97 protein-coding genes and 2 tRNA genes (1 of these 99 running past the window's edge) are annotated in these 115343 nt (G+C 48.4%); 59 read left to right on the top strand and 40 right to left on the bottom strand.

What is annotated here, in order from left to right:
- Both H6G46_RS09715 and H6G46_RS09710 read left to right on the top strand, forming a co-directional pair.
- Positions 1–51, top strand: the 3' end of a protein-coding gene (locus H6G46_RS09715; protein ID WP_010874070.1) for a TrkA family potassium uptake protein. It extends 636 nt beyond the left edge of the window; only the last 51 of its 687 coding nucleotides appear in the window; its start codon lies beyond the left edge, outside the window; its stop codon occupies positions 49–51.
- A gap of 218 nt (positions 52–269) precedes the next feature.
- A complete protein-coding gene (locus tag H6G46_RS09710) occupies positions 270–1250 on the top strand; it encodes a hypothetical protein (RefSeq protein ID WP_020861966.1) in 981 nt (326 codons plus the stop codon).
- Between the two features lie 210 nt (positions 1251–1460).
- Here H6G46_RS09710 and H6G46_RS09705 read toward each other — a convergent pair.
- The 3 genes from H6G46_RS09705 to H6G46_RS18660 all read right to left on the bottom strand — a co-directional run bounded on the left by H6G46_RS09705 (position 1461) and on the right by H6G46_RS18660 (position 1784).
- Positions 1461–1532, bottom strand: a tRNA-Thr gene (locus H6G46_RS09705).
- Positions 1533–1540: 8 nt separating this feature from the next.
- Positions 1541–1622: transfer RNA gene (locus tag H6G46_RS09700), tRNA-Tyr, on the bottom strand.
- A gap of 30 nt (positions 1623–1652) precedes the next feature.
- Positions 1653–1784, bottom strand: a complete 132-nt coding sequence (locus H6G46_RS18660) for a hypothetical protein (protein ID WP_255345222.1) — start codon at positions 1782–1784, stop codon at positions 1653–1655.
- Positions 1785–1814: 30 nt separating this feature from the next.
- Between H6G46_RS18660 and asnS the strand changes: the two genes are divergently transcribed.
- Together asnS and H6G46_RS09690 are read left to right on the top strand one after the other, a co-directional pair.
- Positions 1815–3203, top strand: a complete 1389-nt coding sequence (asnS, locus tag H6G46_RS09695) for an asparagine--tRNA ligase (protein ID WP_010874068.1) — start codon at positions 1815–1817, stop codon at positions 3201–3203.
- Positions 3204–3246: 43 nt separating this feature from the next.
- The gene (locus H6G46_RS09690) at positions 3247–4428 is read left to right on the top strand and encodes an LptF/LptG family permease (RefSeq protein WP_041425860.1); all 1182 of its coding nucleotides are present in this window, start codon (positions 3247–3249) and stop codon (positions 4426–4428) included.
- 144 nt (positions 4429–4572) lie between these two features.
- Here the strand turns inward: H6G46_RS09690 and H6G46_RS09685 are convergent, their stop codons facing one another.
- A complete protein-coding gene (locus tag H6G46_RS09685) occupies positions 4573–5517 on the bottom strand; it encodes an aldo/keto reductase (protein WP_010874066.1) in 945 nt (314 codons plus the stop codon).
- A gap of 182 nt (positions 5518–5699) precedes the next feature.
- Between H6G46_RS09685 and H6G46_RS09680 the strand changes: the two genes are divergently transcribed.
- Together H6G46_RS09680 and H6G46_RS09675 are read left to right on the top strand one after the other, a co-directional pair.
- A complete protein-coding gene (locus H6G46_RS09680) occupies positions 5700–6521 on the top strand; it encodes a DUF3598 family protein (protein ID WP_020861968.1) in 822 nt (273 codons plus the stop codon).
- A 26-nt stretch (positions 6522–6547) separates the two neighbouring features.
- Complete coding sequence (locus tag H6G46_RS09675) at positions 6548–7000, top strand: TM2 domain-containing protein (RefSeq protein ID WP_010874064.1); 453 nt, start codon at positions 6548–6550, stop codon at positions 6998–7000.
- 23 nt (positions 7001–7023) lie between these two features.
- Here the strand turns inward: H6G46_RS09675 and H6G46_RS09670 are convergent, their stop codons facing one another.
- On the bottom strand, positions 7024–7824 hold the full coding sequence (locus H6G46_RS09670; RefSeq protein WP_010874063.1) for an ABC transporter ATP-binding protein: 801 nt from the start codon (positions 7822–7824) through the stop codon (positions 7024–7026).
- Between the two features lie 301 nt (positions 7825–8125).
- On the opposite strand from H6G46_RS09670, the gene H6G46_RS09665 reads away from it, so the two are divergent.
- Positions 8126–11098 (top strand): tetratricopeptide repeat protein, encoded by a 2973-nt coding sequence (locus H6G46_RS09665; RefSeq protein ID WP_020861970.1) that lies wholly within the window; start codon positions 8126–8128, stop codon positions 11096–11098.
- Between the two features lie 70 nt (positions 11099–11168).
- Here H6G46_RS09665 and trpB read toward each other — a convergent pair whose 3' ends face one another.
- From trpB to H6G46_RS09650, 3 genes are all read right to left on the bottom strand, one after another.
- A complete protein-coding gene (gene trpB, locus H6G46_RS09660; RefSeq protein WP_010874061.1) occupies positions 11169–12407 on the bottom strand; it encodes a tryptophan synthase subunit beta in 1239 nt (412 codons plus the stop codon).
- 77 nt (positions 12408–12484) lie between these two features.
- Complete coding sequence (gene clpP, locus H6G46_RS09655) at positions 12485–13081, bottom strand: ATP-dependent Clp endopeptidase proteolytic subunit ClpP (protein WP_010874060.1); 597 nt, start codon at positions 13079–13081, stop codon at positions 12485–12487.
- Between the two features lie 79 nt (positions 13082–13160).
- Positions 13161–13871 (bottom strand): gamma-glutamyl-gamma-aminobutyrate hydrolase family protein, encoded by a 711-nt coding sequence (locus tag H6G46_RS09650; protein ID WP_010874059.1) that lies wholly within the window; start codon positions 13869–13871, stop codon positions 13161–13163.
- Here H6G46_RS09650 and H6G46_RS18655 point away from each other — a divergent pair, their 5' ends adjacent.
- From H6G46_RS18655 to corA, 8 genes are all read left to right on the top strand, one after another.
- Positions 13872–14000, top strand: a complete 129-nt coding sequence (locus H6G46_RS18655; protein ID WP_255345218.1) for a hypothetical protein — start codon at positions 13872–13874, stop codon at positions 13998–14000.
- A gap of 72 nt (positions 14001–14072) precedes the next feature.
- A complete protein-coding gene (gene gtrB, locus H6G46_RS09645; protein WP_010874058.1) occupies positions 14073–15029 on the top strand; it encodes a glycosyltransferase GtrB in 957 nt (318 codons plus the stop codon).
- A 197-nt stretch (positions 15030–15226) separates the two neighbouring features.
- Positions 15227–16981, top strand: a complete 1755-nt coding sequence (gene argS, locus H6G46_RS09640) for an arginine--tRNA ligase (RefSeq protein WP_010874057.1) — start codon at positions 15227–15229, stop codon at positions 16979–16981.
- A 1-nt stretch (position 16982) separates the two neighbouring features.
- Entirely contained in the window at positions 16983–18407 is a 1425-nt protein-coding gene (locus H6G46_RS09635) for a GTP-binding protein (RefSeq protein WP_010874056.1), read from the top strand.
- Positions 18408–18575: 168 nt separating this feature from the next.
- Positions 18576–19985: a diaminopimelate decarboxylase gene (lysA, locus tag H6G46_RS09630; RefSeq protein WP_010874055.1), complete on the top strand. Its 1410-nt coding sequence runs from the start codon at positions 18576–18578 to the stop codon at positions 19983–19985.
- Positions 19986–20027: 42 nt separating this feature from the next.
- A complete protein-coding gene (gene cdaA / locus H6G46_RS09625; RefSeq protein ID WP_010874054.1) occupies positions 20028–20939 on the top strand; it encodes a diadenylate cyclase CdaA in 912 nt (303 codons plus the stop codon).
- The gene (gene uppS / locus H6G46_RS09620; protein ID WP_010874053.1) at positions 20936–21685 is read left to right on the top strand and encodes a polyprenyl diphosphate synthase; all 750 of its coding nucleotides are present in this window, start codon (positions 20936–20938) and stop codon (positions 21683–21685) included. Before cdaA ends, uppS begins: the two co-directional genes overlap by 4 nt.
- 131 nt (positions 21686–21816) lie before the next feature.
- The gene (gene corA, locus H6G46_RS09615) at positions 21817–22980 is read left to right on the top strand and encodes a magnesium/cobalt transporter CorA (RefSeq protein ID WP_010874052.1); all 1164 of its coding nucleotides are present in this window, start codon (positions 21817–21819) and stop codon (positions 22978–22980) included.
- Positions 22981–22989: 9 nt separating this feature from the next.
- Here the strand turns inward: corA and H6G46_RS09610 are convergent, their stop codons facing one another.
- The gene (locus tag H6G46_RS09610) at positions 22990–23991 is read right to left on the bottom strand and encodes an adenosine kinase (RefSeq protein ID WP_010874051.1); all 1002 of its coding nucleotides are present in this window, start codon (positions 23989–23991) and stop codon (positions 22990–22992) included.
- A 235-nt stretch (positions 23992–24226) separates the two neighbouring features.
- Here H6G46_RS09610 and H6G46_RS09605 point away from each other — a divergent pair, with 235 nt between their 5' ends.
- Positions 24227–24739, top strand: a complete 513-nt coding sequence (locus H6G46_RS09605; protein WP_010874050.1) for a hypothetical protein — start codon at positions 24227–24229, stop codon at positions 24737–24739.
- 101 nt (positions 24740–24840) lie between these two features.
- On the top strand, positions 24841–25749 hold the full coding sequence (locus H6G46_RS09600; RefSeq protein ID WP_010874049.1) for a DUF4922 domain-containing protein: 909 nt from the start codon (positions 24841–24843) through the stop codon (positions 25747–25749).
- Positions 25750–25895: 146 nt separating this feature from the next.
- On the opposite strand, the gene hemE is transcribed toward H6G46_RS09600, so the two are convergent.
- The 4 genes from hemE to H6G46_RS09580 form a co-directional block, all read right to left on the bottom strand.
- Positions 25896–26948, bottom strand: coding sequence for a uroporphyrinogen decarboxylase (hemE, locus tag H6G46_RS09595; RefSeq protein ID WP_010874048.1), 1053 nt, complete (start codon positions 26946–26948; stop codon positions 25896–25898).
- A gap of 106 nt (positions 26949–27054) precedes the next feature.
- Positions 27055–28896 (bottom strand): DUF5942 domain-containing protein, encoded by a 1842-nt coding sequence (locus H6G46_RS09590; RefSeq protein ID WP_010874047.1) that lies wholly within the window; start codon positions 28894–28896, stop codon positions 27055–27057.
- Between the two features lie 240 nt (positions 28897–29136).
- On the bottom strand, positions 29137–31656 hold the full coding sequence (locus tag H6G46_RS09585) for a transglycosylase SLT domain-containing protein (protein ID WP_223211304.1): 2520 nt from the start codon (positions 31654–31656) through the stop codon (positions 29137–29139).
- A gap of 122 nt (positions 31657–31778) precedes the next feature.
- Positions 31779–32897 carry a HAMP domain-containing sensor histidine kinase gene (locus H6G46_RS09580; protein WP_014407154.1) on the bottom strand — a complete coding sequence of 373 codons (1119 nt, stop codon included), beginning with the start codon at positions 32895–32897 and terminating at the stop codon, positions 31779–31781.
- 305 nt (positions 32898–33202) lie between these two features.
- Here H6G46_RS09580 and H6G46_RS09575 point away from each other — a divergent pair, with 305 nt between their 5' ends.
- Complete coding sequence (locus tag H6G46_RS09575) at positions 33203–34018, top strand: phytoene/squalene synthase family protein (RefSeq protein ID WP_020861974.1); 816 nt, start codon at positions 33203–33205, stop codon at positions 34016–34018.
- Here H6G46_RS09575 and H6G46_RS09570 read toward each other — a convergent pair.
- From H6G46_RS09570 to H6G46_RS09560, 3 genes are read right to left on the bottom strand one after another with little or no spacing between them, the layout of a single operon-like run.
- On the bottom strand, positions 34015–34911 hold the full coding sequence (locus H6G46_RS09570; RefSeq protein WP_010874043.1) for a carbohydrate ABC transporter permease: 897 nt from the start codon (positions 34909–34911) through the stop codon (positions 34015–34017). The two genes, H6G46_RS09575 and H6G46_RS09570, sit on opposite strands and share 4 nt — an antisense overlap.
- Positions 34911–35882: a sugar ABC transporter permease gene (locus H6G46_RS09565; RefSeq protein ID WP_020861975.1), complete on the bottom strand. Its 972-nt coding sequence runs from the start codon at positions 35880–35882 to the stop codon at positions 34911–34913. The genes H6G46_RS09570 and H6G46_RS09565 overlap by 1 nt, the downstream gene beginning before the upstream one ends.
- A 48-nt stretch (positions 35883–35930) precedes the next feature.
- Positions 35931–37196, bottom strand: coding sequence for an ABC transporter substrate-binding protein (locus H6G46_RS09560; RefSeq protein ID WP_010874041.1), 1266 nt, complete (start codon positions 37194–37196; stop codon positions 35931–35933).
- A 255-nt stretch (positions 37197–37451) separates the two neighbouring features.
- Here H6G46_RS09560 and H6G46_RS18650 point away from each other — a divergent pair, with 255 nt between their 5' ends.
- Both H6G46_RS18650 and H6G46_RS09555 read left to right on the top strand, forming a co-directional pair.
- On the top strand, positions 37452–37574 hold the full coding sequence (locus H6G46_RS18650; protein ID WP_038531209.1) for a membrane protein: 123 nt from the start codon (positions 37452–37454) through the stop codon (positions 37572–37574).
- Positions 37575–37635: 61 nt separating this feature from the next.
- The gene (locus tag H6G46_RS09555) at positions 37636–39300 is read left to right on the top strand and encodes an MBL fold metallo-hydrolase (RefSeq protein WP_010874040.1); all 1665 of its coding nucleotides are present in this window, start codon (positions 37636–37638) and stop codon (positions 39298–39300) included.
- Between the two features lie 128 nt (positions 39301–39428).
- Here the strand turns inward: H6G46_RS09555 and H6G46_RS09550 are convergent, their stop codons facing one another.
- The 4 genes from H6G46_RS09550 to bchM all read right to left on the bottom strand — a co-directional run bounded on the left by H6G46_RS09550 (position 39429) and on the right by bchM (position 43364).
- Positions 39429–40946 carry a UDP-N-acetylmuramoyl-L-alanyl-D-glutamate--2,6-diaminopimelate ligase gene (locus tag H6G46_RS09550; protein ID WP_010874039.1) on the bottom strand — a complete coding sequence of 506 codons (1518 nt, stop codon included), beginning with the start codon at positions 40944–40946 and terminating at the stop codon, positions 39429–39431.
- Positions 40947–41107: 161 nt separating this feature from the next.
- Entirely contained in the window at positions 41108–41806 is a 699-nt protein-coding gene (gene queC, locus H6G46_RS09545) for a 7-cyano-7-deazaguanine synthase QueC (RefSeq protein ID WP_014407153.1), read from the bottom strand.
- A gap of 76 nt (positions 41807–41882) precedes the next feature.
- Positions 41883–42665, bottom strand: a complete 783-nt coding sequence (gene panB / locus H6G46_RS09540) for a 3-methyl-2-oxobutanoate hydroxymethyltransferase (protein WP_010874037.1) — start codon at positions 42663–42665, stop codon at positions 41883–41885.
- A gap of 6 nt (positions 42666–42671) precedes the next feature.
- Positions 42672–43364 (bottom strand): magnesium protoporphyrin IX methyltransferase, encoded by a 693-nt coding sequence (gene bchM, locus H6G46_RS09535; protein WP_010874036.1) that lies wholly within the window; start codon positions 43362–43364, stop codon positions 42672–42674.
- Between the two features lie 301 nt (positions 43365–43665).
- Here bchM and H6G46_RS09530 point away from each other — a divergent pair, with 301 nt between their 5' ends.
- The 4 genes from H6G46_RS09530 to H6G46_RS09515 all read left to right on the top strand — a co-directional run bounded on the left by H6G46_RS09530 (position 43666) and on the right by H6G46_RS09515 (position 49136).
- Positions 43666–43971 carry an RNA-binding protein gene (locus H6G46_RS09530; RefSeq protein ID WP_010874035.1) on the top strand — a complete coding sequence of 102 codons (306 nt, stop codon included), beginning with the start codon at positions 43666–43668 and terminating at the stop codon, positions 43969–43971.
- A 293-nt stretch (positions 43972–44264) separates the two neighbouring features.
- Positions 44265–45299, top strand: a complete 1035-nt coding sequence (locus H6G46_RS09525; protein ID WP_223211303.1) for a hypothetical protein — start codon at positions 44265–44267, stop codon at positions 45297–45299.
- 244 nt (positions 45300–45543) lie between these two features.
- Complete coding sequence (locus H6G46_RS09520) at positions 45544–47448, top strand: NAD(P)H-quinone oxidoreductase subunit F (RefSeq protein ID WP_010874033.1); 1905 nt, start codon at positions 45544–45546, stop codon at positions 47446–47448.
- 164 nt (positions 47449–47612) lie between these two features.
- Positions 47613–49136, top strand: a complete 1524-nt coding sequence (locus tag H6G46_RS09515; RefSeq protein ID WP_010874032.1) for an NADH-quinone oxidoreductase subunit M — start codon at positions 47613–47615, stop codon at positions 49134–49136.
- A 283-nt stretch (positions 49137–49419) separates the two neighbouring features.
- Here H6G46_RS09515 and H6G46_RS09510 read toward each other — a convergent pair whose 3' ends face one another.
- The 5 genes from H6G46_RS09510 to H6G46_RS09490 all read right to left on the bottom strand — a co-directional run bounded on the left by H6G46_RS09510 (position 49420) and on the right by H6G46_RS09490 (position 56625).
- Positions 49420–50268 (bottom strand): nitrate ABC transporter ATP-binding protein, encoded by an 849-nt coding sequence (locus tag H6G46_RS09510; protein ID WP_010874031.1) that lies wholly within the window; start codon positions 50266–50268, stop codon positions 49420–49422.
- Positions 50269–50340: 72 nt separating this feature from the next.
- Complete coding sequence (locus tag H6G46_RS09505) at positions 50341–52344, bottom strand: nitrate ABC transporter ATP-binding protein (RefSeq protein WP_010874030.1); 2004 nt, start codon at positions 52342–52344, stop codon at positions 50341–50343.
- A gap of 176 nt (positions 52345–52520) precedes the next feature.
- Positions 52521–54251 (bottom strand): iron uptake porin, encoded by a 1731-nt coding sequence (locus H6G46_RS09500; RefSeq protein ID WP_010874029.1) that lies wholly within the window; start codon positions 54249–54251, stop codon positions 52521–52523.
- 110 nt (positions 54252–54361) lie between these two features.
- Positions 54362–55204, bottom strand: coding sequence for a nitrate ABC transporter permease (gene ntrB / locus H6G46_RS09495; RefSeq protein WP_010874028.1), 843 nt, complete (start codon positions 55202–55204; stop codon positions 54362–54364).
- A 62-nt stretch (positions 55205–55266) separates the two neighbouring features.
- Positions 55267–56625 carry a CmpA/NrtA family ABC transporter substrate-binding protein gene (locus H6G46_RS09490; protein ID WP_010874027.1) on the bottom strand — a complete coding sequence of 453 codons (1359 nt, stop codon included), beginning with the start codon at positions 56623–56625 and terminating at the stop codon, positions 55267–55269.
- Positions 56626–56877: 252 nt separating this feature from the next.
- Here H6G46_RS09490 and cmpR point away from each other — a divergent pair, with 252 nt between their 5' ends.
- Positions 56878–57792, top strand: a complete 915-nt coding sequence (cmpR, locus tag H6G46_RS09485) for an HTH-type transcriptional activator CmpR (protein ID WP_010874026.1) — start codon at positions 56878–56880, stop codon at positions 57790–57792.
- A 206-nt stretch (positions 57793–57998) separates the two neighbouring features.
- Here the strand turns inward: cmpR and H6G46_RS09480 are convergent, their stop codons facing one another.
- Positions 57999–59072 (bottom strand): phosphotransacetylase family protein, encoded by a 1074-nt coding sequence (locus H6G46_RS09480; protein ID WP_010874025.1) that lies wholly within the window; start codon positions 59070–59072, stop codon positions 57999–58001.
- A gap of 158 nt (positions 59073–59230) precedes the next feature.
- Entirely contained in the window at positions 59231–59629 is a 399-nt protein-coding gene (ebsA, locus tag H6G46_RS09475) for a type IV pilus biogenesis protein EbsA (RefSeq protein ID WP_010874024.1), read from the bottom strand.
- A gap of 458 nt (positions 59630–60087) precedes the next feature.
- On the opposite strand from ebsA, the gene H6G46_RS09470 reads away from it, so the two are divergent.
- From H6G46_RS09470 to H6G46_RS09460, 3 genes are all read left to right on the top strand, one after another.
- Positions 60088–61275, top strand: a complete 1188-nt coding sequence (locus H6G46_RS09470; RefSeq protein WP_010874023.1) for an LdpA C-terminal domain-containing domain — start codon at positions 60088–60090, stop codon at positions 61273–61275.
- Between the two features lie 160 nt (positions 61276–61435).
- Positions 61436–62941 (top strand): carotenoid isomerase, encoded by a 1506-nt coding sequence (crtH, locus tag H6G46_RS09465; protein ID WP_010874022.1) that lies wholly within the window; start codon positions 61436–61438, stop codon positions 62939–62941.
- A 62-nt stretch (positions 62942–63003) separates the two neighbouring features.
- Positions 63004–63780: a D-alanyl-D-alanine carboxypeptidase family protein gene (locus H6G46_RS09460; protein ID WP_010874021.1), complete on the top strand. Its 777-nt coding sequence runs from the start codon at positions 63004–63006 to the stop codon at positions 63778–63780.
- 12 nt (positions 63781–63792) lie between these two features.
- On the opposite strand, the gene H6G46_RS09455 is transcribed toward H6G46_RS09460, so the two are convergent.
- Complete coding sequence (locus H6G46_RS09455; RefSeq protein WP_228670064.1) at positions 63793–64956, bottom strand: pyridoxal phosphate-dependent aminotransferase; 1164 nt, start codon at positions 64954–64956, stop codon at positions 63793–63795.
- Between the two features lie 71 nt (positions 64957–65027).
- Between H6G46_RS09455 and mgsA the strand changes: the two genes are divergently transcribed.
- Both mgsA and H6G46_RS09445 read left to right on the top strand, forming a co-directional pair.
- Positions 65028–66329 (top strand): methylglyoxal synthase, encoded by a 1302-nt coding sequence (gene mgsA, locus H6G46_RS09450; protein ID WP_010874019.1) that lies wholly within the window; start codon positions 65028–65030, stop codon positions 66327–66329.
- A 233-nt stretch (positions 66330–66562) separates the two neighbouring features.
- On the top strand, positions 66563–67573 hold the full coding sequence (locus H6G46_RS09445) for a sirohydrochlorin chelatase (RefSeq protein WP_010874018.1): 1011 nt from the start codon (positions 66563–66565) through the stop codon (positions 67571–67573).
- Positions 67574–67630: 57 nt separating this feature from the next.
- On the opposite strand, the gene gatC is transcribed toward H6G46_RS09445, so the two are convergent.
- From gatC to H6G46_RS09430, 3 genes are all read right to left on the bottom strand, one after another.
- Positions 67631–67945, bottom strand: a complete 315-nt coding sequence (gene gatC / locus H6G46_RS09440) for an Asp-tRNA(Asn)/Glu-tRNA(Gln) amidotransferase subunit GatC (protein WP_010874017.1) — start codon at positions 67943–67945, stop codon at positions 67631–67633.
- A gap of 56 nt (positions 67946–68001) precedes the next feature.
- Complete coding sequence (locus tag H6G46_RS09435; protein WP_010874016.1) at positions 68002–68919, bottom strand: branched-chain amino acid transaminase; 918 nt, start codon at positions 68917–68919, stop codon at positions 68002–68004.
- 95 nt (positions 68920–69014) lie between these two features.
- Positions 69015–70769, bottom strand: a complete 1755-nt coding sequence (locus tag H6G46_RS09430; RefSeq protein WP_010874015.1) for a M61 family metallopeptidase — start codon at positions 70767–70769, stop codon at positions 69015–69017.
- Between the two features lie 249 nt (positions 70770–71018).
- Here H6G46_RS09430 and H6G46_RS09425 point away from each other — a divergent pair, with 249 nt between their 5' ends.
- From H6G46_RS09425 to H6G46_RS09395, 7 genes are all read left to right on the top strand, one after another.
- A complete protein-coding gene (locus H6G46_RS09425) occupies positions 71019–72227 on the top strand; it encodes a response regulator (protein WP_010874014.1) in 1209 nt (402 codons plus the stop codon).
- Positions 72228–72364: 137 nt separating this feature from the next.
- Positions 72365–72724, top strand: a complete 360-nt coding sequence (locus H6G46_RS09420; protein ID WP_010874013.1) for a response regulator — start codon at positions 72365–72367, stop codon at positions 72722–72724.
- Positions 72725–72861: 137 nt separating this feature from the next.
- Positions 72862–73440: a chemotaxis protein CheW gene (locus H6G46_RS09415; RefSeq protein WP_020861981.1), complete on the top strand. Its 579-nt coding sequence runs from the start codon at positions 72862–72864 to the stop codon at positions 73438–73440.
- 261 nt (positions 73441–73701) lie between these two features.
- Complete coding sequence (locus H6G46_RS09410; RefSeq protein WP_010874011.1) at positions 73702–76704, top strand: methyl-accepting chemotaxis protein; 3003 nt, start codon at positions 73702–73704, stop codon at positions 76702–76704.
- A 45-nt stretch (positions 76705–76749) separates the two neighbouring features.
- Positions 76750–77241 carry a methyl-accepting chemotaxis protein gene (locus H6G46_RS09405; protein WP_010874010.1) on the top strand — a complete coding sequence of 164 codons (492 nt, stop codon included), beginning with the start codon at positions 76750–76752 and terminating at the stop codon, positions 77239–77241.
- A 16-nt stretch (positions 77242–77257) separates the two neighbouring features.
- Positions 77258–81466 (top strand): Hpt domain-containing protein, encoded by a 4209-nt coding sequence (locus H6G46_RS09400; protein WP_010874009.1) that lies wholly within the window; start codon positions 77258–77260, stop codon positions 81464–81466.
- 31 nt (positions 81467–81497) lie between these two features.
- Entirely contained in the window at positions 81498–81983 is a 486-nt protein-coding gene (locus H6G46_RS09395; protein ID WP_010874008.1) for a CheW domain-containing protein, read from the top strand.
- 124 nt (positions 81984–82107) lie between these two features.
- Here H6G46_RS09395 and H6G46_RS09390 read toward each other — a convergent pair whose 3' ends face one another.
- Positions 82108–82668 (bottom strand): hypothetical protein, encoded by a 561-nt coding sequence (locus H6G46_RS09390; RefSeq protein ID WP_020861982.1) that lies wholly within the window; start codon positions 82666–82668, stop codon positions 82108–82110.
- Between the two features lie 135 nt (positions 82669–82803).
- On the opposite strand from H6G46_RS09390, the gene H6G46_RS09385 reads away from it, so the two are divergent.
- On the top strand, positions 82804–84966 hold the full coding sequence (locus H6G46_RS09385; RefSeq protein WP_010874006.1) for an HAD-IIB family hydrolase: 2163 nt from the start codon (positions 82804–82806) through the stop codon (positions 84964–84966).
- Between the two features lie 34 nt (positions 84967–85000).
- On the opposite strand, the gene H6G46_RS09380 is transcribed toward H6G46_RS09385, so the two are convergent.
- The gene (locus H6G46_RS09380) at positions 85001–85372 is read right to left on the bottom strand and encodes a YkgJ family cysteine cluster protein (RefSeq protein WP_010874005.1); all 372 of its coding nucleotides are present in this window, start codon (positions 85370–85372) and stop codon (positions 85001–85003) included.
- A 142-nt stretch (positions 85373–85514) separates the two neighbouring features.
- Here H6G46_RS09380 and H6G46_RS09375 point away from each other — a divergent pair, with 142 nt between their 5' ends.
- The 11 genes from H6G46_RS09375 (at position 85515) to H6G46_RS09325 (ending at position 100634) form a co-directional block, all read left to right on the top strand.
- Complete coding sequence (locus tag H6G46_RS09375) at positions 85515–85634, top strand: photosystem II reaction center protein Ycf12 (protein WP_071822675.1); 120 nt, start codon at positions 85515–85517, stop codon at positions 85632–85634.
- A 189-nt stretch (positions 85635–85823) separates the two neighbouring features.
- Positions 85824–86762: a GAF domain-containing protein gene (locus H6G46_RS09370; RefSeq protein ID WP_010874003.1), complete on the top strand. Its 939-nt coding sequence runs from the start codon at positions 85824–85826 to the stop codon at positions 86760–86762.
- Between the two features lie 312 nt (positions 86763–87074).
- Complete coding sequence (locus H6G46_RS09365; protein WP_010874002.1) at positions 87075–89660, top strand: O-antigen ligase family protein; 2586 nt, start codon at positions 87075–87077, stop codon at positions 89658–89660.
- A 21-nt stretch (positions 89661–89681) separates the two neighbouring features.
- Positions 89682–90494 (top strand): molybdate ABC transporter substrate-binding protein, encoded by an 813-nt coding sequence (modA, locus tag H6G46_RS09360; protein ID WP_010874001.1) that lies wholly within the window; start codon positions 89682–89684, stop codon positions 90492–90494.
- Between the two features lie 46 nt (positions 90495–90540).
- Entirely contained in the window at positions 90541–92388 is a 1848-nt protein-coding gene (gene modB, locus H6G46_RS09355) for a molybdate ABC transporter permease subunit (RefSeq protein WP_010874000.1), read from the top strand.
- Positions 92389–92394: 6 nt separating this feature from the next.
- Positions 92395–93102, top strand: coding sequence for a Uma2 family endonuclease (locus tag H6G46_RS09350; protein WP_010873999.1), 708 nt, complete (start codon positions 92395–92397; stop codon positions 93100–93102).
- 590 nt (positions 93103–93692) lie between these two features.
- Complete coding sequence (gene nifJ / locus H6G46_RS09345) at positions 93693–97292, top strand: pyruvate:ferredoxin (flavodoxin) oxidoreductase (RefSeq protein ID WP_010873998.1); 3600 nt, start codon at positions 93693–93695, stop codon at positions 97290–97292.
- Positions 97293–97365: 73 nt separating this feature from the next.
- The gene (locus tag H6G46_RS09340; protein WP_010873997.1) at positions 97366–97815 is read left to right on the top strand and encodes a DUF29 domain-containing protein; all 450 of its coding nucleotides are present in this window, start codon (positions 97366–97368) and stop codon (positions 97813–97815) included.
- Between the two features lie 17 nt (positions 97816–97832).
- Positions 97833–98315 carry a DUF29 domain-containing protein gene (locus H6G46_RS09335; protein ID WP_010873996.1) on the top strand — a complete coding sequence of 161 codons (483 nt, stop codon included), beginning with the start codon at positions 97833–97835 and terminating at the stop codon, positions 98313–98315.
- 21 nt (positions 98316–98336) lie between these two features.
- Positions 98337–99368, top strand: coding sequence for a dihydroorotate dehydrogenase-like protein (locus H6G46_RS09330; RefSeq protein WP_010873995.1), 1032 nt, complete (start codon positions 98337–98339; stop codon positions 99366–99368).
- Between the two features lie 111 nt (positions 99369–99479).
- Entirely contained in the window at positions 99480–100634 is a 1155-nt protein-coding gene (locus H6G46_RS09325; RefSeq protein ID WP_010873994.1) for an ATP-dependent 6-phosphofructokinase, read from the top strand.
- Positions 100635–100643: 9 nt separating this feature from the next.
- Here the strand turns inward: H6G46_RS09325 and H6G46_RS09320 are convergent, their stop codons facing one another.
- Positions 100644–102497, bottom strand: a complete 1854-nt coding sequence (locus tag H6G46_RS09320) for a mechanosensitive ion channel family protein (protein ID WP_010873993.1) — start codon at positions 102495–102497, stop codon at positions 100644–100646.
- Between the two features lie 112 nt (positions 102498–102609).
- On the opposite strand from H6G46_RS09320, the gene mraY reads away from it, so the two are divergent.
- From mraY to H6G46_RS09300, 4 genes are read left to right on the top strand one after another with little or no spacing between them, the layout of a single operon-like run.
- Positions 102610–103707 carry a phospho-N-acetylmuramoyl-pentapeptide-transferase gene (gene mraY / locus H6G46_RS09315; protein ID WP_010873992.1) on the top strand — a complete coding sequence of 366 codons (1098 nt, stop codon included), beginning with the start codon at positions 102610–102612 and terminating at the stop codon, positions 103705–103707.
- Positions 103708–103725: 18 nt separating this feature from the next.
- On the top strand, positions 103726–103995 hold the full coding sequence (locus H6G46_RS09310) for a UPF0175 family protein (RefSeq protein ID WP_010873991.1): 270 nt from the start codon (positions 103726–103728) through the stop codon (positions 103993–103995).
- A complete protein-coding gene (locus tag H6G46_RS09305; protein ID WP_010873990.1) occupies positions 103992–104486 on the top strand; it encodes a DUF3368 domain-containing protein in 495 nt (164 codons plus the stop codon). Before H6G46_RS09310 ends, H6G46_RS09305 begins: the two co-directional genes overlap by 4 nt.
- Positions 104487–104502: 16 nt before the next feature.
- A complete protein-coding gene (locus tag H6G46_RS09300) occupies positions 104503–106071 on the top strand; it encodes a hypothetical protein (protein ID WP_010873989.1) in 1569 nt (522 codons plus the stop codon).
- A gap of 92 nt (positions 106072–106163) precedes the next feature.
- On the opposite strand, the gene tgt is transcribed toward H6G46_RS09300, so the two are convergent.
- Together tgt and H6G46_RS09290 are read right to left on the bottom strand one after the other, a co-directional pair.
- The gene (gene tgt / locus H6G46_RS09295; protein WP_010873988.1) at positions 106164–107288 is read right to left on the bottom strand and encodes a tRNA guanosine(34) transglycosylase Tgt; all 1125 of its coding nucleotides are present in this window, start codon (positions 107286–107288) and stop codon (positions 106164–106166) included.
- 88 nt (positions 107289–107376) lie between these two features.
- A complete protein-coding gene (locus H6G46_RS09290; RefSeq protein WP_010873987.1) occupies positions 107377–107487 on the bottom strand; it encodes a PetM family cytochrome b6-f complex subunit 7 in 111 nt (36 codons plus the stop codon).
- 100 nt (positions 107488–107587) lie between these two features.
- Here H6G46_RS09290 and pdxA point away from each other — a divergent pair, with 100 nt between their 5' ends.
- From pdxA to H6G46_RS09270, 4 genes are all read left to right on the top strand, one after another.
- Complete coding sequence (pdxA, locus tag H6G46_RS09285; protein ID WP_010873986.1) at positions 107588–108637, top strand: 4-hydroxythreonine-4-phosphate dehydrogenase PdxA; 1050 nt, start codon at positions 107588–107590, stop codon at positions 108635–108637.
- 359 nt (positions 108638–108996) lie between these two features.
- The gene (locus H6G46_RS09280) at positions 108997–109239 is read left to right on the top strand and encodes a DUF2997 domain-containing protein (protein WP_010873985.1); all 243 of its coding nucleotides are present in this window, start codon (positions 108997–108999) and stop codon (positions 109237–109239) included.
- Between the two features lie 80 nt (positions 109240–109319).
- A complete protein-coding gene (locus H6G46_RS09275) occupies positions 109320–109706 on the top strand; it encodes a DUF1257 domain-containing protein (RefSeq protein WP_010873984.1) in 387 nt (128 codons plus the stop codon).
- Complete coding sequence (locus H6G46_RS09270) at positions 109706–110107, top strand: ferredoxin (protein WP_010873983.1); 402 nt, start codon at positions 109706–109708, stop codon at positions 110105–110107. The genes H6G46_RS09275 and H6G46_RS09270 overlap by 1 nt, the downstream gene beginning before the upstream one ends.
- A gap of 124 nt (positions 110108–110231) precedes the next feature.
- Here H6G46_RS09270 and H6G46_RS09265 read toward each other — a convergent pair whose 3' ends face one another.
- The 4 genes from H6G46_RS09265 to H6G46_RS09250 all read right to left on the bottom strand — a co-directional run bounded on the left by H6G46_RS09265 (position 110232) and on the right by H6G46_RS09250 (position 113683).
- The gene (locus H6G46_RS09265) at positions 110232–111200 is read right to left on the bottom strand and encodes a lysylphosphatidylglycerol synthase domain-containing protein (RefSeq protein WP_010873982.1); all 969 of its coding nucleotides are present in this window, start codon (positions 111198–111200) and stop codon (positions 110232–110234) included.
- A 191-nt stretch (positions 111201–111391) separates the two neighbouring features.
- A complete protein-coding gene (queF, locus tag H6G46_RS09260) occupies positions 111392–111805 on the bottom strand; it encodes a preQ(1) synthase (RefSeq protein ID WP_010873981.1) in 414 nt (137 codons plus the stop codon).
- 70 nt (positions 111806–111875) lie between these two features.
- A complete protein-coding gene (gene gdhA / locus H6G46_RS09255) occupies positions 111876–113162 on the bottom strand; it encodes an NADP-specific glutamate dehydrogenase (protein WP_010873980.1) in 1287 nt (428 codons plus the stop codon).
- A 128-nt stretch (positions 113163–113290) separates the two neighbouring features.
- Complete coding sequence (locus H6G46_RS09250; RefSeq protein WP_010873979.1) at positions 113291–113683, bottom strand: RidA family protein; 393 nt, start codon at positions 113681–113683, stop codon at positions 113291–113293.
- A 165-nt stretch (positions 113684–113848) separates the two neighbouring features.
- Between H6G46_RS09250 and H6G46_RS09245 the strand changes: the two genes are divergently transcribed.
- Together H6G46_RS09245 and H6G46_RS09240 are read left to right on the top strand one after the other, a co-directional pair.
- Positions 113849–114769, top strand: coding sequence for a hypothetical protein (locus H6G46_RS09245; protein ID WP_010873978.1), 921 nt, complete (start codon positions 113849–113851; stop codon positions 114767–114769).
- A gap of 349 nt (positions 114770–115118) precedes the next feature.
- The coding region (locus H6G46_RS09240) for a transposase (protein ID WP_190759850.1) at positions 115119–115343 on the top strand (225 nt) is incomplete at its 3' end.

Below are 115343 nucleotides of genomic sequence, written 5' to 3'. Positions count from 1 at the left end.
ATGATTCTAGTCCTCCTAGGTTCTAACGAAGACATCGGCCGCCTAGTTTAGTTTTTAGGTATTGCTTTTGCGATGACAAATTTCTTTCAACTGAGAATAAATAAAAAATTAAATTAGAAACTCATGAAATCTATAGATGCCTATGCAATTTTCTATTTTCGAGTTAGAAGAATTGGAAAAATCTCGCCGATATTAGTAGATTTTTAGTAATAAGACTTAGCGAGAAATCATCATTTTACTGGTGAACTTTCAGTTATTTAATCGCAGCTTTGAAGATTTTATTTTTTCTTGGCTATAACTTCAATCAATGGGAGGATAACATTTTTTTTGTTACTAACGTAAAAATGGTAGCAAGAGCTATTTTGCTGCAATTAATTCTTTTGTTATTTTCAAATAACTTAATACATGCACAGGAAATAGATCTTGAAGAAAATAACTCTTCAGATCAAGATATTCCAGTGACTGTAAGCAATCTACCTATTAATCAACATTCAAAACCGGTGTTAATCCAGGAAAATACTCTAATCGATCCGAGCAATTTAGAATATGAAGAAAAAATCATTCATCTTGAAACTAATTTTGAATTAAGCTCCAATTCATCCCTAACATTAAGCTCTTTCATTTCACCTATATTAATAAAAGAAGATTATCTTGTTGTATCAAATGAAAGCCCTCACTCAAATCTAGAACTAAGTCTTGCTTCACAAGGTTATCAGCAGACGAATGAGCAGAATATTCTCCATGACTTGGATCATAATGAAACAATCATTGACTCTCCTGTAAACTGGTGGAATTTAACTGACAAATATTTAGCTCTTTCTCCTTTTTCTTGGCATATAGACTACACAGAACCGGATGTTAATAATTTTCCTATGGGGGCTGGAGCTGCCTACGATTTTGAAATTATCAATCCTAATTATGGTTTTTTCAATCACCTAGTCCAAGATTCCATCGTTAGTTTAGAGTTTAATATTTTTAGAGATTCTGATTTTGGCTATCCAGCGGGCTACGTTGGTCTTAGTTTAAGAAGAAATATTTTTGCCAGTCCCATTCAGGTGGGCTCTGCCATTGGATTGCTCCATACAACCCAACTCCAAGAATTATCGGGCAGTCCGGTGCTTCCTTTTATGTTGCCCTTCCTACAAACTGACTTTGATATTCCAGTCAATTTACGAATAGTTTATATTCCATCTTTTGCGGACTACAATAGCCAACAAGTTTTCTTTACTTTAATGATCAAAGTTAATTAATATTAAACCTGTAGTTCCGATAAAACTATGGGAGTATTTTACTCTATCGAAACTCTCCCTCTTGGGCAAGCCGAGTGGAATGGGGAAATTTCATCTGATTATTAGACCCCAGTACGATAATGGCAACCCACAGTGAAAACCAATAGTGATAACTAAACGATCGCCGATCGCCGTTTAGCCATCGAACAGACTTGATAGTCGAGTTTAGAAAGCCCTTGACGAGGATTGAACTCGTGACCTCACCCTTACCAAGGGTGTGCTCTACCACTGAGCTACAAGGGCAAAAGGGATGGGCCGAGCTGGATTTGAACCAGCGTAGGCATAGCCAGCGGATTTACAGTCCGCCCCCATTAACCACTCGGGCATCGACCCATTGCTTTCACGATTAGCCATCATAACACCTTATTGTTGATGGTCAAAATATTTTTTTCTGGGTTGGTCAGATTTTTGTCTGGTTTGCTGGGAATCGCTTCCTGTGTCGGGATTGGTTACCCTAGGATTGGCTCGGTGCCGTGGTTTAATAGTGGCACCCACTGTCCCTCTCTCTCTAGTTCTTTGGGGTTTATGAACAAACGCCGCATTATTGAAGTTCTCCGCCACGGTCAGGCCGATGACCAAGTAATGGTTCAGGGATGGTTACGCACTAAACGAACCCTCAAGGATTTTAGTTTTGTAGAAGTTAATGATGGCTCTAGTTTGGCTAACCTCCAAGTGGTGCTGGATGGAAGTTTAGCGGATTACGATCGCCTATTATCCCAATTACAGACAGGGGCAGCGCTGGTGGTGGAGGGAAAATTGGCCCCTTCGCCGGGAAAAGGACAACGGGTGGAGTTAAAAGCAACCAAACTCGAATTGTTGGGGGGAGCAGACCCTGGCAGTTATCCCCTCCAGAAAAAACGTCACAGCTTTGAATTTTTGCGGACCATTGGCCACCTGCGCCCCCGCACCAATACCATCGGTGCAGTTATGAGGGTGCGTAACGCTTGTGCCACCGCCATTCACCAATTTTTCCAGGAAAGGGGTTTCCTCTGGGTCCACACCCCGATCATTACCGCCAGTGATTGTGAAGGGGCAGGGGATTTGTTCAAGGTCACCACATTGGATTTACAAAGGGTGCCCAAAAATGGCGAGGGCATTGATTACAGTCAGGACTTTTTTGGTAAACAGGCCTATCTAACGGTGAGTGGCCAACTGGAAGCGGAGGTGATGGCCCTAGCGTTTCAGAATGTTTACACTTTTGGTCCCACTTTTCGGGCGGAAAATTCCAATACGTCCCGGCACCTGGCGGAATTTTGGATGGTGGAACCAGAAATGGCCTTTTGTGACCTAGAAGGCGATCGCCAATGGGCAGAGGAATTTCTGAAGTACATTTTTAAATTTGTGCTGGAAAAATGCCCAGAGGATATGGAATTCTTTGACCAACGCATTGACAATACAGTGTTAGCCACCGCGGACAATATTATTAATAATGAATTTGCTTGGTTGACCTACAGCGAAGCAATTAAATTACTGGAAAAGGCGGATCAAAAGTTTGAATATCCCGTTGCCTGGGGAGTAGATTTACAGTCGGAACATGAGCGCTATTTAGCAGAAACCGTGTTCAAAAGACCAACTATTGTGACGGATTATCCTAAAGATATTAAAGCTTTCTATATGCGCTTAAATGATGATGGCAAAACCGTCGCTGCTATGGACATTTTAGCCCCCAAAATTGGTGAAATTATCGGCGGTTCCCAACGGGAAGAACGACTAGATATATTAACTCAACGAATGCAGGAACAAGGGGTCCCAGAAGAAGATCTATGGTGGTATCTTGACCTACGTCGTTATGGTTCTGTACCCCATGCAGGATTTGGTCTGGGCTTTGAGCGCATTGTCCAGTTCATGACCGGCATGGCTAATATTCGGGATGTGATTCCTTTTCCCCGCACTCCCATGAATGCAGAATTTTAAAGATTTGAGGAATTTTAGTCATTGAAAAGCTTGAAAATCTGTGATGTTCTTGTCTAAAACCTTGACCAGCTTGGGGCAGTGGCCCCATTCTTTGCCTCGCATTTCCCTCATGGACCGCTATGTGGCCAGGCAACTGATTCCCCCATTTTTATTTAGCGTCGGGGTGGTGGCCAGTTTAGGGCTGGCGATCGGTAATTTGTCCGATTTAGGCAACAAAATTGTTGAAAAGAATCTCCCAGTGGCCAAGGCGGCAGAAGTACTACTGCTTAAAGTTCCGGAGTTCCTCGCTTACTCTTTACCTGTGGCGGTGATGCTAGCTACGATGATGACCTTTGGTCGCCTTAGTGGAGATTGTGAAATCATTGCCATTCGTAGTTGTGGCGTAAGTTTGTACCGTCTGATCCTGCCGGCGGTGGTATTGAGTCTGCTGGTAACGGGCTGGGCCTTTGTGTTGACTGAATGGGTAGTGCCGGTGGCTAACTATCGAGCTACCAGTATCCTCATTGAATCCATCGATGAGGAGCATCCTTTTTGGCAAAATCGGGATGTTTTTTACCCTGAATTTGAAGAAATTAAGCTCGATAATGGTCAAACGGCACGGCGGTTAAAAAGTTTAGTTTATGCAGAAAAATTTGACGGCAAAGAAATGCAAAACTTAACAGTATTGCAATGGACAGAAAACCATCTTAAACATATTGTGCTTTCCGATAATGCCACTTGGAATAATGACAATAAACGCTGGGATTTCTTCCATGGTACTGTGTATCGCTTGACGGAAACCGAGGATTATCAAGAGGCGGTTCCCTTCACCAATAAACAGATTGCTTTACCCCAATCGGCCTTTGATTTTGCTCGCCAGGGACGAGATCCCTACGAAATGACCATTGCCGAAGCCCAGGACTATATCAAAATTTTGAAGTTAATTGGCGATGAAAAGAAAACTCAATTTTTTCAGGTTAGGACGGAACAAAAATTAGCTTTTCCCTTTGTTTGCATTGTATTTGCGGTGGTGGGTTCGGCGATCGGAGCTAGGCCCCAAAGGATAAGTCGGGCCACGGGCTTTGGTTTAACCATTGTGATTATTTTTGCCTACTACATACTGGGATTTTTCAGTGGTAGCTTAGGCATTGTTGGGTTAATTTCTCCCACTTTGGCTGCCTGGCTGCCGAATTTTGTCGGTTTGGGAGTGGGAATTTGGCTGTTATATGAGTTTAACCAGGGTTGAAGTTTACTCTAAAAATCTTCTAAGCCAGTAGTTTTGAGGGGGATTGAGTTGAATTTTCAGGGCTTTCTGGTGTCTAATAGGAACAGTTAAGGGAATAAAAAGAAAGGTCAAGACTTGGTTTGCCAACACATTTTTAAATACCTGTTAAATACCTTGGGCAGCACTTCGCAATTGTTCAATTTCCTCTGGGTTTAACTGCCACCCCAAGGCTCCGGCATTCTGTTGAGCTTGGGAAGCATTTTTTGCCCCCGGAATGGGAATAACATTTCCTTGGGCTATGAGCCAATTGAGGGCAATTTGGGCAGGGGTTTTGTCATGTTTATCTGCCAGGGTATCCAAGAGGGTAAGTAAGGGAGCTAATTTTCGCAATCCTTTGGTACTAAAACGGGGGTCAAGACGGCGGGCACCCTGGAGACTGGGAGAATTTTCGGGGCGATATTTGCCGGTGAGTAGCCCCTGAGCTAGGGGACTATAGGCCAAAATAGTGACGTTGAGCTGGCGGGCCTGGGTCAAAATACCGTTGCTTTCAATCTCCCGGTTGAGCAAAGAATAGGGAACTTGATTGCTAGCGAGGGGAATGCCTTGGGCTGCTAAACATTCGTGGGCGATCGCCATTTGCTGGGCGGAATAGTTACTAACTCCTACGGCCTGGATACGACCCTTTTTGACCTCGGCGGCCAACACGGCCATGAAATCCGGTGTTTTGAGCCAAAATTCTAGGGGCCAATGGATTTGATACAAACAAATGGTGTCCATTTGCAAACGTTCCAGACTGGCAGTTAAAGCTTTAGTGATGTCAGAACGCTGCCAACGCCATGGCAAGGGAAAGTATTTAGTCGCAATTTCCACTTTTTGGGTTTTTTCTCGGCAAAAACGGCCAATGAGGCGCTCTGATTCCCCAAAACCATAAATTTCAGCAGTGTCAATTAAGGTAACTCCGGCCTCCAGGGAAGCATGAAAAGCCCCCTCTACTTCTTGCGGGCCAAAGTCCTTACCGTAGGCCCAAAACAGGGTGTCTCCCCAGGACCAAGTACCCAAACCCAGGGGAGCAATGGAGGGGCCGTTGGGGCCAAGGCGAATAGTTTCCATGGGGGGGTTGAAAGAAATCTAGAACTAGCTCGCAAAACTGAGCCATATTTTCCCCGATGATAAACCAGTATTTCTGGAAAAGCTTGCCCACAGAGGGGAGAGGATGGGGAAATGGGAGAATGATTTTAATTGTTTAATTGATCGTTCGAAAACAGCGGAACCAATCACAAGGGCAAATGACCATGGCTAACTGGGAAAACTTTCTCAAAAATTTAGGGGAATGGCAGGGCAGTTTTACCCGCTTATCTCCCCAAGGAGAAATATTGAGCAATACTCCTTCCATACTCACCCTGGAAGGATTGGATGATGACAAGTTAGTCAAGTTTCGCCTGCGGCGCTACGATAATCCCGATTACCAAGACCCTCCCACTCAGGACTATAGCCAGGATTACCGTTCCCTAGGGCGACAAATCATTTTCTTTGGCACCGGTGCTTTTTCCAAAGGGCCATGGCAGTTGGCTCCCTTCAGTGAGTTTGGGGCGGAATTTGGCTTTGTGGATGGCGATCGCCGTATGAGATTCGTGCAATTGTATGACAAAGGATTAAGCTTAGCTAGCCTGACGTTTATCCGAGAATTTCGCCGGGGGAGTGATGCCCAGGAAAGACCAGCATTAAAGGTGGAGCAACTATTGGGCACTTGGCAATGCCAGGTTTATACTGGCTACCCCGACTGGCGAGAACCGGAACTGAGCACTATGGAAATTAGCCTGAGTCAAACGGGGGATTCCGTGGAACAACGGGTGACTGTGCAAGGACAAACTTCAGTGATGCAAGGGAAAGTGATGGGCGATCAGATTCATTTTCTTGGCCCCAACCCCAGCAAGGTTTTACTACTACCAGACGGCGCTTCTTCTTGCACCCCCGATCGCCTGCAATTGGGACAACCCTTTTCGGGGGAAGTGGGCTGGTTGGTGCGCCCCAACGAACGACAAAGGCTGATCCGTTACTATGACAATAGGGGGGCTTGGACCCATTCCGCTTTTGTTGTTGAGCATCGTCAGTAGGTGCCGGTTTCCTTTCACCAGCCGCTATGAAAAATCGCTTTGTTGCCCTAATTTTTGCCCTTTTGTTTGGCAGTTTTGGACTACATAAATTTTATCTAGGCCATATATTTGCGGGCATAGCCTATCTCATCTTTTCTTGGACAGGTATTCCCACAATATTGGGGTTTATTGATGTGATTATCCTTGGCACCATGGATGAGAGAAAGTTCAATGCCATCTACAACCACAAACATTACCTAGCCTCCCCTCCTACTCCGATAGTTACGCCCCCGCCAGTTAACACCACAGAACGGCTGGATGTGCTGATTATTAAAACCTGTGCCGCCAAGGCGATCGGCGCGACAGTCAGTGAATGTATTGTGGCCACTGGCGAAGATCCCCAAAAGGTGAAAGAAACCATTGATGTTCTTTGTCGTAAGGGGTTCCTATTGCCGGATAACCGGGAAGGGGACTATGCAGTGGTGTACCGACCAATTTAGCCAGTGTGGGCTAGAAGTCCAGATTATCCCAACTCTTTGTTACGAAATTCTTCTATCCCGTGGGGAATGGTTTTAATCATCTGATCCCGGAGAATTTGGCCGTCCTGGAAAGAAATGATTCGTTCTCCATGGCTAGCCACATCAGCTTCGTGGGTGACCACCACAATGGTAATGCCCGTGCTATGGAGCTGTTCAAAAATGGCTAACACTTCCTCGGTGGTGTGGGAATCCAATGCTCCAGTGGGTTCGTCGGCCAGCAGCAACAGCGGCTCGTTGACAATGGCCCTGGCGATCGCCACCCGTTGTTGCTGTCCCCCGGACAATTGATTGGGACGGTTATGTAACCGTTGACTCAGACCAACTCTAACCAAGGCGGCAATGGCCTTTTCCTTCCTGGTTTCCGCTGGTATGCCCGCATAGATCATTGGCAACATGACATTTTCCAGGGCGCTCATCTGGGGCAACAGGTAAAATTGCTGAAAAACAAAGCCAATTTTGCGGTTACGAATTTTGGCCAACTGATCGGCACTCAAACCGGATACATCTTCCCCGTCAAGAAAATAGTGCCCCAGGGTAGGACGGTCTAGGCAACCAATAATATTCATCATGGTGGATTTCCCCGATCCGGAAGCCCCCATAATGGCGCAGTAACTCCCCCGTTCGATCGCCAAACTAACATCGGCCAAGGCCCTGACCTCCGTTGGCCCTGCCCCATAAATTTTTGATACTCCCTCTAGGCGTAGTAGTGCATCACTAGGGTGGGAATCCTGGCGATCGCCTTTGCTGTCCGGGGAGTAAATCACTAACGAGTTTGAATCAAGCATGGGAGCTATCTAGAGCGAACGGCAAACAACAAGAATATTAGTTGTGTTTATCATCATAACGACTTTGATGTTCTAGAATTTTCCTGGGGGACTGCCCAGTAACAGGAACAATAGCCTATCAATAACTAGCTAATAATTATAGTTTTTGCTCACTTCCCCTAGCTGATCTCGACTAATTCTGACTTTTGCCTGGAGAAACCACCATGCGCTGCCCTTGGCTATTAATTCTTAGTTTTTTTTTCTTTCCTGCCCTGCCTATAGCCAAGAACAGGTAGAAATTATTGATAGCGCCGTCGGAGAGTTGGAAGCGGGGGATTTAAGTGCGGACAATGGAGTAATTTTTGACCTTTATCCCCTCAAATTAACGGCGGATCAGCCCGTCTTAATTTACCTAGAAAGCCAAGATTTTGATCCTTATTTAATCTTGATGGATGGGGAAGGTAATAAGTTGGCAGAAAATGATGATTTATATGACACTAATGCGGGGATTTTAATCAATCAAATCGATCCCCAAGGGTATGGGGTAGTGGTTACTAGTAATAAATCAGGGGTAACGGGAAAATATAAACTGCAAATTATTCTGCCCGATGCTAACCAACTAGTCGAAATCCAAGGGCATCAATCCTTAATTAAAGCCCAGGCCATGATGGATGAAGGTTCAAAGGAATCCTTACTCCAGGCCATCGAATTATTTACCCAAGGTTTGGAATTTTATCGGCAAATAGGCATTGTTAATCGGGAAACAGTATTTGCTCTCAATCGTTTAGGCACCATCTATTCTGACTTTGGCGAAAAATCCCAAGCTCTGGCCTATTATGAACAAGCGATTCCCTTGGCCCAACAGTTGCAAGATAAGGCCCTAGAGGGAGCTACCCTAAATAATATTGGTAGTATTTATAATGCCTTAGCAGATCGAAAAAAAGCCATTGATTTTTATCAACAGGCTCTGGTTTTAATCCGTCAAGCTGGCGACAAAACCGAAGAAATGACCACCATTAATAACTTGGGAGTAGCCTACGATAACTTAGGAGAAAGTGAAAAAGCTTTGCAATATTACGCTGAAGCCCTAGCCTTAGGAAAAAGCCTCAATGATTTAGAAACCATCGGCACTAGCCTCAGCAATATTGGCTTGGCTTATAACAACTTAGGAGAAAGGGAGAAGGCACTGGAATATTACCAAGAAGCCCTAACCATGTCCCGTTCAGTGGGCGATCGCCAGGGGGAAGCAGTGCGTTTAAATAACATTGCTTTGGTGTACGATGGCTTTGGCGAAAAGGATAAGGCTCTGCAATATTACATCGAATCTTTAATCATTGCGGAGGCGGTGGGGGACCAATCCCTCCAAGGTTCAGTCATTAGTAACATCGCCTTAGTTTTAGATGGATTGGGGCAAAAAGCCCAGGCCCTAGAATATTATCAACAGGCTTTGGAGTTAGCCCGATTGGTAGGTGATCGCTCTGGGGAAGGGATACGACTAAATAATATTGCATTGCTCTATGATAGTGTTGGTGAAAAAGATGAAGCTTTAACCTACTACAAAGAAGCCCTAAAAATATCCCAAGAAACTGGCGATCGCCTGGTGGAAGGAGCAATTTTGAGCAATATTGGTTACGTGTATGACGGCTTGGGTGAACTTAATCAAGCCATGGACTATTATCAACAAGCGTTAGTCCTACGTCGGGAAATTAAAGACCGGGATGGGGAAGCTTTAACCTTAAATAATATTGGGACAATTTACTATGCCCGTGAGGATTATGACCAGGCATTAAATTACTACGAACAGGCTTTGTCCCTCAGTCGAGCAGTTAAAAATGTGGGGCTAGAAGCAACCATTCTCAGCAATATTGGTTACGTCGAATTTGATCAAAGAAAATATGACAAATCTACCTTATTTTTAACCCAAGCTATCGATTTATTTGAATCAATTAACAGCGAAGATTTAAGTGATGAACTAAAAGTTTCCTACTTTGATACCTATCTGTACAATTATTTTCGTTTACAGGAAAGTTTAATTGCCCAAAATGAACCCGCTGTAGCTTTGGAAGTTGCTGAACGGGGCCGGGCCAGGGCCTTAGTAGAACTGCTCAATAAACGTTTTGCCCGAGATGCTAATTTTATCCCCACCGAAAAACCCACCATTGCCGCCCTGAAAAAAATTGCTGGCGATCGCCAAAGTACCCTGGTCACCTACGCTCTGATTCCCACCAAGGATCTCGCTTCCCCAATCAAGCTGTACATCTATGTCATTGCCCCCAACGGCACCATGGAATTCCGCCAGATGGACTTCAACCAAGATTTGCAAGACGTGGATTTTGTGCAGTTACTCCAAACCACTAGACAATCCGTCACCAGGCGATCGCCTTCTGATATCATTGCCCGCCGCACCGCCCAGGAAGCCAGCGCCTCCCTACAACAACTTCACCAAATTCTGATCGACCCCATTGCCGACCTGTTACCCAACAATGCCGATGCCCCTATTATTTTTATTCCTCAGGGAGCCTTATTTGGCATTCCCTTTCCCGCTCTCCAGGACAGTAATGGTCAGTATTTAATTGAGAAACACACCATCCTCACGGCCCCTTCCATCCAGGTACTAGCCCAAACGGCCCAACAAAAACAACGGCTCAAACAGCAGGCATTAAATCTGACCCCGGCCCTAGTGGTGGGCAATCCCTACCCCTATCCCGATAACCTCGATAATTTAACCAATGCCGCTAATGAAGCAAAACAAATTGGTCAACTGTTGGGGGTGCAACCCCTAATCGGTAAACAAGCTAGGGAAGCAGCGGTCTTGGCCCAAATGCCCCGGGCTGAAGTGTTGCATTTTGCCACCCATGCCAGCTTTGACGAGCAAAACGGTTTGGAAAGCGCCATTTACCTGACGGCGGAACCGGACCAAAGCAAAGAAGATTTACTGAGCACCCCGGGGCGCATCACAGCGGCGGAGATTTTTGACCATTTTGAAACTAACCCCCTCCATGCGGACATTGCCATCCTTAGTGCCTGTGACACAGGCCAGGGAGAAATCACCGGCGATGGGGTAATCGGCCTTTCCCGTTCCCTAATTGCGGCGGGGGTACCAAGTATTTTGGTTAGCCTCTGGAGTGTGGATGATGCTTCCACAGAAAAACTGATGACCGAGTTTTACCAAAAATGGCAACAGCAGGGATTAGGCAAAGCCGCTGCCCTCCGCCAAGCCATGCTCCAACTCAAGGAAGAGTATCCGGAGCCCTATTATTGGGGCGCTTTTACCCTAATCGGGGAAGCAGAGTAATTATTCTTTTTCCCTGGGCCTGGGGAAATTAATCCATTGTCAAAGCCACTTTTAAGGAAAATTTGACCGGTTAAATTTCCATCTGGAGATATTTAGCCACCGTTTGTACGTCCTTATCCCCGCGGCCGGAGCAGTTGATCACAATCCGCTCGCCATTTTTCAGTTGCGGGCAGAGAGTCTCTAGGTAGGCAAAGGCATGGGCAGTTTCCAGAGCAGGAATAATTCCTTCCAATTGCGATAATCTCTGCAAAGCGGTGATCGCCTCTTGGTCGGTGACACTGTAATATTCTGCCCGTCCCGCATCCTTGAGATAGCTATGTTCTGGGCCCACACCGGGATAATCTAAACCAGCACTAATGGAATGGGCTTCCGTTACTTGACCCTCCTTATCCTGGAGTAAATAACTCATGGCCCCATGTAACACCCCCGGTTTACCCATGGTTAAAGTGGCCGCATGCTTACCGGAGACAATGCTTTCCCCTGCCGCTTCGATACCAATTAACCGCACTGCTGGCTCATCAATGAAATCGTAGAACAGCCCCATGGCGTTGGAGCCGCCCCCCACACAAGCCAGCAAGATATCCGGCAGACCGCCCCATTTTTTCAATGCCTGTTGGCGAGTTTCCTGGCCAATGACCCGGTGGAAGTCCCGCACCATCATGGGGTAAGGATGGGGTCCGGCCACAGAGCCAAGAATGTAATGGGTAGTTTCCACATTGGTGACCCAATCCCGGATTGCTTCAGAGGTAGCATCCTTGAGGGTTCCAGTGCCCGCTGTGACTGGTTGCACCCTGGCCCCCAGCAAATTCATGCGAAAGACATTCAGCTTTTGCCGCTCCATATCCTGCACCCCCATGTAGATGATGCATTCCAAGCCAAAGCGAGCACACACCGTAGCCGTTGCCACCCCGTGTTGACCAGCACCAGTTTCGGCAATGATCCGCTTTTTCCCCATGCGTTTGGCAAGGAGAACCTGGCCCAGGGCGTTATTAATTTTGTGGGCCCCCGTATGGTTTAAATCTTCTCGTTTGAGGTAAATCAAAGGATAGGTTCCGTCGGGACGGGCGTAATGGGCGCTTAATCTTTCCGCAAAATATAGGGGAGAGGAACGGCCCACATAGTCTTTTAATAACCCCGCTAACTCTTCCTGAAAGGAACTCTCCGCCCGGTAGCGATAGTAAGCTTCCTCCAACTCCGTCAGAGCCGGCATTAAAGTTTCAGGCACATATTTGCCGCCATAATTGCCAAAACGACCCAGGGCGTCGGGATACTGATGACTAGGGGCAGAAAGAGGGGAAGTAATGTTCACGGACAGTCAGGAAGGGAATTGGGAAAGTTTTATGGTCGGGTCAATTTGTAACAGCTATTGGGGAGCTAATACAGCGGTTAAATAGGGTCACTGGCGGAAGGACGACGGTTAATTACCTGGTCAATCAAGCCATATTCCTTCGATTCCTCAGCGGACATAAAGAAATCCCGTTCCGTATCGGCGGTAATTTCCTCTAGGGATTTGCCAGTGTGGTTGGCCAAATGTTGGTTAAGTAGTGCTTTAAGATAAAGAATCTCTTTGGCTTGAATTTCAATATCCGTGGCTTGGCCCTGGGCTCCCCCTAGGGGTTGGTGAATCATGATGCGGGAGTTGGGCAAACTCATGCGCTTACCTTTGGCTCCAGCACTAAGGAGAAAAGCCCCCATGCTGGCCGCTAAACCGATGCAGATGGTACACACATCGGGGCGGATCTGGTTCATGGTGTCGAAAATTCCTAGTCCTGCCGACACCGAGCCTCCGGGGGAGTTGATGTAAAGATAAATGTCTTTTTCCGGATCTTCCGCTTCCAAAAACAGCAGTTGGGCAACAACTAAATTGGCGTTCTCATCCCGGACTTCTTGCCCCAGGAAGACAATCCGCTCCCGGAGTAGGCGGGAATAAATATCAAAGGCGCGATCGCCACGCCCAGACGTTTCAATGACGGTTGGAATCATGGGGAGATGGTGTTGTTACCGTAGTATTCTCCCTAGATTGTGCCATATTCTCCGCTTCTAGGGATTGGGAGCCAGGGGATTAGGCAGGGGTAATAACTTGATGGTGTAGATATTCCAGCAATTGGACTAGAACTGCGCCCATGGTGGCAAATCTAGCTTGGTTATCGGCCAAAATAGTGGTGGCATCCTGCACAAAGGGGCCAAGGATCAATTCATCAGCACAATTGTCTACTAAAGCCTGGGCCGCTGTGGGGGTAGTTTCCAAATGGCATTGCAGACCGATCGCCGATCGCCCAATTTGGAAAGCCTGATGCTGACAAGCTTGGCTGGAGGCAATTAACTCTGCCCCTGGGGGTAAATCAAAGGTTTCACCGTGCCAGTGGAAAACTTCAAGGCTGGGGGGAAACTGGAATGAACCTGACTGTGATTTACCTTCTTGCCCCATGATGGGAAACCAGCCAATTTCCTTGACAGCGTTGGGATAAACTTTTGCCCCTAGGGCATTGGCCATGAGTTGGGCCCCCAGGCAAATACCTAATATCGGTTTCCCAACGGCGATCGCCTGACGGATGAATTCCTTTTCCTGCACCAACCAGGGATATTGCGCCTCATCGTTGACACTCATGGGGCCGCCCAGGACAATCAACAGGTCAATGGCGTCCAAAGAAGGAAGGCTAAAAGATGGCTGAAAAAAAGCGGTTTGACTGATGGCGTAACCTTTAGCCCTGAGCCAACGTTCAATGGCACCAAGATTTTCAAAGGGAACGTGCTGGAAAAAGTGAGCTTGCATATGGTAATTTTCTGGAAATATTCTGGAAATGCTACGGAATTACCCAAGCCAGTGCCGAGGAACGAAATTATTTATAGACCACTGGCGATCGGCATGGTAACAGTAGGTTCCATTAACCAACTGCATTGATTCTAACTAGATCACTCCATTGGGCAACGGCGTTAATGCACTGACTAAATTGACAGGAAATAAGTTACATCTATGACCATTGAACTGTCTATTGTGATTCCAATGTACAACGAGGAAGATAACCTTGAGCATTTATTTGCCCGTTTGCTGGAGGTGCTGACTCCCCTCAAAATTACCTACGAAATTATTTGTGTTAACGACGGTAGTAAGGATAAAACCCTCAAACAATTAATTGATTGCTATCAAAGTAATCGCCAAATTAAGATTGTTAATCTGTCTCGTAACTTTGGCAAAGAAATTGCCCTTTCCGCTGGCATTGATTACGCCCAAGGCAACGCTGTTATTCCCATCGACGCCGACCTGCAAGATCCACCGGAATTGATCCATGAGTTAGTTGATAAATGGCGGGAAGGTTATGATATTGTCTATGCCACCCGTCGTTCACGGCAGGGGGAAACGTGGGTAAAACAATTCACCGCCAAAATGTTTTACAAAGTGATTGGGCGCATGACGGAAATTAAAATTCCTCCCAATACTGGCGATTTTCGTTTAATGGACCGCAAGGTGGTTAATGCGATTAAGCAGCTACCGGAAAGAACTCGCTTTATGAAAGGTTTATTTGCCTGGGTGGGTTACCGCCAAACTTTCGTTTTATTTGATCGGGAACCCCGCTTCCAAGGACAAACAAAATGGAACTATTGGAAACTCTGGAATTTTGCTTTGGACGGCATTTTTTCTTTTAGTTTACTTCCCCTCAAAGTCTGGACTTACCTTGGATCAATCATTTCACTGTTATCCTTAGCCTACGCTAGCTTTTTGATTTTGAAAACCATAACCCTTGGTGTTGATGTGCCAGGCTACGCCTCCCTAATGGTGGCTATCTTATTTCTTGGGGGAGTGCAGTTAATTAGTTTAGGCGTGATTGGGGAATATTTAGGTCGGGTTTATGAAGAAGTAAAAGCTAGACCTTTATATTTAGTTAGTGATCTTTGGGGACTAGAATATTTGCCATTGGAAAAACTTAATTAGGCGGAAATATGGCATTTTTATGGCCATTGATTACCCTGGAAGTTAGTGTTGATAGTCGATAAATTCTATTGTATAAATCACTTAGGGCAACTAATCTAATATACTGGTTACATCGGGGCTTATCATGGGGCATTATTGTCCAGCCCAGCCCTTAGTTTTTGATTATTTAACGTTCACTTCCCCTAACATCATCGTCCATGGTATCGATTCTGACCCAACTTAATGATCACTTTGCCCAAGCTCTGGAAGGTCAGTTTCCATCTGATGTTACCCTACCCACTCCCCTAGTGGTACCGGCTTCCAATCCTAAATTTGGTGATTTTCAATGCAACATTGCCCTGCCCTTAGCTAAGCAGTTGGGTCAACCGCCCCGGGCGATCGCCATGGAGATTGTGGATAAAGTTAATTTAAGCGAAATTTGTGAACCGTTAACCATTGCTGGGCCAGGTTTTATTAACATCAAGTTATTGCCTGATTATCTGGGGGAACAATTAATTAAACTTCAGCAAAATCAACAGTTAGGAGTGTCATTAGTTAAAGGCGAAGAACGGATAGTGGTAGATTTTTCAAGTCCCAATATTGCGAAGGAAATGCATGTGGGTCATCTCCGGTCTACCATTATTGGGGATTGTTTAGCTCGGGTACTGGAATTCCGAGGCTATGATGTTTTGCGCCTCAACCACGTGGGAGACTGGGGCACCCAATTTGGTATGTTAATTACCTATTTAAAAGAGGTTTATCCAGAGGCATTAGTGACTGCGGATGCGCTGGATATTGGCGATCTAGTCACCTTTTATAAGCAAGCTAAACAAAGATTTGACCAAGATGAACAATTTCGGGAAACTTCCCGTCAAGCGGTGGTTGCGCTCCAGGCAGGGGATGCGAAAAGTATTAAAGCTTGGCAATTACTTTGTGAGCAATCTCGACGGGAATTTCAACTGATTTATGACTGCTTAGATATCACCATTGAGGAACGGGGAGAATCATTTTATAATCCCTTTTTGCCCGGTGTGGTGGAACTATTGCAGGAAAAAGATTTGCTGGTGGAAGATAACGGTGCTCAATGCGTTTTCCTCGATGGCTTTACTAATAAGGACGGCGATCGCCTACCGTTAATAGTGCAAAAATCCGACGGGGGTTATAACTATGCCACCACGGACTTGGCCGCATTGAATTATCGCTTAAACACCGATGGCGCTGAGAAGATCATTTATGTCACCGATGCGGGGCAAGCTAATCATTTTGCTCAATTTTTCCAGGTAGCTGAAAAAGCTGGCATTCTGACTGACCCGACTCAAGTAGTCCATGTGCCGTTTGGTTTGGTCAAGGGGGAAGATGGCAAAAAACTAAAAACTAGGGCGGGGGACACCATTCGTTTAAAGGATTTGCTAACGGAAGCCGTAACTCGAGCAAGACAGGATTTAGAAACCCGTTTAACAGCAGAAGAACGATCAGAAACTGAAGAATTTAAGACGGAAGTTGCCCAACGGGTGGGCATTGGGGCAGTGAAATATGCCGACCTTAGCCAAAATCGCACCAGTGATTATGTGTTTAGTTTTGACAAAATGTTGGCTCTCCAGGGCAATACGGCTCCCTATATGCTCTATGCCTACGCCCGCATTCAAAGTATTAGTCGGGAAGGGGGCATTGATTTTGCTCAGATGGACAGCGGTGAAATTGTGTTGACTGAACCAACCGAGTTAGTTTTGGCTAAAAATCTTTTACAATTTGCTGACGTAATTGAAACGGTGGAAATTAGTTTATTACCCAATCGCCTTTGTGATTATCTTTACGAATTAAGCAAAGTTTTCAACCGTTTTTACGAAAATTGTCCAGTATTGAAGGCAAGCGATCCCCAGCGCGGTTCCCGTTTATTGCTCTGTGATCTCACAGCCAGAACGCTGAAATTGGGTCTGTCTTTATTGGGCATTCCGGTTTTAGACAGGATGTAGCATGAATAATAATTCCTTGACTGATTTAGACCAAACTTTAGATATTATTAGCGCGATTCAAGAAGATTTAAATTATCAGCAAGCCCAGGCTAGTTTGACGGCGATCGTTGAACAAATTGATCTCGATACTACGGAAAAACAGGGACTGGAAAAGGAAATTAGCCACCTCTGTACCATGCTAGAAAATTTAAACCAAGGAGTAGTGCAAATTGCGGCTTTTGGTTTAGTGGGAAGGGGGAAATCTTCCCTGCTCAATGCTCTTTTAGGTGAGCAAGTTTTCACCACTGGGCCAGTCCATGGTGTTACCCAGACCCAACAATCTGCTTCCTGGCAACTGAACCAAGCTGACGGATTGTCCACCGTTACCATTTCTGGTTGGGGCAATGCCCAATTACAATTAATTGATACACCGGGCATTGATGAAGTAAAGGGTCAAGAACGGGAACAATTGGCGATCGCCGTGGCCCAACAGGTAGATTTAATTTTGTTTGTCATTGCCGGGGATATGTCCCAAGTGGAATTCCAAGCCTTGTCCCGATTGCGGGCGGTGGGCAAACCCATGTTGCTAGTATTTAATAAAATTGATCAATATCCGGCGACGGATCAGCAATTAATTTATGAAAAAATTCGCGATGAACGGGTGAAAGAATTATTGTCTCCAGAAGAAATTGTCTTAGTTTCTGCCAGTCCCTTGGTGACAGAATTGAGGGAAAATACCCAGGGAAAATTGGAGCGTTACCAATATCGGGGGGAAGCAAAAGTTGATAATTTGCGCTTAAAAATCATTGATTTATTGCAACGGGAAGGGAAATCTTTAGTAGCTTTAAATACTTTACTTTGTGCTGATAATCTGAATGATAAATTAGTGCAACAAAAAATGCGTTTGCGGGACAGCCAAGCCAATACCATTCTCCAAAAAGCAGTAATGGTCAAGGCGACGGCCATTGCTCTCAATCCGGTGACCGTGCTGGATTTATTCAGCGGAGCAGTGGTGGATGTGGCTCTGATTATTTCCCTTTCCAAGCTGTATGGTTTGCCCATGACCCAAACGGCGGCGATCGCCCTGTTGCAAAAAATTGGGGTGAGTATGGGGGGCATCACTGCCAGCGAATTTTTGGCGGGGTTGGGCCTTAGTTCCCTCAAGGGTTTACTCGGTTTGACGGTGCCCTTAACCGGGGGATTGGCCTTGGCCCCCTATATTTCCGTTGCCCTCACCCAAGCTAGTGTGGCCGGAGTGTCCACCTTGGCGATCGGTCAAGTGACCAAAACCTATTTAGCCAATGGGGCCGCCTGGGGAGAAACGGGGCCAAGGACAGTGGTGCGGGATATTCTCAACTCTTTGGATCAAAATTCCGTTATGGCCCGCATTAAGCAAGAACTGCAGGAAAAATTAACTCCAGAAAGAATTGTGTCCCCCTCTCCTTGACCATAGTTACAGCCAAAAAAGAAGGAAAACAATCATCCCTAAGATTGATAAACTGGGATATTACAAGAGTTATTGATACTTTTAGGGTTTTGCTTTGCCCCCGGTTGTTGTAGCTCCGATGTCCGACCAGTCCGACTAAATTTTATCTGTATTAAAAATCCCCCTGCCATGCTCTCCACTGAAATGCCCCTTCCAACCACCGGAAGCACCTTATTAAAAACCCCGGCCTCCCCCTCCCCCAACCAAAATCTTTTACCGTTGACGGCCGTTATTAATAAAAACGGTGAACTAGAAATTGGTGGTTGCTCCGTCCCAGCCTTGGTGGAACAGTTTGGTTCTCCCCTCTACATTTTGGATGAAACCACCCTGCGGCAAGCGGCCCAGCAGTATCGTCAATCCTTCCAAGCCCACTATCCGGGTTCCAGTCAAGTAATCTACGCTTCCAAAGCCTGGAGTTGTTTAGCCGTAGTGGCGATCGCCGCCCAGGAAGGGTTGGGATTTGATGTCGTATCCGGCGGGGAATTATTCACCACGGTTTCAGCCCTGAAGCAATTAGGCTGGGACGAAGCTGAGATTGCAGAAAAAATTTACTTCCACGGCAATAACAAATCGGTGCAGGAACTCCAAGAGGCGATCGCCATTAACTGCACCATCATTGTCGATAACTGGTTGGAACTGGAAACCCTGACCAAACTAGCGGCCGACTCAGGGGCACCGGTAAAGATTATGTTGCGCCTCACCCCAGGCATCGAATGCCACACCCATGAATATATTAAAACGGGGCATCTGGACAGCAAATTTGGCTTTGATCCCAACCAACTAGAAGCGGTTTTCACCTACATTGCCCAACAACCCTCACTCCATTGTCTCGGACTCCATGCCCACATCGGCTCCCAAATTTTTGAGCGTCAACCCCACAAAGATTTAGGGGAAGTGTTAGTGCAATGGTTTACCAAAGGCTTGACCTACGGCTTGCCCCTGACGGAATTGAACATCGGCGGTGGCCTAGGGATTTGCTACACCGAAAGTGATGATCCCCCCAGTATCGAAGAATGGGCCCAAGTGGCGGCCATCTCCGTTGCCAAAGCCTGCGATCGCCAGAACATCCCCTACCCCAAACTGATTGCTGAGCCGGGACGTTCCCTGGTGGGGTCTGCCTGTGTAACGGCCTATCGGGTGGGAGGGCGTAAAGTTGTGCCCAATATTCGCACCTATATTTCCGTCGATGGCGGCATGTCCGACAATCCCCGCCCCATCACCTACCAATCGGTGTATCGCGTTGCCCTAGCCAACCGGATGAACGACGAAATTACCGAAACTGTCACCGTGGCCGGGAAACATTGTGAGTCCGGCGATATTCTCGTTAAGGATGTGGCCCTACCCGCCGCCGAACCAGGGGACATTATGGTAGTGGCTGCCACTGGTGCTTATAACCACAGCATGGCTTCCAACTACAACCGTTTAGGTCGCCCCGCCGCTGTACTAGTAAACCAAGGACAAGCAAACCTGATTCTGCAACGGGAAACCTACACCGACCTATTGCGCCAGGATTGTCTACCCAACCGTCTACTGTCCTAAACCTTTCCCTACCCCCACCCTAACGACCATCTCCCCTTACCCATGTCGGGCTTTCCCCCGGATCTTACTTCCCTGCTCCCCTTTTTCCATGGCGCCCTCGATCTTGGTTTAGTCATCGGTTTGTTTTACCTACTAAGCCGGGTCTTTGGCGAAAATCAAATCCTGTGGATTATGCGGGGACTGTTGGTGTTGATGGTGGCTCAACTGGTGAGCGATCGCCTGCATTTAGAATTGTTGAAATTTGTGCTGGAAAAATTTGTCTTGGGTACAGCAGTGGCCTTGGCAGTGATCTTCCAGGCAGAACTGAGGCGATTTTTAGAACTGCTTGGCCAGGGGAGATTTTTAGAATTACTGCGGCGGCGTAGTTCTAGCCCCCCCAGCACCGATGCCATTGACGAAATTGTCGATGCGGTCAAGGAACTGTCCCAAAATCGGATTGGCGCCCTCATGGTGATGGAAGCCCAGGGCATTCTAGACAGCCGTATTTTCCTCAATCGGGGAGTCGCCATTGACAGTAAGCTGTCGAAGGAATTGTTACAAACCATTTTCCAGCCCAAAACCTTGCTCCACGATGGGGCCATTTTTATCAGGGGCTCCCGCTTAGTAGCCGCCGGGGTTATTTTGCCCCTCTCAGAACGCAGTGCATCCCGCCAGTTGGGCACCAGGCACCGGGCCGCCATGGGCATTACCGAAAAAAGTGAAAATTGTCTTTGTATTGTCGTTTCCGAGGAAACCGGCTCCATTACCCTGGCCCAGGGGGGAAATCTCAACCGTCCCCTCACTAGCAGTAAACTAAAGGAATTGCTAGAAACTGAATATGCCCCCCCCACGGAGCGGGAGTCCGTTACCCCCCAACTTAGCCGCCTGAGCCGTAGCCTGAGTAACCAAAGTTGGGGAATACTCAGGCGTTTGCTTTGGCTGCCTTCCTCAACTGCCCAAAACGACAAAAAATGACTATTAAACCTGTCATCTTAGAAACATTACCGCCGGATTTGGACCAGCAACGGTTACCCCAACATGTGGCGGTCATCATGGATGGGAATGGCCGCTGGGCAAAACAAAGGGGTATGCCAAGGATTATGGGCCATCAACGGGGGGTGGACTCCCTAAAAAATTTGTTGCGTTGTTGCGATGATTGGGGCATTGCGGCCCTGACGGCCTATGCTTTTTCTACCGAAAATTGGGGCCGTCCCCTGGAAGAAGTGGAATTTTTGATGACCCTGTTTGAGCGGGTGCTACGGCGGGAATTAAAGGAAATGATGGCGGAAAACGTCCGCATTCGTTTTGTCGGTAATCTGACTTCCCTGCCCCGTTCCCTCCAGGATGAAATTGCCCGCTCCATGGAAGATACCAAAAACAATACGGGGATCCGCTTCACTGTGGCCACCAACTACGGCGGCCGCCAAGAAATTGTCCATGTCTGCCAGGCGATCGCCAGGGAAGTACAATCGGGGAAATTAGACCCAGAAACCATTGATGAAGGGGTGGTGGAAAAATATCTCTATACCGAAGGTTTATCCCATCCCGACCTGCTTATCCGCACCAGTGGAGAATTGAGAATCAGCAACTTTTTGCTCTGGCAAATGGCCTACGCCGAAATTTACGTCACCTCCACCCTCTGGCCCGACTTCGATCGCCAAGCATTCCATTTAGCCCTACGAGACTATCAACAAAGACACCGTCGCTTTGGTAAGGTTTAGATTCACTGCCCAGAAATTAAATTTGACTGGTTCCACTGGCCCATCAGGCCGGCCAAAATCGTAAAGTGTAAAGGTTAAACAAACTTTAAACCGCCTGCGATAAAATCAACTAGTTTTCTTGAGCCTTTGCCATGCCCCAAACCCAACCCGGCATTGAGGATTTTCTCCTGCGCCAACTGCGTCATCCCCAAGAAGAAGAGGAAGAAGAAGATTATTTTGACTACTTCTATGACGAGCCGGGTAGTGAACCGGGTACCCTCAGCATTGAACCCGATGCGCCCCCTTCCCGCATTGTGTTGGTGGATTATAGCCCCAGCCATGCCGTGCGAAAGTCGGATATTAGTCCCAATGCCCTGAGACCTTATTTAGGTACAAATACTGTTTCTTGGATGGATATTGAAGGTTTAGGCAGTGAAGAAGTGCTTAAGGAAGTGGGGGAAATTTTTAAATTACACCCCCTACTTTTAGAAGATATTGTTAACGTCCCCCAGCGAGCAAAGGTAGAAGATTATAACGACCATGTGATGGTTATTGCCCATCGGGTGCGTCCTAATCGGGAAGAAGATGGCTTTGAAAGTGAGCAGGTTAGTTTTGTGTTGGGCAAACGTTACCTATTAACTTTCCAGGAAGGGCACATTATTGATTGTTTTAATCCCCTAAGGGAAAGAATTCGCACCAATCAAGGTAAAGTTTGCCAACAAGGAGCGGATTATCTTTGCTATTTGTTAATTGATATGTTAATTGATGAATATTTTCCCCTCTTGGAAGATTATGAAGAACGCATTGAAGCCCTAGAAGACACCATTATTCGTAATCCCAACAGCTCATTAATGGAGGAAATTTACCATATTCGCCGGGAACTTTTAGCCCTGAGAAGGTTGATTTGGCCCCTGCGCCATGTGATGAATGTGCTGCTGCGGGACACCACCAATTCCATCGTAACAGCAGACGTAAGAATTTACTTTCGAGATTGCTACGATCACATTATTCAGGTGTTAGATATTATCGAAGCTTACCGGGAATTAGCTTCTAGTTTAATGGAGGTTTATATGACTGCCATGAGCAATAAAATGAATGAAGTAATGAAATTTTTGACCGTCATTTCTACCATTTTTATTCCCCTAACTTTTATTGCCGGGGTTTACGGTATGAACTTCAAAGAAATGCCAGAACTAAACAGCCGCTGGGGCTACTATATTACTTGGATAGTGATGCTCTTAATTGCCGGAGGATCCCTCTATTTCTTCTGGCGTAAGGGCTGGCTTAGTCCCTCCTATGATTTGGGAGAAAAGTAGCTTTTTGTTCTAAACTGCTTGAACAGACTGTAAAATCTCTTGCAGAATTTCTGTGTCTAGGCGGGGACCATAACAGGTAACTACTTTGGCGGCTGTTTCCGAAGCCAATTGCCCAGCTTTTTCATAGTCCATGCCATGGGTTAGGCCATATAAAAATCCCCCAGCGTACATATCCCCCGCTCCCACCGTATCGATGGGTTGGACTTTGGGGGTGCCAATGGTCAATAAATTCTCACCATCAAAAATTAGTGAGCCTGCTCCGCCCCTGGTCAGGGCAAAGTTTTTGGCAATACTTTTACAGTAGGCGATCGCCTGGTTGAGGTCTGAAGTACCGGCCATTTCCAGGGCTTCCGCTTCATTGGCGAATAGTAGATCTACCCCTGACCCCAGCATTTCCTTTAAACCGTCTTGAAAAAATTTGGCCATGTTGGGATCGGATAGGGATAGACAGGTTTTCACCCCGGATTGTTCGGCGATCGCCTTGGCTTCAATGCAGGCCGCTTTGGCACTGGGGGAAGTGACCAGATAGCCTTCCAGGTAAAGGTATTGGGACTGTTTTAAAGCAGACCAATCCATTTCGGTTACGGACAAACTGCCACTAATGCCCAAAAAAGCATTCATGGTGCGGTCAGCATCGGGGGTGACAAACACTAAGCATTTGCCCGTAATGCCTTCGCCAGCGGTTTCATGGTGGGGATTGGTATCGAGGCCGCAATCGTTCAAATCCTGGAGGTAAAAGGCTCCCGCTTCATCCTTACCCACTTTGCAGGCATAAAAACCCGTACCCCCCAGTTGGGCCAGGGACACCAGAGTATTGGCCGCTGATCCGCCACTGCTTTGCTTGCCACGCTGTTGGGCCAATTGGGCAATTAATTCATTTTCCCTGGCCTCTTCCACCAAGGTCATCACCCCTTTATCAATGCCTAGGCTGGCCAACTGCTCTGGGGTAACCTCAAATTCCATATCCACCAGGGCATTTCCCATGCCATAGACATCGTATTTGTGACCCATTGCAACCTCACGGATTCCACTTTATAACGAATGTTATCCTAGGGCAGAATGGCTTGACTGACAATGGTTAGATTAATTTACCGGATGGAAACGACGTTTATTATGGTCAGTTTGCGCCAAAATAATAGCAATATCACTGCTTAATTAGCACTGGCATTAATTAGTAGCGATGACGAGAGGATTGCTAAAATAAACAATAGTTAATCGAGGTTTGAGTGTAATTTTTGGTGACAATATGCCCACATCTATGTCGGAATGGAATCAATTTTTAGCCTATTTTCCCCTCGATAAAGCCAATTGGAATTTCAAAGCTTCTCAAAATTTAACTGCCCCTTTAATTTTGTACTATTCTGGTGTCCTTGCTGCCACTCCTAACCTAAGGCATTTACTGTTAGTTTCCCAGCTTAAGGGCACAGATACGGAAAGTTTTGGCAACCAGTCCATGCCCAGACCGAAAATGTTTGATCATCATGCTAGTCACGATTTCACGATGCTCTATGCCCAGGGCTCTGCGCCCCAACGGCGGGATTTATTGTTTCACTTTCAAATTAGTGGTTCTGATATTACAGCCAAGCAATTAGCCTATTTCTTGGTGGAAGCCTGTAGCAAAGCCAAAGATGAGGACCATGTTTACCTAGGCGATCGCCGCCACCGTAATTTCTGGGCCGATCTGGGCCGGACCAAATTGAGCCAATTGAATGTGGATTCTCGCATTTGGGAAGATGAGCAATCCTTGCAAATTATTTGACGGGTAGTGCTCTCCACCCCTCGGTGTAGGATCAAGGGACGGCTCAAGTAAAACCCAGCCCCTGGCCGTATTTTCGGTGGACATAATCAGGGGTTGCTTTAATGGGTAATGTTGTTGCCCGGTGCCAAGAACGTAGTTACCTGTTTGCCCTCACCATGGCTGAATCCTATCTCCTACCCGGTCAATTGTGGCCTCGTTTACTGGCCCAGAGTGACCATGCTCTCAAAACCGGTGCCCTCCAACCCATCACTACGGCGGTAACGACCCTGGAGGTGGGAGAAATAAACTTTGTGGTGCGGATTTTGACCCAAATTCATCGCAAAAAAATCATTACCGAACACCAACATCGCCAGAAAATTAATCCTTTTTTACCCTACGACGCCGATCTATTTGTGGGGCATTTTTCCCCAACCCATTTGGGATTGCTGAATAAATTTAAGGTAGTGGACCAACATTTATTAATTGTCACCCGGGAGTTTGAAGATCAACAAAGTCCTTTGACCTTGGGGGATTTTGGAGTGGCAGTACAAGTTTTAGAAGAAAAAGAAGGTTTAGTATTTTATAACAGCGGTCCCAAAGCAGGGGCCAGCCAACCCCACCGCCATTTACAATGGATACCCTTTCCCTTAGTGGAAAATGGTCAAAAATTCCCCCTGGCTGATCATTTTATTCAGGCAAAAAATCTGCCTTTTAAAACGGCGATCGCCCCCTTAACCATGGATGTGATTAACGATGCTGATGGAGGTAAAATTTGTTATCAGATTTATCAGGATCTGTTGCAGCAATTGGGATTACAAACTGCAGGGGGAGCAAAGCCCCATCCCTATAATTTACTAATGACCAGGGAGTTTTTGGCGATCGTGCCCCGTTCCCAGGAATCCTACCAAGACATTGAAGTTAATGCCCTAGGTTTTGCCGGTGGCTTATTGGTGAGAAATCAACAACAGTTAGAACTTTTACAACAATTGGGGCCGTGGCAACTATTGCAAAAAGTAGGGATAGCGCAATAGTTTCCCAAAGTTTTTCCCTAGGTTAGAGTGTGTTTAAAAAGCCCCCTGGTCCCCAAGTTTGGGGGGACGCATTCAAAGTTTCTCAGTATTGCCGGAGCGTTACTGAGGAGATTTAGGGGGCAGAATAAAACTTTTCCAACAAGCTCTTACAGTAATTGATCCACTTGCTTAGCTGTTTCAAAGAAGAAGCGGACGTTATCTTCCGGGGTGCCCACCAAAACACCGTGGCCGAGGTTGAAAATATGCCCCCCCTGCCCTGCTTTCCGCACCGTGTCTAAAATCCGTTCTTTGATGAAGTCCTGGGAACCAAATAGTACGCCGGGGTCCATATTGCCTTGGACTTTCATCTCTTTGCCCAGGCGTTGGCGGGCGTCGGCCATGTCCACCGTCCAGTCCACACTGACAATGTCCACCCCGGATTTACCCATGCGTTCCAAAATTCCGGCACTGCCGCTGATGTAAAGAATTAACGGTGTATCGGGATGGATTTCTTTGACCAGTTTGACCACTTTTTGCTGGTAGGGCAGGGCAAAGGTGTCGTAATCTTGGGGGCTTAATTGGCCGGCCCAAGAATCGAATAATTGCACCACTTGGGCACCACAGTCGATTTGGTAACGGACATAAACGGCGATCGCCTCGGCAATTTTATCGAGGAAACTGTGGAGAATGGCCGGTTCAGAAAAGGCCATTTGCTTAATTACTTTATAATCTTTGGAGCTTTTCCCTTCAATGGCATAGGCCGCTAGGGTCCAGGGAGCACCCACAAAACCCAACACAGTGGATTGGTTGCCTACTTCTTTCCGTAGCGTTCCCAAAATAGTTTTGATGAAGGGCAGACTTGATTCCGGATCTAGGGCATGGAGTTGATCCACCTGGGCTTGGGTACGGATGGGAGGGTCGATGATGGGCCCTTTACTTTCGATGATGTCGAAGGGAATGCCAATACCGGGCAGAGGAGTTAAAATGTCCGAAAACATGATCACCCCATCGGGTTGGAACGCTTGCCAGGGCTGGAGGGAAATTTCGATGGCCAAGTCTGGGTTTTCCGACCGCTCCCGGAAACTCGGATATTTATCCCGCAGATCTCGATAAACTTTCATATAACGGCCGGCTTGGCGCATCATCCACACGGGGGGACGTTTAACCACTTCGCCCCTGGCTACCCGCAGAAGGTAGGGCAAATCATTTGCTTCTGTCATTATTACTCCTAGATAAATTTTTTTTGTAAAATTACGCCTTTGCTAGCTTATCATTTCCCCCGGTGCCCCCAATCCTTGAGGATCAGGGGATTTAGTCTTTATCAGACTAATGTTCTCCCTTAGCGGCCAAAGACCCAAGACCCAAGCAGATTAGGGCGTTAACCACCAAAAAGGCGATCGCCGTGGAGCCGGTGCCAATGAGCCAAAGGGGAGTGCCCAGAAAAGCGGAGATTAAAAGAAAAACAGTGACCCCAAAACAAACTCCCAAAGACCACTGTTTCCCACTGGGGTTGCCCAGGAGCAGTAGTAGTAAGACAATGGGAATGAGGGCGCTGGCAAAAAAAGGATTTAACAAACCTGTGCCAGGGAGACTGTTACCCAACTCCGGTAAAGAACTACCCATGGCGCGGAAGGGCCATTGGGGCAAGTCAAAAATGTATAGACCCTGTAGAAAGAATAAGCCCGAGCTACCGAAAATTAATCCCCAGTTGAACGGCCAGGTAAATTGCAACGGTAGATAGATCCGCAACAGTAACACCAACAGGTATGACCCCAACACCATGGCTAATTTGGGTAGGAACGCTACGGCTCCCCCGTCGAACCAAAAGATGGGATTGAGATAACCGTTATCCCGCAACCAACGCATGAAATCCCGGAAGGAAATCTCTCCTTGTTGGGCCTGTTTGACGGCTTCCCCGGCGTTGACATGGCCAGCACCGTAGTAATTCAGACTATCGTTGGGCACAGAGCGGGCAGAGGCTTTGAGAATTTTTAATACCATTTCTGGTTCCGACACTTCGGCTATGGTTAAATTTTCTGCCGCCCTTGTCGATAAACCAACTTTTGCCTGTTGCAGTTGCACCGATTGGATCAAAGCGGCTGTGCCGGCCACATGGGGAGCCGCCATGCTAGTGCCCTGAAAACCCATCAATACTGGTTCCCTGGTATCTGGGTCAATGGTTTCTTGGAGAATTTTGCCGTCTTTGCCGTCGGTGCTACCCCCAGGAGCAGCTATGTCCACCCCTGCACCGTAATTGGAATAGTCCGCCTTATTACCCGTGGCATCGGTGGCAGCCACGCTGATTACCTTCGGGTACCGACCGGGATAGGCCGCGGCATTTTGTCCTTCATTACCCGCCGCCGCAATAATTACCACCCCTTTGCTGTAGGCGTAGTCAATAGCATCGGCCAGGGTTTTACTTTCACCGCCGCCCCCCAAGCTCATATTGATCACGCTGGCCCCATTATCTGCCGCATAGATAATGGCTTCGGCAATGTCCGCCACGGTACCGCCACCGTTGTCCCCCAGCACTTTTAGGGGCATAATTTTAGCCTTGGGGGCAATACCTGCTACCCCATATTCGTTGTTAGTGGCCTGGGCAATGGTTCCCGCCACATGGGTGCCATGGCCGTTGTAGTCGGTGGTGTCACGATTATCGTCCACAAAGTTATAGCCAGTGACAAATTGGGTTTGTCGTAAATCTGGAACCCTGGTTACTCCGGTATCAATCACCGCAACCGTTACCCCTTCCCCCTTACTACCATCCCAGGCCGATTCCATGGCGATCGCCCGGAGATTCCATTGCTTACTGTATTCAGGATCGTTGGGCACTTCTAGGGCTTGGTAAACATAGTTGGGTTCAACGTAGTCCACCTCCTTCATCAAAGGCGATCGCCGCAGCCGTTTTAAATCTTCCCCATCGCCTTTAACGGTGTAAACATAATCTTTGATCGAGAAAATACTATTAAAATCCACCGTTTTTTCTAACTTGCCATCGATGGCTTGGATATCCGCCGTCAGGGTCTGGGTGGGGATATCGTTTCTGAAGTTAATGATCAAGCTGTCGTAATTACCACGGTGGGCCAAACCATGGTGTTGGAGATAGAGATTGAGGGCAAACCACAGACCAGCAAAGAACAGAATGGTGAGGAAAAAACGTTTGATCATAGTAAATGCGGGGAACGGGACCCATTTTTCCGGGCGGAAATCAGTAAATCACACCTTGAGGGATGGATAAAACCTGGCCCGAGTGCCTGACTAATTGCAATTCTAATGGACGAATAAGGGAGATTGGCTATTTTGGTGTTGCCAAAGAAGATTTTTGCTGCGATCCCCAAGCTAACGTCGGCGGCATAAAACTTGCCCGAGATTCCCGGTGCCAAGGCTCTGAGTTAAATAAAAACGAGATTAATTCTTCCCTACCTGCCCCATCAGTTTTTCCACATCGGGGTCATAAATGCGTAGATAATTCCAATAATTACCAAAGACAGACTCCACATAACCTTTCGTTTCCGCAAAGGGAATGCGTTCCACAAATAGATCAGGGTCAGCGTTGTTAAATTCCTGTAACCATTTGGCCACATTGCCCGGCCCGGCATTGTAGCTAGCCACCGCCAGGGCAGAATTGTTGTTATAGGTTTTATGGGTATGGTCAAAATACCAAGTGCCCATATTGACGTTATCGGTGGGATCGGTGAGGGAATATTCCTTCAGACCAATTTGGGGCGCAATCCATTCTGCTGTGGCGGGCATTATCTGCATCAACCCCGTTGCTCCCACGGGAGACTGGATATTCTTCTCAAAGCGGGATTCCTGACGAATTAAGGCAGTGACCAAAAATGGATTGACCTGACGTTTTTCCGACCATTCAAAAATTAATTGTTGGTAGGGAAAAGGAAAGAGGGTTTGCCAATAATCCCTGGTACTCCGTAGTTCTTCCCATTGTTTTCTCTGTTCCGGGTCTTCAGGATTGCGCAAGTTCAGGACTTGGTTGATGCCCTGTAAATACTCCTGTTGGGTCAGCTTGAGTAAAGCTTCTGTAAAACCTTCATTTACCGTTAGCTCCGGTGTGGCTTCCCCTTCTGCCCGGGCCCGAACTTCCGCATTGAAAAGTTCGATCGCCTCTTGATCCTGGGCAAGACGATACAACTCCCGAAAGGTGGGGGAACCGGCCGGGGGTAAGGGGCGCTGATCCGGCACCGTCACCGGGGGGTTGAGGAAACGCACCGAGTTAAAGTCCCCCACCTGCCAACCCAGTAATACCGCCGATCGCCAAGCGTAGTAGGACTGGGGATATTTAGCCAAGACTGTTTCAAAAGCGGCCTTGGAATCAGCCGATCGCCCTAGTTGTTGGGCCCATTTCCCGATCCAAAAAATCGCTTTGGGGGTAACGTCACTCTGGGGATTTTGATTGGCAATTTCCTTGGCCCAGCGCCAAGCTTCAGTGTAATTGCCGGCTTTAGCAAACTCCTGGGCCTGACGCCAACGGTAATCAGCCGCAGCATCGGAATTGGGGTACTTTTGCAGGAGAGCTTGCCGGGCCTGTTGGGCTTGGTTAGCATCAAATTTCGCCAGCAGATCTATGCGGGCCGCCAAGGCAGAGGCCCCTTGGTCAGGAAATTGTTGCTCTAACTGCTGTAAATATTGCACCCCTTCCCTGGGGGGGACCAATTCCGCTAAACGTCGCAGGGCTAAAGCGGTTTCTTCGCTGTCGGGGTAGGTGGCAATTAATTGGCGATAATTTTCCTTTGCTTCATTATCTAGTTTGCTAATCTGTTGGGCCCTGGCTAAACGATAAAGATTACGGGCATTGCTGGGAGCCTTTTCATAAGGGGCGATCGCCTGGTTATAGATGCGGCGGTGCCAAAAGTTGTCCCCCATGGCCTGCCAATCCTCAGGGGTTAACTCTCCTTGGCGATTGGCTGTGAGGGAATTAATCACAGCAGCAGTGCGGCCATCGGTGGGATGATTTTGCAAAATTTGCCGTTGGATTTCTAGAGCATTAGGTTCACTTTCCAACTGCTGGTGGAGAATAGCCAAGGTGCGGGGATGGCCCGGATGGTCGGCGATCGCCTGTTGCCAATAGGTTTCATCCAAACTGCCCAAATTTTCCAGGGCATTGACTACCACAGGGGAATCGGGATATTGGTCTAAAATGTCTTGCCAAGTAGCTTCCGCTTGGTCATTTTCGTTGCTCAATTGATAGCCCCGGCCCCGCATCAGCAAAATGTAGGGCGCTAACACTGGATATTGCACTTCCAATCCTTCTAATACTCGGAGCGCCGGCCCTCCCTCAAATTCCGCCAACAAATCCCCTGCTAGCAAAAACCTAGCCCGACTTCTTTCCAGGGATAATACTTCTTGGTTGGCGATCGCCTCCAACTTACTCCGTCTTTGATCTGGGGGCAATAGAGCCAGCCTGAGCACCTCGGAATCTTGGTGTTGTTCCTGCTCGTAAGCTTTGAGTTGGGCTTCCTGTCGCCAACCGTTCACCATTTCCAAAGCCTTGGGCAGAGTCAGGGCCGTGCCCCCCACCAACAGCACTAAAATCCCTCCCAACCAGAACCAGCGTTTACCGCCGAAAAAATCCCCGGGTTGATCTTCCAATTTCTCTGGGGCAATGTAATCTGAATTTACCGGCGCAACGGCAACATTGGCTTTATTAGCTTGGCCGAATGAATTAGATAAGTAGTCTGACCCAGGTTGCCCTGCACTTTCTAGGTTTTCCGCCTCTGCTGCCAAGGACGGACTAGATAAATTCGGTAAAGATAGCCTTTTTTTCGGATTTTGCGGGGGAGGATTAATATTTTCCTCCGTTTCCCCCTGGATGCCATCCCGGTTGGCCTCCATCTGCTCCGATGAAGCATTCCCTATTGCGGTTAAATCCTTGAAATAATCCTGCAATTGGGCCTTTGATTTCTTGTGCATAATGTTGGAATAATGCCAAACCACAACTCTACCTTATCTTTGTCTGGGTTTGACTGGGGAAGGTAAGCGGGGATTATTCTGGCTGAAAGTGTTACAAACATTTTCCCAGGGGCGATCAGCCTTCAGACCAATGGTAGGGAAAACCTAAACTCACTACCTTGGCCCAGGGTACTCGTGACAGTCAAACTGCCCCCCTGCAATTCCACCAACCGTTTGGCGATCGCCAGCCCCAAACCCGTGCCGCCGGAATAACGGGAACGGGATTTATCAGCCCGCCAAAATCGCTCAAACACGTAGGGTAAATCCCCCTCTGCGATGCCAATGCCCGTATCAGTAACAGTCACCCAGAGTAAATTTTCCTTTTCCATATCTTTCCTATTCGTACAAAGATAGGCGTCGATGGTAATGGCACCGCTGGGGGTATAACGCACCGCATTGCCAATTAAATTGACCAAAATTTGCTCAGCGCGGTCCGGATCCGCCAATACCGTTGGGAGAGGAGGTTGGACAGCGAGGATTAATTCCGGGCCATCTTCCAATAACTGATCCGCAAACCGTTGTTGTAATTTTGCCAACAGGGGATAAAGGTCTAGGGGTTGCCGTTGGATAGATAAATAACCCGCTTCCACCTTGGACAGTTCTTGTAAATCCACCGTTAGCCGTTCCAACCTGCGGGTTTCCCCCACCAGTCGTTGGTATAGTTCCGGATCTCCGGCAATGGTGCCCTCCGCCAATTGTTCCAAATAGCCCCGCACCACCGTTAAAGGGGAACGTAATTCGTGGGTCAGGTCACTCACCAGTTCCCGCCGTTGTTGTTCCACATTTTCCAAGCTATCCGCCATGCGATTAAAACTTTGGCCCAACTCCTCCAATTCAGGAATGTCACTGGGGGGCATCCGGGATTGTAAATCGCCCTCTGCCAAATTTTTCGTGGCTAACTTTAGGCGATCGAGGGGTTGCATAATCCGGTCTGCGGCTAGGAAGCTTAACCCTCCAGCGGCGCTGGCCCCAAAGATAATTGCCCAGAGGGAACTGCGATTCCAGGCGGTTTCAAAACCCCGGATCAGATAGGTTTTGGCGGAACGAACAGTTATAAATCCCTGACTTTCCAACTCCTCTAGGCGCAGAACAAACATGCGGGGGGAAGATATTTTGGCCAGGGAAACGAAACTGCCCAACCCGACTAGCATCACCAGCATATGGGAAAGGAAAAGACGGGAACCAAGACTGAGTTTAGCCATAGGATTGAGGTTGGCGGATCTAAGGAGTGCCCACAATGGGGGATCATTCAGGAAAAGCAATGGCTTACTCCCCCTGGCCCCCATTTGTCTGTAGCACACCCGCAAAGCCGTAATAGAATGGGGTGATTGTTTTGCTCAATTTACCCGGGTCGGGGCATTGGGAGATTTAAAGATCCTAGGATCTGCCAGGTTATGGAGTGACCAAAAACTCGCCTTGGCCCCGCTGGAACCTATTGCCTAGCATTGCAGACCTGAATAGGTAAGTTGAGAGTCCGCTTAAATTTTTGGTGTCAGGAGTTGATCGCATGAGCCTACGTCGTAATGCCCTTAAGGTTTTGCAAGAAACCAGTCGGACATTCTACATTCCCATTAGCATTTTGCCTGATCAGCTTCTCGATGCGGTGGCCTCTGCCTACCTTTGTATGCGGGCGATCGATGAAGTGGAAGACCACCCCGACCTGGATGCTGAGACCAAAGCGAGAATCCTAAATCAGATTAGTCTTAATCTCCAGAGTGCGACGGAAAACTCCCACAGTGAGGACTTTATTCGGGGATTAGACCCCTACCGCAACCTTTTGCCGGAGGTAACTTTAAGGGTGGGAGAATGGGCCCTGCTAGCCCCGGAAAGCATTGCTCCTAGAGTTTGGGATGCCACGGCGGCCATGTCGGATCGGATGGCTTTTTGGGCGCTCCAAAACTGGCAAATCAGAACGGAAAGCGAGTTGGACCAATACACCTTTAGTGTAGCGGGGGCGGTGGGTCTACTGCTTTCGGATTTGTGGGCTTGGCACGATGGCACCCAAACGAATCGCTCCCATGCCATTGGTTTTGGTCGGGGACTCCAGGCGGTGAACATTGTCCGCAACTATAAGGAAGATAAGCGCCGGGGGGTGAGCTTTTTTCCCCAGGGTTGGGAACTGGCGGATATGCACAAGTATGCCCGTTACAATTTGGCGTTGGCAGATCAATACACCAAATCTTTGCCCCACGGTCCGGCCCTCAATTTCTGTAAAATTCCCCTCACCCTTGCCTATGGCACCTTGGATGTTTTGGCCCTGGGTAAGGAAAAACTCAGCCGCAGTGACGTGATGGCTTTGGTTAATCGGGTTATTGCCAGTTAGGATTTAACTGATCCTGCCAGAATGCCTCGCACAAAGTACCGCTGCAAACCAAAGAAAACCATTAGGGGCACAATCATGCTGATGAAAGCTCCAGCGGTTAATAAGTACCAATCCTGTCCCCGGGAGCCGACTAAATTACTCAGTTGGATGGTAACAGGGGCAACATCGGCGGTGCCCCCCAGGTAAACCAGGGCGACCAATAAATCATTCCATACCCAGAGAAATTGAAATACAGCAAAGGAGGCGATCGCCGGCATGGAGAGTGGCACAATTAACTTGGTAAAAATTTTTAAATGGGAAGCACCATCCACCGCCGCCGCTTCAATTAGGTCTTTGGGAAGAGCGCCAATGTAGTTGCGTAACAGGTAAATACCCAGGGGCAGACCATAGGCAGTGTGGGCTAACCAAACCCCAAGGAAAGTGCCCGCTAGGCCCAATTGGGCGTAAACCCTCAAAACAGGAATAAGAGTGGTTTGTAAAGGCACCACCAGTAGGCAGACCACCAAAATAAATAATAATTGTCGTCCCGGAAAGGTCATCCAAGCAAAGGCGTAAGCGGCAAAGGTGGCAATGGCAATGGGAATCACCGTGGCAGGCACAGCAATGGTCAAACTGTTTAAAAAAGCTTCCCCCATGCCGGAGGAGCGTAAAACGTCCCCATAGTTGCCCAGATAAAACTGGGTAATTTCTAGGGGGTGCCAAAATACTGTCCACCAACCAGTGCTGAGCATGTCCCCCCGGGGCCGTAGGGAGCTAATAAATAGACCTAAACTAGGCAATGTCCAAATGAAGGCAATGGTGAGAATTGCTATGTGAATGGGAAGTTTTTGCCAAAATTCTGTTTTTCTATTGGTGTTATTAGTCCTATTAGATTTATTAACGGCTTTGGTCATTAACGTAATTTCTCCTGAGCTTTAAAACGACGAATATTGGTGATCATCACGGGCACAATTAACAGCAACAAAATGACGGCAATGGTACTTCCCCGGCCAAAGTTGCGATAATTAAACATTTCCTTAATCATCAAGCTAGCGATTACTTCCGTGCCCTGGTTACCGCCGGTCATGACAAAAACAATGTCGAATACCTTCAGCACTAAAATCACCATGGTAGTACTGACTACTAACAGGGTAGAGCGGATCATGGGAATGGTAATGCGCCAAAAAATTTGCCAACTGTTAGCTCCGTCAATCCTAGCCGCCTCAATGACATCAGCGGGAATGCCTTTCACTGCGGCGGAAAGAATAACCATACAAAAGCCGGTGTAGAGCCAAATCATGATGGCGATGAGGGCAAAATTGTTCACCGATCGCTCCACTAACCATCCCACTGGGGCAAAGCCCAAGCTAGTTACAATGGCATTGAGCAAACCAATTTGTTCGGCCCCCGCTGGCCTGTAGGCGTAGACAAATTTCCAAATGACGCTGGCCCCCACAAAGGAAATGGCCATGGGCAAAAAGATGATCGACTTGGCGATCGCCTCGTAGCGGACTTTATCCACCAAGACAGCAATAATTAACCCCAAACTAACGCTGATGCCTGTGACCAGTACTAACCATAATAAGTTGTTGCGAAATGCCACCAACATGGTGTGGTCTGTGAAGGCAAAAACGTAATTTTTTAATCCGACAAAATTCCTGGAGCGCCCATCAAAAAAGCTTAAATAGACAGTCTCTAGGGTGGGCAATATTAGATAGGCCGACAGAAAGAGTAAAGCCGGGGTTACATACACCCAGGGCAATATCCTTTTATTCCAAGGTTTGGGCAGAGCATTAATGGCGTAGTTAGCAAGGTAAAACAAACCGATTACCCCGCCACAACCAATGGCGATCGCCAACAGAACATTAACAACGCGATAAAACAAATTTTTCTTTTCCTCCAAATAACAACAGTGCAGCAGTAACTAAGGCATCTAACGGGGCCAACTTCTTTCAATGGTGTTTAAAACTTGAGTACCGTCGGCGCCGCCGATGTAGTCCACCATGCCAGACCAAAACGTCCCCGTGCCCACCGCTCCCGGCATCATATCGGACGCATCAAAACGAATCACCTCCGCCTTGTTCAAAATTTCCGCCTGTTTACGGGTCAGGCGATCGGGATAGAGATTCAGGTCAATGTTTTTGTGGGGAGAAATATAAGCTCCTAAAGTGGCGGCTACTTCATGGGGCCGGGAGCTCGCCAAATATGCCATCAACTGCCTAGCTTCCGGCGTATCGTTAAACATGGCAAAAATATCCCCTGCCACCAGGATGGGTAAGCCATACTCTTCTTCAATGGGGGGCAAAGGGAAAATATCAACCTGGTCATCGTCCACATCCGCCGGCAAAAAAGCGGCAATGAAATTCCCTTGGCGGTGTAGATAACAATGGGGGGGATCGGTAAATAATCCTAAAATAGAGTCTCCAAAAGGCGTGCTCAAAGCCCCCACCTTCCCGCCGTAAATCATTTTTTCGTTCTGGGTAATTTCGCCAAAAATATCCAGGGCATTTTCCACCCGGCGATCGTTGAAGGGAATATCATGGGCTACCCACTGGTCATAGGTTGCCGGACTAGCAGTGCGTAACATAATATCTTCGACCCAATCGGTGCCCACCCAGCCCGTAGCATTGCCACTTTCGATGCCCAGACACCAGGGAGTTTTGCCTTTATCAATCAGCCGTTGACTAAGGGCCATCATTTCTTCCCAAGTGCCAGGAACTTCATAACCATTAGCAGCAAACTCTTGGGGATTAAACCAAACTAGACTTTTGACCGAGGCTCGATACCAAACGCCGTAAACGGTGCCATCCACCGCAGCTAAATCCAACCAAGCCTGGTCATAGGCCTCTGTCATTTCCTCCGGGGTGAGAATTTCCCCCAGGGGAACTAATTTTCCTTCCCTGGCAAAATCCGCCATCAATCCCGGCTGGGGAAACATGGCTAAATCGGGAGCTCGACCGGAGTCGACCCGAATGGGTAAGGTGGTGGCAAAGGTATCAACGCCTTCGTAAACCACTTCAATGCCGGTGGCTTCGGTAAAGGGCGCTAGGGCTTGTTCAATTTTTTCCTGTTGTTCCCCAATCATTACCCCAAGGATGGTCACCTGTTTTCTGTCTTCGTCCCCATTAACCCCTGGGCCCTGGCAACTAGTGAGAACAATCAGGCTAATTATCAGGGTAGTGATTTTAAAAAATTTCATCGCAAAAACCGTAAAGCAACAACCCAATATCGATACAGTCAATATCTTTGGTGTGGGAAAGTTCCACCTATACCATGCCTTGAAAATTGGTATGGGTCAAATCAGATAGTTCTTTTTGACTACTAATTTTGTTGCTAGCAGCGTTGTCAATCCCATCGCTCTGGTCTGGGATGCAAATGGCAGGAAAATTCTGCTCCCCTTGGGGGAAACGAGTTACGATGGGGGCGACGTTTGCTTTGTTTGCGACATAATTCTATGGATGTCAAATTGATTTTGATTGGTCTAACAGCGGTGTTTACCCTGGCATGTCTATTTTTCGGCACCAAAAATGGCTATTACGACACTGACAAGTACGACGGTAATGGTTCTGCCCATTAGTTTTACCCGCCGTTATTGTGATTGATTTTGCTTTGCCCCCAGGGCTGATCGCCAAGCTTCCATGACTTTTTCCGTGCCGACCCAGGGCAAGGCTTTTGCCAATATATCCTTTCTTCCCTATGGAGTGGGTCCCCGGGATGGGGGGATTTGTCTGGAACTGCATTTGGGACCCTATAGGATTCTGCTCGACTGTGGTTTAGAAGACTTAACACCATTGTTGGCAGCGGATCCGGGGACAGTGGATCTGGTTTTTTGTAGCCATGCCCACAGGGATCACGGTTTGGGGTTGTGGCAATTTCACCAACAATTTCCCCACATTCCCATTCTGGCCAGTGAAGTTACCCAACGGTTACTGCCCCTGAATTGGCCCGATGAGTTTGTGCCTCCATTTTGTCGGGTTTTACCCTGGCGATCGCCCCAGGAAGTTTTACCTGGCCTCACGGTGGAATTATTACCGGCAGGGCATTTACCGGGGGCTGCCCTAATTTTGCTCGAATACCATAACGGCGATCGCCTTTACCGGGTGATTTATACCGGGGATTATTGCCTTTCCCATCTCCAGTTAGTAGACGGTCTGGCCTTGACTCCCCTGCGGGGTCTGAAACCGGATGTGCTGATCCTAGAAGGACATTATGGCAACCGCCGTTTACCCCACCGTCGTCAACAGGAAAAACAATTTATCCAGGCGATCGAAACGGTGCTAGCCAAGGGGAGAAATATTCTCCTGCCAGTGCCTCCCTTGGGTTTAGCCCAGGAAATTCTCAAGTTACTAAGGACCCACCATCAGTTCACCGGGCGTCAAGTTAACCTTTGGGCGGGGGAATCCGTGGCCAGAGGTTGTGACGCTTACCAGGGAATAATTGACCATCTCCCCGATAATGTCCGCAATTTCGCCCAACACCAACCCCTATTTTGGGACGATAAAGTTTATCCCCATCTGCGCCCCCTCACCGATGACCAGGGCGAACTATCCCTATCGGCCCCATCCATAGTAATCACCACAACTTGGCCTGCTTTTTGGCCTAGTCCCGCCGCCTTACCGGGATTGTGGACAGTATTTATGCCCCAGTTGCTTACCTTACCCAGTTGTTTGGTGAACTTTGCCTGGCAAGACCTAGAAGAGTTTCCCAAATATGAGCTGGAAGATTATCTGTTGGCAGACCATAGTGATGGCCGCAACACGACCCAGTTGATCCATAATCTCCGTCCCCAACATTTGGTGTTTGTCCATGGGCAACCCTCGGATATTGAAGACTTAACTAGTTTAGAAGAATTACAAAGTCGCTACCAGCTCCATTCCCCCGCCGCCGGCAATGCGGTGGCCCTGCCCATTGGCGATCGATTTGTACAACCCACTCCCCCGCCGCCCCAGATTTATGAAGGAGAAATCCACGAGCTAGAACCGAATAAGCAGATTCATCACCTGGGGGAAGTGGTCATCCATTTAGACGGGCAAATTCTAGAAAATTCCCGTTGGGGCAAATTTGGCGAAACCGGCATTGTGCAAGCCCGTTGGCAGGGAGAAGAACTGGTATTAAGGGGGATCAGCCAAAGGGAATTGCTCAAACAAAATCAAAGCAGTAAGCGCCCGGTAGATTTTGATTGCTGTGCCAACTGCCGACATTTTCAGCATTATCATTGTCGTAATCCCGTTTCTCCCCTGATGGGATTAGAGGTGAGGGCGGATGGCCATTGTCCTGTCTTCGAATCAGTAGCAAGTAGTTGAGGCGTGTTTTAAAAACCGCCCGATGCTCCTAATTTTGGCTGAGGACTATGTAAAAGTCTCCAGCCATTGTGGTCACTTTTTGCGGAGCAAACTGAAACCTGGCCAATAGGTTCTTAGGGGTTGCAATGCTAGCTGTAGCGTAAAATCAACGCTTCCCTGGCCTGTTCCCGGTCATCGAAGTGGATTTTTTCCGTGCCAAGAATCTGGTAGTCTTCGTGGCCTTTGCCGGCAATTAACACCCCGTCCCCCGGTTTTGCTTCCCGGATCGCCTTATGGATAGCGGTGGCCCGATCGCCAATGATCCAGGGTTCGATGTCTAGACTGATGCCTTGCACTACGTCGGCCAAAATTTGTTCGGGGTCTTCGGTACGGGGATTGTCGGAGGTAACCACCGCTAGGTCGGCCAGCTGAGCCGCAATATTGCCCATTAAAGGCCGTTTGGTACGATCCCGATCGCCACCACAACCAAATATACAAATCAAGCGGCCGGGGATAAAGGGGCGGGCGGCCTTGAGGGCATTTTCCAAACTGTCCGGGGTGTGGGCATAGTCCACCATCACAGAAATGTCTTGATCCGGGCGGATTTGTACCTGCTCCATGCGCCCCGGTACCCCAGGAAAATCGAGTAAATCCTTCACCATGGCGGCTGGATCTAGCCCAAGGTGCAGGCCACTGGCGATCGCCGCTAGCACATTGGCCAAGTTAAATTGCCCTACTAAGGGGGACAGGAAAGGAAATTCCCCCTGGGGAGTAACAAACGTGCCCTTAACCCCGGTGGGTTGATAGTCCAAATCCTTGGTGTAAAAGTCCGCAGTGCTATCGTTGACGCTGTAGGTGTAAACCTGATCCAACGGTAGGCGATCGATTAACCTTTGGCCGTAGGGATCATCTTGGTTGATCACCGCCCGACCTTGGAGATATGACTCCTTAAACAACAAAGCCTTGGCAGCAAAATAATTTTCCATGGTGCCGTGGAAGTCCAAATGATCCTGGGTGAGGTTGGTGAACACAGCGCAGGCAAAGCCACATTGCAAAACCCTGCCCTGGGCCAAGGCATGGGAACTAACTTCCATCACGGCGTATTGATTGCCCGCCTGGAGAGCTTCGGCCAATTGTTTCTGTAAATCCGTCGCAAAGGGGGTGGTGTGGGTGGCGGTCTTTTGGTAACCAGGCCAACGGGTGTAGAGGGTTCCCAGCAAAGCACTGGACCGTTGCTGTTGATTGAGGAAATATTCAATCAAATGGCTGGTGGTCGTTTTGCCATTGGTGCCCGTTACTCCCACCAGTTGCAACGTTTGGGCAGGATGTTGGTAAAAGGCCGCCGCAAGGCCGGCACACACCGGCACTAAATCCGGCACCGCAATGACGCATTCTCCATTTTGGGGCGGAAATTTTTGCAACGCCTTCTCACTGACCACAGCGGCGATCGCCCCAGCTTCTAGGGCCCCGGACCAAAACTCCCCTCCGTCAACCCTGGTGCCCGGCATGCCAATGAATAAAGTGCCAGGGGGACAGGCATGGGAATTGGTAGATAAACCAGTCACTATTTTCCCTAGGGCAGGGCAACGATCCGATTCCTGGGCCAACCAAGGGGCGGCGGCCACCACCTCTGGAACCGATGCCAATAACTGCCCTAACTTAACCATGGTTGTTTTTCCCCAATCAAATCTGCCGTCAATGAAGGTCAATATACCCGAGATGTTCCAACGGAGGTTAGCTCCTGGTGTACTGGTTGCAAAGCTTCCTGGCTGACCTTGATTAATGCGAACGGGAATTACCTTTTCTCCGTCCAGCAAGAAGGGGGAGTTCAGTCAACTTTTTCCCTCCAAAGACGGCCCTTGGCACTGGCCAGTTCTGGATGCCCTGCCTCAATTAAAGCCTGATCCCGCAAACGGCAGGAGTCACAGCGACCACAGGGTTCTTCCCCCCCGGCGTAGCAAGACCAGGTTTGGGCAATGGGGACTCCCAATTCCAAAGCTTTATGGACAATGTCAACTTTGCTCAATTCAATCAGGGGAGCCAGCAATTGAATGGGTCTTCCTTCTACCCCGACTTTGGAAGACAGGGCTGCTAATTGTTGATAGGTTGCTAAATATTCGGGGCGGCAATCAGGATAGCCGGAATAGTCGATGGCATTGATGCCCAAAAATACCGCTTCGGCTCCCTTTGCTTCAGCTAGGGATAAACCGAGGGCAATAAATACGGTGTTACGCCCCGGCACATAGGTGGAAGGAATAATATCTGGTTCTACCCCTGTCTGGGGCAAGGTTTGTTGGCGATCGGTCAGGGAAGAGCCTCCCCACTGGGCCAGGTCTAGGTTGATGCTGAAATGTTCTGGGATCCCCAGAGCTTGGACGATGTCTGCCGCCGCTCGCAATTCCCGGTCATGGCGTTGACCGTAGTTAAAGGAAAGGGCAATAACTCGGTACCCTTCCCTTTTGGCGATCGCCGCTACGGTGGCGGAATCTAACCCTCCGGATAGTAAAACAACAGCAGTTTTGGTCATAGATTTTTCGGCAGTCAATCGGTTATGGTCATTGCTGGAGCCTGGGCAGCCTGTTGGCAAAGTTTTAGTTTGTTCCCTAACCCCGCCGGGGAAATTGTCTTTGTCGCACTTCTCCACTGAATTTATGCACTGTTTCCGTAATGGTATGTCGTAAATTCAGATAGGCCGGAGCAAAGGGCGGTTGTTTGACTGTCAAACCGAGTAAATCCGCCGTCACCAAAACCTGGCCGTCACACTGGGGCCCTGCCCCAATGCCAATGGTGGGAATGGGCAACTGCTCAGTGATACTAGCCGCTAGTTCGCTAGGAATATGTTCTAAAACAATGGCAAACACTCCCGCCTCTGCCAAGGCGATCGCCTGATGAAGAATTTTCTCCGCTGTGGCCGGGTCCTGGCCCTGTTGCCGATAACCCAACTGATGGACTGATTGGGGCGTTAAGCCCACATGACCCATCACCGGAATGCCCACCTCCGTTAGTCGAGCTACGGTTTCCACCATGCGGGGGTGACCCCCTTCTAATTTCACTGCCTGGGCACCGGTTTCCTGCAAAACCCTTCCCGCTGACCCCATGGCCTGGGCTGGACTTTCCTGATAGGTCAAAAAGGGCAGGTCACAGACCACCAAGGCTCTTTGTACTCCCCTTTTAACTGCCGCTGTGTGGTGAATCATGGTGTCCAAGCTCACCGGTAGGGTAGTTTCGTAGCCCAAAGCCACCATTCCGAGGGAATCCCCCACCAGAATAATTTCCACTCCCGCCGCATCCAACACCGAGGCGATCGCCGTATCCCAGGCAGTAAGGGCCACAATAGGCCGTTGTTGACGCTTCCAATCCAACAATTGGGTGGGGGTAATGGCCATGGGAACTTAAGAGCGCACCGCCTCTAAAATACGGGAATAGTAGAAACGGGTACTGGTCATGCCGGTACGGGCAATGGAAAAGCCGTTATCTCCCAAAATTTTGCGAATGTCTGCTTCTTTATGTTGATAGGCCCTGGTGGTCTTACTGGGACCGGGAAACAGTCCCCCAATTTTTTTCAACACCGTCAAGCCCAGGGTTTTGGGGGCAAAGCTCAAAATTAAACGGCGATCAGCCAGGGAAGCCAAGTGGCTAATCATCGCTGACGCCTCCTCCGTTGGATAGTGAATCAACACATCCAGACAAATAACTGTGTCATATTTACCCCCCAACTGGGCTAAATCCTGGGTCATAAACGTGGGCTGATTGCCATAGGCCAAAACTTCCTGGGCCTTTTGTTGGGCTTCCCCCACCATTTTTTCGGAAATATCACTGCCATAGACCAATGCCCCCGCTTGGGCCAGGGGAATGCTCAAACTACCTACCCCACATCCCGCATCACAGACTAACAAGCCAGGTAAATTTCCGTCCGCCACTAACCAGGCCACCACCGAGTCAACGGTTTGTTGATGCCCCACCCGGATGTCTTTTTGCACGAAATTGACTTGGCCGTCACCATAGATCCGGCGCCAACGGTCAAAGCCGGTGGAATTAAAATAGTCACGAACGATGGTTTTATCGTCTAGGGCGGCGTTGGTCATGGAAAGCTAAGCTCGAAAATTTGAGTTAGGTAAAGGTTGGTATAAGCTATAGGCACGAGCCGTCTAAGCAATGGTACCATTCTTTTCTGGTTACTCTGGGGGAGGAACTTTCGTGGTTCCATATCAGGAATTCAAGACCTAATATCCCCAGCCGAGGGGAGAACGTGTTACTATGCCCCCATAGAGTAATGATCGGTTGGTAGCATTTGTTTCTAGTATTAACGGTTTTTCGCGTTTTTCCATTGACAGGCATTTCTCCGAAATCACCCTCTACATATCCCTCAGTTTTTGGAGAAAATCCATGTCAATTTATGTAGGCAACCTGTCCTATGACGTTTCAGAAGCCGATTTAACCGCGGTTTTTGCTGAATACGGTTCCGTAAAGCGGGTTCAGCTCCCCACCGACCGGGAAACTGGTCGCATGCGGGGCTTCGGTTTTGTCGAGCTAGAAGCTGACGCCGAAGAAACGGCTGCCATTGAAGCCCTAGACGGTGCAGAATGGATGGGTCGTGACCTTAAAGTTAACAAAGCCAAGCCCCGGGAAAATCGCAGTGGCGGTGGTTCCTTTGGTGGCGGTCGTAAAAGCTATGGTGGTAGCCGCTACTAGGGCTTAGTTTTTGTTCGCCGTCGTTCCACCAGTTTGATTCGGTTAGTGAAACTTTTTTGAGCTACCCGTATTTCTGGTGGGAAATCGGGCTAAATCCTGTTCTCATTGTTAGTTAAATTAGTTCAACCTAGGGGTTCTTGCCGTGTGGCCGGAACCCTTTAGTTTTTCTGGTGACAAGGGCATTTTTGCTTGGCTTTGTCATTTCTCCTCCCCTTGCCTTGGAGGTAATTGTCACTCATACTAATTCAGACACTGGATTCAGTGTTTACCGAGCGTCCAAGATTGTTAATACTATGCAACCCACCCCCCCGAAGCCGCCCAAAAAGACCCCCGAGACTGACCTTTTAGAAACCAATGTGGCCGCGGCAGATGATCTAATTCCCGAAGCCCCAGCTAACACTACCCTAGATACCACTGCCAAAAACTATTATCAGGCGATCGGTTGGTTGCGGGGGGTGGTAAAAAAAGGGGAAGAACGATATTACGTACAGATTCGGGATGCCAATTTTACCTTATATTTGCCTAGGCGAGCCATTGCGGTGGCGGCGGCGTTGGAAGGAAAGTTAGCCTGGATCAAGTGCTATCCCCAGTCCAAAGGAGAAGGGTTAAGCTTTAAAGTGGTCTGGATGGGCACAGAACAGCATGAGAAAAGCGATCCTGGTATTTTTGTTTTGCGGGGAGTGTGGCAATTTATTCCCCAATGTCGCCGGCCTGTTTTTAGTGTCTATCGCAATGAGCTGAAAAGCTATGAAAATCGCCCCAACAATCAGCATTTGCCCTTAATTTGGAGCGATCAACCCCCCTACCGTTTTCGCAAGGATTCGGAGGAGCGGCCGAAGTTTTATCAGATTTTGGCTCGCTTGATTCCCCAACGCAATTGTTTTGGTTTTGTGGAACAGATTGCCGAGCCGGTTGAACAAACCCCCCGTCGGGTTAAAAAGACTCCCTTTAACCCCGATAGTTCTGAGAAAAAGCCTGAGTATGGCCATAAGGGGGAGAAGCAAGAGAATGCCCTAGAGTCTCCAGAAAACCTAGATCTGGACCAGGGACAGACTGAGCCATTGCTGGCAGAGAAGCTTGATGGTCTTGATACTGACAACGGCGATCGCCAACTGTCTTCTGGGGCGACCTCTTTGACAGAAGAACCAAGCAATGGATCAACAGAAGCGGTAGTTGAATCGGAGCCATCCCTAGAGCCGGAATTACCAGTGGAGTCGAAAGCAAAAACAACGACTTCCACGGGTAAGACCAAAACTACGAAAACGCCCAAGGCCACCAAAACTACTAAGACTAAAACTAAGGGGAAAACACCTCCACCGGAGGCCTAGACATTGTTGCTCCTTGGGGTCTGGAAAAACCGCAATGGGGGTCAAAATGGGCCTCCCAATCAACTTTGGCAATCCACAAAGCCGGGGTTTACCTATAGAGTTAAACGGGGGTAATAAAACCTCCCCCAGACCGACAACGGCGATCGCCAAAGTCAGAATTGAGGCAGCGATAGCGTAAAATCTGATCACAAATTGCCTATTTTCTGCGAACCCTAGGCGAAAATTCCTCGCAATCCCAAGCTCAATGTCCGATTTTCTTTTACAAAGTAGTTGGTTTATTCCTTTTTATGGTCTGATTGGGTCGATCCTTAGCCTGCCTTGGTCATTTCGCCTGATTAAACAAACGGGCCCTAGACCGGCGGCCTACTTCAATGTTTTCATGACTTTGGTTTCTGCCATCCATGGCATGGTTGCCCTCTCAGCCATTTGGCAAACACCGAGTGAGCAAATTGTTTTCCATTGGCTCCAGGTGGCGGATTTAGACCTCACCTTGGCGGTGGAGATTTCCCCGGTTAGTTTGGGGGCCCTATCGGTGGTGACTGGCATCAGTTTTTTAGTCCAGATTTTTGGTCTGGGCTACATGGAGAAGGACTGGTCCTTAGCTCGGTTCTATGGACTACTGGGATTTTTCGAAGCGGCCCTGGGGGGCATTGCCCTGAGTGATTCCCTATTTTTAAGCTATGGCCTGTTGGAAATGCTAACCCTTTCCACCTATCTTTTGGTGGGTTTTTGGTATGCCCAGCCCCTGGTGGTTACCGCCGCCCGGGATGCTTTTTTAACCAAAAGGGTGGGGGATATTATTCTCCTCATGGGGGTAGTGGCCCTCTCTAGCTATGGTCAGGGTTTAACTTTTTCCCAGTTGGACAACTGGGCTAGTACGGTGCCAGTGACCGGCATCACCGCTACTTTGTTGGGACTATCTCTAATTGCTGGCCCCACCGGCAAATGCGCTCAATTTCCCCTCAATCTTTGGTTGGACGAAGCCATGGAGGGCCCGAATCCGGCGGGCATTATGCGTAATTCGGTGGTGGTGTCAGCCGGTGCCTATGTGTTGATTAAGTTACAGCCGGTGTTTACCCTCTCCCCGATCGCCTCCAAGACCTTGATTGTACTGGGGACATTGACGGTGGTGATGACGTCGTTGATTGCCATTGCCCAGATTGACATTAAGCGTACCCTTTCCCATTCGACCAGCGTTTACCTGGGATTGGTATTTATTGCGGTGGGTTTAGGGCAGGTAGACATTGCCTTTCTGTTGCTCTTCGCCCATGCGATCGCCAAAGCTTTGTTATTTATGAGCATTGGTTCGATTATTTTCACCACCAGCGGTCAAAATATCACTGAAATGGGGGGATTATGGAATCGTATGCCCGTGACCACAACTTCCTTTGTGGTGGGTTCTGCGGGATTGTTGGCGGTTTTTCCCCTAGGCATGTTTTGGACTTGGCAAAAATGGTTTAGTGGAGACTGGTTGGTAAGCTGGCCCCTATTGGCTTTATTGATCTTTGTTAACCTCTTTTCTGCCCTCAATTTAACCAGGGTGTTTCGTTTAGTATTTCTGGGTAAACCCCAGCCCAAAACCCGCCGGGCCCCGGAAGTACCCTGGCCCATGGCGGTGCCCATGGTGAGTTTGATCATTGTGACTCTGCTGGTGCCCATTGCCCCCTTGCAGTGGTCTTTTTGGTTATCAGCCACCTATCCCCTCGGTTTAACTTCCCCCGTTACCCAATGGGCCATGCCTCTCCTGATGGTGGCGGGAATTACAGGAATTTTGTTGGGTAGTCTTATGCCTTTACGACGGAATCTCTCTCGCTCAAGTCGACTGCCGGTGCGTTTCCTGCAGGATTTGTTCGCCTACGATGTTTATTTGGATAAAATTTATGGCGCTACGGTAGTGGCAGCGGTGGCGGCGATCGCCAAAATCAGCACTTGGTTTGATCGTTACGTCATCGACGGCATAGTCAACCTAGTCAGTTTGGTAACTATTTTCAGCGGCAGTGCCCTCAAATATAATGTCACCGGGCAGTCACAATTTTATCTGCTCACCATCTTGGTGGGGGTAGCCCTGCTGATCTGGTTTTCCCTCAGCGGTCAATGGATGGCGATCAGGCAGTTTTGGTCCAGTTGGTTGTCCCTAATTCTTCCTTAATTGAGGGAAGATCAAAACTAATTAATCTTGATTTAAAACTAACTTTTTCTGATTTGCTTGATGTTAACCTAATTTTTATCAAATTTTTTTAGCTTGATAGTATCTAATTAAATTTTTACCAAGCCAACTTAAATTTAACTAACTTTACATAAGTCTTAATTCCCATGCTCAGTGCTCTCATCTGGGGCCCCATTTTTGGAGCTATTCTCATTGCTATTATTCCGAACCCTGACCATGATTGTTACTCCCGCAAAATTGCCTTAGGCATTATGGTGGCCATGGCTGGGCTGAGCGTTTTATTAGCTGGGCAATTTAACATCAGTGATCCCCAGATGCAGTTTGTGGAATATTATCCCTGGTTGCCAAGTTTGGGTTTGAATTATCACCTAGGGGTTGATGGGCTATCTCTGCCCTTATTGTTGCTGAACAGTGCTTTGGTGGTAATTGCCATTTTTAGTACCAATACCGAGATAGAAAGACCGAGATTTTACTATGCCTTATTGTTGCTTCTCAGTGGTGGGGTAGCAGGGGCATTTTTAGCCCAAGATTTGCTCTTATTTTTCCTCTTTTTTGAGCTGGAAATTATTCCTCTTTATTTTCTCATTGCCATTTGGGGAGGACAACGGCGGGGTTATGCAGCTATGAAGTTTTTGCTTTACACTGCCCTGTCCGGTTTTCTGGTACTAGTGTCTTTCTTGGGTTGGTTCTGGTTGACCAAGGCGCCCAACTTTGACTACAATCCCAGCTTGGCCGATGCCCTTCCAGTAAAAACCCAAATGTTGCTCTTGTTGCCCCTACTGCTCGGTTTGGGCATTAAAATTCCCATTTTCCCCTTCCACACCTGGCTACCGGATGCCCACGTGGAAGCTTCCACTCCCGTTTCTGTCTTGTTGGCAGGGGTTTTACTTAAACTAGGCACCTATGGCTTACTGCGTTTTGGATTGGGGCTTTACCTGGAGGCCTGGGTGGAATTTGCCCCCTATTTAGCAACCCTAGCGGCTATTAGCGCCCTTTATGGTGCTTCCTGTGCGATCGCTCAAAAGGATATGAAAAAAGTGGTGGCCTATTCTTCCATTGCCCACATGGGTTATATTCTCTTGGCTGCTGCCGCCGCTACCCGCTTGAGTGTGACCGCCGCTTCGGCTCAGATGGTGAGCCATGGCATCATTTCTGCCCTGCTGTTTCTGTTGGTGGGGGTAGTGTATAAAAAAACCGGCAGTCGGGACGTGGATAAATTGCAAGGACTGTTAACTCCCGAACGGGGTTTACCCATCACCGGCAGTTTGATGATTCTCGGTGTCATGGCCAGCGCTGGCATTCCAGGCATGGTGGGCTTTATTGCTGAATTTTTGGTATTCCGGGGCAGTTTTCCGATTTTCCCTACCCAAACCCTCCTGTGCTTAATTGGTAGCGGTTTAACGGCAGTTTATTTCCTGTTAATGATTAATCGGGTTTTCTTTGGCCGTCTCACCATGGAACTGTCCCATTTACCTAAGGTGCGTTGGCAGGAACAAATTCCGGCGATCGCCTTGGCGGTGGTCATCATTGCTTTGGGCATTCAACCCCATTGGTTAACCCAGTGGAGTGAGCCCCAAACGGCGGTTTTGTTGACAGGGCACCCAGATTTAGTCAGTGTGCCAGCCCCGCCCCGCATCGAAATTGAAGTCAAGGAATTGGGGGAAGTGTAGGGCTCCAGCAAACCGAAGTGAGTTTAACCCACAATGATAGAAGAGCAATAATTCCCTGATCGCCAGAGCTTTTCCGTATATCATCCGCAAAAGTGTGTTACGCCGATTAGCATACCCTTAAATGAACTATATGTTCCCCATGTTCCCCCGGAAAGTTCTTGGATGTAGTACGAGCAACTATTCGTCTCAAGAACTACTCCTAGCGCACTGTTGGAATCAATTTCTCCCAAAAAGCAGGGAATTAGCCTAAACAATTTGGGAGTAGTATCTTGGCTATAACTTTCTAAGCCACGTCGTCATGGGCAAAGCGGTTATAGAGGAAGTCGAGGGCGTAGTTACGTAGCTGGTAATAGGTGGGGTCTTCCATAATCCTGTCCCGGTCCCGGGGGCGAGAAAAGGGTATGGTCATAATTTCGCCAATGTTGGCGTGGGGGCCATTGGTCATCATCACAAGGCGATCGGCCAGGAAGAGGGCTTCATCAATGTCGTGGGTGATCATCAACACGGTGCAGCGGTGGTCATTCCAGATTTGTAGTAACTCTTCCTGTAATTCCTCCTTGGTGATAGCATCCAAGGCTCCAAATGGTTCATCAAGGATTAGCACTTCTGGACGAATGGCCAGGGCCCGGGCAATGGAGACCCTTTGCTTCATGCCGCCAGAAATTTGCCCCGGTTTTTTATCCATGGAATCGGTTAGGCCCACCATGGCTAAATGGTCTTTGGCGATCGCCCGTTTTTCCGCTTCTGTTTTTTGGGAATGGACAGCATCTACGGCAATGTACACATTTTCCAGGGCAGTTAACCAAGGCAGTAGGGCATAGTTTTGGAATACCACCATGCGATCGGGGCCAGGCTCAGTGATGATTTTTCCTCCCACCTGCACAGAGCCGTCTGTGGGACTGGCAAAACCGGACACCATATTGAGCAGAGTTGATTTACCACAACCGGAGTGGCCAATGACGCAAATAAATTCCCCTTCGTTAACGGTGAGGTTGACATTTTCCAACACCGTGTAAGGACCCTTGGCGGTGGGGTACACCTTGGAAACGTTTTCGATGGTTAAAAAGGCAGTGGTTTTTTGATCCGATGGAGTTGCAGTAGGCATGGCGCGCTGGGATTTTAAGGTTTGCATATCGGTGAGCGGGAAATAGTTTCGGTTTGAGTTTTATCGGTTTGGTTCCAAAACCCTGTTAGGTAAGGGAATTTAGGCAAAAACTGGGGCTGGGGTGGGGTTATCAAGATGTACTTCAGCAATGGTGAAATTGCGATGAATGACAGTTTGATTCAGGTAGGCAATGGGGTCATCGGCGTTAAATACTTTCCCGTCAAAAAGGGCGATCGGTTGCCGCTGATAGTTCACGTCGTAGCCCAATTCCCGGGCGGCGGTACTAAATACCCCGACTCGACAAACCCGCTCTAAAATTTCCACCCAGTTGCGGGGAAAGGGAATATCTCCCCAGCGGGCCATTTGGGTCATCATCCAAAGATGTTCGGTACGACTGGGACGGTTAAATTGATCGCCAAAGAAAAGATGGTGGGAATATTCCACGGGATTGCCTAGGCGGCAGGTGCGGCCTTCGGGATCACCCAGGTGAATATAGTCAATGTTGGTGCTGAGGTATTGACGGGTGGCCAACAGTTCCCGAATTTCCATTTCGTGGTTGGGGTCAGCGCAGTAGGCACAGGCTTCCAACAGAGCTTTCACCAAGGCCACATGAGTATTGGGATGGGCGATCGCCCAATCTTCCCGCACTCCTAAAACTTTACCGGGGTGATTTTGCCAAATTTCCAAATCGGTGGCAATGCTAAACCCAGCCCCTTCCATGGAAGCCCGTAAATTCCAGGGTTCGCTGACACAATAGCCGTCAATGGTGCCTGCCTTCAGATCGGCTACCATCTGGGCCGGGGGAATGGTTTTCAGATGCACATCCCGGTCTGGGTTGATGTTGTGGGCCGCCAGCCAATAGCGCAACAGGAGGTTATGCATGGAGGAAGGGTGGACCATGCCCAGGGTGTGGCGATCGCCGTCCGAGGCCAATAGAAGCTGGCGAAAATCCTCGGCGGTGTAAATGCCTTGGTCGTAGAGTTTTTTACTGAGGGTAATGGCGTTGCCGTTGCGGGTCATGGTCAAAGCGCTGACCACGGGAATGGATTGTTCCCGATAACCCCCTGCGGTTAGCCAAGTGGGCATCCCCGCTGGCATTTGAGCCCCATCTAGGTAACCCCCAGCGATGCCGTCCACAATGCCCCGCCAACTGGTTTCCCGCACCAAGCTCACTTCATCTAAGCCATGCTTGGCAAAAAAGCCTTTTTCCTGGGCCACCACCAGGGGCGCACAGGCCACCAGGGGCACATAGCCCAATTCCAGATTGACTTTTTCTAGGCCATGTCTGGCGATCGCCGTGGTTTTTTTCGCCCGTAATTTTTTGATCCGTTTTTGTTGGTTGAGGAAGTAAATAATCTCGCTGCGGAGGCTGTAGTAACTAGGGTGTTCTACCACTTCCATGCGTTTACGGGGGCGGGGAATATCCACTTCCAAAATACCGCCAATGTTGGAACCGGGGCCATTGGTTAGCATCACAATCCGATCTGATAATAAAACCGCTTCATCCACGTCGTGGGTAACCATCACCGCTGTGACTTGATACTGTTCACAAATGCGCATTAATTGCTCTTGTAAATTGCCCCTGGTCAAAGCATCCAACGCGCCAAAGGGTTCATCCAGTAACAATAATTTTGGTCGAATGGCCAACGCCCTGGCGATCGCCACCCGTTGTTTCATTCCCCCGGATAATTCACCGGGCCGCTTATCCACTGCATGGCCTAGGCCCACTAAATTAATGTGTTCTTCAACAATGGCCTTGCGTTCCGCCGCCGATGCCCCCTTCATCACCTCATCCACAGCGAGGGCAATATTTTGCTTCACCGTTAACCAAGGCAGTAGGGAGTAATTTTGGAAAATCACCATTTTGTCCGGGCCGGGCTGCTTGATCCGCTGACCTTCCAGGGTAACAATGCCTTCACTTGGTAAATCTAACCCCGCAATCATATTTAGCAAAGTTGACTTACCACAGCCGGAGTGGCCAATCAGGGAAACAAATTCCCCCTTTTTAATTTCCAAGTTAATCCCCTTGAGGGCGATGTATTCACCTCCATCGGTGAGGGAAAAAACCTTATCGATATTATCAACAGCAACAAAAAGACTCATGGTGGGTCAGAAGATTGATTAAATGGATAAGATACTAGGCCAATAATGCCTAAGAATGTGTTTGGAAAGTTTTATTCCGCCCTCTAAATCGACCTGCTAAAGCTCCAGAAATACTGGGGAACTTTCACTCGGTTTCCCCCCAAATTTGGGGGGGCAGGGGGGCTTTTAAACAGGCTCTAAAATGTGAACGTCGTCCGTAGGGCAAAGACCCCTGTTGTACTATTGTTAGAGTCGCCTTCCGGATTAAAAATTACAAACGCACCGGGAGTAATGCTGAGATTGTTGTTGATCTTGTAGTTATAAAACGCTTCGATTTGGTAGGGCGTGGCACGGTTGCTGATATTGGCGGGTGTTAAAGTTGCCCCATTACCGGCCCCAACCCTAGTGAGGGGTTGACCAAACATCAAACCGGCCGTATTACCTTCCACAAAGGCATCCGGGAAATAAAGCCCAGCCATCCAACTAGCAAGATCGGTAAAAGCCGAACCGCCATTGGCCTGATCCACCATGAAGTAAGCACCATAGCCGGTGAAGTAAATGCTGGAATTAATACGCCAAGTTAAGGTCGCCCCCACCGAATTAACGTTAACTGGGGTTGTCAACGGTAGGCCGCCTAGGGTTCCCGCCGCTGCCCCGGTTAGTCCCGTACCTAAAATATTGAGCTGGTGGTAGCTATAGGCATAGTTGAAACCAAGATCGAGATTTTCGGTGGGATAGAGGGTTAATTGGGTTGCCGCCACAAAACTGCCGTTGAATAAGCCCGCTCCGAGGGGAGTGCCGGGAAAGCCTTCATTTTGGGGAATAGCAGCGTTGACAGAGCCGTAAAGGGCGCGCCAATCGACCACATCGTTAGGCTTGTAAATGAAGCCGGCAGCCGAGGCTAAACCCGTTTCCGTTGTTCCCCCCGAGACCCGTAGTACCGGGTTAATGGCAAAAGCCCGGGAAAGAGTGCCCTGACCTTCACTGGCAAAGGGGACAATGGTGGGAAAAGCATCGGTGACTTCCGCTTTCGGTCCAACAAAAACGGTGAAATTATCTGCTACCGGTGTGACATAGAGCAATTTATACAGACATACGCTGTTATTGCCACAACTGGGTTGGAGATTTTGGGGATTAAAACCAGCAAACTGGGGTTCATAGTTAAAACTGGTCATGCCTTCACCCAAAATTGAGGCATCGTTGGGAAAAAGAGTTTCCGCCACACTTCCCGTGCCGGTAATGGGTTTTCCAGCAGTAAAGTTATAGGCCTGCAAACCCGTAATTAAGGCATCTTTACCGGTAAAGCTAGTGGTGAGGTTTAAGCGCACCCGATCGTTAAAAACTATCTGGGCATTATCCGAATCCGGTTCTCCCCCGGTGGCACCACTAATGGAAAAAATCACTTCCCCATTCAGTTTGGTGGTGGTGGAAAATTGATTGTCTTCCAGGTAGGCTGTACGGGTTTCCAGGTTATCAACCCTGGCCCCCAAAGCAGCCAGTTCTGCTTCAAATTCCCTTGCCAGCCGTTGGAGCTTGTCAATATCGGCCCGAATGACGGCCACATTTTCCTGTATTAACCGCTCCATCACGTTCATACAGGCATTGAGACCAGCGGCAAATTCCCAACGACTGAGGGCACGATCGCCGCGGAAAGTGCGATCGGGGTAACCCACAATGCAACCGTAACGCTCTACTAAACTTTTTAAGGCTTCATAGGCCCAATCCGTTGGTTGCACATCCCGCAACTCCGAAACCGATGTCACTTGGCCCATGGGCTGGTCCAGCAAGGTAGTCAGTTCCTGCACCGGAGTAATTACCATGGGATCGACATCCTCATACAGCATCTGAGCCCCAGCGGAACCAGGGAATGTGGTTAGGCTAGTAACGGTAGCAAATCCTGCGAGCCAAGTGAATCGATATTGTTTCATTGCGATGAATTCCTCTAATTTTGATCGTTTATGGTTAGCGGTGAAAAAAAGTCCGTGGTCTCCTTTTTTCTCCAAGGCAAATTGTTAACCTCCTGAGGTCGGTGAGTTTGTTATTGTCCTGGGGCAATTAACTTTTGGAGATAGGCAATGCCTCGGTCTAGGAGTAAACCCACCGCACCGATGTAAAACACTGCCAAGATAATTTCGCTGATGTAATTCTGTTGATAGGCATCCCAGATAAAAAAGCCGATGCCGACAATACCTGACATGACAATTTCTGCTGCAATAATTGCCAACCAAGCTAAACCAATGGCAATTCGTAAGCCGGTAAAAATATAGGGTAGTGCTGAGGGAATAAGAATTTTAAAGAAGAACTTTTGGGGAGACAAGCGTAACACTTTACGCACATTAATATAATCCTGCGGAATCTGTTTTACCCCTTCCGTTGTATTAATTAAAATCGGCCACACCGAGGTAATGAAAATAACGAAAATTGCCGCTGGTTGATTTTGCTGGAGAGCCACCAAAGCAATGGGAACCCATGCCAAGGGAGCGACCATCCGTAGAAATTGAAAAATTGGATCAAGAGCCTTATCTAGCAAGGGTTGAGTACCTACCAAAATCCCCGTGCTAATGCCAACAATGGCGGCGAGGGAATAACCTTGAGCAACCCGCCCTAAACTAGCGAGGGTTTGCCAAAATAACCCCTTATCCAAACCGCCCTGGTCGTAAAAGGGATACATCAACAGGGTGCGGGTACGGGGATCGGTCCACAAACTGCTGGGGGGGGGAAGTTTAATCAGACCTGCGCTGGAAATTAACTGCCACAACAATAAAAAGCCTAAGATTCCGAATATAGGGGGCAAAATGTCACCCCGACGCTTACGCCAAAACTTTTGTAGGGGATTGGCCCCCGCCGCCCGATTTTTCCTTTGGGAAATGGTAGTGGTCATTATTGTCTCCTTGATAGTAATGGATTAATCATCAACAATGAAATGGCTTAATTAATAGCTAGTTAGACTTTTTTGATTGCCAAACTTTGCAGATAAGCCGATGGATTAGCAGGGTCAAAGGTAATGCCATCAAAGAACGTTTCTACGCCCCGGGAAGTGCTGCTAGGAATGTCGGCAGTAAATCCAGCTTCCGTTGCTGCTTCTCGCCACAAATCTTCGCGATTAACTTTGTCAATAATTTTTTGAGCTGTATCTAAATCGGGGATGGCGTTTTTATGGAAACCCCAACGAATACTTTCTGTGAGGAACCATAAATCATGGCTCTTATAGGGGTAGGAAACATTGCCAATGCCGTCCTTCCAGTAGAGGGGACCTTTTTGGAAATCATCAATGGCAGGCTGACCATCTCCCATGGTGTATTGACCTTTAAAGGGAGACTCTAAAATGGTGGTGGGAACATTGAAATAATTTCTACCGGACACAATCTGTACAACTTCAGGACGATTTTTGGGGTCATCAATCCACTGTTGGGCTTCCATAATTCCCTTCAGTAATGCCTTGGTTGCCTTGGGATTTTTATCTACCCAATCCGCTCGAATGGCGAGGTACTCTTCCGGGTGATAGGGCCAAATTTGGGCAGTTAAACCGGCCATGTAGCCAATGTTTTCTGTCACGATGCGATAGGGCCAAGGATCTCCAGTGCTAAAAGCATCCATGGTACCGTTGCGCATGCCCTGGACTGTTTCAGCGGGAGGCACAGCCAGTAGGTCAATATCGGTGTCAGGATCAACGCCTCCGGCCGCAAACCAGTAACGAATCCAAAAATCTTGGTTAACGTTAGGGAAGGTGTGGGCTGCCTTAAATTTGCGGCCATTGGTTTTGTTAAAGCCCTTGATATAGTCCGCCGCTTTGGTGATATCCAGGTTTACCCCTTTGCCTTCATGCATTGGTGCTACGGCAATACCATTTCCCTGGGTAATCAATTGGGCCAATACATACATGGGCACCTTGTTGCCATTGGTAATGATCCCTTCCGTAATCAGGTGAGGCATGGGCATTTGCCATTGGCCGCCATCGATGCCGCCTCCCTGGGAACCAATGGTGACGTTATCTCTAGCGGAGGCCCAGTTGGCTTGTTTGGAGACTTCCACACCGGTCATGCCATATTTGGCAAAGAAACCTTTTTCTTGAGCAATGATCAATGGGGCAGCTTCCACAATGGGAATGTAGCCTAGTTTGATATTGGCGGTTTCGGGCATCATTTCTGGGCTAATATCCCCGGCCGCTTGGGGAGAAGGGTTAGTACCGGTGCTGGCGGCGTTGGGATCGGGGGGATTGCCGGCACAACCCTTCAGAAATAAAGCCCCTGTGGCAGTGGCGGCGGAGGTGAGCAAAAATTTACGTCGATTGAATGAACCCATAACTTTGATTGATTTTTTCTATGAAAAAAGGCAGACAGAAAAATTAAATAAGCGCCATGGATATCCCCGGTTTACGGAAGAGCACTGGGGCTCCTAGGCTAGGTAAACCAGGGGACGCTTTAAACTGCCTGCCCGAGGACAATGACTAATCCAAGGGGACTTGAATGATCTGATTATTAAGGAAAGCTAAAAATAGATAAATATCCAATTTTTTATGTAATTTATAGAAGTAGTCTATAAAATTAATCCACTATGAAAAATGCCACCCTCCACCAATTTGAGGTTTTTGCGGCGATCGCCAGGACGGGGAGTTTCACCAAGGCGGCGGAGGAATTGTTTCTGACCCAGCCCACGGTTTCCCAGCAGATGAAGCAACTCACCAAGGCGATCGGGGTGCCGCTTTATGAACAAATTGGCCGAAAAATCTATTTAACCGAAGCAGGACAAGCGGTTTTAGACGCTAGCAAAAACATTACCTCTTGCCTGGATCAATTGCAGGAAGTGATTGCTGACCTCCAGGGCTTAAAAAAAGGTAACCTGCGCCTAGCAACTATTACCACAGGCAAATATTTTGTGCCACGACTTTTGGGGGAATTTCGTCAACAATATCCAGGCATTTCCATCTCTCTACAAATTGGCAATCGTCAACAAATTTTGGAGCGTTTGGCGAATAATTTAGACGATTTATACTTTTTGGGTAAACCGCCCTCAAATCTTGATATTAATATCCGCCACTTTTTAGAAAATCCCCTCGTGGTAATTGCGTCTCGCCAGCACCCATTAGTCAAGGAAAAGAAAATTTCTTTGGAAAGACTAGTCAATGAACCCTTGATTATGAGGGAATCAGGCTCTGGAACCAGAATGGCAGTGGAAGAATTTTTCAGCGAAAACCGCCTAAAAATGAATGTAGAGATGGAGATTAGTAGTAATGAAGCCATTAAACAGGCAGTTTATGGTGGGCTGGGAATCTCAATTTTATCGCTGTATTCTTTGGCATTGGAGGGAATCAATGGCCCCCTAGCGGTGCTAGACGTGGAAGGATTTCCCTTACAAAAACACTGGTATATTATTTATCAAAAATCGAAGCAATTATCCATTGTGGCCCAAACTTTTTTAGATTATTTGTTTGCCCATGATGAAGCAGTTTCCATTGCCCAAATTTTTTAAAAACCATCGTTGCCGAAAGCTCCGGCTGACAGAGATCAACGCTGCCCATTAGCCCATTGATAATCGGGAAACTTTGCCGACCACTACGCCTCAAAGATTGTTTTCAACGCCCCCCGGTTCTCCAAAGCTTGGGGGAAAATTGGAGAACAGCCCTTTATTGTGGGGAGATCTAGGGATGAACTAAAGATAATGGGAGATAAGTCAGGCTAACCCTTAGCCATGATTTCCTGAAAGGCTTGGAGATCAAAATGGGTGGCAATCAACTGTTGGATACATTGCACCTTGACTGGTTCTTGCAGGCGTACATTACCAAAGGCCTGATCAACAATTTCCACGGTGGTTAGGGTGTCTTGGTCCACAGAGAGGATGGGAATTTCTAAATCCTGGGCTCGGCTGATAATCAGGGGTTGAGGTCCGGCGTGGCCAGTCAAAATTAAGCAACTGGTGGAGGTTTCTAGGGCAGCTAGTTGTAAATCGGTACGATCGCCGCCGGTGACCACAGCTTTATTTTCCCCTTGACGGAAATATTCCAGGGCAGAGTTAACGTTCATAGCCCCAATGGTGAGACTCTCCACCATCAAATCCAGATGCTCTTCACTACAGAGGACTTTGGCATTTAGTTGATGGGCTAGTTCCCGCACACTAACGCTTCTGAGCAAACGGTCTTCCGCCAACAGACCAAGCACCGCAATACCATGGCTTTCCAAAAAAGGCTTGACCAAATCTTTGGTCTCCGGCAAGGCCTCCAGGGGAATGTCATTGATCACCACCCCTTTGAGGCTATCCCCCAGGGTTTGTCGAGCTTTGAGGAGGCCATCCACCACCAAGGGGGAATGGTAGCGACCCACCAACAGCACTGCAGCGTTAATTTTGGCCGCTAATTCAGAAAAGGAAAGCCCGAATAAACTACCTTCCCAGAGATTGCCTGGACCTTCCAACAAAACTAAATCCGCCGTTAGACCTTGGATGGATGCCTCTAGGGCTTCGGCATAATTAGTTTGATCCTGGCCTTGGAGGCGTCGGGTAATGGTCTTTTCGTCCAAAAATACCAGGGGTTTACGCACCTGGGCTGGTGCCAACTCCAAACTCTGGCTAATAAATTCAATGTCTGCTTCTTCCAGGGCTGCCGCCGCCTTATTCATGGCCGTACCAATGGGCTTGCCGTAGGCGATCGCCATGCCCTGTTGTTGCAAAAGCCGGGCCAAACCGAGAATAATCCCCGATTTGCCGCTGTAGGGCTCCAAAGACCCGACTAATAAACATTGGGGTGAATTGGCCACTGGAACGCTCCTGACTAGATGGACTAGGTAAAAAAATTTGACTGCTGGGCTATTTTGATTAATTTAGCGACGGCATTGGTGAAAAACTGGCTTGATAGATACCCCTGCATGACCAAAGCTCAGTTTCCTCTGATTAATGATAGGCACTCTGGGACGAGCTAAAGGGTAGAAACATCGTCTAACCGCAAAAGCTTACGGTAAAAATTTTGCGGAAAGTCAATATTCTTACTCTCCTCGTATCCCGCAATTAGATCAATCAAATAGTCCATAAACTCTGAATTGAGCACAGTCATTTCATAACTCAAATCCGCCTGCCCATCGAATTGCATCCGGCAGCGAGTCAGTTCCGAGGGTAAACGGGACACAAACCAAGTGGCCACAAAGGAAAGATTTTCCCCCCCCTCAATGCGCCGGGCCCCTTCCACTTGCCCCAATTGGTAAAGAGCAAGGGCCAACGGCAACAACTTTTGTTTATTTTTATCCGGGTAGTAAGGTTGGTAAACGATTACCTCCCTTTTATCGGCGGGCTGGAGCTGGCTAATGGCAGTGCTAGACATGGGCAAAATGGCAAAACTAAGGACAGGGTGGACTTCTCTGTGCTCCCATGGAAAAACCGTGGCATAACCCAGTTTCCTAGGGCGGTTCCGGTTGTTACAGCAATGGCCAAATCAAATTAGACTCACTCAAGTTTGAGGCGTGGAAAAAATTTCCCGCAAGCAACTTTACCCAATGTCGGAACAAGAAGACTGTTTGTGCCGCCCCTGGGACTGTGGACGCTCCCCCTCCAAGCCAATCGGCAGGGACGGAGATTCCTGTCTCTACTCCTCTTAACTGGGTTTAGACTCCTGATGGGTTAACCCTAAGTCAGACCGAATCCACAGGCATTTTGTTTTTGCTTCCACTATCCGCCCGACAGCAGAAGGTTCTCGAACTTGGTTGTAGGATATAGTTTACCCTAAACCTTTCCGTGAATTGCTCTGGGCATTGTTGACGTGTCGGGGAGTGCTTTGGTTCTGTGACAAGTAGCGAAATTTCACTTATCTCCGGGAAAACAGACAATTTCCCTGGCCACCAATACCATGGCCCCAGGCAATCCCTGGAGCGGGGACGCTGGGTGAAATTAATTTGTGGAGCTAGCTATCAGGATTTAACTGCCATTCGAAATTTAGTCTTGGTCTACACGTTGGCAGGGGTAGACTGTATTGACTTGGCAGCGGATCCGGCGGTGGTGCGGGTGGCCCAGGAAGGCATCAAAGTTGCTTTATCTTTAGCCAATTCCTCTCACTATGAAGTTGAAACATTTGACTATTCGATCCAACCCCCTTGGTTGATGGTGAGCCTCAATGATGGGGAAGATCCCCATTTTCGCAAAGCCCAGTTTGATCCCCAAAAGTGTCCTCCGGATTGTCCCCGACCCTGTGCTCAGGTTTGTCCAGCTTGGGCGATCACCAGTGATGCTGATGAAGTTGTCCCCACAGGAGTGTGGGCGGAAAAATGTTACGGTTGTGGCCGCTGTTTACCCATCTGTCCCCAGGGAATTATTACTACTTATTCTCATCAAGCAACGGTGACTAGTCTGGTCCCTTGGTTGGAGTTGGGACAAATCGCTGCCCTGGAAATCCATACCCAGGTGGGACATGAAGAACGGTTTCAGCAACTCTGGCGTAGTCTGGCTCCGGTATTGACTCAACTCCAGGCGATCGCCATTAGTTGCCCCTACCATGCCGAGGCGGTGGAGTATCTGCAAACCATCTCTGGCTGGCTGGGGCCATTAGCAATGCCGACAATTTGGCAAACCGATGGCAGGCCCATGAGTGGGGACATTGGCCGGGGTACTACCCATCTTTGTCTCCACTACGCTGATCAGGTGCTGCAATCTTCCCTATCGGGGTTTGTGCAGTTGGCCGGGGGCACCAATTGCCACACTATCACCAAGTTAAGCTCCCAAGACTTTTCTGTTCACCAATCAAAACGAATGGTTAATGGCGTTGCTTTTGGCAGTTGCGCTCGCACCCTCATTGCCCCGGTGTTGCAGGCGGCAGAAGCTAGACAGCAGAATCCCCTTGCCCCACTCCATTTGGAAGATTATCCCGATTTACTCCAGCAGGCGATCGCCTTGGCCCAGTCTTTGGTGCAACCCTGGAAGGAACGTCGGACATTTTCGGAGAATGTCTCCAACAATATTGACAATAATTTGCAGTAATCTGTATAGTGATTTCACAGTGTTCTCTTCTCAAGGATTCAGTAGGGGGTGGCTCGGCGATCGAGTGCTCCCTGTTTTTTTGGCGGCAAAACCTTAAACTGATTAGTTGGATTGCTCCGTGTCCGTTGTTAACTTTTTGCCCTAACCAGACCAAGAAACCATGACTGTTTCCCCTTCCTACGACGCAATAGTAATCGGCTCCGGCATTGGGGGATTGGTCACCGCCACCCAGTTGGTATCCAAGGGTTTGAAAGTATTGGTACTAGAGCGTTACCTCATCCCCGGCGGCAGTGCTGGTTATTTTGAGCGGGAAGGTTATCGCTTTGATGTGGGGGCCTCAATGATTTTTGGTTTCGGCGATCGGGGTACTACTAACTTATTAACCAGGGCCTTAGCCGCTGTGGGACAGGCATTGGAAACTCTCCCCGACCCAGTGCAAATTCATTACCATTTGCCGGGGGGGCTAGACCCCAAAGTTCATCGGGAGTACGAAGCTTTTTTACAGGAGTTAATCGCCAAATTTCCTCAGGAAGCCCAGGGTATCCGCCGCTTCTATGATGAATGTTGGCAAGTATTTAACTGCCTCAACACCATGGAATTGCTCTCCCTGGAGGAACCCCGTTACCTGATGCGGGTATTTTTTCAGCATCCGGGGGCATGTCTGGGTTTAGTGAAATATTTACCCCAAAATGTGGGGGACATTGCCCGCCGCCATATCCAAGACCCGGATTTACTGAAATTTATCGATATGGAATGCTATTGCTGGTCCGTAGTGCCGGCGGACTTAACCCCCATGATCAATGCCGGCATGGTCTTTTCCGATCGCCATTACGGGGGCATTAACTATCCCAAGGGGGGCGTGGGACAAATTGCCGAAAGTCTAGTAGCTGGGCTAGAAAAATTCGGTGGCAAAATTCGTTACGGAGCCAGGGTAACCAAAATTATTCAGGAAAATAACCAGGCGATCGGGGTGGAACTGGCCAACGGTGAAAAAATTTATGGCCGGCGCATCGTCTCCAATGCTACCCGCTGGGATACCTTCGGGGCGTTAACGGGAGATCAGCCCCTACCTGGGAAGGAAAAACGGTGGCGCAGAAATTATCAACAGTCCCCCAGTTTCCTCAGCTTGCATCTGGGGGTAGAAGCGGATCTATTACCAGAAGGAACAGAATGTCACCACATTTTGCTGGAGGACTGGGATGATTTAGAAAAGGAACAGGGCACCATTTTTGTCTCCATTCCCACCCTCCTCGACCCCAGCTTGGCTCCCGACGGTTACCACATCATCCACACCTTCACCCCCAGTTGGCTCGAATCCTGGCAAAATCTTTCCCCCCAGGAATACGAAGCCAAAAAAGAAGCCGATTCTGGTAAATTAATCGACCGCCTGGAAGCCATTTTTCCCGGACTTGATCGGGCACTGGATTATATGGAAATCGGCACCCCCCGTAGTCACCGCCGCTTTTTAGGGCGACAAAATGGCACCTATGGCCCCATCCCCCGCCGTCGCTTACCGGGTTTACTGCCCATGCCTTTCAACCGCACCGCCATACCGGGCCTATATTGCGTTGGCGATAGTACTTTTCCAGGCCAGGGTTTGAACGCCGTCGCTTTTTCTGGTTTTGCCTGTGCCCATCGCCTAGCGGTAGATTTGGGGGTACGGTGATGACCGCCAACATTCTCTGGCACAATGGGGCCAAGCAATGAGCTGCAACGATCGCCAACTGCATGGGTAAAAAACCAAAATCTTCCTTTAACGTCAACCAGGATGACATCCCGGAAGTAATTCGGGACAATCCAGCGGGGTCGCCCCAGTCCCAACCCTTGTCCCCCATACCGCTGAAATTAATCGCGGCCGGCTTGGGGATAATTATTCTGGCTTTATTGACGTTGTTGGCCCTGTGGCCCAGGCCCGAGCCCGCACCGGAAGTGGTGACAGAACCAAGTCCCACCCCCACGGCAACCCCCATTGATAACCTGTTGGGGCACTTGCCCTATGAAGAGGCTCCCCTGGGGGAGTTGAAAAATATTACCCCCGACGGCCGTTTAAAGTTACGCCAGGCCGCCGCTGACCAATTTTTGCTTATGCAACGGGATGCCAAGGCCCAGGGCATTTCCCTTGTCCCCATTTCCGCCTTTCGCACTGTGACCGAGCAGGAACAACTTTTTTTTGACATCAAACAACAGCGCAATCAAGAGGCTCGACAGCGGGCCGAAGTCAGTGCCCCCCCCGGTTACAGCGAACATCACACCGGCTATGCGGTGGATATTGGCGATGGCAGTGCCCAGGCTACTCATTTAAGTGCAAGTTTTGCCCAAACGAAAGCCTTTAATTGGCTCCAAAATAATGCGGCCAAATACAGTTTTGAATTGTCTTTTCCCCCGGATAATCCCCAGGGCATTGCCTACGAACCCTGGCATTGGCGTTACGTCGGCGATCGCCAAAGTTTAGAACTGTTCTACAAAGCAAGAAACTTACCGCAAAAAAACGAGAATAATCCTTAAACCTGAACTAAATCAACAGATACTTTTTAGACCCTGCTCCAGTCTGGCAATGGCAACGCTAGCCGTGGCCTGCCGCAGAGCACCATAGGCAATACGGAGATAGCAACCCGAATCCACGCCAAAGGTGGAACCTGGTAGCACCGCCACCTTAAATTCATCAATTAACCTTTTCACTAGCTCTAAATCCGTCAAGGGGCTATTAACTTCCAGCAAACAGTAAAAAGCCCCCTGGGGCACCACTAAACGACAATAGTCAGACAATTGACCTAGGGTTTCTAATAGTTGCTGGCGACAGGCAGCCATCTCCGGTAAAAATTGGGCTGAATAATTCTTGCCCACCCGTAAGCAAGCAAGGGCGGCATATTGGGAAACCACCACCGGGCAGATCAGATTGGTATCCTGAATTTTTTTGACCGCTAGCAATAGTTCCAGGGGAATGACCATATAGCCGACCCGCCAACCGGCCATGCCATAGGCCTTCGAAAAGCTGTAGAGGGAAATGGTATGGCCTCCACTATCCCCCATGGCCTCAGGGGAGAAAATCGGAGTCTGGTCGTAGGCAAAATAATCGTAGGCCTCGTCGTGGATGTGGTAGATACCCCGCTCCTGGCACAGTTGGTTCACCGCCCGCAAATCTGCCTCTGGATAAATGGCCCCGGTGGGATTATTAGGCGAAATGGTCACCACCGCCCTAGTCCGGGGGGCGATCGCCTGGGCAATGAGGTCCAGTTGGAGTTGATATTGATCATCAGTGGGCACCAACACCGGCTGACACCCCGCAATTCTGACCGCCATTTCATGGTTGAAGTAGTACGGCGTATTGAGAATGATTTCATCTCCCACCTCCGTAATGGCTAGCACTGCATTTAAAAAACCCATATTGGCCCCAGCCGTTACTACCACAGCTTGGTCGGAAGACAGGTTAATATCGTTATCCCGTCGCAACTTTTCCGTTAAAGCAGAAATTAGGCTTGGTATGCCCGCCACTGGCTGATACTGATGCAGAGGAGTTTGCTCCAGACTTTCCCGCACCGCCACGGCCACCTCGTTAGGGGGAGGATAAAAAGCCACCCCTTGGCCCAGGGAAATCGTACCGGGGGAATCGACAATCCACTGTCCAACCACGGGAATAACCGGAGACTGAACCAAATCCATACGGCTAAAGGCTGTTTCCATTACCATTGTGAATCTGAACCTGTGAATTTAAGGTAACGCTTCAACTCTCCACTCCACCATCTGGAAACACCATGGCTGCCCATATAGCCCTTATCGCCCACGACAACAAAAAAGACGCTCTGGTTAATTTTGTCCAACAGCATAAATCCCTTTTCTCTCGCTATGACCTCATCGCCACCGGTCAAACAGGGGAATTAGTGAGGAACAAAACCGGCTTGGCCGTGGATACTGTTTTTTCTGGCCCCCTGGGGGGGGACACCCAAATTGCCACCCAAATCATCGATGGGACCATTGCTGCCGTCATTTTTTTGATTGACCCTCTCTATGCTCAACCCCACGAGCCGGACATCCGGACCCTGTTAAGGCTTTGTGAAGTGTACAACGTTCCCCTAGCTATTAATTTAGCCACCGCCAAAGCAGTGATTAAACTATTGGGTAAAACTAAAACTGGCCATCTAATTTTTAATCCCGTGGCAGGCCAGGGCAATGTGGAGCGGGAGCTAGATTTAATCAAAGAGCATTTACAGTCGGAAATTAATCTCAAAATTACTTTCACCAGTGCCGAAGTCAACGTCACCGACCAAGCCAAGGAAATTGTTAAGCGAATCAAGCAGGCCAACGAACAATCGGACGGGGAAGGAGATAGCTTTATCATTGCCTCCGGCGGTGATGGCACCGTATCCGGCGTAGCGGCGGCCCTCGTCAACACCGGCATTCCCTTGGGCATTATCCCCCGGGGTACCGCCAATGCTTTTTCCGTTGCCCTGGGCATTCCCACCCAAATCCCTGGAGCCTGCCAAACCATCAACCGGGGCATCACCAAAGTGGTGGATACGGCCCTGTGTAACGACATTCCCATGCTCCTGTTGGCCGGGGTCGGCTTTGAGGCGGAAATGGTGGAAAAAGCAGACCGGGAACTGAAAAATAATCTGGGGGTGATGGCCTACATTTTTGCTGGCATTCAACAGGCCAGGGAACAGGAGTTGTTTGAAGCCCACATCGAAATTGACTCAGAAACCACCACCATGGAAGCTAGCGCCATTACGATCGCCAATGCGGCCCCTCCCACTTCTGTGTTTGCCCAGGGAGCAGGGCAGGTATCCTTCACCGATGGGTTGCTCGACATCACCGTGGCCAGTAGTCAAACGGCATTACAGGGTCTGCAGGTAGTAACTAACCTGTTCACTTCTGCCCTGTCGAAAAATCCCAGCGATAATGAAAACGTGCTGCATCTCTATGGAGAAAGCATTAAAGTGACCACCAGTCCCCCGCAAAAAATTGTCGTTGACGGTGAAATCATTGGTACTACTCCAGTGGAGGTTAAATGCCTGCCCAAAAGCTTAAACATCTTTGCTCCAGTGGAAAACAGTTGAGCTTAGCGGTGCTGATGCTCTCCCTGGGCATAGTCCAGTACCAAGCAACCCTGGCATAATGAGCCATGGCTGGGGTCAAATCCGCCCAATCAACTTACCGCAATTTCTATGTCGGCGGTCTAGTCTAGGTCTGGATGTTATCCGTTGTGGTCCTTCTCCAGCAATCCCCTGAACTGCCTTGGATTCAGTGGGCCTAGCTCGATTTTTTTGTTATTTATCAGTCCATCATTCTAATGACCTTAACCAGTGTGCCCGCCCCTGTTTCCCTTTTTCCTGAACTTGAGCTTCCCCCCCTTCCCTATCACAGACCCCTACTGATGATTGGCCATGGCACTAGGGACGAAGACGGTCGCCAAACATTTTTAGATTTTGTGGCCCAGTACCAAGCATTAGACCATTCCCGCCCGGTGATCCCCTGTTTTTTGGAGTTGACGGAACCCAATATCCAGGCCGGGGTGCAGCAATGTGTAGACCAGGGCTTTGAGGAAATTTCCGCTCTGCCCATTTTGCTCTTTGCGGCCCGCCATAACAAATTCGATGTCACCAATGAGTTAGACCGCAGTCGCCAAGCCCATCCCCAGATCAATTTTTTCTACGGTCGTCATTTTGGCATTACCCCAGCCATTCTTGATTTGTGGAAAGCACGGTTGAATCAATTGGATAGTCCCGAAGCCAATCCCCAGGGCATTGACCGCCAAGATACGGTGCTGTTGTTTGTGGGTCGGGGTTCCAGTGATCCCGATGCCAACGGTGATGTGTATAAAATGGCCCGCATGCTCTGGGAAGGCAGTGGCTACCAAACTGTAGAAACCTGTTTCATTGGCATTAGCCATCCCCGCTTAGAAGAAGGGTTCCGTCGGGCGAGGTTATATCAACCCAAGCGGATTATTGTTTTGCCCTACTTTTTGTTTATGGGTGCCTTGGTGAAGAAAATTTTCACCATCACTGAGGAGCAACGGGCCACTTTTCCCGAGATTGAAATTCAATCCCTGTCGGAAATGGGCATTCAACCGGAGTTATTGGCGTTGGTGCGGGAACGGGAAATTGAAACCCAATTGGGACAGGTGGCGATGAATTGTGAGGCCTGTAAGTTTCGCCTCGCTTTTAAAAATCAGGGCCATGGTCATGATCACGGCCACGGACATCACCATCATGGTCACGACCACGGCCACAGTCACGGGGAATGGGTCGATACTTACATCGAGCCCACGGCCTACCACGAAAAAATTTGGCAGGCTCCCTAGACAAGTTGATCAACCAACGGGAAAAAAAGTTAATCTCCACCTGGTGACTAGACTAAATTAAGCTTCGTCACCGCCCATAATACGGGGGACTCGAAAAAAGTCTCCCTCCGGTTCCGGGGCGTTATCTAGCAGAGCTTGGCGGGTGGTGGCCGCATTGTCTCCGTCCCAACTGATTTGGCGATCGCCCCGGACAATGTTGCTCAACTCGATCGCCCTGGTGGTGGGTTCCACTCCTTCGGTGGGCAGTTCGTTCAATTGGTCAAAGTAGTCCAAAATGCTGCTCAACTGGGAAGCAAATTGACTTTCTTCCTCCGGGGTAATTTCCAAACGGGCCAGGTGGGCAATTTTTTGAACTTGGCTTTGATCCAACATGGGTTAACTCTAATTCTTTAAGTTCAGTTTAAAGGCGCTAATCTTGCCAGGAAAAATTAGCCATTCAAAGGAATTTTAAATACCCAATCTTGATATTTGGGTTCCCGGTTTTCCGTCACCGCTGTCAACACGGAGCGTAACTTTTCTGTAATCGGGCGATCGCCGCCCAGGGTAAAGTTCTCAATCCTTTTAACCGGGGTGATTTTGGCCGCAGTACCACTCAAAAATACCTCGTCGGCAATCATCAATTCCGATTTATCGATGGGGCGTTGGCAGGTGGGAATGCCCAAATCCGCTGCAATGGTGAGAATACTATCCCTAGTAATCCCTTCGAGGATGTCCTGCTCATTGCCGGGGGTAACAATTTGCCCATTCCGTACCATGAAAACATTCATGCCGGTGGCTTCACAGACCTTACCTTGGGAATTCATCAAAATAGCCTCATCAAAGCCCGATTCCACCGCTTCCGTTTTAGCCAAAGCAGAGGTAATGTAGGCGGCGCTGATTTTGCCCCTTAGGGGAAAACTCCGGTCTTCTTGGCGATACCAGGAACTGATACGGCAGCTAACTCCGTCGGCGGCGAGGTAATCCCCCATTTCCAAGCCATAAACCAGGAAATCCTTCTCCAGATTGTGCAAACGGGGGGCAATGCCCAAACCGGAACTGTACACCAATGGACGGATGTAAAAGGATTTATCGGGCTGATTTTTCTTAACAAAATCAACAATAACTTCCTTGATTTTTTCTGCACTGATGTCGTAGTGCAAAAACTTGGCACTCTTACTCAGGCGATCGCCATGGCGGTCCAGACGGAATAGTAGAATGGTGCCCGGATCTTCCGGGTCGGGAATACCCCGCAAACCCCCAAAGGCCGCCGTCCCATAGTGGAGGGCATGGGTAGCAACGGAAATTTTGGCATCCTCAAACGGGACAAACTTATCTTCAAAGTAGGCGATCGGCAAAAACTTGTGCATCAGAAAATCAAAAAAAAGACTTGTACTCCCTACTCCCTGGACTTAACCCCGGTCATCCAAAGGGGAATAGTGTGCTACCCGTGTTTTCCAGGGCATTAGGATTCACCTAGCCAGCCCGCCAGATTTTGAAGTTGGCTGTCCGAGGGGTCGGCTATGGGCACCACTTCATAACGGTTTGCTTGGGGAGATGCCAACACCACATCCACCGTTCGCAAAAGATCCTGATGAAACACCGTTAACTGAATCATATCATTGGCTTGGTAGTCTTTCAGCCGCAGGGAAAGCTGTTCGGCCCCAACCCGTACACCATTGATGGCCAGTAACAAGTCCTGGGGGCTAATGCCAGCCATGGCGGCGGGGGAATGGGCCGCCACAAAGGTAATTTTTTCCTGGCCGGCCTCGGATTTAACCTTAATGCCCAAATAGGGAGTTAAATCTTCCTGCATGGGCTTAATAACCAAGCCAAAGGGTTGCAAATAATCATTGAGGGGAAGTTCCGCCGTGGTGTGGAGATAGGTATGGAAAAATTCAGTTAAGTCCGTGTCCGCCACCCTGGAAATTACTGCCTGCAATTGTTCCGGGGTAAAACCAATTTCTTCCCGCCCAAATTCTTGCCACATTGCTCGCAAAACATCATCAAAGGAACGCTGGTTTTGGTGTCGTTCCCGAATCAGTAAATCCAGCATTAATGTTACCAATTCCCCCTTGAGGTAATAGGACATTTGGCTATTATCACTGTTGGCATCCCGACGATAGAGTTTGATCCAAGCGTCAAAACTAGATTCCGCCAAAGGTTGCACCAAGCGCCCTAGGGTCTTTAGGTAACGGGTAATCTCCTTGCCCAAATTTTTTAAATAGGTCTGGCGATCGTAAATTTCTGCCCTGAGGGGAATGAGCAGGTCATAGTAACTGGTGGTGCCTTCGGAAAACCAGAGGGAAGGGGTGTAATTTTCCTGGTCGTAGTCAAATTTCTCCAAAGCGATGGGACGAATACGCTTAATATTCCAAAGATGGAAAAATTCGTGGGCCACCAGTTGCAAAAACCGTTGGTATTTTTCCGGATCTCGAAAGCCAAAGCGGTCATAGTTCAGCACACAGGAATCTTTATGCTCTAAGCCGCCATAGCCCTGGTTAGAAGTGTGGAGAATGAACCAGTAATGGTCGTAGGGTAAATTCCCAAATAGTCCTGCTTCAACGGCGATGATTTTTTCCGTATCTCTAACTAACTGTTCCCCATTCAAATTACTTTCACCCCAAACCACAAAGTGGTGCTCCTTACCCTGGGTTTCAAAGGCGTAATCCCGATGAATCCCCACTTCCACCGGGCTATCTACCAACGTGTCAAAGTCCTGGGCATAGAAAGTTTTGGCTCCCGTAGTTGAATCCGTTGCCTTACAGGGCAGGGCCGTGGCGATCGCCCAAGCCGGTTCGGGAGGAACAACGGTCAAGGCTAGAGGCCTGTGGGTATGTCCTGGCAAGTAGAAAAACAATGCTGCCCCGGTGAAGAAACCATGACTATAATCCAAATGATTGGTTCTTACGGTTAGTTCATCGGCATAAATGCGATAGGAAATGGCAATATTTTCTTCCTCTCCACAGGCAATGGCCCAATGGGCCTTACCCAACTTTTGGTGCTCTAAATATTCGCCGTTGCTGAGACCTTGAGCTTGGAAGTCCTGCAAATGGCGCTCATATTCCCTTACCAGATAGGACCCTGGTGTCCAGACGGGAAATTTCAGTTCTAGTACAGAAGCAGTGAAGCCTTGAATATGCAAATCCACGGTGAAGTAGTGGGTCTGGGGCGTTGGCATCGCCACTTGGTAGTGCAGATGGGGGAGAGTAGGGAGCATGGTGGCTGGAGAAGTTTGCCTTAGTAACTGTCTCCTTTTTGTACCGCATTTACACCGTTGATGGCAGGGATCAATCCTGGTAATCCTATTTAATCTTGTGCGATAATGGTTAATACAAAAGCTTTTGCCAAAGTCCCCTCGGTGAGGTCGATGAAGTTTTCTTGCGTACTTTGGCGACCCATACCCCTTTCAGGGCAAGCTATAGATATGCCCCCCTCCTGCTGTTGACCTGCCTCTTCCTTTGATTAAATGACAGCTCCCACCCCCTCCTCCCACTCAGTTCCAATTCAGGAATTTACTGCCTCCAGGCAGGCCAGTTTCTTTGATGGACTGAAGCAACCCCGTTTTAGCGGCCAACTAATCCTCTCCAGTGCAACGGGGGAGAAATGGTCTTTTTATCTCTACATGGGTCGGATCATGTATGCCACCGGGGGGATTCACTCCGTCCGCCGTTGGCGCCGACAAATTGCTTCCTATCTGCCCCCCATTGCCGCCAACCTGGCCTCGGTGCAAACCGATTTGGCCAGCATTGATCCCCAAGATTTACAAATTTGCTGGGAATATCAACTGCTCTGCCACTGGGTAGCTCAGCAGAAAGTTACCAGGGAGCAGGCCGCTCGGCTGATTCGGGCCACGGTGGTGGAAGTACTGTTTGACATTACCCAATCCATGGAAGTGGCCTGTGATCTACGCCAGGATAATTTGCTTTCCACTAGGCTGGTGCTGATTGACGCGGATCAGATGATTGCGGAATCCCAGCAGTTATGGAGCAAATGGCAGGGGGCCAAGATTGCAGACCGCTCCCCCAATGCGGCCCCTATCATTCGTCAGGCGGAACAGTTACAGCAACGCACCACTCCCCAGGTATACCAAACCCTCAAACAGTTGCTGGATGGTAATCAGTCCCTTCGGGACTTGTCGGTGCGGATGAAGCGAGATGTGCTGAGTGTGACCACTTCTTTGTTGCCCTATCTACAGTTGGGGTTGGTGGAATTGATTAAAATTCCCGATTTGCCCCCGCCCATTGCGCCCCCAGTGAGGGGCGTGGTGGCTCAGCCTGATGTGCCCAGTGGTCCCCTGATCGCCTGTGTGGATGACAGTCCTTTGATCTGCCAAACCATGGAAAAAATTCTTACTACAGCCAATTATCGGTTTGTAGGAATCAATGATCCCCTACGGGCGATCGCCATTCTTCTGGCCCGGAAGCCGGATTTGATTTTCCTCGATTTGGTCATGCCCAACGCCAATGGCTACGAAATTTGTGGGCAATTGCGTAAATTGTCCATCTTCAAAAGTACTCCCATTGTCATCCTCACCGGCAATGATGGCATTGTTGACCGAGTGCGGGCCAAAATGGTCGGCTCCACAGATTTTTTAAGTAAGCCCGTCAACCCGGACATGGTTTTGCAGACTATTAAAAAACATCTCCATGACCAGGCATCGCTGCCAGCGGAATAACTTGACCCAAGGAGGCCCCGGAAAATTGTGGAGTCTCCCTTGATTCCAGGCCAATACTTTTGCGGTTTGGTTTAGGATCTATAACTGTTTACTATTTACCGTTCACTTTTCGACTAATTAAGCACTGAGGCAACATTATGGGCAGCGCACTTGTTATTGACGATTCCTCTACAGAACGTTCAATTATCAGTGATTTTTGTCAGAAACTAGGCATTAACGTCACCACCGCCATCAGTGGAGAAGAAGCCCTGGAAAAACTTTCCCAGGCAGTGCCGGACGTAATTATCTTAGATATTGTGCTGCCGGGGCGCAGTGGTTTTGAAATTTGTCGAGAATTGAAAGACAAAGACCGGACTAAAAGTATTCCAATAATCCTCTGTTCCACTAAGGCCACGGATATGGATAAATTTTGGGGCAAACGCCAAGGGGCGGACGCCTATATTACTAAACCCATTGACCAAGAGGAGTTCAACACGGTAATCAAGCAATTTATCTGAACTTTATATCCCCCATGCTTTCTTTCCGGTTAATTTTTTCCGGCTAACCAATGCCCGAGCCGATGGACGAATTAGCTGTTACTAAAGCTGATTGATTTTTCCGGTCCCCCCTGGGACGGTTTTTAGGAGCAACTGTTTTGCCAGCCAACACCTTTTCCTCTGATACCATGCTGGGTGATATCCAAGTCCCCCGCCAGCAGTTTTTGCAATTTACCCTCGAACCAGACACCAACTTAATTTTGCCTCTGTTTCAGTTAACGGAGATTCTGACGGTGCCCCTGGGACAAATCACCCCCATTCCCCACATGCCTTCCTGGACCATGGGGGTTCATAATTGGCGGGGAGACGTGCTCTGGGTGATTGATTTTGGCGCTTTTTTAGGGCTAACCTCTTGGCACCTCCAATCTGGTTCCCGTACCAACTATCGGGTTATCATTTTAAATGGAGGCGTCCCCTTCGACCTTGATCCCAGCCAACGAAGGCGATCGCCGGGTCAACGCAACCAGATGTTGGGACTGGTGGTCACAGAGGTAAAGGACATTACCTGGTGTGAAACGGATCAAATTCAATCTCCCCCTGCCGCCAGCATTGGTTCAGACCTTGCGCCCTACGTGCGGGGATTTTGGGTCAGCCCTCCAGGGGTAATGTATGTGGTATTGGATGCCCAAGCTATTGTGGGTCGTCTGATGACTACTCCCCGGGCTGCCTCCAGTTAACTTTTATTGATTTTTATTGAATTTATTAAACTAATCAACCTATCAGTTTGCTAATTATTGGCTAAATTTTCTACACTTTTGACTGGAATTCTCGCTCCATCGGCAAGCTAACTAGGACTGGAGCAACTACGGTTTTCTTCTTAGTGCTTGTGTTTCTCGCCTTGACTTTAGGGTAGACCTCCACCCAAGGGCCATTACCGTGCTTGAGGTACTGATGTCCACCCTGCCCTACCCATGTTGCCTAACTGGTAAGTTTTAACCATGACCCAAAATCCTTCCTCCGATCGCCGTCCTGACACTGCCCAATCCGTCGCCAATGGCGAGACCCTTGATGGCGCTCTTTTTACTGGGTTGACGGACACGGCCGCTGCCCAGGACGAATCGTCGGAAACCAGCGCTTCTTTTGCCACCATCGATGGAGAGGATAAAAGTGAGGTAGGGGATGCCCTGGATTGGTTTAGCGATGGCAAGGAAACTGACATCAACGGGGATGAGGCAGACCGTGGAATCCAGGCAGATACACAAGCAAAAACATTGGTTTCCCTGGAAAATTTGACCGAGGAACCGGAGATAGATGGGGCTGAGTTCATGGCAGAGGCTTTTATAGCAGAAAATACCGCCGTGGAGGATGTTTCCCCTAACCCCAACCCCGCCATTGACACCGATGCCCTGGCCGCACTGACCCAATCGGCCGTAGAGTTGACCCCGCCGCCCCCGATCAATTTGCCCAAGGTGGAGTTACCCCCCATGCAACCCCTGGCTCCCCTCATGGCGATCGCCGACCCGGATAATTTGAGTCCGATGTCTACCTCAATCCAGGCACCTACCCAAAGTGGAGGACTTTCCCTCCGCAATAAAGCTGTGTTGATAGCCCTGTTAATTGGTTTGATCCCCGCTGGGGTGATTGGAGGGCTCAATCTCAGCAGTGTGGACAGGCTTCCAGTGCCCCAAACGGAACAACAGGTCAAGGACTCCACCACTAAGCAAATCCGTGACCAAATTCTGATTGGGCTTTTGGTGACCGCGGTGGGGGCTGCCTTCGTTGCCTACTGGATGGTGGGGGAAAATACCAAAGCTCAAACCGCCCTGGCCTTGAAAGCTAAGCATTCCCACCGGAACCTCGACCAACCTCTAGCCGTGGCCGGTGATGAACTGGCGATCGCCGACCAAACCATTGATGCTCTCAGTGCCCAGGTGGAGAAATTGCGCCACCAGCAGGATTTATCCCTTAAACAAGCAGAACTGCTGACCGAACTATCCCGGGCCAACCTTTCCGACATTGACGAAATTCAAGGCGTAATTCAGAAGAACCTCGACCAAGCCAGAGCTTTGTTTGGTTGTGAGCGACTAGTGTTTTACTACCATCCCCGCTATCAGCCTGAAGCCATGGTAGTGCAAGCTTTGGACTTAACCACTCAAGGTTTAATTGACAGCAAAGATCCCCATCCCTGGGGCCAGGAAGATATGCCTTCCCAGATCGTTGCCATCAATGACACCAGCGGTGCCAGTATCAGTAACCCCCATCGCCAATGGTTAGAGCAACATCAAGTCAAAGCGAGCTTGACCGTACCTCTACACCGGGATAACTACCCCCTCGGCCTGCTCATGGCCCACCATTGCCAACGTCCCCACCAGTGGGAAATGAGGGAAAGACAGTTTCTTCAGCAGTTGACCGAAGAACTACAAACCACCCTGGACCGGGCCAACCTGATCCAGGAAAGAAATGAAAGCGCCCAGCAAGCCCAAATCCTTAAAGAATTGACTCTGAAAATTTCCGCTGCCATCAACAGCGAGCAGGTTTTTGACATCGCCGCCCAAGAAATTCGTCTGGCGCTCAAAGCAGACCGGGTCATTGTCTATCGGTTCGATGCCACCTGGGCCGGCACAGTAATTGTGGAATCGGTAGCAGAAGGATATCCCAAAGCCTTGGGGGCCACCATTGCCGACCCCTGCTTTGCTGATAGTTATGTAGAAAAATACCGTTCTGGACGTATCCAAGCCACCCGAGATATTTACAACGCCGGCCTGACCCCCTGCCACATTGGCCAGCTCAAACCCTTTGAAGTCAAAGCCAACCTTGTCGCCCCCATCAACTACAAAGGCAATCTGCTGGGACTACTCATCGCCCACCAGTGCTCCGGGCCGAGGGACTGGCACCAGAATGAAATTGATTTATTTGGCCAATTGACTGTGCAGGTGGGACTAGCTTTAGAACGCTCCGACCTCTTAGCCCAACAGAAAATCGCCGAAGTAGAACAACGACAAATGCGTGAAAAAATGCAAAAGCGGGCCTTGGAACTGCTGATGGAGGTAGACCCTGTCAGTCGAGGGGACTTGACCATCCGAGCCCACGTGACCGAGGACGAAATTGGCACGATCGCCGACTCCTACAACGCAACTATTGAAAGTCTGCGGCGCATTGTAACCCAAGTACAAACCGCTGCTAGTCAATTTACTGAGACCACCGACACCAACGAAGTGGCAGTGCGGCAACTAGCCCAGCAAGCCAATCGCCAGGCCTTGGATGTGGCAGAGGCCCTGGAGCGGCTTCAGGCCATGAACAAGTCCATTCAAGCAGTGGCAGAAAATGCTGCCCAAGCAGAATCAGCAGTACAACGGGCGACCCAAACGGTGGACCAAGGGGAAGATGCCATGAACCGCACCGTGGATGGCATTGTCGCAATTCGGGAAACGGTGGCCGCCACCGCCAAACAGGTGAAGCGATTGGGGGAATCATCCCAAAAGATCTCCAAAGTGGTGAACCTAATTGGCAGCTTTGCTGACCAAACCAACCTCCTAGCCCTAAATGCTGCCATTGAAGCCGCCCATGCTGGTGAAGAAGGACGGGGATTTGCGGTGGTAGCCGATGAAGTACGTTCCCTGGCACGGCAATCAGCGGAAGCAACGGCAGAAATTGCCCAATTGGTGGCGACAATTCAGGCGGAAACGAATGAAGTAGTGAATGCCATGGAAGCGGGCACCGAACAGGTAGTGGTGGGAACCAAATTGGTAGAAGAAACCAGGCGGAGCTTGAACCAAATTACGGCGGTGAGTGCCCAGATTAGTGGCTTGGTGGAAGCGATCACCTCTGCGGCCATTGAGCAGTCCCAAACCAGTGAATCGGTGACCCAGACCATGGCTCTGGTGGCCCAGATTGCGGATAAAAACTCCAGTGAAGCGAGTGGGGTATCTGCCACCTTTAAGGAACTGTTGGCAGTGGCCCAGTCATTGCAAGAGGCGGTTAAACAGTTCAAAGTGCAGTGATCTGACCAAATGTATAACTAAACCCATAACCGACATTCAATCAATATGTCCACCATTGCAAGCGAATACCAACCCCCCAAGGACCAGACGGCCATGCTGTCTGGGCAAATTAGCCAGGGACAAGCGGAGAGTCTGCAAACCATGCGTAGTGTGAGGGCTACCATGGCCACCACGGGGGAACAACTGGAAAAGTTGGATAGTTCCACCCAGGAAATTGCCAAAGCAATTAATTTGATTCGACAATTTGCGGCCCAGACCCATCTGTTGGCCCTGAAGGCGTCCATTGAAGCGGCCCGGGCTGGGGAGGAGGGCCGGGGCTTTTCGGTAATTGCAGACGAAGTGCGGAGTTTAGCGGCCCAATCGGCGGAAGCAACGGCGGCCATGGAGGCTTTAATTGTGACGATCCAGTCCCAGGCGAGGGAATTGACCGGCAGTATCAGGGAAAGCAACCAGCAACTGAATGGCCATCACCAACAATTGGAAACAAACCAGCAATATTGGCACCAACTAGCTGAAACCCTCCTATCTAACCCTTAATTTCCCCTTTGCCCCCATGCTCAACTCCGACATTCGTGACCACGCCTACCAGTTTTTCATTGAAGAAGCACCGGAATTGCTCAGTGTGATTGAAATGGGGCTGTTGGAGTTGCGGGGAGAGAGGACACCAGCCCAGATCCATGGCATTATGCGGGCGGCCCATTCCATTAAGGGCGGGGCGGCCAGTGTGCAACTACCGGCCATTGAAGAATTAGCTCACCGGCTGGAGGACATTTTCAAGGCGCTCTATAGCGATGCGGTGGTGGTGGATGACAGGTTGGAAGGAATGCTCTTGGAAGGGTTCGATTATCTTAAACAAGCCCTCACCACCCAGATTGAAACGGGGCAGTTGGAGCATACTGAAGTTTTGGTGCAGGGGTTGCCGGTGATTGCGGCCATTGAGGAGCAGTTGGGGGAACATCTGGCGGCGGGGGAACAGTTTCTGCCCAGCTCTGCTGACTTGGGGGTGGACATTGTGGCATCCCTGTTTGAGGTGGACGTTGCCCAAGGGTTGGCAGAGATTGGCGAGGCGTTGGCTGGGGATGACGAAGAAAGGTTGCGGGGAACCCTGGCGGCCCAGACGGAAATTTTTGCCGGGCTGGCGGAGATTCTCAATTTGCCTGGATTTAAGGAAATTACAGATCTGGTGGCGCAGGGCTTGGATAATCCTGGGTTATCTGTCGGGGAATTAGCATTAGTGGCGGTGGAAAATTGGCAACATAGCTGTGGCCAGGTGCTGGAAAAAGGCGATCGCCAACGGGGAGGAGAACCGAGTGAAGCGCTGTTGGCATTGGTGCGGGGGCAAGGGGAACGGGATTTAGCCGCCATAGCGGGGTTGGAGGAAGTGTTTGGCGGTGGGGAAGTGGGGGAAGAATTTTGGGGTATGGACTTTCCGGAGCTGGGGGACATTCCTACGGCCATTAGCACAGCGGAGGAAAATGTCTTTGCGGCATGGGAGGAAACACCGACGGAGATGACATTCCAGCCAGGGGAAGGGGACATTCCCGCTAGCGATCGCCAGCCCAGCCTGGGGCCAGAACGGGTGAATCTAGAAGAACCGGCCTATCGATTTTTCATTGAAGAAGCGCCAACACTGCTACAAGAAATCGAAACGGGGTTGTTGACCATTGGTCAAGACCGCTCAGCGGCGGTGGTCCATGGCATTATGCGGGCGGCCCATTCCCTCAAGGGGGGAGCGGCCAGTGTGGGGTTGGAAACAATTAAACATATTGCCCACCGACTAGAGGACATTTTCAAGGCGCTCTATAGCGAAGAGGTAGTCCTAGACCAAACGATGGAAACCCTGTTATTGCAAGGGTTTGACTGTCTGCGGAACCCCTTGGAGCAACAAATCGACCAGGGGTACTATGATCCAGAAACGGCCTGGCAGAGCGCCCAGGGGCCGATCCTAAATCTAGAGCAACGGTTGGGAGTCCATCTGGCAGCGGGGGAACAGTTTCTACCCAGCTCTGCTGATTTGGGGGTAGATGTGGTGGCGTCCATATTCGAGGTGGACATTGCCGGGGGCATGGCGGCGGTGACAGAAGCTCGGCAACGGGGCCCGGAAGCCCTGCGGGAAGCCCTGACCAGTCAAACGGAAATTTTCCTGGGGCTAGCGGAAATTTTGAATTTGCCAGGGTTCCAGGGGATTTGTGCGGCGGTGCATCAGGCCCTGGAAGCCAACCCAGAACAAGTCTCTACTATTGCTAATCAGGCTTTGGCAGACTGGCAAGTTGCTACTCAGCAAGTGTTGGAAAATGGCGATCGCCAACGGGGAGGGGAAGCAAGTACCGAACTTTTGGCCCTGGGTCAAAGGCTTGCTGCTCCGGCAGAATCCCGGCCCCAACCAACTTCGGCTCCGGCTCGAGTCCTGGGGGATCTATTTTTTGGTGATGACGAAGATGAGCTAGAGGAAGAACCTTCTCCCCCCACTACACCAATGACTGGGTCATGGCAATCTCAGCCCGAGCAGCAAGTGTCCCCAATCCTAGAACAAACCACCGTAGAGGCTGAAACGGTGGAATCGCCTCCTTCCCTGGAGGATGTTTTTGGCGGGTTGACCGCCGATGAACTGGGGAAAGAATCCCTTTCTCCCGTGGCTGAGGTGGATTTTGTCGATGCTTCCCTAGAAACGTTATCTCTGGTGCAGGCGGTAGAGGAAGCCTTTGATTCCTTGCCCCCCTTAGCAACGACCCCAGCGACCATTCCCCAGGCTGAAGTAGAGGCAGTGGCAGCTCCGGCTCCTCCCGTGGAACGCACCCATGAACGGCGGGCCATGCCCAGGGAGCAAAATCCAGCTAATCTTTCCATCCGGGTGGATTTTCAACGGTTGGAGCGGATGAATAATTGGGTGGGGGAATTGGCCATTAATCGCAATAGCCTGTCTTTACAAAATCAGCAATTGCAAACGGCTGTGGGAGCCCTGGGGCAACGTTTTGGCACCTTCCAGACCATGGCGCTGAAACTGAGGCAGTTGGCGGACCAGTTGGCAATCCGGCCGGAGGGGGAAGCGATGTTGCGGGCCCAGCCAAGGTCCCAGGGATGGCTAGAGCATAACTTCGATGCCCTGGAAATGGATTCCTATGGCACCCTATCGGCCCAGTTGCAGGAAATTTTGGAAGAAATGATGCAGTTGGAGGAGGCCGTGGATGATGTGGTGCTATTTTCCAGGGCGGCCAATCAAACAGTGGATGCCCAAAAGCAGATGCTATTTTCCCTGCGGGATGAGCTGATGTGGGCCCGGATGTTGCCCCTGGGGGAAATTTTGCAACGTTTTCCCCGGCTGCTCAGGGATATGGCTAGTAAGTTTAATAAGCCGGTGCAGATTAAGCTCCATGGCACGGGGGTGTTGGTGGATCGTTTGGCGTTGGAAAAACTGTATGACCCCTTGCTCCATCTACTCCGTAATGCATTTGACCATGGTATTGAGGATGAGGGGACCCGGTTGGCCATGGGGAAACCGGCCATGGGGACCATTGAGGTCCATGCCTATCACCAAGGCAATCAGACCATCATTGAAATGCGGGATGATGGAGGCGGGCTGAACCGGGAAAAGATTCTGCGGCGGGCGGTGGAACGGGGTCTGGTTACTGAGGAGCAGGGGCAACGGTTAACAACGGAGCAGATTGATAATTTGATTTTTGAGCCCAACTTTTCTACGGCGGACCAGGTGAGCGAGCTGTCGGGCCGGGGTGTGGGGCTGGATGTGGTGCGGCAACAGTTGCAGGCGCTGAAGGGAACCATTGTGGTGTCTTCTCGCCCTGGGCGGGGGACGGTGTTTTCCTTGCGGTTACCCCTGACCCTCACCATTGCTAAGTTGCTGGTGTGTTTGGTGGGGCAAAACCAGGGGGCTCCAACGGCGATCGCCATTCCTTCTGATAGTGTCGCGGAGTTGATGGTACCGACGGCGACACAGATCAAAACCAGTGGGGGACAACGCTTTCTCCATTGGCAAGAGTTGACTATCCCGATTTATTCCTTGACCCAATTACTGCCCTATCACTGTCCTTTGTCGGAGCAACAAACTAGTAAGTTGTTGACCACGGTACCCCAACCAGATAATTGGCATTTACCCCTGGTGCTACTGCGGCTCGGTCAGCAATATTACGCTCTGGAAGTGAACCGTTTGGTGACGGAACAGGAATTGGTAATTAAACCCTTTTCGTCTCTGCTACCGGCCCCTTCCTACCTTTATGGGGCTACTATCCTGGCAGATGGCACCCTGATCCCGGTGGTGAATGGGGCGTTGCTGTTGGAATGGCACTGGCAAAAGGGAACAGACAATTTGGCCATGGCCGATGGAGGGGTGGAACCTCTTCCCACTCCAGGGCGGAGGGCCAAAACGATTTTGGTGGTGGATGATTCGGCGGCCCTACGGCGTACCCTGGCTTTCACCCTGGAAAGGTCTGGTTACCGGGTGATGCAGGCTAAGGATGGGCAGGAGGCCCTGAAGACACTGGCCCAAGCCGGGGAGGTGGATTTGATTATTTGTGATGTGGAAATGCCTAACCTTAATGGCTTTGAGTTCCTTGGGCAACGGCGACGCAATCCAGATCTACTCAAAATTCCCGTGGCCATGCTCACTTCCCGGGGCAGTGAAAAACACCGACAGTTAGCCAAGACCTTGGGGGCCAACGCCTATTTCACCAAGCCCTATATTGAGCAACAGTTCCTCGGAGCAGTGCAAGAGCTTCTGGCCACTGGCCTGTTATCGGTCAGCAGTTAATTAACAGTTATCATTTTCCTTTTTCCCCAATATGGCGCTTCATTCTTCCTCTGTTGATGCCTCTGTTCAGGTCGGTCAGCCCTCGGTTCGACCGGAAAAGTTTCTCCTTTTTGCTGTGGGAAAACTTAACTTGGCCCTACCCATTGCCCTAGTGGTAAAAATTTTGCCCCATGGCCCTGCCCATGGCAGTGGTCTGTCAGCCACCGGATTGGTGAACTTAGAAAATCGTTCTGTCACCATGGTGGACCTATATCGCCGCTTTTTTGGGGTGCCCCAGCCCCCGACGACGTCAACGAAACAGTATTTCATTTTGACTAAAAATCGGAGTGGGGAAGAATTTTGTCTCTTGGTTAATAATGCCCCCACGTTGCTGGATGTGTTGCCCCGACAAATTCGTCAATTGCCCGATTCTTATCGCCAAAATGACACTCTCCAATCGGCCAGCCATGTGATGGTGGTGGAAGAAAAGTCGGAAAAGTTGACGGTGTTTTTGCTCGACCCCGATCTTCTGCTGTGAATTGGGACAGCGATCGCCAAGGAAGTTGAGGAATACCCTGAATCTGTTTCAAAATAATGGGTTGTAAGCCTGGGAACCGGCAATACTCACTCCACGGTGAAGCTTGTGCACACTGGAGAACTACCTAGGGGGTAATGGCTTGTAGGTAGGGCGCAATATAATTTTTCCCCCGCAGGACAAAATGGGGTGTAAGTAGAGGACTGAATTCTTGTTCCACTAGATCTTGGGCTTGGTTGAGGCGATCGCCGCCATAGGCAATGAATTGGGCGGTGGAATAGGCGTAATATTCTTGTTTGGCAGTTTGATTATTTTGTTTGAAAGCTTGGCGATAAAGCTGGGTTGTCTGCTCGATTAATTGTTCGATCGCCGGGGTGAAAGCAATAATTTTGCCACTGGGACAGGCAATTTTTTTAACTTTAATAAAACCAATTACCGTTTGCATACATTCCCTGGTTTGTTCCACCGATAAACAATGTTCGTCTTGGCGACGGAAAGCCCACTGCAAACAGCCATTAGAGACTTCCAGTACCCGCAAAACTGCTAAGTTGTCTAATTCTTCAGGGGCGATCGCCGCTAATCCGGGCAAATGTTGTTCAATTTGTTGCTGAAAGCCAGCAACATCTTCGGCAAAATAGGGCTGTAACTCAGAGATTGCGGCCAGGGCCTGCCAGTTAACATAGGTCATCGGAACATTTGGGACGAAGATTGGGGGCATTCTAACAGAACTGGGAGAAAACATTGATTAATTGCAGGCGTTAAAATCGTCGCCATGGTACCCTGTGACATTCCTCAACAGCAATTATAGTAATTTGTAAAACTTATGAGCTATTCATCAAAATACATTTTACTAATTAGTGTCCATGGTTTAATTCGGGGAGAAAACCTTGAGTTGGGCAGAGATGCCGACACCGGCGGGCAAACCAAATATGTGCTGGAACTGGCCCGGGCCTTGGTAAAAAATCCCCAGGTGGCCAGGGTGGATTTGCTGACCCGTTTAATTAAAGATCCCAAAGTAGATGCAGATTATGCCCAGCCTAGAGAACTCATTGGCGATCGGGCCCAGATTGTTCGCATTGAGTGCGGCCCGGAGGAATATATTGCCAAGGAAATGCTCTGGGACTATTTGGATAATTTTGCTGACCATGCCCTGGACTATCTCAAAGAACAGCCCGAACTGCCCGATGTCATCCATAGCCATTACGCCGATGCGGGTTACGTGGGCACCAGACTTTCTCACCAATTGGGTATTCCTTTGGTGCACACCGGACATTCCCTGGGTCGTAGTAAGCGCACCCGTCTCCTGCTCAGTGGGATTAAAGCCGACGAAATTGAAAGCCGTTACAATATGGCCCGCCGGATTAACGCGGAGGAAGAAACCCTAGGATCAGCGGCGAGGGTGATTACCAGTACCCATCAGGAAATCGCAGAACAGTACGCCCAATACGACTATTACCAGCCAGACCAGATGTTGGTTATTCCCCCCGGCACTGATTTAGAAAAGTTTTATCCCCCCAAAGGGAACGAGTGGGAAACGCCCATTGTTCAAGAGTTGCAACGATTTCTACGGCATCCCCGTAAGCCTATTATCCTCGCTTTGTCCCGACCGGATCCCCGCAAAAATATCCATAAATTAATTGCAGCCTATGGCCAGTCCCCGCAGTTACAGGCCCAGGCCAATTTGGTCATTGTGGCGGGCAATCGGGATGACATCACGGATCTAGACCAGGGGCCGAGGGAAGTACTGACGGATTTACTGTTGACCATTGACCGTTACGATCTCTACGGCAAAGTGGCTTACCCCAAACAGAATCAGGCGGAGGATGTGTATGCTTTGTTTCGCCTCACTGCTTTATCCCAGGGAGTATTTATCAATCCGGCTTTGACGGAACCCTTTGGTTTAACTTTGATTGAAGCGGCGGCCTGTGGTGTGCCCATTGTGGCCACGGAGGATGGGGGCCCGGTGGATATTATCAAAAATTGTCAGAATGGCTATCTAATTAATCCCCTCGATGAAGTGGATATTGCGGATAAATTGCTCAAAGTACTAAACGACAAACAACAATGGCAATTCCTTTCTGAAAGTGGTCTAGAGGGAGTTAAGCGCCATTATTCTTGGCCTTCCCACGTTGAAAGTTATTTAGAAGCCATCAACGCTCTGACCCAACAGACTTCAGTGCTGAAACGTAGTGATTTAAAGCGGCGGCGGACTTTGTACTATAACGGTGCCCTGGTTACTAGTTTGGACCAAAATTTACTGGGGGCATTACAGGGGGGATTACCGGGCGATCGCCAGACGTTGGACGAATTACTGGAAGTGCTGTATCAACATCGAAAAAATGTCGGCTTTTGCATTGCCACTGGGAGAAGATTGGATTCGGTGCTGAAAATTTTGCGGGAGTATCGCATTCCCCAACCGGATATGTTGATCACCAGCATGGGCACGGAAATTTATTCTTCCCCGGATTTGATCCCCGACCAGAGTTGGCGCAATCACATTGATTATTTGTGGAACCGTAACGCCATTGTGCGTATTTTGGGGGAATTACCCGGTTTAGCCCTCCAACCCAAGGAAGAACTGAGCGCCTATAAAATTAGCTATTTCTACGATGCGGCGATCGCCCCTAACCTAGAAGAAATTCGGCAACTGTTGCATAAAGGGGAACAAACCGTAAATACCATCATTTCCTTTGGTCAATTTTTGGATATTCTGCCCATCCGAGCTTCCAAAGGCTATGCTGTGCGTTGGTTGAGCCAACAGTGGAATATTCCCCTGGAGCACGTTTTCACCGCCGGAGGATCGGGAGCCGACGAAGATATGATGCGGGGTAACACCCTTTCCGTCGTCGTGGCTAACCGTCACCATGAGGAACTTTCTAATCTAGGGGAGATCGAACCGATTTATTTTTCCGAAAAACGTTACGCCGCCGGTATTCTGGACGGTCTGGCCCATTACCGCTTCTTTGAGTTGTTAGACCCCGTTTAACCAGCCGAAATCATCGAGAACAGTTAAAAATAGCTTAAAAATGGCTATCTACCTCAAACTTCGGTAATCCCTGGCGATAGCTTTTTAATTCCCCACTCCGGGGGCCATAAACTCCTTCAATCTGTTCTTCACAGCAATGGCTAGCAAATTCGTCGAACTCCGCCGGAGCAATGCCAAACATCCGGGCAAAGTTATCTGGTTTCACCCGGCAAAAACTGGGCCTATCTTCGTAAATCTGGCAGAGGCGATCGCCGTGGTTGTAATTAACGCACCAACCGTCTGCCCCCACTAGGCTGTGGTAGAGGGTTAACTCCTCCGGGGCGAGATACTCGGCCAACTCCGGCCGGTCTTCTGGGGTGAGATTACAACAAGCGCCACATCCCTGCATGCAATACCAAGTTGCCATGGCCGGTCTCCTTCTTCACATAACTTTATGTATTTTTATGACGGCAAGTCCAGGGGACGAAACCAACCCAGCTATTATAGACATTGGTTTTATTATCCTTGCTTACGTTGAGTCTAGCCAGCAGTTTTTAACAGGAGAAATTATGGAATTATTAGCCGCACTCAATTTAGAACCTATTTTTCAGTTGACTTTTTTGGGCCTGATTGTTCTTGCTGGGCCGGCGGTGGTGTTTGTGCTAGCCTTCCGAGGCGGCGATCTATAGACTATGCCAGCCTGACCTATTGTGGCGAGAAACCTTCCTGTGGGGAGGTTTTTTTATGTCCCATAACAACAACATAGCTAAAATGGAGGCAGGGACAATCATTTGGGAATATGCCAAGCAAATACCCGAATCTCTCAACTTCCCGAATTAACAGAATCTACCAATCCATCCTAGGGCGCCGACAAGCCGATGTTCACCACCACTTCCTTTCCTGACTTTGATAGTGCGGCCCAGGCAACATTGACCTATTTACATCAACGAATGGGGCTATCCCTGTGGATGATCACCCGCACCGAGGTAGATAACTGGATCGTACTCCAGGCTCAGGACAATGGTTACGGAGTTAAGCGAGGGGATGTGTTCCATTGGCCCGATTCCTTTTGCTCCCGCATGGTGAGGGGAGAAGGACCCCATATTGCTCCCCAATCGAACTTGGTGGAAGCCTACCGCAATGCCCCCATCGCCCAGCAGGTGGACATCGGAGCCTATGTGGGGGTGCCCATCACCTATGGTAACGGTTCCCTATTTGGTACCCTTTGTGCCATTGATCCCGAAATTCAGCCCGATAGTTTGGTGGACGAGTTGCCCTTGGTGGAGCTCATCGCCCAACTGCTGAGTACTATCCTAGATTTTTTTCTCAAAGCGGAAATAGCTTCCCGGCGGGAAGAGTATCAACAACTTCTGAAGGAACGGGATGGAACTACTGGTTTTTATAGCCTTTCGGGCTGGGAAAAGTTGTTAGCCAGTGAGGAAATTCGCTGTCAGAAATTTGGCTTTCCGGTCAGTGTCATTATTGTTGAGGTGGAAGCAGCGGAGCCCAAAGGGGAAGAGCCTATTAACGACTTAATCTTGCAACGGGCTGCCAAGATCATTAAAACCGTTTGTCGCCAGGATGACTTCTGTGCCCGCATTGGGGAAAGGGAATTTGCCATTCTTTGTATTGAGTGCCATATTAGCCAAGCAGATTTTATTCGGGAAAGGTTAGCCCTAGGCTTTGAGCAGGGAAAGATTACGGCGGATATAGGTATTGGGGAGCGTTCCCCCGAAAAAGGACTCCTCGATGCAATGGAAACGGCAAAATCAGCAGCCCATGAACAGAAAAAATTTAGGGTCAAGACGGAAGGTTAAAGTTCTTTTTCCGACTTTGCCTTGCCCTTGGCCATGGTCGATTAATTTGGAAAATGTGTTGGTTAAGGTGACATTATCGATGGGTCCGAGGCAAGTCTAACATCTAGGCGATCGCCGCGATTCACTCAATCGGGTGAGTGGAGGGCCCTAAATTTTGGTTTAGAATCGTAGATACAGTGAGGTTAAGAAATAAGCAGAACTCGACGCGATTTCCTCCTCACACACGAAAATCTGATTACCGTCCTCCGGGGCGGTTTTTTTCTGGGAAGAGGGCAAAATGGGAAAGGTGTTTTCCTGTGAGTATTGCCCAGTATGGCCGCCGATTCATCCTCTCCTCCGGTTAGTTCCCCTTCATCCACTTCCCCTTCTAGTAACCCAGGACGATTGTTGGGGCTATTGACGGCCTTACTCTATGGGCTATTCACCCTGTTACCTAATGGCCATAGCTTGATGGTGGGTTGGCCCTGGGTCTTTGTTTGGCAGACCTGGTTTTGGTTAACTGCGCTGTGGTGTTTGTGGCAAATCGGACAAAATAAACGCTTAATTTCCCTCGGATTAGGGTTCGACTGGTTAATGGTGGCGTTGGCGATCGCCGCAATGCTAAGTGTGGTAGGGGCGGAATTTCCCCAGCAGGCCCGTTGGTATGGCTGGATATTTTGCGCTTTTCTAGCCGGTTTATACGGCCTAAGAAGTTGGCTAAAAGTTCAAACCAACCCCCTGGTAAGCATTAACAAGTTATTGACTTTTCAAGGCTATGTGGGTTTTGCCTTTATTGTCATTAGTCTTTTGCTGTGGTTTACCCAAACCCTCATTCCTTTTTGGCAATCAGCGGCGATCGCCAGGGAAATGGGCATTACTAAAACTTTTACTTTTGGGATACTGGAATTGCAAAATTGGGCTCCCATTGGCCACCAAAACTATGTGGCGGGTTACCTAGTGTTAATTTTGCCTTTGCTGAGTGTTTTAATTTGGCTCAATGAAGGAAAAAAACGTTGGTTTTGGAGCGTTGCCTTATCGCTGGGATTAATTGATTTTTATACCACCAGTTCCCGGGGGGGACTATTAGGTTTAGCTACTTTATTGTTACTAGTTATTATCGGTATTGGTCTGCTCCGTCAATTGCCCTGGCGATGGTGGTTAGGCCTAGGCACTTTGGCGATCGCCGTGGTGGGAATTTTTATTTGTACAAATGACCGTTTGCTTACTAGCTTCACCGGCATTATGGGAGGGCAAGGGGCGGGACAGTTTGCCTATCGTTTAATTAATTTTGAAATTGGTTGGCGCATGGGGTCAGCCCATCCTTGGACTGGTATTGGTTTGGGTAATGTACCCCTACAATATCAACTCTATCGACCGGTATGGGCCGGGCGGGAATCGGAATTTATTTACCAGCTTCATTCCACCCCCGCCCAATTATTTGCGGAATTGGGAGTTTGGGGCATATTAATTCCCTCACTATTAATCATTGGTTTAATTTGGCAATTAATTCGCAGTTTAATCAAACAAAATATAGTTAACACTAAAGGTAATGATGTTGATTCAAACGTAGTAAAAATTCTTATTTGGACCCTCACCAGTGCATTGTTAGCCTACGGAGTAACTAGTTTAACTGACTATCAATTGGACAATGTTTGCATTAGCGGCGTTATTGTTATTTATTTTGCCTGTTTACTACAGCTTTACTCTGCTGATCCAGTAATACCAAAATCCAGTCGTTTTGCTCGGCCAGTGTTTTTTGCTGGCATTGCTTTCCTGCTGGCGATCGCCGTTTGGCTATTTCCCATTTTGCGGGCTTGGCAACTGTCAGAAATAGCGTTCCGGGCTTTAGAAGCAGAAAATGTACCAGCTTTCACCGATTACCTTTCCCAAGCGGAAAATCTTGCTCCCTGGGAAGCCTATTACCCCACCCAGTTGGGTTGGAATTTGGGCAACATTGCTTTGACCACGGCAGATCCAGAACAACGGCAGGAATTGGTAACCAAGGCGATCGCCGCTTTTGAGAGGAGTGTGGAAGCGTCTCCCCACCAGGAATTTACCCATAACAATTTGGGGTGGTTGACCCTGGGGCAAAATCCCAGCCAAGCGAGTCAAGCTTTTGCCACCGCCAGTCAGTTGGTGCCGGCCAAACGGGGGGTATTCTTTGGCCTAGGGCTGAGTCTATTGGTACAACAAAAGTTAGACCTGGCCATTGACGCTTTTAGCCTGGAATGTTTGCGGGATCCTTTGTTTATTACTAATCCAGTGTGGCGCGATCCTAATTTTGCTCGACTTTATCCGCCTTTGATTGAAAAAATACAGTCAACCCTCAACCAACTGCGGCAGGAAAACCAAGATGATGCCAATTTTCAGACCCTTTTGGGAAAAATCCAGGGAGGAATTTATTGGTGGTTGGGACAATTTACCCGGGCGGAAGCAGAGTTAACCAAAGTTGGCGATCGCCAAAGTCAGGCTTTACTGGCATTGAGCAAAGATCCAGAGCGTATTGAAGAATATCTCCCTGCTTTGCCCGATCTGGCGGCCAAATTGGTACAAGCTTGGCAAAATCCAGCCCAGGCCCAAGAGTTAATCAATCAAGCTTGGCTCCAGGTTAATGGAACGCCTATGCCAGAACCTTTACTGCAGCAAACCCTCCGTTCTCTGCAGGAAGCGCCGGATTTTTACCTTTGGCTGAGGGATTACGCTCCCATACTCCAGTACCGTCGCCAGAGGTTAGGCTTTGGGGTTAATCTGCGCCACATTGATGGCCCCAACCCCAGCGATTTTTATCAAGTGACGGAAAATCTTCCCCTGGTAACTTGGTTCCCGTTTATGTTGCCTTCCCCCATCCTCGCTCCGGAGTTGGACAATGAACTGCAACCTTTACGGACAGAACTCTGGCAGGCGATCGCCAAAATCTAAAAAAATCTCAAGATGAAATAAATGAAACTAGCTTGGTTTTGGCTACTGATCCTAGTGGGTTTATTGACTGCGTGTGGAGTTTCTTCGTTTAACCAATTGTTCCCCAGTTCAGAAACTTTCGTTGTCCCAACAAAAGAGTCCATTACCCTAACTGTGTCGGCGGCGGCCAGCCTGCAGGATGCACTGGAAACCTTAGACCCACGGTTTGAATCGACCCATCCCAACATTGAAGTGAATTACAACTTTGCCGCTTCTGGCACACTGCAACAGCAAATTGAGCAGGGAGCTAGGGTTGATCTGTTTATTTCCGCTGCGTCTAAACAAATGGATGGGTTGCAAGCAAAAAGTTTAATCATTAACGATACCCGTCGCAATTTACTCAGTAATAGTTTGGTGTTGGTTGTGCCCCAGGATTCCGCCCTACAAATTAGCAAATTTCAGCAACTCACTGACCCCGCCGTTAAGCGTATTTCCTTGGGGGAACCCCGCAGTGTTCCCGCTGGGCAGTATGCAGAGGAAGTTTTTGAAAATCTAGACATTTTGGCCCAGTTACAATCCAAGTTTGTTTACGGTAATTCGGTACGAAATGTTTTAGGTTCCGTGGAAAGCGCCAATGCCGATGCTGGGATAGTTTACGCCACCGATACCCAAATTTCCGATCAAGTAAAAACTGTGGTTAAAGCCCCGGCTAATTTGCATGCCCCCATTGTTTATCCGATCGCCGTGATAGCGGCCAGTCCCCAGTCAGAAGCAGCCCGCACCTATGGCCAATTTCTCGCTAGTGAAGAAGCCCAGAAGGTTTTCAGTCAATATGGTTTTGGCCCGGGTGAATAATCAGCCATTGCCGTAAACTGCCTTAACTGTTCGACATTGCCCCACGATGGCCACCGACCTTACTCCCCTCTGGATTTCCCTCAAAACTGCCGGATTAGCAACCGTGGTCACATTCATCCTTGGTATTGCGGCAGCCTATGGGATGTTAGGCGATCGCCAGCCGGGAAAGTCTTTGGTTGAGGCCGTTTTTATTGCGCCGTTAATTTTGCCGCCCACGGTGGTGGGTTTTTTGCTGTTGTTATTGTTTGGCAAAAATGGCCCGTTGGGAAAAATCCTGGCCCAGTTTGATGTCACCATCGTTTTCACTTGGTATGCCGCTGTGATCACCGCCACGGTAGTGTCCTTTCCCCTGATGTATAAAACAACATTGGGGGCCTTTGAGCAAGTCGATCGCCATCTGTTGCAAGTTGCCCAAACCCTGGGAGCTTCGAGGGGAGAAGTTTTTCGGCGCATTCTATTACCCCTGTCCCTGCCCGGTATTTTGGCTGGCACCACCCTCGCCTTTGCCCGTTCCTTGGGGGAATTTGGCGCTACTTTGATGGTGGCGGGCAATATTCCGGGGCAAACCCAAACCATACCAATGGCCATCTATTTTGCTGTGGAAGCAGGGGCCATGGGGGAAGCTTGGTTATGGGTAGGCATTATTTTGGTCATCTCCCTGGCTGGCATTATGGCTGCCAATATCTGGCAAAGACGTTATGAAGATAAAATTCACAACCCTCAGCCCCAGGAGCATCGGTTAACTGTTTTATTCCAAAACAATGGATGGGAAAATTCCTCTTCTCATTACCCAAAGCTAGGGGAAGTGGAGCCAGGGATCCAGGTCAACATTCAGAAGCAGTTAGCGCAATTCAGTTTAGACGTTACATTTACTACCCAAGGGGAAACGGTGGGATTGTTGGGGGCATCGGGTTCTGGCAAAACCATGACACTCCGTTGCATTGCGGGGATAGAAACTCCGACCCAGGGGCGCATCATCCTTAATGGTCGAACTTTGTTTGATTCACAACGAAATATCAATGTACCGAGCCATGAACGGAAAGTCGGTTTAGTGTTGCAAAACTATGCCCTATTTCCCCATCTGACCGTGGCCCAGAACATTGCCTTTGGTCTGCGGCACCTCTCCCCCCAACGGCGATCGCTCCGGGTTGAAGAACAATTGACTTTAGTAAATTTAGAAAAAATGGGCGATCGTTATCCCCATCAGCTATCCGGTGGCCAACAACAACGGGTCGCCCTGGCCCGGGCTTTAGCTCCGGAACCCAATGTTCTGTTATTAGACGAACCCTTTTCTGCCCTGGATACCCATCTACGCTATGAACTGGAAAAACAGTTGCTCAAAATCCTTTCTGGCTATAAAGGATTCACCCTTTTCGTCAGCCATAACCTGGAAGAAGCCTATCGGATTTGTCAGAAATTACTCGTACTAAGCCAAGGTAAATTGGTAGCTACTGGGGACAAGCAAGCCATTTTCGATCGCCCTGGAAGTGTGACCATTGCCCAACTGACGGGTTGCAAAAATTACTCTCCTATTCAAGTCATCGATCGCCATACTGTCCGGGCCCTGGACTGGCAATGCACCTTACAAACAACGGAACCCGTTTCTTCCGACCAAACCCACATCGGGATTCGGGCCCATCAAATTCGGTTTTTAGATGCTGGCGATCACCATCAATCTCCGGTCAATACTTTTCCTGGTTGGGTGGTGTGGACCAGTGAAACTCCCCATCGCATGACGGTTTATTTAAAATTAGGGATTCCTCCCGTTGATACCGATGACTATCACCTCCAGGCGGAGGTATTTAAAGAAAAATGGCAGATTTTACGTCATTGTCCCCAGCCTTGGTCTATACATTTGGAACCCGACCGATTGATGTTGTTAACCCCCGATTAATCGTGAATGGCCAAACGGCGATCGACGCAAAAACTTCTGTTATGTCACCGTAAATCAATCCTCAAAACAACACAACGCAGTCAAAGTCTTGATGTTAAACTAGAGGCCTGTGCTTGCCCCCCAATGATTGGGAGAACAATTATGAGTCCACTAAAGATAAAAATGGATTCTTTAAAATTATCCGACGAGCAGTTTTATAAGCTTTGTCAAAATAACAGTGATTTACGGTTTGAGAGAACTTATCAGGGAGATTTAGTCATTATGCCCCCTACGGGTGGAGAAACTGGCGAAAAGAATTCCGAAATTAATTATCAATTAAGACACTGGAATAAACAGTATCAGCTTGGTAAGGTTTTTGATTCCTCCACGGGCTTTAAACTTCCCAATGGTGCGGATAAGTCCCCCGATGCGGCGTGGATTTCCCTGGAAAAATGGACAGCATTAACACAGGAAGAAAAACAAGGCTTTGTGCCTCTTTGTCCTGATTTTGTGATTGAACTAAGATCGCCCAGCGACAATTTAAAGCCCCTACAGGAAAAAATGCAGGAATATTTAGAAAATGGCACACGGTTGGGGTGGTTAATTAATCGTCAAAGTAAGGAAGTAGAAATTTATCGTCAGGGTCAAGGGATGGAAGTAGTAAAAAATCCGAGCAATTTATCAGGGGAAAATGTTTTACCGATGTTTGTGTTGGATTTAGATTTGATTTGGTAAGGTGAATGCTGCCAAAATAGATTTTGACAGAGGTTTTAATTCGATTTTTTAAACTATAGTTAATTTGGCTGTAAATTGTGATTGGAATAAGTCGCTGAAATTGGATCAACTAATTAGCCTGAGTACTGTCCGAGTATTGTCAACAATCGGGTGGACATTGCTGCTGTCATGAAATCCAAACAATAGCTAAGGCAAAATTTTCTTCTTGCCACGGAGCAATTACAAAACTTCACAGTATTTGATCTCGTTAAAAAACAATAAGAAAGTGTTCCATTTTTTGATTTTGGGTTCAAGATAAAACTAAGACCCAGAGAGAACGCCATGACCAAACACCAATCGTTGACGACTAATTCGCAGCCCCATTTCTCGACTAAGTTTTTTGGGCTATCTCTTTCCCCGGCCTTAATTAAGAATCAACAAAAACAATCTTGACGTTGTTTAATTTTTCTTGGCATTAGTGTTATTTTCAACAATTTTTTAGCGCTCCATTAACCCCCGGCAGTATCCCCAACTGTTAACAAACTTGACTGCTTTGTTTCATATTTCTGGCTTTTGTTGCCATTGCAGAAACCTTTGAGGACGATTCGTTTATGAGTTTACCTACCTATGCCACCCTCGACGGTAATGAAGCGGTGGCCCGTGTGGCCTACCTGCTCAGTGAAGTGATTGCCATTTATCCCATCACCCCTTCCTCGCCCATGGGGGAATGGTCCGATGCTTGGGCAGCAGAACACCGGCCCAATTTGTGGGGCACCGTACCATTGGTGGTGGAAATGCAAAGCGAGGGGGGAGCCGCCGGTACTGTCCATGGCGCTCTGCAATCGGGAGCTTTGACCACAACATTTACCGCTTCCCAGGGCTTAATGTTGATGTTGCCCAATATGCACAAAATTGCTGGGGAATTAACAGCCATGGTTTTGCATGTGGCGGCCCGTTCTTTAGCGGCCCAGGGCCTATCTATTTTTGGGGATCACAGTGATGTGATGGCGGCCAGAAATACGGGCTTTGCCATGTTAAGTTCCAATTCTGTCCAGGAAGCCCACGATTTTGCCCTCATTGCCACGGCCACCAGCTTTGCCACCAGGATACCGGGACTGCACTTTTTTGATGGTTTTCGCACTTCCCACGAAGAACAAAAAATTGAGCTTTTACCCCAGGAAGTACTCCGTGGTTTGATTAAGGATGAGGATGTGCTAGCCCACCGGGGACGGGCTTTGACCCCCGATCGCCCGAAGTTGCGGGGGACGGCCCAAAATCCGGATGTCTATTTCCAAGCTAGGGAAACGGTTAATCCCTTTTATGCCAGTTATCCCAACGTGCTGGAGCAGGTGATGGAACAATTTGGCCAGCTAACCGGCCGCCATTACCGTCCCTATGAATATTGTGGCCATCCGGAAGCGGAACGGGTGATTGTGCTGATGGGTTCTGGTGCGGAAACGGCCCAGGAAACGGTGGATTTTCTAACTGCCCAAGGGGAAAAGGTTGGTTTACTGAAAGTACGCCTCTATCGGCCCTTTGCTGGCGATCGCCTGGTTAATGCTCTACCAAAAACGGTGCAAAAAATAGCGGTGCTGGACCGGTGTAAGGAACCGGGGAGCATTGGGGAACCCCTCTATCAGGATGTGCTGACGGCCTTTTTTGAAGCGGGCATGATGCCGAAAATTATTGGTGGCCGTTACGGTCTGTCATCCAAGGAATTTACCCCCGCCATGGTTAAAGGGGTGTTGGACCATTTAAATCAAACCAACCCCAAAAACCATTTCACCGTAGGCATTAACGATGATTTGAGCCACACCAGCATCGACTATGACCCCAGTTTTTCCACGGAAGCAGATTCTGTCGTCCGGGCAATTTTCTACGGTCTCGGTTCCGACGGTACGGTGGGGGCCAATAAGAACTCCATCAAAATCATTGGCGAAGATACGGATAACTACGCCCAGGGTTATTTTGTTTACGACTCGAAAAAATCCGGTTCTGTAACCGTTTCCCATCTGCGCTTTGGCCCTAATCCCATCCTGTCCACTTACCTGATTAGCCAAGCCAATTTTGTCGCCTGTCACCAGTGGGAATTTTTGGAACAGTTTGAAGTCTTGGAACCAGCCGTTGATGGCGGCGTTTTCCTGGTCAATAGCCCCTACGGCCCAGAGGAAATTTGGCGAGAGTTTCCCCGCAAAGTACAACAGGAAATTATTGACAAAAATCTCAAGGTTTACACCATCAATGCCAATGACGTAGCCAGGGATGCGGGCATGGGCCGCCGCACCAACACAGTCATGCAAACCTGTTTCTTTGCCCTAGCGGGAGTGTTACCCCGGGAAGAGGCGATCGCCAAAATTAAGCAGTCGGTCCAAAAAACCTACGGCAAAAAGGGTCAGGAAATTGTCGAGATGAATATTAAAGCGGTGGATTCCACCCTGGCCCATCTCTATGAAGTGTCCGTACCGGAAACGGTGAGCGACGATGCCCCTGCTATGCGGCCGGTGGTGCCTGATAACGCCCCGGTGTTTGTGCGGGAAGTGTTAGGAAAAATCATGGCCCGGCAAGGGGATGATCTCCCGGTCAGTGCTTTACCCTGCGATGGCACCTATCCCACCGCCACTACCCAATGGGAAAAACGCAACGTGGGCCACGAAATTCCCGTTTGGGACCCCGATGTTTGTGTGCAATGCGGCAAATGCGTCATTGTTTGTCCCCATGCTGTGATTCGGGGCAAAGTTTACGAGGAGGCAGAATTGGCCAATGCTCCGGTCAGTTTCAAATTTACCAATGCCAAAGACCATGATTGGCAAGGTTCTAAGTTCACCATCCAGGTAGCCCCGGAAGATTGCACCGGTTGCGGCATCTGTGTGGACGTATGCCCGGCTAAAAATAAATCCCAGCCTCGTTTAAGGGCGATTAATATGGCTCCCCAGTTACCCTTGCGGGAACAGGAACGGGAGAATTGGGACTTTTTCCTAGATTTGCCCAACCCCGATCGCCTCAGTTTGAATTTGAACAAAATCAGCCATCAACAGATGCAGGAGCCGTTATTTGAATTTTCTGGAGCCTGTGCCGGTTGTGGGGAAACCCCTTATTTGAAACTGGTCAGTCAATTATTTGGCGATCGCATGTTAGTGGCCAACGCCACCGGTTGCTCTTCCATCTATGGCGGCAACTTACCGACAACTCCCTGGGCCCAAAATGCTGAGGGTCGCGGTCCCGCTTGGTCCAATTCCCTGTTTGAAGATAACGCTGAATTTGGCCTTGGTTTCCGAGTGGCGATCGACAAGCAAACGGAATTTGCAGGGGAATTGCTAAAAACCTTTGCTGGGGAGTTGGGAGACAGTTTGGTAAGTGAAATTCTCAACAATGCCCAAACCACTGAAGCGGATATTTTTGAACAACGGCAATTGGTAGAACAGGTTAAGCAACGTTTGCAAAATCTGGAAACTCCCCAAGCCCAAATGTTCCTTTCTGTAGCGGATTACCTCGTGAAGAAAAGCGTTTGGATTATTGGTGGCGATGGCTGGGCCTACGACATTGGGTACGGCGGTTTGGATCACGTCCTCGCCAGTGGGCGTAATGTCAATATCTTGGTGATGGATACGGAAGTCTATTCCAACACCGGGGGCCAAGCCTCCAAAGCCACTCCCCGGGCCGCTGTAGCTAAATTCGCCGCTGGGGGTAAACCCTCTCCCAAAAAAGATTTGGGCTTAATGGCCATGACCTACGGCAACGTCTATGTGGCCAGTATCGCCATGGGAGCCAAAAATGAGCAGTCCATTAAAGCCTTTATGGAAGCGGAAGCCTATCCCGGTGTCTCGTTAATTATTGCCTACTCCCACTGCATTGCCCACGGCATTAATATGACCACCGCGATGAACCATCAAAAAGAGTTGGTGGACAGCGGTCGTTGGTTGCTCTACCGCTATAACCCTTTGTTGGCGGATGAAGGTAAAAATCCCCTGCAATTGGATATGGGATCGCCAAAAGTAGCCATTGACAAAACGGTCTATTCGGAAAATCGCTTTGCCATGCTCACCCGCAGTCAACCAGAGGAGGCCAAACGCTTAATGAAGTTAGCTCAAGGGGATGTGAACACTCGCTGGGCCATGTACGAATATCTGGCGAAACGTTCTCTGGGTGGGGAAATTAACGGTAACAACCATGGTGTTTCCCCATCTCCGGAGGTAATTGCTAAATCTGTTTAGAATCGGCATTAGGGGGCAAACGTTAATCGGTTATTTGTTCCCCTACCCATCGGGCAAATATGAGGCAAAACGGATGGTCACTCAGATGAATACCAAAAATCTTTATCAGCAAGACCGGTGTCTATGGGCAAAAACCATGGCGGATCTACTCAAGGAACGTCGGTTGGATCAACTAGACTGTCAAAATTTAATTAAAGAAATTGAAGATATGGGGCGGAGTCAAAAAAAGTCTCTAAAGCGTAATTTGGAGATTTTGTTAATGCACTTGCTTAAATGGAAATACCAACCCCATAAACAATCCAATAGCTGGAGGTTGAGCATTGACGAACACAGAGAAAGGATTCTTAAGCAGCTTAAAGAAAGCCCCAGTCTCAAACGTCATTTTGATTTAGTACTTGATGAAGCCTATGGGCGAGCCAGGAAAGAAGCCAGCATTGAAACCAGTATTGACATCAGTCGATTTCCCGCCCTAAATCCGTTCTTGAAAGAAGAGATTCTTGATCAAGAATTTTTACCAAAATAGCCAAAAAGATAATTAAAATGACTTTAAAAATCAATGCCAATCTTCTTTATGAACAGGATTTTAATCTGTGGTTAGAGGCAGTCGCTAACTGCCTAAAAGAAAATCAACTTGAAAATCTTGATTTTGAAAATTTAGCAGAAGAAATTCAATCTATTAAATATACAGAACAGGGTATTCTCAGGGAGAATTTAGAGATTATTTTAATTCATTTACTTAAATGGAAATACCAACCAGAGACCTGGTCAAATAGTTGGAGGACAATGATTGATCAAAGTAGAAAGAAAATTTATCAATGTCTTTTAGAAAGTCCCAGTTTGCAGAAATATTTTCATGATGTTTTAGATGAGTGCTACAAACACGCTCGTAAAATGGTTGCCATCGAGACTGACACTAGTTTAGAAACCTTTCCAGAAACCAATCCCTTTGCACAAAATGACATTCTGGATCGAACTTTTCTACCAGATGGATTTTTTCCCCAATATTACGAAGATTACAATTAAAAACTGAAAGGAATTAACACCATGGATCTCACTACCCAATACCTCGGCTTAAATCTTAAATCTCCCCTAGTGGTCGGTTCCTGTGCCCCTTTGACGGAGGAGTTGGGCAATCTCAAAAAAATGGAGGACAGTGGTGCGGCGGCGATCGTTTTACATTCCTTCTTTGAAGAGCAATTGCGGCAAGAAAGACTGGAAATGTACCACCATCTCACCCATGGCACCCATAGTTTTGCTGAAGCTCTGACTTATTTTCCTGAACCCCAGGTTTTTCATGTCGGTTCTGAGGAGTATCTCAACCATATTCGCCTGGCTAAAGAGAGTTTAGATATTCCTATAATTGGCAGCTTAAATGGTTCTACCCTAGGCGGCTGGTTAGACTATTCCCAACAAATGGAGGGGGCTGGGGCCGATGCTATTGAACTTAATATTTACTACGTACCCACAGATTTGGATGTGCCAGGCACAGAGGTGGAAAAAAATTATCTTGACATTGTTAAAGCGGTTAAAGATGAAGTTAAAATTCCCGTTGCTGTTAAAATTTCACCCTTCTTTAGCAATATGGCCTATATGGCCAAGAAGTTTGCCGATTATGGCGCTGATGGATTAGTTTTATTTAACCGTTTTTACCAGCCAGATTTTGACCTAGAAAGCCTAGAAGTTTATCCCCATATTCTGCTCAGCACTACCCAAAGTATGCGCCTTCCCCTACATTGGCTGGCGATTTTATATGGGCGTATTGACTGCGACTTAGCCGCCACCAGTGGAATTTTGCACACAGTGGATTTGGTCAAGGTATTAATGGCCGGGGCAAAAATCACCCAATTGGTCAGTGCCCTATTGCGCCACGGCATCGGTTATATTCACACATTGGAAAATAGTTTAGCCCGTTGGATGGAGGAGCATGAATATGAATCTGTACAGCAGATGCAAGGCAGTATGAGTCAACTTAATTGCCCCGATCCCACTGCTTTTGAGCGGGTTCAATATGTCAAAGCTCTGCAGACCTACGCCCCTATTTGGAAAGCGCTTGATCCCCTTGAACCAGTGGGTTAGTAAACCGCCGGATTAGGGATTGGCGATAGATTGGGGTTCGATTTTGACCATGGGTCAGCTATTGAAAGAGTTAGAAAGACTCAAATTAAGGATAAATTAAGGGGGTTTGGTATGGGCACAAAACGTATTGGAATTTTGACCAGTGGTGGTGATTGTCCTGGCCTCAATGCCGTCATCCGAGCAGTGGTTAAGGCCTCAGCTCTTAAGGGGTGGGAGGTTTATGGTATTCCCTACGGCACCGATGGTTTTGTTGAAGTTGCCCACGGAAAATACCAGGCAGAGGATTTACTGTTAACTAAACATGGCTATGCTCTGCCCGGGATGCTCAAAGGCTTAGATGTATTGCAATTTCTCAGCGGTAGTGTTTTAGGGTCCTTAAGTAAGGGACATCCAGAGCAACCGGCGATCGCCGAAGCCATTCTCAAGGGTTATGCCATACTTGACCTGGAAGCACTAATTGTTATTGGTGGCGATGGTAGTTTAGACATTATTTATGATTTAGCCCAAAAAGGTAATTGGCATATTATTGCCATTCCCAAAACCATTGACAATGATGTGCCCTTTACGGATCTGGCAGTGGGATTTAGCACTGCGGTGGATATTGTTACCCAAGCCTTATACGACCTGACTTTTACCGCCGCTAGCCATGAACGCATTATCATTGTCCAGGTCATGGGGCGGGATGCGGGGCATTTGACTCTCCATGCAGGCATTGCCGGCGGAGCTGATATCATTTTAATTCCCGAAATTACCCCTTGTTTGACTTCTGAAATTATCCGCAATTGTTGTTATCAACTAATGAATTTGCGGAAGTCTGGCCGCCATTTTGCTTTAATAGTTATTTCAGAGGGTGTCCACGATCAAAATAATAAGAAAAATAAACATATCGCCGACTACTTAGCAGAAGAAATCAGTGAAACCAGTCAACACCTTTGCGACATTAAAGATCCCGCTTTTTGCGATCTAATAAGTCTAGACATTCGAGCCACAACCCTGGGTCATTTACAACGGAGCGGGACCCCCCTATCGTTCGATCGCCTCTTGGCCACGGTGTTTGGAATTAGGGCAGTGGAGTTGATCGAACAGGAAATTTATGACCAGGTGGTGATCTGGCGCAGTGGGAAGGTGGAACACGCTGACCTTAAACCAATTATCAGCATCATTAAAGAATGTCACCAGGAAAATCGCTGTCCTTTCCCGGTGGATAGGGATGGTTTTATGGTTAAAACGGCCAAGTCATTGGGCATATACCTAGGAGAAGACTAATACTAAACACTAGCTTTCCACAGCGGACTCAAGGGCATTAAAGGGGGGATTGGTAGCCCCGTTAGTGGTGTTGGTTGCATGGGCATATATTTGCCGGGGGGCACCGATTTCGATGTTATTTTCCGTCAGGGCCTGGCGCACACGGAAACGCAGTTCTCGGCCCACAGACCACTGTTGAGCAGGGGCTGTTTGAATCCAGATGGTGATGGTCATGCCCTCATGGGTAAGACTATCGATGCCCAACACATCGGGAACTGCCAGCATTTTGTCATGCCATTCCGGGTCGTTGTACAGGTCTTCCCCTACTTGACGTAGAACATTAATGGCTTTGACAGGGTCAGTGTCGTAGGCTACATTGACGCTCAAATTAGCCCTGGACCACGAACGGGTCAGGTTTTTAACCTGGGTAATGGCACTGTTGGGGATGGTAACTAGTTCTCCCCCGGCACTCCTTAACTGAGTCACCCGTAAGTTTAAATTTTCCACCCCCCCGGCAGCGAAGCCCACATCAATCACATCTCCAATGGCATACTGGTCTTCGGCTAATACTAGAAATCCATCGACCAAATCCTTGACCAAGCTTTGGGCACCGAAGGAAATGGCCAAGGCCAATAAACCCCCAATGGCAACCACAGAACCGGTGGGAATGCCCAGAATAATCAGGGCGGTTAACAAACCGCTAGCACTGATAACCACCGTGACCATACCCTTGATAGCCCCAGAGATGGTGGAAATGCGCAGATCTCGCCGTTGGTCATCTCCCAGATTGATAAATTTGTTGAAGCTGGTGGAATTAGTGTTTTGCCAATTGTCTTTTAGTAATTCAATGATGCGATGGCTAATACGGATAGTTAGACCAACAAAAAACCACAGCATTAGCAATTGCAAGGGGCGACCCAAAATGGCGCCACTGAGGGTGGCTAAGCCGGGAATTTGTCGAAAAATGGCGAATAAGCCAAAGTACCAACCAAGGATAATTACCCAGAACAAAAGCCACTGGATAAATTTCCAAAAGCCAATTTTACGGTCGATACTGAGTATTTGGGGTAATCTTTGCCAAAATATCCATTGCTGTTCCCCCAAAATTTCCGGGGCAGCATAATTGACTTCTATGGGATCAGGGTGATTTTCTTCCAGAACTTCGGAATTCGCTTGTTTTTCAGCGGCGATCGCCTGTTTACGATTGAGGAGTCGTTGACGATGCCGGGAAATTAAATGTTTGATACTAGCAACAATAGCCGTTGCCACCAATAGGGCTACAAATATTTGGAAAGCCTGTTTGAAGGATTGTTCTAGGGCTTCTGGGGTAGTACTAGCTTGGCCTCGCCGAATTTCTTTGTCCAGTTTTTCCCGCCATTGCTCCGCTAAAACATCAATGGGTTGGCCGTTGAAATCTGCATCGTTTTCCGTAACGGAAGCTAGCACCAAGGGGAGGGGATAATCGTCATTGCTAACAGTAACCACCACCACATTGTTGAGCCGGGAAGTTTCTACCCTTAGGTCATCGGGGTTCATATCCCGTCTGAAAATAGCCAGTTCCAATTTGCTTTCAATGTCCTGAGCCCTTTGCTCCACAGGAATTTGGCTGGTATTCTCTTGGCGGTTATACACAGTGGGGGAGGCCACATCAAACAGAAAACCGTTGTCAACGGGCGATCGTACCGGAGCCACTTCGATGGGACCATACCGGGAAACTTCCGGCGGTTTATAGCCACTGCCCTGGCCACTAAAACCTTGGGGCATAACGAATTGGGCTTGGCTGGGGTGAGGAATGATCAGTAGTAGCGCTAAAACAACACAACCGAGCCAGAAGAAGCGTTTATATTTTCGTCGATATTTTTTTAGTTTGGTAATTAAGGGCATGGTTCTTGATATTTAAATCTGTCAGCAAAATCGACAGCCAAAGGCCAGCAACCTTGATGCTAGTCTGATGGAGAAAACGTCATTGATCAACCCCTGAACTAATTTTTTGACTATGGCCAACGCAAAATCTTCGTCCCTTCCCAGTTGGAAAAACCCCAGTGGCAAAACCTTACTAATCCTGCTCTGGGCATTGGCTTTAGCCCTGATGGCCCTGTTGAGTAGCTGGGCGGATATGCCATGGTTGAGCAATGGAAAATTACTGATTGCCCTTGGTTTTACGGCCTTGGTTACAGCTCTCATTGGTATGGCGGTGGTACCAATGCTAGTAAACCTGAAAGCTAGTCAGGTGATTCAGTCCGACGGACCCCAAAGTCATTTGAAAAAGGCCGGGACTCCTACCATGGGGGGGATTTTCTTTGTGCCGGTGGCGGTGGCGATCGCCGTGGTGGGAACCCAGTTTAATCCCGATGTCATAGTGGTGGGTTTGGTGACTTTGGGCTATATGGCGATCGGTTGGGTGGATGACTGGCAGATTTTAAAATACAAATCCAATAAGGGTTTAACCCCGAAACAAAAATTATTTTTGCAGGTGGCGATCGCCGTTATTTTTTGCACTTGGCTATTTTTTTATGGGCCAACGGAAATTACGGACATTCGCATTATGCAATTTGTCTTACCCCTGGGTTTCCTTTTTTGGTTAGTGGCTACCTTTGCCCTAGTGGCGGAAAGTAATGCGACCAATCTGACCGATGGAGTGGATGGTTTGGCGGCCGGAACTGGGGCGATCGCCTTTGTGGGGTTGGGTTTACTGGTGGCGAAAGAAAATCCAGCACTAGCCTTTTTCTGCTGTGCCATGGCCGGTGGCTGTATTGGTTTTGTACACCATAACCACAATCCTGCCCGGGTATTCATGGGGGATACGGGTTCTTTAGCCCTAGGGGGGAGTTTGGCAGCGGTGGGCATTATGACCGGCAACCTCTGGGGACTGCTGTTGATCAGCGGCATTTTTCTGGCAGAATCCCTCTCCGTCATCGCCCAAGTGGGTTACTACAAAGCCACCAAAGGCCCTGATGGCGTCGGCAAAAGGTTGTTAAAAATGGCTCCAATTCACCACCATTTAGAATTAAGTGGCTGGACCGAAACCCAAATTGTGGGCTCTTTTTACCTCATCAATACCCTCTTGGCGATCGTGGCTATGGCAACAGCATAACAGTAGAATCAAAGGGTAATGGTTGATGGTCGTCCAATGCAAATCACCTTAAATCTACCGGATAGGTTAAATCAGATCGGAGAATTTGATCAAAATGATTGGCTCCGGGAAATTGCCATTGCCCTATTTGAACAAGAACACATTTCTCTGGCTAGGGCCAGTAAAATCTCCTCCATGGAAATTATGGAATTTCAAAAACTTCTATCAGATCGGGGAATTTGTATTCACTACGATGTGGAAGAATTAGCACAGGACATTCAGCACCTACAAAATCGCAGTTGGTTATGATTGTTGTTAGTGACACTTCTGCCATTGCTAATCTTGCTATTGTTGATCATCTTTGGTTATTACAGGCAATTTACGAAAGTGTAATCATTCCAGGCACTGTTGCCAATGAAATTACTGTCGCCACCAACTCAAAAATTTCATCAATTCTGCAATTAGATTGGATTCAAATTCACTTGCTTAGCCCCCATGGTTATGAATTGGCCGAACAACTACAAAGAGAACGGGGACTTGATGCTGGAGAAGCCCATTCCATAGCCCTAGCCCTTGATTTGCAGGCTGATGAGCTACTGATGGACGAGCGTTTGGGGAGAAGAGAGGCTACTCGCTTAGGATTATCAATAGTCGGAATTTTGGGAGTTTTGCTTGTTGCCAAACGAATAAATCTTATTCCACAAGTGAAACCCATTATTGATAATTTGATCAATCAAGCAGGATTTCGTGTTAGCTCTCAACTATACGAAAATATCCTAATTTTTGCTCAGGAAATTTAGCGAAAAAATTAATTAGATGAACTATGCAACTACACCCACAGCTTTTGTGGAATCTAAACTGAATTCTATGCCAGGAGATGCCCTGGGTTATCTACGGCGTTTAGATCAGCGTTGGCAAGCCCTATGTCAGGGAGATTTACCTCCCATTGCTGAAGTAGCTCAAAAAGTTAATACAAACTTGGGGGAAGCAGATTTTGACGCAGTAATTTGTGGTGGTACCCTGGGAATTTTATTGGCCGCTAGTTTGCAAATAAGGGGTTGGCAGGTAGTTGTCATTGAAAGGGGCAAATTACAAGGTCGTGCCCAGGAATGGAATATTTCCCGCCAAGAATTACAAACTTTTGTTGAGTTAGAACTGCTCACTTCAGAGGAATTAGAAACGGCGATCGCCAGCGAATATAATCCTGGCCGCATTGCTTTTCATGGTGGGCAAGAATTTTGGATTAAAAATGTTTTAAATGTAGGGATAGATCCAATTTACTTACTAGAAAAACTTAAGCAAAAGTTTCTGCAAGCTGGGGGTAAATTACTAGAGCATAGCGCTTTCCAAAAAGCAATTATTCACTCCGATGGAGTTGCAATTAGTTACCAACATGATGGAGAAAATCAAGTTGAAAGAAAGCTCACTAGCCGTTTACTCATTGATGCCATGGGGCACGGTTCTCCTTTGGTAAACCAAGCTCGACAGGGAGAAATACCTGATGGAGTTTGCCTAGTGGTTGGTAGTTGCGCCCAGGGTTATTCTGACAATGAAACTGGAGATTTAATTGCCACCACCACGGGAATTACCAATCATTGCCAATACTTTTGGGAAGCTTTTCCTGCTCGGGATGGCCGCACCACCTATCTGTTTACCTATGTGGATGTGCATCCAGAACGCATTAGTTTAGAATTCTTTTTTCAAGAATATTTTCGCCTATTGCCCGAATATCAAAAAATTAATTTAGACCAACTACAATGGCAACGGTTTTTATCTGGTTTTTTTCCTGCTTATAAATCCAGTCCTCTCCATTTTTCTTGGGGTAGAGTGTTAGCCGTAGGGGATAGTGCTGGTAGTCAATCCCCCGTTAGTTTTGGTGGCTTTGGAGCCATGGTTCGCCATCTCAAACGGTTAACCAATGCTATTGGGGAAGCCCTGGCAGGGGATTATTTGGCTGCGGAAGATTTGGCTCTTTTACAACCCTACCAACCTAATATTGGCGTTACTTGGTTATTTCAACAAACCATGGGAGTTAAAGTTGGCCAAACTGCAGATCCAGAGCAAATTAATCGCTTAATGAATGCGGTTTTTGCTGTTATGGATCGACAAGGACAAGAAGTCATGGAACCTTTTTTGCAAGATGTAATCCAATGGTCTGGCCTAACCCAAACTTTACCCAGGGTAAATCCACTCATAGTATTGCCTTTGTTACCACAAATTGGTCTACCCGCTTTAATGGAATGGTTGGGACATTATGCTAACTTAGCGGGCTATAGCTTAACCTACCCCCTAGCTAAAAATCTTCTATTCACTAACCCTAGCTTTGAGCAAAAACGTCGTCTAGAAGCTTGGTACTATGGATCTGGTTACGATTTCCACCATTGAAAACTTGTCTGATTTAGTCTTTGTTGGGGATTCGACAAGCCCTCCATGCGTCCCCATACTGGATTTGCGATCGCCTAAGTTTTTTACTAGACTTACTCCGGTGGAGTTAGCCAATGGGCAAAATCTTGGGTGAAAGTATCATTTAAAATTGCTTGGCGAATGCTTTGGGTGAAACGGATTAATTCCGTAATATTGTGCAAAGAAAGCAAAATGTAACCCAACATTTCCCTGGAGCGGATTAAATGGTTTAAATAAGCACGGGAGAAAGTTTGGCAGGTATAGCAAGGACAAGTTTCATCCAAGGGGCGATGATCTTCCCGGAAAGTGGCGTTTTTTAAATTCCACCGTTCTCCCTGTACCAATGCTGTGCCGTGGCGACCAAAACGGGTGGGTATGACACAATCGAACAAATCAATACCCGCAAAAATTGCCCTGGCCATTTCCCGATAGGTGCCGACCCCCATCAAGTAACGGGGTTTATGGGCTGGTAATAATGGGGCCGTGTGTTGTACCACTTTATCAATCAGCGCTGGTGCTTCCCCCACACTTACTCCGCCAATGGCGTAACCGGGCAAGTCTAGGGCAATGAGTTGTTCTGCCGCTTGGGAACGCAAATCTAGGTAAGTGCCCCCTTGGACGATGCCGAACAGAGCTTGATCACCCGGTCTTTGGTGGGCTTCGATACACCTTTCTAGCCAGCGATAGGTGCGGGCGGTGGCTTGTTCCACCATCAGGCGATCGCCTTGGCCGGGAGGACATTCATCAAAGGCCATAATCACATCAGCCCCCAACGCATTTTGGATGCGAATGGAATTTTCTGGAGTCATATCAATCAAGCGGCCATCCCTCGGCGATCGAAATAGGACCCCCTGTTCACCAATGGTGCGTAATTGACTGAGACTAAAAACCTGAAACCCACCAGAATCTGTCAACATCGGCCCCGACCAGCCCATAAACTTGTGTACTCCCCCAGCGGCAGCAATAATCTTTTCCCCTGGTTGGAGATGGAGATGGTAGGTATTGGCTAGCACCATTTGGGCTTGGGTGTCCGCTAGCTGGGCGGGGGTAATGCCCTTAACCGTTGCCAAAGTACCCACGGGCATAAAACGGGGAGTTTCCACCGGCCCATGGGGAGTCTGAAAAATTCCAGCCCGGGCTTGGCTATGGGAACACCGGGCTTGGCACTGATAAGTAAAATTCACACTAGGCAATGGCACAATGGACAGTTAATCGTCCTGGTATCAGTATCACTTCAACATTTTTTCCTAAACCAGGAAGGATTAAACCGCCTTGGCCGAGGAATTTTTATTCTTCGCTACCTTGGAGTTTGATAATGACAAAGCCCCAGGCTAGTCCTAACAAGGTCAAGCCAATCATGATAAAAGCGCCATTGGCCAACATGCTTTCAGCGGTCATAGTCAATTCCTCAATGGGGGATGAATAATTTGGGATGAAAAAATCTTTGTTGTCGGTGGTTCATTATCCCATAGGAATCTCCCCTTAAACCTGATTGAGCATGGATTGTATGAGTTTGCCCCGTTTAATTTTGACCCTGGGTGATCCGGCAGGCATTGGTCCTGAGGTGGTGCTCAAAGCTTTGGCTGAACCTGGGTTAGCTTCAATTTGTCAGTTAACGGCGATCGGTTCCCGTTCTGTGTTGGATCAGACCCGTAGACAATTGTTGGCCCAAAATCCGGGTTTAAATCTAGCAGATCCGGAAACAATTAATTTGCTAGAAGTGGACCTCTCATATCTGGGAAAAATCACTGTTGGTCAGGGAGATGCGGTTAGTGGCGCCATTAGTTTTGCCTATTTAAATGAAGCTATTACCAGAACTTTGGCCGGGGAATTTGATGCCATTGTCACTGCCCCGATCGCCAAATCCGCTTGGCAAGCCGCTGGCCATAATTACCCAGGGCAGACGGAAGTTTTGGCCCATCGGGCTGGGGTGGAAAGCTTTGCCATGGCATTTGTGGGGCGATCGCCTTTTACTGGTTGGACTTTACGCACGTTGCTAGCCACCACCCATATTCCGCTCAAAGAGGTGCCCCAGGCTTTAACCCCTCAATTAATGACTGCAAAATTGGAATTACTGCTAACTTGCCTGGCCCAGGATTTTGGCATCAGTAATCCTTCCGTGGCGATCGCCGGTTTGAATCCCCACAGCGGCGAAGAAGGAAAATTAGGCAGCGAAGAACAGGATTGGTTAATTCCTTGGTTGGAGCAAGCTAGAAAAAAATATCCCCAGGCCCAACTAATTGGCCCCATTCCTCCGGATACCATGTGGGTCGGCCCTGGCAAAGCTTGGTTAACCGATGGCCAAACGACCGTATCCGACGCTTACCTGGCTTTGTACCATGACCAAGGCTTAATTCCCGTTAAACTGCTGGCATTTGATCAGGCTATTAATACCACTATTGGTTTACCCTTTGTCCGCACTTCCCCCGACCACGGCACCGCCTTTGACATTGCGGGGCAAGGCATTGCCAGGGCAGATAGTCTCATTGCCGCCATTAAACTGGCCGCCGAGTTGGTGGAGCAAAGATGTCGCCCACGGGCACAGTAGTCAAGATATTTTTCAGAAACAGATTGCGGTTTTCTATTCTGAAGAACCCAAAGAAATTCTTAATGAAAGACCCAATCGCAGCAAGCCGCGGGGTATGCGCAACCCATTTTTAGATCAATCAAATTTTCTCTTTTTCTCAGAAAAGGCAAAGCCAGCGCCGCAATAATTCTTTCCCTATGGTCTCCATAGGGGTTTGCGCCCCCATGAAATGTTAATTTTTGCTACAATTTATGCCAGTTTCTTAGCTAGTTGGGCCAAAACTAGAATAACTTCTGGTTTGCCGGGACCCATCAGCCAAGATTAATTACTGGGGGAGTTCCGGCCATTGCCCAGATAGTGAACTATCACCTTGATCACCCATGGGAGGATTGACCGTGAATCTAGAAACTCTGGAATTCGTCATTTACCCCGACGGCCGGGTGAAGGAAACGGTAACCGGCATTGTGGGTCGCTCTTGTCAGGAAGTGACCGCGGCGATCGAGGCCGAACTAGGGGTAGTGCTTACCCAGCAGACTACTTCGGAGTTTTTTGCCCAAACCAGTCCGTTGAACCAATCAGTTCAGCAATCCCAGACTCTTTCTAGCTGGCCTGGGGGAAGTTAAATTCTCTCTGTATGAAAATCCTTGTTTAAAAGTTTTAAGAACCTGTCTCATCCATTCTTCTAATTTTTTTGTAATTTCCTATGTCTCACTTTAGCAATATCAAAACCAAGATTCGTAACCTTGATGTGTTGAAAACCACCCTCACCAACTTGGGTCTGGATTGGAAAGAAGGGCCGGCCACCGTGCGGGGCTACCAGGGTTTGACCGCCAAAGCCGCAGTGGTGATTGAACAGAGCAATGATTACGACCTAGGTTTTAGCTGGAATGGTCAGGAATATGAGTTGGTGACAGATTTACAGTACTGGCAACAGCCCCTTTCGGTGGAAGGATTTCTGCAAAAAATCACCCAGGGTTACGCTCTGGAAACCGTACTTAATGAATCGGCCAAACAAGGTTTTGCGGTGACGGAACAACAAAAAAATGAAGACGGCTCAGTGCGGTTGGTGGTGCAACGCTGGAGTGCCTGATGGTGATAGCTGATCTAAATTTTCCTCCCGATCACCGTTCTGGACTGGAACCGGAGTTGGGGGGAGATTGGCGTAATTTCGATGACCGTTCTGGTTTAGAGCCGGAATTGGGCGGAGAGTTACGGGAAAGGGGAGTCTATGTGGATGAAGTGACCTGCATTGGTTGCAAAAACTGTGCCCACGTGGCTCCCAATACTTTCACCATTGAGCAGGAGCATGGCCGCTCCCGGGCCTTTAGCCAAAATGGGGACGATGAAGCGGTTATCCAAGAGGCGATCGATACCTGTCCGGTGGACTGTATCCATTGGGTGCCCTACGACGAGCTGAAACATTTGGAAGAAAAAAGGAAGCATCAACAAATTCGTCCCCTGGGTTACCCGCAAATCAATCCCCATTTGTAATTAATTGGGTGATGGAATCTAATCGAAATCAGCGGATGCCGAAACCTAAATAATTTGCCAATAATCCAGCTAAACCTCAAAAATCTGCCGACAAGGCAAAGCTTTGTTTTTTGTCCACATTAATCTACTCAGACTCAGAGCCTGATTTTTGCCGTCGTTCCCGTCGATGTTGTAAAAGCTCAAATGCCCCCAAGCTGAGGCTCGCACTGCCCAAGGGAATCCAGTAATAAATCACTCGGTATGCCAACAATGCCCCCAGCACTTGCACCGAGGAATATTTAGGAGTCAGCAAAAATAACACCACCGTTTCAAATACCCCCAGTCCCCCCGGCACATTACTGATAATGCCCGCCACCTGCGCCAGCAGATAAATGCCAAAAAAGCCGGGAAAACTAAGGTGATGGTGCCCAGGTAATAGCACGTATAAAATACCAGAGGCTAAAATCCAATCCACCGCCGTCAAACCAATTTGAGCTAAGGATACGGCAAAGGGAATTTTGGGAGTTTGCCATTGGCCGATTTTGAATGGCTTAATTAAATTGCCCGTTATCAACAAATAAATCCCAATGATGGCAAGGAAAGTAAAGCCAATGGGATGGACAGAAAGAAACGGTAAATGGAGAAAGGCGGGCAACTGTAGGGGATCCACCACAAAAGTTATGCCCCCCACCGTTAATAAACCCACCCAAAAACTCAGGTTACAAAAGGCGATCGCCTGGGCAATGATGGGGGCAGAAACCTGCCAGGATTGATAGAGACGGTACCGGATGGCACTGCCACTGAGCAAGGCCAAGCCGACACTGTTACTAATGGCGTAACTGACAAAGCCGACAAAGCTAGTTTTCGTCAGGGGTAGAGATTGCCCCAGGTAAAACATGGCCAGAGTATCGTAGCCAGTCAAAATTATGTAGTTGATCAGCATGAGCGCAAAGGCTCCGGCTAAACGGGTTTTGACAATGCCCTGAAAACTGGCTAAAACATTTTGCCAACCGTAGTGGTGTAATTCTGAGTTGATGGCCCCAATGGAAAGCACGAACAAGCAAGCCCCGATCGCCGCCGGCGCAATTTTTTGTATCTTTTGCCAGGCGGTCATAGCCTCACCTCATAAAATGCGAAAATCTTCCAAGCTGGCTCAGAATCTGTTTGTAAAATCTGATTTTTGACCCTAAATCGACCCACTAAAGTTCCGGCAATACTGGAAAACTTTGAGCTAACTTCCCCCAAAACTTAGGGGGTAGCTGGGGACTTTTGAAACATGCTCCTAGGAACTAGGATTAGTTGCTTTTAACTAGCTTTTTCCTGATGATATTCCACTTCAATCACCGTATGAACATTCCCCCGGGGATTAAAATCAGCTTTTAGTCTAGCGTACAAAGGATTGGCCACCGCCACAAAGTCATCCAAAATCTGATTGGTTACTTCCTCATGGGGAATATGGCGATCGCGGTAACTATTGATGTAAAGCTTGATAGACTTTAGCTCCACCACCTTCTGGTCAGGGCAATAGGTCAGATAAAGGGTGGCAAAATCCGGGTAGCCGGAAAAAGGACATTTACAGGTGAATTCCGGCAGGGTGATATGGACATCGTAACGACGGCCGGGGCGGGGATTGGGGAAAGTAATCAGTTGGGCATCCCGAATTTCCCGCTCGCCATACTTTTCGACGTTATCGCTGGTGGTAATGGTAGTTTCGGTCATGGTGAACAGTGAAAAATGGACGGGATTAGGAAGCAGCAGAAAAACACCATTCCTATTATTTCAGATTTTCCTAGCTGTCCTGGTAATAATCCCTAGTCCCCTTAGCATCCATAGCTTCGCTCAGGCGGTTAAGGGCGTGGATATAGGCTGCAGTGCGCACATTCACATCCAATTCCTGGGTAATGTTCCACACATGTTCCGCTTCCTCCACCATTTTTTCCTTCAGGCGATCGTTAACTTCCTTGGCGCTCCAATAAAGTCCACTGCGGTTCTGTACCCATTCAAAGTAGCTCACCGTCACCCCCCCAGCATTGACCAAAATATCGGGGAAAACATAGATACCTTTGCTAGCCAAAATATCATCGGCGGCGGTGGTGGTGGGCCCATTAGCAACTTCAAAAATGTAGCGAGCTCTGACTTGGTCTGCATTGTCGCGGGTAATTTGATTTTCCAAGGCGGCGGGAATGAGCACGTCCACGTCCAGAGCTAGTAACTCGGCATTACTGATTTGTTGATTTTCCCCTAAATCGCAGATGGCTTGGTCACAGTACATACCCGCTAAAGTGCGATGCCGTTGTTTGTAATCAATCACAGCGGGAATATCGATGCCTTGTTCGTTATAAATGCCCCCCTGGGAATCACTGATGGCCACCACTTTGTAGCCATCTTGGTATAAACATTCGGCTACCACCATACCCGCATTACCGAAACCCTGGACAGCAACGGTGGTATTTTCGGGATATTGGTCAAACTTGGGTAGCATGCCCTGCATGATGTAAAAAGCTCCAGTGCCGGTGGCCGTGTTGCGACCTTGACTGCCCCCCATGGTGACGGGTTTGCCGGTGACCACAGCGGGACTAATTTTGCGGCGAATGATGCTGTATTGGTCCATCATCCAGCCCATCATCATTTCATTGGTGTAAACATCCGGGGCTAAAATGTCGATGTCCGGGCCAATAAAATCGGCGATCGCCTCGATGTAACCCCGACTTAAACGCTCCAATTCTGCTCGGCTGAGTTCTTTGGGATTGAGGGTGATGCCCCCCTTAGCTCCTCCGAAGGGCAAATTTAACAGGGCACATTTAAAGGTCATCCAAAAGGCTAAGGATTGCACCTCATCCATGGTGACGTTGGGATGGTAGCGCACGCCCCCTTTGCCTGGCCCCCTGGTGTCGTCGTAGCGCACTCGGTAACCGGGAAAGATTTTTAAAGAGCCATCGTCCATCCGCACCGGAATGGAAACACTGAGACTGGTTTTGGGATATTTCAGCCTTTCCCCGGCATCGTCGGAAATGGCCACATATTTCAGGGCTTTTTCTAATCTTTTACTGGCATCGGCAAACAGTGATCCAGCCATAATTGCTACTCCTGGAACAGTGGGACCGCTATTGGCTCTGGAGCGGGGCGGCCTGAATATTCCGAACAAATTTGTTTAATCAACAGTTCCATTAGAGCATGGAGCCTGGGGCCATGACGGACATTGCCCTAGGTTGGTAACACAGCGACACAATCGATTTCTACTAACACATCTTTGGGTAGGCGGGCCACTTCCACACAACTACGGGCCGGAGCCGTAGCCTCGTCAAAATATTGGCCATAGATGGCATTAACTGCGGCGAAATCGTTCATATCTTTGAGAAATACCGTAGTTTTAACCACATTTTCCCAACCACAGCCCGCTTCCTGGAGCACCGCCCCTAAATTAGTCAATACCTGTTTTGCTTGGACTTCCACGTTCCCCTCTCCCATAATGGTCATGGTTTGGGGGTCGAGGGCAATTTGGCCAGCCGTAAAGAGGAAACCATTGGCGGCGATCGCCTGGTTATAGGGGCCAACAGGGGCAGGAGCTTGGGCAGTTTGAATAATTTTCATGGTCATAAAAGAGTGGCTTGCTATACTCTTCTTATCAGTCTCGTCACACTTTGGCAATTTATCTAAACTTTAGTTAATAAGTTATTGCTAATAAACTGATTAATCATTTTAATTCATTGACACAAAATCCTAGGACATTCTACTTTTTGTTTTTTAAATTTGACGTAACCAATGATAGCTGATAGTTTTTTACTTAACTTACCAAAGGTTTCACTCGCCACAAAAGATAACCTACCAATTTTTTCCGGCATTTACTATGTCGTCGACGAACAAAATTTAGTATGGTATGTTGGAAAAGCTAAAAATATTAGAAACAGATGGCAAGGCAAAAGTCACCATCGTTTTTTTCAACTTGAATCACAGAAAAATCATTATTTCTCAATTTATTACCGAATAGTTGACGAAATTGAACTTGCTAAAATAGAAAAAGAAGAAATTGAAAAATATACACCTCAACTTAATACATCTAAAGTTAAAACTAAAACGTTTCGACCAACGGAAACATTGCTCAGAGAAACATTAATTAAAATTCAAGGATTTGCGTTTATTATTGGAGTAGATTACCAAACGAAGGAACTAGAAGCAATAAATTCCGTGTTGGGCAAGCGCAAAAACTCTATATCTCCAGTCATTCATATTGCCATCAACCCAACTTTAATCAAGAAAAAACTTTCATCAGACAGTGAAGATAATACTTCAGATATCATACATTCAATGTTTCAGACGCGAAAACAATACGCTAAAAAATGGGAAGTAATACCTAAATTTCGTCAATCTTATCAGCTTGGAGCATCTATTTATCGTTTACATGTCAATAATTTTATCGTTGAATATGGTACGGTTACGACTCAATTAACTATCCAAGAATTTCCACTAGATTTTAGCCAAACTTTTTTAGCACAGGAGTCAATCCCAGCATTAACTGAGGAATCTCTTTCAAAACTGAAGAATAGAATTGCTGCAAAAAATGGACGCTCTTATTTCACCTATATTCTTCAAAATTTAAAAGCTTATGAGAATGATCTAGTTAATATTCATTTTAATGATTCCGTTGAAAAAGAAAAATTGGAGCAAGCAATGACAACAGCTTGAAAAGACTATGAATCAGGCAAAAAGGGAATTGGTAGTCGATCTAAAAGCATCACAGATAAAAATAGTAGTTTAATTCGTCTAGCAAATGCGAGGGGAGTTAACATCAACAAAAAACATGAAAATCTCATCAATGTCAGGAAAAATGATCAATTTGGAATATACATTATTCCATTCAACTTCGATCTAAAGAAGGATAGTTTTTTTTTAAATCTTGCTCACACTAAAGTTAATGGACAATTAACAATTTGTATTGATTCTAGGCTTTCTACTATTTTTCTGTTAGAGCGTGTTTGAAAAGTAGGGTGAAGAATGGAAAATGGTGAAAAGAATAAAATTTTCACCATAATTAATGATAATCCGAGAATTTTACAGCACGGACATCACTGATAGCCAGTGGCAATTGGTAGAACCTCATTTACCCAAAGCAAAAACTGGGGGAAGAAAATGGAAAACTAGTCTGAGGGAGATACTCAATGCCATTTTTTACATGCTCAGAACGGGGTGTGCCTGGCGACTTCTGCCCCATGATTTTCCTAAATGGCGAACGGTCTATGGTTATTTCCAGCAATGGCAC

Source organism: Synechocystis sp. FACHB-908 (assembly GCF_014698595.1).
Lineage (GTDB): Bacteria > Cyanobacteriota > Cyanobacteriia > Cyanobacteriales > Microcystaceae > Synechocystis.
The sequence above is the reverse complement of the archived record's forward strand: the minus strand, read 5'-3'. Positions and strand labels throughout refer to the sequence as shown.

Coding starts and splice junctions, on each gene's coding strand:
- asnS (WP_010874068.1), top strand. CDS start 1,815: ATGAACAAACGCCGCATTATTGAAGTTCTCCGCCACGGTCAGGCCGAT.
- H6G46_RS09690 (WP_041425860.1), top strand. CDS start 3,247: ATGTTCTTGTCTAAAACCTTGACCAGCTTGGGGCAGTGGCCCCATTCT.
- H6G46_RS09685 (WP_010874066.1), bottom strand. CDS start 5,517: ATGGAAACTATTCGCCTTGGCCCCAACGGCCCCTCCATTGCTCCCCTG.
- H6G46_RS09680 (WP_020861968.1), top strand. CDS start 5,700: ATGGCTAACTGGGAAAACTTTCTCAAAAATTTAGGGGAATGGCAGGGC.
- H6G46_RS09675 (WP_010874064.1), top strand. CDS start 6,548: ATGAAAAATCGCTTTGTTGCCCTAATTTTTGCCCTTTTGTTTGGCAGT.
- H6G46_RS09670 (WP_010874063.1), bottom strand. CDS start 7,824: ATGCTTGATTCAAACTCGTTAGTGATTTACTCCCCGGACAGCAAAGGC.
- clpP (WP_010874060.1), bottom strand. CDS start 13,081: ATGATTCCAACCGTCATTGAAACGTCTGGGCGTGGCGATCGCGCCTTT.
- H6G46_RS09650 (WP_010874059.1), bottom strand. CDS start 13,871: ATGCAAGCTCACTTTTTCCAGCACGTTCCCTTTGAAAATCTTGGTGCC.
- H6G46_RS18655 (WP_255345218.1), top strand. CDS start 13,872: ATGGTAATTTTCTGGAAATATTCTGGAAATGCTACGGAATTACCCAAG.
- gtrB (WP_010874058.1), top strand. CDS start 14,073: ATGACCATTGAACTGTCTATTGTGATTCCAATGTACAACGAGGAAGAT.
- argS (WP_010874057.1), top strand. CDS start 15,227: ATGGTATCGATTCTGACCCAACTTAATGATCACTTTGCCCAAGCTCTG.
- H6G46_RS09635 (WP_010874056.1), top strand. CDS start 16,983: ATGAATAATAATTCCTTGACTGATTTAGACCAAACTTTAGATATTATT.
- lysA (WP_010874055.1), top strand. CDS start 18,576: ATGCTCTCCACTGAAATGCCCCTTCCAACCACCGGAAGCACCTTATTA.
- cdaA (WP_010874054.1), top strand. CDS start 20,028: ATGTCGGGCTTTCCCCCGGATCTTACTTCCCTGCTCCCCTTTTTCCAT.
- uppS (WP_010874053.1), top strand. CDS start 20,936: ATGACTATTAAACCTGTCATCTTAGAAACATTACCGCCGGATTTGGAC.
- corA (WP_010874052.1), top strand. CDS start 21,817: ATGCCCCAAACCCAACCCGGCATTGAGGATTTTCTCCTGCGCCAACTG.
- H6G46_RS09610 (WP_010874051.1), bottom strand. CDS start 23,991: ATGGGTCACAAATACGATGTCTATGGCATGGGAAATGCCCTGGTGGAT.
- H6G46_RS09605 (WP_010874050.1), top strand. CDS start 24,227: ATGCCCACATCTATGTCGGAATGGAATCAATTTTTAGCCTATTTTCCC.
- H6G46_RS09600 (WP_010874049.1), top strand. CDS start 24,841: ATGGGTAATGTTGTTGCCCGGTGCCAAGAACGTAGTTACCTGTTTGCC.
- hemE (WP_010874048.1), bottom strand. CDS start 26,948: ATGACAGAAGCAAATGATTTGCCCTACCTTCTGCGGGTAGCCAGGGGC.
- H6G46_RS09590 (WP_010874047.1), bottom strand. CDS start 28,896: ATGATCAAACGTTTTTTCCTCACCATTCTGTTCTTTGCTGGTCTGTGG.
- H6G46_RS09585 (WP_223211304.1), bottom strand. CDS start 31,656: ATGCACAAGAAATCAAAGGCCCAATTGCAGGATTATTTCAAGGATTTA.
- H6G46_RS09580 (WP_014407154.1), bottom strand. CDS start 32,897: ATGGCTAAACTCAGTCTTGGTTCCCGTCTTTTCCTTTCCCATATGCTG.
- H6G46_RS09575 (WP_020861974.1), top strand. CDS start 33,203: ATGAGCCTACGTCGTAATGCCCTTAAGGTTTTGCAAGAAACCAGTCGG.
- H6G46_RS09570 (WP_010874043.1), bottom strand. CDS start 34,911: ATGACCAAAGCCGTTAATAAATCTAATAGGACTAATAACACCAATAGA.
- H6G46_RS09560 (WP_010874041.1), bottom strand. CDS start 37,196: ATGAAATTTTTTAAAATCACTACCCTGATAATTAGCCTGATTGTTCTC.
- H6G46_RS18650 (WP_038531209.1), top strand. CDS start 37,452: ATGGATGTCAAATTGATTTTGATTGGTCTAACAGCGGTGTTTACCCTG.
- H6G46_RS09555 (WP_010874040.1), top strand. CDS start 37,636: ATGACTTTTTCCGTGCCGACCCAGGGCAAGGCTTTTGCCAATATATCC.
- H6G46_RS09550 (WP_010874039.1), bottom strand. CDS start 40,946: ATGGTTAAGTTAGGGCAGTTATTGGCATCGGTTCCAGAGGTGGTGGCC.
- queC (WP_014407153.1), bottom strand. CDS start 41,806: ATGACCAAAACTGCTGTTGTTTTACTATCCGGAGGGTTAGATTCCGCC.
- panB (WP_010874037.1), bottom strand. CDS start 42,665: ATGGCCATTACCCCCACCCAATTGTTGGATTGGAAGCGTCAACAACGG.
- bchM (WP_010874036.1), bottom strand. CDS start 43,364: ATGACCAACGCCGCCCTAGACGATAAAACCATCGTTCGTGACTATTTT.
- H6G46_RS09530 (WP_010874035.1), top strand. CDS start 43,666: ATGTCAATTTATGTAGGCAACCTGTCCTATGACGTTTCAGAAGCCGAT.
- H6G46_RS09525 (WP_223211303.1), top strand. CDS start 44,265: ATGCAACCCACCCCCCCGAAGCCGCCCAAAAAGACCCCCGAGACTGAC.
- H6G46_RS09520 (WP_010874033.1), top strand. CDS start 45,544: ATGTCCGATTTTCTTTTACAAAGTAGTTGGTTTATTCCTTTTTATGGT.
- H6G46_RS09515 (WP_010874032.1), top strand. CDS start 47,613: ATGCTCAGTGCTCTCATCTGGGGCCCCATTTTTGGAGCTATTCTCATT.
- H6G46_RS09510 (WP_010874031.1), bottom strand. CDS start 50,268: ATGCAAACCTTAAAATCCCAGCGCGCCATGCCTACTGCAACTCCATCG.
- H6G46_RS09505 (WP_010874030.1), bottom strand. CDS start 52,344: ATGAGTCTTTTTGTTGCTGTTGATAATATCGATAAGGTTTTTTCCCTC.
- H6G46_RS09500 (WP_010874029.1), bottom strand. CDS start 54,251: ATGAAACAATATCGATTCACTTGGCTCGCAGGATTTGCTACCGTTACT.
- ntrB (WP_010874028.1), bottom strand. CDS start 55,204: ATGACCACTACCATTTCCCAAAGGAAAAATCGGGCGGCGGGGGCCAAT.
- H6G46_RS09490 (WP_010874027.1), bottom strand. CDS start 56,625: ATGGGTTCATTCAATCGACGTAAATTTTTGCTCACCTCCGCCGCCACT.
- cmpR (WP_010874026.1), top strand. CDS start 56,878: ATGAAAAATGCCACCCTCCACCAATTTGAGGTTTTTGCGGCGATCGCC.
- ebsA (WP_010874024.1), bottom strand. CDS start 59,629: ATGTCTAGCACTGCCATTAGCCAGCTCCAGCCCGCCGATAAAAGGGAG.
- crtH (WP_010874022.1), top strand. CDS start 61,436: ATGACTGTTTCCCCTTCCTACGACGCAATAGTAATCGGCTCCGGCATT.
- H6G46_RS09460 (WP_010874021.1), top strand. CDS start 63,004: ATGGGTAAAAAACCAAAATCTTCCTTTAACGTCAACCAGGATGACATC.
- H6G46_RS09455 (WP_228670064.1), bottom strand. CDS start 64,956: ATGGAAACAGCCTTTAGCCGTATGGATTTGGTTCAGTCTCCGGTTATT.
- mgsA (WP_010874019.1), top strand. CDS start 65,028: ATGGCTGCCCATATAGCCCTTATCGCCCACGACAACAAAAAAGACGCT.
- H6G46_RS09445 (WP_010874018.1), top strand. CDS start 66,563: ATGACCTTAACCAGTGTGCCCGCCCCTGTTTCCCTTTTTCCTGAACTT.
- gatC (WP_010874017.1), bottom strand. CDS start 67,945: ATGTTGGATCAAAGCCAAGTTCAAAAAATTGCCCACCTGGCCCGTTTG.
- H6G46_RS09435 (WP_010874016.1), bottom strand. CDS start 68,919: ATGCACAAGTTTTTGCCGATCGCCTACTTTGAAGATAAGTTTGTCCCG.
- H6G46_RS09430 (WP_010874015.1), bottom strand. CDS start 70,769: ATGCTCCCTACTCTCCCCCATCTGCACTACCAAGTGGCGATGCCAACG.
- H6G46_RS09425 (WP_010874014.1), top strand. CDS start 71,019: ATGACAGCTCCCACCCCCTCCTCCCACTCAGTTCCAATTCAGGAATTT.
- H6G46_RS09420 (WP_010874013.1), top strand. CDS start 72,365: ATGGGCAGCGCACTTGTTATTGACGATTCCTCTACAGAACGTTCAATT.
- H6G46_RS09410 (WP_010874011.1), top strand. CDS start 73,702: ATGACCCAAAATCCTTCCTCCGATCGCCGTCCTGACACTGCCCAATCC.
- H6G46_RS09405 (WP_010874010.1), top strand. CDS start 76,750: ATGTCCACCATTGCAAGCGAATACCAACCCCCCAAGGACCAGACGGCC.
- H6G46_RS09400 (WP_010874009.1), top strand. CDS start 77,258: ATGCTCAACTCCGACATTCGTGACCACGCCTACCAGTTTTTCATTGAA.
- H6G46_RS09395 (WP_010874008.1), top strand. CDS start 81,498: ATGGCGCTTCATTCTTCCTCTGTTGATGCCTCTGTTCAGGTCGGTCAG.
- H6G46_RS09390 (WP_020861982.1), bottom strand. CDS start 82,668: ATGACCTATGTTAACTGGCAGGCCCTGGCCGCAATCTCTGAGTTACAG.
- H6G46_RS09385 (WP_010874006.1), top strand. CDS start 82,804: ATGAGCTATTCATCAAAATACATTTTACTAATTAGTGTCCATGGTTTA.
- H6G46_RS09380 (WP_010874005.1), bottom strand. CDS start 85,372: ATGGCAACTTGGTATTGCATGCAGGGATGTGGCGCTTGTTGTAATCTC.
- H6G46_RS09375 (WP_071822675.1), top strand. CDS start 85,515: ATGGAATTATTAGCCGCACTCAATTTAGAACCTATTTTTCAGTTGACT.
- H6G46_RS09370 (WP_010874003.1), top strand. CDS start 85,824: ATGTTCACCACCACTTCCTTTCCTGACTTTGATAGTGCGGCCCAGGCA.
- H6G46_RS09365 (WP_010874002.1), top strand. CDS start 87,075: ATGGCCGCCGATTCATCCTCTCCTCCGGTTAGTTCCCCTTCATCCACT.
- modA (WP_010874001.1), top strand. CDS start 89,682: ATGAAACTAGCTTGGTTTTGGCTACTGATCCTAGTGGGTTTATTGACT.
- modB (WP_010874000.1), top strand. CDS start 90,541: ATGGCCACCGACCTTACTCCCCTCTGGATTTCCCTCAAAACTGCCGGA.
- H6G46_RS09350 (WP_010873999.1), top strand. CDS start 92,395: ATGGCCAAACGGCGATCGACGCAAAAACTTCTGTTATGTCACCGTAAA.
- nifJ (WP_010873998.1), top strand. CDS start 93,693: ATGAGTTTACCTACCTATGCCACCCTCGACGGTAATGAAGCGGTGGCC.
- H6G46_RS09340 (WP_010873997.1), top strand. CDS start 97,366: ATGGTCACTCAGATGAATACCAAAAATCTTTATCAGCAAGACCGGTGT.
- H6G46_RS09335 (WP_010873996.1), top strand. CDS start 97,833: ATGACTTTAAAAATCAATGCCAATCTTCTTTATGAACAGGATTTTAAT.
- H6G46_RS09330 (WP_010873995.1), top strand. CDS start 98,337: ATGGATCTCACTACCCAATACCTCGGCTTAAATCTTAAATCTCCCCTA.
- H6G46_RS09325 (WP_010873994.1), top strand. CDS start 99,480: ATGGGCACAAAACGTATTGGAATTTTGACCAGTGGTGGTGATTGTCCT.
- H6G46_RS09320 (WP_010873993.1), bottom strand. CDS start 102,497: ATGCCCTTAATTACCAAACTAAAAAAATATCGACGAAAATATAAACGC.
- mraY (WP_010873992.1), top strand. CDS start 102,610: ATGGCCAACGCAAAATCTTCGTCCCTTCCCAGTTGGAAAAACCCCAGT.
- H6G46_RS09310 (WP_010873991.1), top strand. CDS start 103,726: ATGGTTGATGGTCGTCCAATGCAAATCACCTTAAATCTACCGGATAGG.
- H6G46_RS09305 (WP_010873990.1), top strand. CDS start 103,992: ATGATTGTTGTTAGTGACACTTCTGCCATTGCTAATCTTGCTATTGTT.
- H6G46_RS09300 (WP_010873989.1), top strand. CDS start 104,503: ATGAACTATGCAACTACACCCACAGCTTTTGTGGAATCTAAACTGAAT.
- H6G46_RS09290 (WP_010873987.1), bottom strand. CDS start 107,487: ATGACCGCTGAAAGCATGTTGGCCAATGGCGCTTTTATCATGATTGGC.
- pdxA (WP_010873986.1), top strand. CDS start 107,588: ATGGATTGTATGAGTTTGCCCCGTTTAATTTTGACCCTGGGTGATCCG.
- H6G46_RS09280 (WP_010873985.1), top strand. CDS start 108,997: ATGGGAGGATTGACCGTGAATCTAGAAACTCTGGAATTCGTCATTTAC.
- H6G46_RS09275 (WP_010873984.1), top strand. CDS start 109,320: ATGTCTCACTTTAGCAATATCAAAACCAAGATTCGTAACCTTGATGTG.
- H6G46_RS09270 (WP_010873983.1), top strand. CDS start 109,706: ATGGTGATAGCTGATCTAAATTTTCCTCCCGATCACCGTTCTGGACTG.
- H6G46_RS09265 (WP_010873982.1), bottom strand. CDS start 111,200: ATGACCGCCTGGCAAAAGATACAAAAAATTGCGCCGGCGGCGATCGGG.
- queF (WP_010873981.1), bottom strand. CDS start 111,805: ATGACCGAAACTACCATTACCACCAGCGATAACGTCGAAAAGTATGGC.
- gdhA (WP_010873980.1), bottom strand. CDS start 113,162: ATGGCTGGATCACTGTTTGCCGATGCCAGTAAAAGATTAGAAAAAGCC.
- H6G46_RS09250 (WP_010873979.1), bottom strand. CDS start 113,683: ATGACCATGAAAATTATTCAAACTGCCCAAGCTCCTGCCCCTGTTGGC.
- H6G46_RS09245 (WP_010873978.1), top strand. CDS start 113,849: ATGATAGCTGATAGTTTTTTACTTAACTTACCAAAGGTTTCACTCGCC.